Consider the following 115,343-nt stretch of genomic DNA (forward strand, 5'->3'; position numbering starts at 1 on the left):
CTTGCCTTGCGGGCCGTCGACGCGCACTGCGCGCACTCGCCAATGCGCTGGCAATTGCGCGTCTTTTTTCCGTGCTGGGAGCGACACCTTCATTTCGACAATGGCATCCTGCTCATTTCCTTCGACGATCGTCCAACGTGTGTTGCTCTTGGCCGGTACAAGGAAATGCCGTTCAGTTCCTGATCTGTTCAGCTTGCTGAGTATTTCTGCAGCGAGAAACGCTCGGTCGAATACGGTAAGGGAGTGATCCGGCACATCTTCGAGCAAGTCCAGAGCGTAGCCAATCTCGGCCTGGTGATAGGTGCCAAAGCGTGCGGCGAGCATGAGCTGGGTATCGAGTACGCACAGCGTCACCATGCGGGCATGCGGGTAGCTGGCCACGGCACCGGCGGCGAAACTGGGTGAACCAAAATGCTCTCGATTCTCGGTGCTGTGGGCCAACTTGAGCGTCGTTCCATCGACCGCCAACAGGCGTAGCCCGTTGAGCTGATGGCGATCCGCGTCTTGCTTTTGCCAATGCTTGGCGGACGTCGAGAACAGCCATTTCAATGGAGACTCGCCCAGTCGCTGACGGGCTTGGGTCGCTGCACTATCGGTAACGCAGGTGTCGTTCAGATCCGGCAGCGCCAGATCCAGTTCGGCCAGCACTTGCCGCACCGATCGGTGGCGGTACAGTGCCAACGCGATGACCAGCCAGACTACCTGCTGGGCTGGCAAGCGTCGGCGCCGAACGCTTGCCCTGCCGGTATAGCTGAGCGTCTCTTCAATCCACTCCGTTGGCAAATGCTCCCCCAAACGTTGCCAGTCAGGCGCTGGCAAGTCTGCGGTAGTCAGGGGAAGAGTGTCGGCAAGCATTGGCCGCAGGTTAACAGAGTCGCCATGCGTTTACAACAGCCTGGACGTCAGCGGCATCTTAACTTAACGGCATTAGGGTCAGAGTCGAATTATTGAGCTCGGTCTTCGGATCAATTGCCGAGTACTAATGTAAATAGCCTTGGCTCAGGTGACCGAAGGATCTTGGCAAATAATTCTACTCTGACCCTAATTACGGGCTTAGCGGCGGCCGAACATCATCAGGTCGGCGAGCAGGAGGCGGGCGGGTTGGATGGTGTCGAGGGCGGCGAGGGAGAGGCCGAGCAGGGGTTGCAGCGGGCCGGTGCCGGTGAAGGCGCGGGCCATGGTGTCGGTCAGGGCGATGGTCAGGCGGCGGTCCTGGTGGCGCTGGTCCATGAAGGCGGCGATGGCATCGGGACCAGGCGCGCGGGCGAGCTGGCGGGCCAGGACTGCGGCGTCGCGCAGGCCGAGGTTCAGGCCCTGGCCGGCGACCGGATGCAGGGTCTGGGCGGCGTTGCCGATGGCGACCGTGCGTGCGGTGGCGCGGGCTTCGGCGTTCAGGCCGAGGGGGAAGACGACGCGCGCAGAACTTGCGGTGAAGCGGCCGAGGCGGCCCCCGAAAGCCTCGCCGAGCTGGGCGAGGAAGCCTGCATCGTCGAGCAGCTGGATGTCCGTTGCGCGCTCGGGGCGCATGCACCACACCAGCGCGTAGCCGTGGCCGTCGCCGCCATCCTGCGGCAGCAGGGCCAGCGGGCCTTCGTCGGTGAAGCGCTCGAAGGCGCGGTGCGCGATCGGGTCGCTCACGCTGACGCGCGCGATCAGGGCAGTCTGTTGGTAGTCGCGCTGTTGCGCTCGGCCGTCCTGCTGGCCGAACACGCCGCCTTCGGCCTGCACCGCCACCTGGGCGGCCACCGAACGGCCATCGTCCAGGCGCAGCAGCACGCCGCCGGCTTCCTCAATGAGCGCTTCCACGCGCGCCGGGCGCAGCGTCATGACCCTGGCGCGCTCGCAGGCGCGCGCCAGCGCATCGACCACATCGCCGTAACGCGCCACATAGCCCAGCGCGGGCAGCTTGTGCTCCGCGCGGTCCATCAGGCTGCGGCCCAGCTGGCCGCGGCGCGAGACGTGGATCTCGTGGATCGGCGTGGCCGGCAGCGGCCAGGCGCGCACTTCGTCGAGCAGTTGCACGCTGCCCCAGGACAGCGCGATCGAACGCGGATCCGTGATTGCCTGGCCCAGCGACTTGCCGTCGATGAGGGCAATGCGTTCGCCCGCCACGCCGCGCTGCACCAGGAAGGCCGCCAGCGCCAGGCCCACCGGTCCGGCGCCGCAAATCGCTACGTCAAGCTCGATCCGTTCGTTCATCCGTGCTCCCGCATCAGCGCTTCAATGTCGGCCACCGTTTTCGGCGCCGCGCCGGACAGCACGCGGCAGCCACCATCGGTGACGACCACGTCGTCCTCGATCCGGATGCCGATGTTCCAGAACTGCTCCGGCACGCCCTCGGCCGGACGCACATAGATGCCCGGTTCCACCGTCAGCGCCATCCCTGCGAGCAGAGGGCGCGACGGCCGCGCCGCCAGGGTCAGGTCGCGGTAGGGGCCGACGTCGTGCACGTCCATTCCCAGCCAGTGGCCGGTGCCGTGCATGTAGAACTGTTGATAGGCCTTGTCGGCAATCGCATCGTCGGCCGAGCCGTATTTCGTCTTGTCGAGAAGGCCAAGATCAAGCATGCCGGTCGTGAGCACCCGCACCGCTGCCTCATGCACGTCGCTGTACGGCCGGCCAGGGATGACGGCGGCGAGCGCCGCTTCCTGCGCCTGCAACACCAGCTGATACAAGGCCTTCTGCGGCGCGGTGAATTTCCCGTCCACCGGCCAGGTGCGCGTGATGTCCGACGCATAGCCATCGAACTCGCAGCCGGCATCGACCAGCAGCAGCTCGCCCTCGCGGCACTGGCGATTGTTCTGGTTGTAGTGCAGGACGCAGGCATTCGCGCCCGAGGCGACGATCGGCGTATAGGCCGGGAACTGTGCTCCATGACGGCGGAATTCGTGCAGCAGCTCGGCCTCGATTTCGTATTCGAACCGTCCAGCGCGGGTAAAGCGCATCGCCCGCGCATGGGCGCCGCCGGCAATGCTTGCTGCGCGCGCCATCAGGGCAATTTCGCCTTCGTCTTTCAGCAGGCGCATCTCGTCGAGCATGCCGAGCAAATGATGGGTAGTGGCGGGCGCCGTGATGCCGGTGCGGCCTTGGGCACGCACGGCCTTGAGCCAGCTGCTCACCTGGGCGTCGAGCGCCGCGCTGTGGCCCAGCGCGTAATAGAGCGCCGGCGCATTGGCCAGCAGTTTGCCCATCTGCGCATCGAGTTCGTCGACCGGGTACGCCTCGTCGAAGCCGAATTCGGTACGCGCGGCCTCGGGACCATAACGGTGGCCGTCCCAGATCTCGCGTTCCACATTCTTTTCGCGGCAGAACAGCACCGAGCGCGCAGGCAGCTCGCCGCTGGCCGCAACCAGCACCAGCACGCTCTCGGGTTCCGTAAAACCGGTCAGGTAATAGAAATAGCTGTCGTGCCGGTAGGGATAGTCGCTGTCGCCGTTGCGCACGACTTCCGGCGCGGTGGCCAGCACGGCGACCGCGCCCGGCTGCATGCGCTCGAGCAGGCGGCTGCGCCGTTGCTGATAGCTGGCCGTCATGAACCGGTTTTCACCGACCCCAGCGGCGCATTGAGTTCTTCCAGCTGGCCGGCGGTGCCGACATTGACCCACAGTCCGTTGTACAGCTCACCGCCGACGCGGCCCTGGTCGATGAACTTGCGCATCAGGGGACCGAACTTGACGAAGTCGCCCGCGGTGATCCCCTCGAACATCTCGGGACGGTAGACGCCGATGCCGGCGAAATTCCACTTTTCCGGCCCGTCGTTACGCAGGGTGTACATGTCGAGCGCGAAGTCGCCCTCCGGGTTGTGCCACGGATTGGGCGTGAGCCACAGCCACGCGATGTCACGCTGATCGACCGGGATCGGCACGCCCACCATGTCCTTGTCCTTCAACACGTCGAGGACCTGCGAGAAGTCGAAATAGGGCGCGTAGATGTCGCCCGACACGGCCAGGAAAGGCTCGTCGCCCAGCAGGTGCAGGGCATTGGCGATGCCGCCCGCGGTTTCCAGCGGGGCCGGTTCGTGCGAATACTGGATGCGCGCGCCGTACTTGCTGCCGTCGCCCAGCTCTTCCTCGATCATGTGGCCGAGGTGGGAGTGGTTGATGACGATGTCGGTGATCCCGGCGCGCACCAGATTGAGCACGTGGTAGGTGATCATCGGGCGCCCGCGCACTTTCAGCAGGGGCTTGGGGCATGCGTCCGTCAGCGGACGCATGCGCTCGCCGCGGCCGGCGGCGAAAATCATGGCTTTCATGGGCGTTCCGTCAGAAGGTGTAGCCGACCGTCGGCGCCTTGTCCTCGAGCGCGTCGAGCAGGCGGACCAGCGGTTTGAGTTCGGTGTAGCGGTTGGCGGTCTTGCGCACGTAATCCATCACGGTCGGCAGGTCGCCCATGTAGATCGGCTTGCTGTCGCGGTAGTTCAGGCGGCAGAAGATGCCGAGGATTTTCAGATGGCGCTGCAGGGCCATGAACTCGAAGTCGCGGTAGAAGGCGTCGATGTCCGGATTGACCGGCAGGCCCGCCTGCTTGGCGCTCTGCCAATAGCGCACCACCCAGTCCAGCACCATGTCTTCGTCCCACTGAATGTAGGCGTCGCGCAGGAGCGAAGCCAGGTCGTAGGTGACCGGGCCATACACGGCGTCCTGGAAATCGAGCACGCCCGGGTTGCCCTGCTCGAGCCACATCAGGTTACGCGAATGGAAATCGCGGTGCATGTAGACCTGCTGCTGCGCCAGCACGTTGGCGGTGATCGCCTCGAAGACCTTGTCGAGCTGCGCCTGCTGCTTCTCGTCGAGCTTCACGTTCAGGTGCCGTTCGATGTACCACTCCGGGAACAGGTTCATCTCGCGCAGCACGAAGGCGCGGTCGAATTCGGGCAGCTTGCCCGGCTGGCTGGCCAGCTGGAACTTGAGCAGGGCGTCGACGGCGCTTGAGTACATGAACGGCGCGTTGTCCAGGTTCAGGCGCTGCAGGTAGGTGGTCACGCCGAGGTCGGACAGCAGCAGGTAGCCGCTCTCGACCTTCTGGGCGACGATGGCCGGCACCGTGACGCCGGCTTCCATCAAGAGGTTCTGCACGTGCAGGAAGGCCGGCACGTTCTCGCGCTCGGGCGGTGCATCCATGGCAACCAGGGTCGCGCCCAGCTTGTCCTGCATGCTAGGTGCGACGTCGTAGCGGAAGTAGCGGCGGAAGCTGGCATCCGAAGACGCCGGGCGGCCGGTTCCGACTTCCACCAGGCCGGTCGAGGCCAGCCATTCGGTCAGCCCTTGCAGGCGCGCGTCTTTGTCGGCGGAAGTGGAGGAATTTTGATACAAAGAAGACATGAAGCGGCCTGGTGAATCCGGTTGGTTGAGGTAATTCCCATATAATAAGGGATTCATCTCAAAAATACCGCCCTTTATGGCGCACCACGATCTTCCATGAGCTGGTTTACGGCCCACCCATTCCCCCCACGGCAGGTACTCGCGCTGTATGCACTGGCTGCCGCAGCATCGGCTGCCGCAGCATCCGCACCCGTGCACGCGCAGACTGTACCGCCCGCACCACAGCCCGCCCCGCCGGCGGCCGCCGCTTCGGCCGCCAACGAACAGGACCTGCCGATCACGATCAGCGCCGAGGAAATCAACGGGCGGCCCGACCGCCAGCTGAACCTCGAACGCAATGTCGAACTGACACGCGGCCAGACCCGCCTGACGGCCGACACCGCGTGCTACCTGCGGGTCGAAGACGAGGTGACGGCGGCCGGCAACGTCAGCATGTGGCGCTTCGGCGACCGCTACAAGGGGGACGAGCTGCAGCTCAACCTCGAAACGGGGAAGGGTTATGTGCTGCGTCCCGAATACCGTTTGCAGCTCAATAACGCCCAGGGCCATGCCTCGCGCATCGACTTCCTCGGCGAAGACGTGGCGCTGGTGCGCGACGGCACCTACAGCACCTGCGAAGGCCCGGATCCCGACTGGTATCTGAAGTCGAGCACCCTGCGCCTGGACAGCGGGCGCGACGTCGGCCTGGCCGGCAAGACCGTCATCTATTTCAAGGACGTGCCGATCATCGGCACCCCGGCCCTGTCGTTCTCGCTGTCGGGCGCGCGCCGCTCCGGCTGGCTGGCCCCCACGGTGGGCTTCGGCTCCAAGGGCAAGGCCGAGATCATGGTGCCGTATTACTTCAACATCGCACCGAACCGCGACCTCACGGTCTATCCGCGCATGATGTTCGACCGCGGCCTGCAACTGGGCGCGACCGGCCGCTATCTGGGTGTGACCGAGCGCGGCGCCTACCAGGGCGAGACCCATGTCGAGGGCTTGCGCCACGACCGCGAGACCGGCGAAGACCGCTGGCGCGTCGATTCGATCCATACCCAAAGCCTGGCGCCCGGCTGGTCCTATGGCTGGAACCTGCATGGCGCGTCCGACGACGAATACCCGAGCGACTTCTCGCGCACCGTGGCGGTCAGCGCCGAGCGCCAGCTGCTGCGCGAAGTGCGCACCGACTACAGCGGCAAGTACTGGAGCCTGACCGCGCGCGCCCAGAACTACCAGGTGCTGCAAGACCCGGCCGCGGCCAAGGATCCGAGCCTGGCGGTCCCGCGCCCCTACGACCGCCTGCCGCAAGTTAACTTCCACGCCGGCCGCTACGACGTGGCGGGCTTCGACTGGGCGGTGGATGCCGAGGCGGTGAGCTTCTGGCACCCGGATTTCGTGCGCGGCAACCGCGCCGTGGTGGTGGGCCAGGTCAGCTATCCGTGGGTGCGTCCCGGCTACTTCATCACGCCGAAATTCATCGCCCACGCCAGCAAGTACGACCTCGATAGCGCCAACTACACCGGCGAGCGCAAGCTCTCGCGCTACCTGAATACCTTCTCGCTCGACAGCGGCATGGTGTTCGAGCGCGATACCACGCTGTTCGGCCGCGCCATCACGCAAACGCTCGAGCCGCGCCTGTTCTACGTGCGCACGCCCTACAAGAACCAGGACGCCTTCCCGCTGTTCGACACCGGCCGCGCCGGCTTCAACTACGCGCAGCTGTTCAGCGAAAACCGCTTCGTCGGGCCCGACCGCGTGTCCGACGCCAACCAGCTGACCGCGGCCCTGGTGTCGCGCTACATCGAGTCGGACGGCGCCGAACGCCTGCGCATGGCCTTCGGCCAGCGCATCTATTTCGAGGAGCCGCGCGTGCGCCTGCCGGGCGAACCGCTGCACCAGAGCCGCTCCGACGTGCTGCTGGCAGCCTCCGGCCGCATCTCGCAGACCTGGAGCTTCGATAGCGGCGTACAATATGACGCGACCGGCAGCAGCTTGTACAGCTCGAACCTGAGCATGCAGTGGCAGCCGGCCCGGATGAAGGTCCTCAATGCCGAGTACCGTTATCAGCGTGACAGCTTCCGCAACGTCGATTTTTCGGCGCAGTGGCCGATCACTTCGCGCTGGTACGGCGTCGGGCGCGTGAGCTATGCGCTGCGCTCGTACGGCGTGGGAGGCGCGTCGCCGGTCGGGAAGGGCAAGCTGCTCGAGAGCCTCATCGGTCTTGAGTACAAGGCCGATTGCTGGGTGTTCCGCATGGGAGCCCAGCGTTTCGTGACCGCGGCCCGGACCACCTCGACGCCGATCTTCTTCCAGCTCGAGCTCAATGGCCTGTCGCGCCTTGGCCTGGGCAACCCGCTCGAAACGTTCAACAAGAGCGTGCCGGGCTATACGCAGCTGAACACCAATGTGGGCCGTCCTTAAGGACGTCTTAACCGGCAACCGCTACACTGCCTGCCGGATTACCTGAATAATTATTCACCTGAATGAGTGCTTTCCAGATGACGCGTTCCACCCGTTTGCACATTTCCAAGCTTGCACGCAAGCCTGCAGCGAACCTTGCAGCAGTGCTGCTGTGCGCACTGACCGCCGGCCAGGTCCTGGCCCAGGCCGCGGCCCCGGCTGCCGCCGCCAAGCCAGGCAGCGGCTTCCTGCCGCCGGCGTCAAGCAGCACCAAGGTGATCGATTCGATCCACGTCGTCGTCAACGACGAGGTGATCACCAAGAACGAGGTGCGCAACCGCGCCGTCCAGACCGCGCAGAACCTGAAGGCGCGTAACGTGCAGCTGCCGGACCAGGCCACCCTGGAGCGCCAGGTGGTCGAGGCGATGATCGTCGAGCGCGCGCAGATCCAGCTGGCCAAGGAAATGGGCGTGCGCGTCGACGACCGCACCCTCGACGCCACCATCGGCCGCATCGCCGAGAACCAGAAAATGACGGTGCAGGAGATGCGCAACCAGATGGAGAAAGAGGGGCTGACCTACTCGCAGTTCCGCGACGACATCCGCAACGAAATCCTGATGCAGCGCCTGCGCGAGCACGAGGTCGACGCCAAGATCCAGGTCTCCGAAGCCGAGATCGACACCTACCTGGCCGCCTCGAAAGCTGCAGCAAGCGAGAAGGTCGAGATGAACCTGTCGCAGATCCTGGTCGGCGTGCCCGAAAACGCCTCGCCCGAGCAGATCGCGGCGCGCCGCGCACGCGCCGAGGAAGTCGCGCGCCAGCTGCGCACCGGCGCCGATTTCTCCAAGATGGCCGCCACCTATTCCGAAGCCTCCGACGCCCTCAAGGGCGGCGAAATCGGCTGGCGCGACCCGGACCGCCTGCCGCCGGTCTTCGCCACCGAACTGCGCAAGCTGCAGCCGGGCCAGGTCACCCCGATCATCAAGACCAATGTCGGCTTCCACATCCTGCGGATGGCGGAAAAGCGCAGCGTAGCCGGCGCCGGCGAAAAAGAAGTGGTGCAGCAGACCCGCGCCAGCCACATCCTGATCAAGCCGACGCCGACCATGACGGCGGCCGAGGTCAAGCGCAAGATGGCAGAGCTGCGCGAAAAGATCGCCAACAAGTCCGCTACCTTCGAAGAGCTGGCGCGCCAGAACAGCCAGGACACGTCCACCGCGCCGAAGGGCGGCGACCTGGGCTGGCTGATGCCGGGCGACGCCGGTCCCGAATTCGACGCCGCCCTGAGCGGCCTGAAGCCGGGCGAGGTCTCGGACGTCATCGAGTCGCCGTTCGGCTTCCACCTGATCCGCGTGGCCGAGCGCAAGAGCGAAGACGTGAGCGCGCAGAAGGAACGTGGCCAGGCTCGCCAGGTCCTGCGCGAGCGCAAGGTACAGGAAGCGATGGAAGACTGGATGCGCCAGGTGCGCGATCGCGCCTACGTCGAGTTCCGCGAGGAGCAGTAATCCCATGGCCATGCCGGAGCTGAGCCGGCCGACGCATCGCCCCATCCTGGCGATCACGGTCGGCGAGCCCGCCGGCATCGGCCCGGAGATCTCGATCCGCGCGGCCTGGGCGCTGCGCGAATCCGCCAACTGCGTGCTGGTCGGCGACGCCGCCTTCCTGGCGCTCACCGCCAGCCTGATCGATCCAGGCATCCGCCTCGCGGCCCTGTCGATCCAGGCGCTGCGCAACGGCGGCCTGCCGCAGTTCGGCAAGGAGCGCCTGGCCGTGATCGACGTGCCGCTCGCCGCCTACGTGGTGCCGGGCACGCTCGACCCCGAAAACGGGCGCGCCGTGCTGGCCACCCTGGACCTGGCGATCGAGGGCGCCCGGTGCGGCTGGTTCGAAGGCATCGTCACCGCTCCGCTCCAGAAAAGCACGATCAACGATGCCGGCGTGGCTTTCTCGGGCCACACCGAATACCTGGCCGAGAAAACGGGCACGCCCAAGGTCGTGATGATGCTGGCCGGACAGCCTGGCGAAGGCCAGCCGTACTTGCGGGTGGCGCTGGCCACCACCCACCTGCCGCTGAAGGATGTTCCCGCCGCGCTGACGCGCGAGAACCTGGCGCAGGTCATCGACATCATCGACCGCGACCTGAAAGCAAACTTCGGCATTGCCGCCCCGCGCATCCTGGTCACCGGCCTGAACCCGCACGCGGGCGAAAACGGCTACCTGGGGCGGGAAGAAGTCGAGGTCATCACGCCGGTGCTGGAGGCCGCGCGTGCGCGCGGCATCGATGCGCGCGGCCCTTACCCGGCCGATACGCTGTTCCAGCCGAAATACCTGAAGGATGCCGACTGCGTGCTGGCGATGTACCACGACCAGGGCCTGCCCGTGCTCAAGCACGCCACCTTCGGGCGCGGCATCAACGTCACCCTCGGCCTGCCGATCGTGCGCACCTCGGTCGACCATGGCACCGCGCTCGACCTGGCCGCGCAGGGTCTTGGCCTTGCCGACTGCGGCAGCATGATCGAAGCGATCCGCGCCGCCATGGGCATGGCCGACGCGCGCCGCCAGTCCCACAATCAGTAAACAAGCAAGCAAGAAAGCACACATGAAACACGTAGCACGCAAGCGCTTCGGCCAGAACTTCCTGACCGACAAGATGGTCCTGAGCGACATCATCGACACCATTGCGCCGCAGCGCGGCGAGACCATGGTCGAGATCGGCCCGGGCCTGGCCGCCATGACGGCGCTGCTGCTCAAGCAGCTCGACCAGATGCACGTCGTCGAGCTCGACCGCGACCTGGTGGCGCGCCTGGAAAAGGCCTACCCGCGCGAAAAGCTCACCGTGCACTCGGGCGACGCCCTGAAATTCGATTTCGGCTCGATTCCGGTGCCGGAAGGGCAGCGCCTGCGCATCGTCGGCAACCTGCCGTACAACATCTCGAGCCCGCTGCTGTTTCACCTGGCCGAGTTCGCGCCGCTGGTCGAAGACCAGCACTTCATGCTGCAAAAGGAAGTGGTCGAGCGCATGGTGGCCGAGCCGGGCACCAAGGCCTATGGCCGCCTGTCGGTGATGCTGCAGTGGCGCTACGACATGAGCCTGATGTTCATCGTGCCGCCGACCGCTTTCGATCCGCCGCCGCGCGTGGATTCGGCCATCGTGCGCATGATCCCCAAGCGCGAGATGCTGGCATGCGACGGCGCCACGCTCGAGAAAGTGGTGGCCAAGGCCTTCTCGCAGCGCCGCAAGGTGATCCGCAACTGCGTGGCGGGCATGTTCACCGAGGCCCAGTTGGTCGAGGCCGGCATCGATCCGGGCGCCCGGCCGGAAGGCGTCGGGCTGGAGCAGTACGTGGCGCTGGCGAATTTGCTGTAAACGGTAGGGTGGTCGGCTTCGCCGACCGCGCGTTCAACGAACGTTAAAGAACCACGGTGCGTCTTCATAAGCATGATTTGAACGCGCGGGCGGGAAGACCCGCCCACCCTACCGCATCGCACAATCCCCGAACATCGCGCATTTTCGCCCTTCAAGCGCGCATTCCTGCAGTCCGTCGCACCCCGCTGGAGCCAAACTCCCCCATTGGCTAAAGTGCTTCCATCGACAGCCGGAAACGGCCCGCCACCCACCGAAGGAGCACGACAATGAACACCCTCAAGCACATGGAAGCCATCTTCCTCGCCACCCTGGTCCTGGCCGGCGTCAGCGGCTACGCTACGGCAGCTACCACCCGCGCGGCCGAGGCGTACAACGCCCAGGTGTCGGTCGGCGCCTCCCAGGTGGCGGTGGTGAAGGTCAGCGCCAAGCGCGCAAGCTAAGGGCGCCTTGCCCGGAAAATGGGCGAAAAAAAAGCCCGCTGTGAGGCGGGCTGAAATCCAATTCTTTTAAGGAGAGTTGGAGGAGACAGGAGCAAGTATGCTGCATTACAGCATATCAGTCCAATTCTCCTTTCGAATACGAGACATACGTTTCGTGAATAGCTCAGGTGCGTACGCAGTTGACGTCGATATTGGTCACTGCGGCATCGCCCATCGTACCGGTCGGGTTCGACACGGTGCAGAAAGCGCCGACCGGCTGGGTCACGATGGTGACGCCATAGGTCACGCCAAATGGCACCGCGAACGGCATCATGTATTCGAACGGCGCACCGGTGGCATCGGGCGTCGGCACGATCGAGCCGCCGCTGCTGCCGTTGGTAAGCTGCAGGCCGGTGTTGGCCGCGGTCAGGCCGATGACCTTGCCGCCGATGTTATAGGCATTGATCGAGCACGTGAAGCGCGCGTTAATCTGGGTCAGCTCGCCGCCCGTGCCATAGACGCTGCGCGGGAATTGCGTGTTGACGCCACAGGTCTGGTGCGCCGGTTGGGTCTTGATCGAGATGTTGAACTCATCGCCATAGCCGAGCCGGTTCGGGAAGGTGAATTCCACCGGGTCGAGCGCTTTTGCCGGCGGCGCCACGGCCAGGTCGTTGCCATTGGTGGTCAGCACCAGGCCAGGATAGGACAGGCCTTCGACAACGCCCTTGATGGAATAATTGTTGTCGTCGCCACCGCCGCCGCAGGAGGCGAGGCCAAGTGCCAGTACCAGTGCGCCGGCCGGACGGATCAGGGAAAACTTCATTGGGTAAGCTCCGGGAGAATTAAGGACGGTTGACGCAGGCGATGGCGACGTTGTTGACGTCGTTCGCGCCCATCACGCCGCTGCCGTTGGCAACCGTGCAAGTCTGGTTGTCGGGCTGGGTCAGGATGGCGACGCCATACGGCGCGTCTTCGTTCACCGGGGTCATGGCGAAGGTCGTGGCGCCCGCCGCAACCGGGATGCGGTCGGCGCCGTTGACCAGCACCAGGTTATTGCCCGTCAGGCCGGACACCGTACCGGTCAGCTTGTGCGTCTTGACGGTGCAGGCGATGACCACGGTGTTGATGGTGAAGGCGACCTTGCCGGTATTGCGGAAGGCCTCGCATTTCTCGGCATTGCTCGGGATGCTCTTGACCGTGACGTTATAGTCGGAATCGGTTTCCTGCAGCTGGCTGAAGAAGAAGGCTCCCGAACCGTTGGCCGTCGGGGCGATGGTCAGGTCGGATCCGCCATTGTTCTGCAGGACCAGGCCCGGTTTGGTTACGCCGGAAAACGAACCGCCCAGCCCCAGGTCGCCGTCGCTGCCGCCACAAGCGGACAGGGCCAGCGCGCACGCCAGCGCAGCACCGGCACGCAGGTAGGAACTCTTCATAATTTCTCCAAAAATCACAACTGGTGGAATGCACAACCGCGCACTGAAGGTGGCGGCGGATAGATAATCGCCCAACATTTTAGTCCATTTGGCAAGCTGCTGGACGGTTTGCCTTTGTATCGGGGTGTAACCGACGGGCCCGCATTGATTTCTAGTTCCGGGCTCGCTATGCTTGGCTGTACGTTTACGGAGCAGACCCCACCATGACACCCCAGCGCCGCCCCTGGCCCAAAGCCGTATTGTTCGACCTCGACGACACCCTGTGGCCGATCGCGCCGGTCATCATCGAGGCCGAGCAGGTGTTGTTTGCCTGGCTGCGCGAGCACGCGCCGCTGGTCGCGCAGCAGTTCACGATCGACACCCTGCGCCATGCGCGCCTTGAATTACTTGCACGCAAGCCCGAATTCCAGCTCGACCTGGGCGCCTTGCGCCGCGCCGGCCTCATTGCCGCCTTCGAGCAGGCCGGCGAAGATGCCGTCAAGGTCGAACTGGCCATGACCGAGTTCTTCGCCGCCCGCAACGCCGTGATTCCCTACGACGACGTGCTGCCCGGGCTGCTGCGCCTGAAGGGCAGGGTGCGCATCGCCTCGGTCACCAACGGCAATGCCGACCTGCAGACGATCGGCCTGGAGCGCCATTTCGAGGTCTCGGTCGCGGCCCCGAACTTCGGCGTGGCCAAGCCCGAACCGGCGATCTTCCTGGAAGCCTGCCGCCGGCTCGCCATTGCGCCGCAGGAGGCGGTGTACGTGGGCGACGACCTGCGCCTGGACGTGCAGGGCGCCCAGCGCGCCGGCCTGCGCGCCGTCTGGATGAACCGCATGGGCAAGGAAAACACCTTCGCCGGCGAGATCGAGCCGGACGCCGAGGTGCACAGCCTGGACGGCCTGGTCGACTGGCTCAAGCGCGCGCACGGATAACTGGCGCGGCCCGCGCCGGAGCGTGCATAATAGTAGCGGACCCTCCCGCCTTCCTGGAATATGCAACTCGAACCCCGCGCCCAGACCCTGCTCAAAGCCCTCGTCGAGCGTTACATCGCCGACGGCCAGCCGGTCGGATCGCGCGCGCTGTCGAAGATTTCCGGTCTCGACGTGTCGCCCGCCACGATCCGCAACATCATGGCCGACCTCGAAGAAATGGGCTATGTCTCCAGCCCGCACACCTCGGCCGGCCGCATCCCGACCCCGCGCGGCTACCGCCTGTTCGTCGATACTCTCCTCACGGTGCAGCATCTCGACGAGCACGCGATGGAATCGCACCAGATGCGCCTGCCCCTGCAGCATCCGCAAAAGCTCATCGCCAATGCTGCCCAGATGCTGTCCTCGCTGTCGCAGTTCGCCGGCGTGGTGCAAAGCCCGCGCCGCGAATCGGTGTTCCAGCAGATCGAATTCCTGCGCCTGTCCGAAAAGCGCATCCTGCTGGTCATCGTCGACCCGCGCGGCGACGTCCAGAACCGCCTGCTGCTGACCGACGTCGACTACACGCCGACGCAGCTGATCCAGTCGGCCAATTACCTGAACCAGAATTTCGCCGGCCTCACCTTCGACCAGGTGCGCCAGCGCCTCACCGGCGAACTGCGCGAGCTGCGCGACGACATGGGGCGCCTGATGGCGATGGCCGTGGAAACCGGCAGCGCGGCGATGGCCGAAGGCGACGACATGGTCATTTCCGGCGAGCGCAATCTGCTGTCGGTGTCCGACCTGTCCTCGAACATGAGCTCATTGCGCCAGATGTTCGACATGTTCGAGCAGAAGACGGGGCTGATGCAGCTGCTCGACGTGTCGAGCAAGGCAGGTGGCGTGCAGATCTTCATCGGCGGCGAATCGAAGCTGGTGCCGATGGATGAAATGAGCGTGGTGACCGCGCCCTACGAAGTCAACGGCCGCATCGTCGGCACCCTGGGCGTGATCGGCCCGACCCGCATGGCCTACGAGCGGGTGATTCCGATTGTGGATATTACGGCGAAGCTGCTGTCGAATGCGTTGAGCAATTCGTGAGGGGACCGCGGTGCGGAGTCCGTCGCGTACGGATCCGCATCCTTGCACCATCACCCCTTGCGTGGACACCCCACCTTGATACAGTTCCCGTAAATCGCCAGCGAATGCTCGGCGATCTTGTACCCGCGTTCGGCCGCAATCGCGTGCTGGCGCGACTCGATCTCTTCGTCGTAGAACTCTTCCACGTGACCGCAATCGAGGCACACCAGGTGGTCGTGGTGCGAGCCGGCGTTGAGCTCGTAGATGGCCTTGCCGGTTTCGAAGTGGTTACGGTTGAGCAGGCCGGCCTGCTCGAACTGGGTCAGCACGCGGTAGACGGTGGCCAGGCCCACGTCCATGTTCTCCGCTAGCAGGATCTTGTAGACATCTTCCGCCGTCAGGTGCCGAACGGAGCTGTTCTGGAAGATTTCCAGGATTTTCAGGCGCGGCAGGGTAGCCTTCAGGCCGCTGGCCTTCAGGTCGGTGGGATTGTTACTCATGTTTGTTGCTCGTATATTGGCGGAGTGCTTTATGATATAGCGTTTTGGAGCTCCCGCTCAAACGTTTTGAGGTTACCTATGCGCGTCAAACCAGCCGTTCTCCGTCGATTTTCAGCCCGGGCAGCCCTTGCGGCCGGCCTCGCGTGCACGCTGATGCTCTCTGGCTGCGCCGCCTGGCGCAACCAGACGCGCCCTGCGCCGCCGGTGAGCACGGACCCGGCCGCGGTTGCCGCCGACGCGCAGAAATCGGCGGCCGCCGCCAACGCCGGCGCCCAGACGGTCCAGGCCAGCAAGCTGCAGAAATTCATGTGGATCTTCTCGCCTTACCGCCCCGACATCCAGCAGGGTAACTTCGTCTCGCAAGAGATGCTGGCCCAGCTGAAAGAAGGCCAGACCAAGGAGCAGGTGCGCTTCATCCTCGGTTCGCCGCTGTTGACCGACATGTTCCACGCCGACCGCTGGGACTTCCCGTTCTACCTCGCGCGCGGCAACGGCGAGCTGACCACCAGCCGCGTCACCGTCTTCTTCAAGGACGACAAGGTCGCGCGCTTCGAAGGCGGCAACCTGCCGACCGAACGCGAATACATCGACCGCATCGCCGGTCCGGCCAAGGTCAGCACCAAGGCCAAGCAGGAAACCCGCCCGGTCGAACCGGTCAAGGTCGGCGGCGCCCCGGTCATCCAGTAACGAGGCCACAGCATGACGACGCAACTGAAGATCGCCGTTGCCGGCGCCAGCGGCCGCATGGGCCGCATGCTGGTCGAAGCCATCCAGGCCGCGCCGGACGCCATCCTGGCCGGCGCGCTCGACATCGCCGGCTCGCCCGCGATCGGCACGGACGCCGGCGCCTTTGCCGGCCAGCCGACCGGAGTGCTGATCCAGTCCGACCTGGCAGCCGCTCTGGCCAATGCCGACGTGCTGATCGACTTCACCCGTCCCGAAGGCACGCTGCGCCACCTCGAATACTGCGCCGCCAACAATGTGCAGATGGTGATCGGCACCACCGGCTTCGACGATGCCGGCAAGGCTGCGATCCGCGCGGCCGGCGAGAAGGTCGGCGTGGTGTTCGCCCCGAACATGAGCGTGGGCGTGAACGTCACCCTCAAGCTGCTCGAGATGGCGGCGAAGAGCTTCAATGAAGGCTATGACATCGAGATCGTCGAAGCGCACCACCGCCACAAGGTCGATGCGCCTTCCGGCACCGCGCTGAAGATGGGCGAAGTCATCGCCGATGCTTTGGGCCGCGACCTGAAGGATTGCGCCGTGTACGGGCGCGAAGGCGTGACCGGCGAGCGCGATCCATCGACCATCGGCTTTGCCACCGTGCGCGGCGGCGACGTGGTGGGCGACCATACCGTGATGTTTTTAGGGACGGGCGAGCGCATCGAGATCAGCCACAAGTCGAGCAGCCGCGTCACCTATGCCCACGGCGCCCTGCGCGCCGCGCGTTACCTGGCCGGCAAGCCGAAGGGCCTGTTCGGCATGGACGACGTGCTTGGGCTGAAAGCTTGATATGGCCACCGCTGAACTCAATGGCGCCGCCATCGTCGACGAAGCCTCCTTCCACCTCGAATCGCGCCGCGCCTTCGGCTTTCCCGACTCGTACGCGAACAGCATCGACGCCTGGGTCGACTGCCTGAGCTACCTGCGCGACGACGAAAACATGACCAAGTTCACCCTGAAAGCCAACGAGGTGCTGGAGATCGTGATCACGGATGCGGGCAAGATGAAGGCCACGGTGCCCGACCTGTTCGAGGAGATCGCCTTCTGCGTCGGCGGCATCAATGAGCGCTACGAGGATTATGGCGACGAGCCGGCGCTGGAGCTGGTGCTGCGCTAGATTCGCCTCGCCTGGCTGAACCGCCATCCCCGCTCGCGCGGCGGTGGCGGTTTTTCATTGGGGGCCGACCGCGCCCCAGGCCTGCAGCTTTCGCCGCAGTGCAAAATGAACCAGTATAATGTTCTGCTCCACTCCCTTTTTCCGTCCGCAGATCACCATGCAAGAAAAATATAGTCCAGCCGAAGTCGAACAGGCCGCCCAGGCCTACTGGAAGTCGATCGAGGCCTATAAAGCCGTCGAACACGACCCACGTTTCCCAAAAGGCAAGTATTACGCCTGCTCGATGCTGCCTTACCCATCGGGCAAGCTGCACATGGGCCACGTGCGCAACTATACGATCAATGACGTGATGTACCGCTACCTGCGGATGAACGGCTACAACGTGCTCATGCCGATGGGCTGGGACGCCTTCGGCATGCCGGCCGAAAATGCGGCGATGGCGAACAACGTGCCGCCGGCCGAGTGGACTTATTCGAACATCGCGCATATGCGCGGGCAGATGGAATCGATGGGCCTGGCCATCGACTGGTCGCGCGAGATGACCGCCTGCAAGCCGGAATACTACAAGTGGAACCAGTGGATGTTCCTCAAGATGCTCGAAAAGGGCATCATCTACCAGAAGACAGGTACCGTGAACTGGGACCCGGTCGACCAGACCGTGCTGGCCAACGAGCAGGTGGTGGACGGCCGCGGCTGGCGTTCGGGCGCGCCGATCGAAAAGCGCGAGATCCCGATGTACTACGTGCGCATCACCGACTACGCCGACGAGCTGCTCGATCACGTCGACAACAAGCTCCCCGGCTGGCCGGAGCGCGTGCGCACCATGCAGGCCAACTGGATCGGCAAGTCCACCGGCGTGCGCTTCGCCTTCCCGCACGAGGTCAAGGACGACAAGGGTGAGCTGATCAACGAGGGCAAGCTCTACGTCTTCACCACCCGCGCCGACACCATCATGGGCGTGACCTTCTGCGCCGTGGCGCCGGAACACGCGCTGGCCCAGCACGCGGCCCGCGACAACCCGGAGCTGCAGGCCTTCATCGCCGAGTGCAAGATGGGCTCCGTGATCGAAGCCGACATGGCGACGATGGAAAAGAAGGGCATGCCGACCGGCCTGTTCGTCACCCATCCGATCACCGGCGAACAGATCCCGGTCTGGATCGGCAACTACGTATTGATTACCTATGGCGACGGCGCCGTGATGGGCGTGCCGGGCCACGACGAGCGCGACTTCGGTTTCGCGCAAAAATACAGTCTGCCGATCAAGCAGGTCGTCGCCGTCGAAGGCCAGGAATTCTCGCTCGATGGCTGGCAGGAGTGGTACGGCGACAAGGAGCAGGGCCGTACCATCAATTCGGGCAAGTACGACGGCCTCGATTACACCTCGGCCGTCAATGCGGTGGCCGGCGACCTCGCCGGCCAGAACCTGGGCGACAAGAAGGTCACCTTCCGCCTGCGCGACTGGGGCATCTCGCGCCAGCGCTACTGGGGTACGCCGATCCCGATGATCCACTGCGGCGACTGCGGTTCGGTACCGGTTCCTGAAAAAGACCTGCCGGTCGTGCTGCCGGAACACCTGGTCCCGGACGGCACCGGCAACCCGCTCAACAAGGACGAAGCCTTCCTGAAGTGCGACTGCCCGAAATGCGGCAAGCCGGCGCGCCGCGAGACCGACACGATGGACACCTTCATCGATTCGTCCTGGTACTACATGCGCTATACCTCGCCGGGTTCGAACGAGGCCATGGTCGATGCGCGCAACGACTACTGGATGCCGATGGACCAGTACATCGGCGGCATCGAGCACGCCGTCATGCACCTGCTGTACGCGCGTTTCTGGACGAAAGTCATGCGCGATTTCGGTCTGGTGAAGTTCGACGAGCCGTTCGTGAACCTGCTCACCCAGGGCATGGTGCTGAACGAAACCTACTACCGCGAAGACCCGTCCGGCAAGAAGACCTGGTTCAACCCGGCCGACGTCGAGCTGACTTTCGACGACAAGGGCCGCCCGCAGAACGCGGTACTCGTCGCGGATGGCCAGCCGGTGAATATCGGCGGCACCGAGAAGATGTCGAAGTCGAAGAACAACGGCATCGACCCGCAGGCGCAAATCGAGCAGTATGGCGCCGACACCGCGCGCCTGTTCACGATGTTCGCTTCGCCCCCGGAACAGACCCTGGAATGGTCGAACAGCGGCGTCGAAGGCGCCAGCCGTTTCCTGCGCCGCGTCTGGGCCTTCGGTTACGCGCAGCGCGAGCGCATTGCCGCTGCCCTGGCCGGCCAGAAGCAGGGTTCGCTCGACGACGCGCAGAAAACCCTGCGCCGCGAAGTGCACAAGGTGCTGCAGCAGGCCGACTACGACCTGAAACGCATCCAGTACAACACGGTGGTCTCGGCCTGCATGAAGATGCTCAACACGCTGGAATCAAGCAAGCTGGCCGAGGGTGTCGCGTCGGACCGCACCGGCGGACCGGCCGTGATTGCCGAAGGTTTCTCGATCTTCCTGCGCCTGCTGAACCCGGTGGCACCGCACATCACGCACGCGCTGTGGCAGGAGCTGGGCTACGCCGCCGTGTATGGCGACATCCTCAACGTGCAGTGGCCGGAAGTCGACCCTGCCGCGCTGGAGCAGTCGGAAATCGAGATGATGATCCAGGTGAACGGCAAGCTGCGCGGCTCGGTCAAGGTGGCCAAGGATGCCGACAAGGCGACCATCGAAGCGGCTGCGCTGGCGGAAGAAGCGGTGCAGAAGTTCATCGAAGGCACGCCGAAGAAGGTCATCGTCGTGCCGGGCAAACTCGTCAACATCGTGGTGTAAGCGATGAAGACGATCGTGGTGCGGACTCTCCTGGCGCTGGTGGCAGCTGCAATCCTCGCGGGTTGCGGCTTCCAGCTGCGCGGCTCGAACGGCCAGTACAACATGCCCTTCCAGAGCATCTACCTGGCCTTTGCCGAAACCTCGCCGCTGGGCACGGAGCTCAAGCGCAACCTGCGCGCGGGCGACACCGTGCGCATCGAGAGCGACGCCTCGAAGGCCGAAGCGCTGTTCGACGTGCTGGGCGAATCGCGCGGCAAGGCCATCCTGTCGCTGAACAGCCTGGGCCGGGTGCGTGAATACTCGCTGAGCTATACGCTGGTGTTCCGCGTGCGCGACGCCAACAACAAGGTGCTGCTGGCCCCGACCGAGATCACCCTGCGCCGCAACATCGCCTTCGACGAATCGCAGGTGCTGGCCAAGGAATCGGAAGAAGCGCTGCTCTACCGCGACATGCAGGCCGACCTGGTGCAGCAGATCCTGCGCCGCCTGGCCGCGATCAAGCCGGTGTGAGGGTGACCCATGCAGCTGCGGCCTGAGGCCCTCGAGGGCCACCTGGCCAAGGGCCTGGCGCCCTTGTACGTGATCACCAGCGACGAACACCTGCTGGCGCTGGAAGCGGCCGACCGTATCCGCCGCACCGCGCGCACCCAGGGCTACACCGAGCGCGACGTGCTCACCGTGGAGCGCACCTTCAAATGGGGCGAGCTGCTGGCCGCGAACCAGGCGATGTCGCTGTTCGGCGACAAGAAGCTGATCGAGCTGCGCATCCCGACCGGCAAACCGGGCAAGGACGGCAGCGCGGCGCTGCAAAGCTATGCGAAAGACCTCAGTCCCGACAACCTGACCCTGATCACCCTGCCCAAGCTGGACTGGCAGACCGCCAAGGCGGCCTGGGTGACGGCGCTGCAGCAGGCCGCGGTGTATATCGAGATCCCGACCATCGAACGCGCCGCATTGCCCAACTGGATAGGCGTGCGCTTGAGTGCCCAGGGCCAGAGCGCCGACCGCCAGAGCCTGGACTTCATCGCCGACCGCGTCGAGGGCAACCTGCTGGCGGCGCACCAGGAAATCCAGAAACTCGGCCTGCTGCACGAGCCGGGCAAGCTCAGTTTCGAGCAGGTGCATGACGCGGTGCTGAACGTGGCGCGCTACGACGTGTTCAAGCTCTCGGAGGCGATGCTGCTGGGCGACCCGGCGCGCCTGGCGCGCATGCTCGACGGCCTGAAGGGCGAGGGAGAGGCGCTGCCGCTGGTGTTGTGGGCCGTCAGTGAAGAAATCCGCACGCTGCTAAAATTGAAATCCGGGATGCAGCAGGGACGCCCGCTGGGCGCGCTGCTCAAGGAACACCGCATCTGGGGCCCGCGCGAACGCATGATGGAGCCGGCCGTGCGCCGCGTGTCGATCGCCACGCTGGAAGCGGCCATGCAAGAGGCGGCGCAGGTTGACCGTATGGTCAAGGGCCTGCGCGCCAAGGCGTTTGCCGGGGATGCGTGGGATGCGATGCTGCAGTTGGCGCTGAGGGTGGCGCGCTAAACCGCATCGCGGCTGTTCCGACGCTGGTTGAACGCGCGGGCGGAAAATCCGCCCACCCTACGAAAACCGTACACGGGCTCAATGATGGACATCACCGAACACATGCACTCCATGGGCCGCAAGGCCCGCGCCGCATCGCGTGCCATGGCCAGGGCCGACGGCGCCACGCGCAACCGCGCACTGCTCCTGATCGCCGACGCCATCGAACGCGACGCCGACCTGCTGCGCGCCGCCAATCAACTGGACATGGAGGCGGCCCGCGCGGGCGGCCTGGAGCCGGCGCTGCTCGAACGCCTGGCATTGTCGGGCGCCGCGATCGAGACCATGGTCGCCGGCCTGCGCCAGATCGTGAGCCTGCCCGACCCGGTCGGCGAAATCACCAACATGAAGTCGCGCCCGAGCGGCATCCAGGTCGGCCAGATGCGCGTGCCGCTGGGCGTGATCGGCATCATTTATGAGGCGCGCCCGAACGTGACGGTCGACGCGGCGGGCCTGTGCATCAAGAGCGGCAATGCGGCCATCCTGCGCGGCGGCTCGGAAGCGATCAACTGCAACCGCGCGCTGGCCAGGCTGGTGAGCGAAGGACTGCAAGGCGCCGGCCTGCCGCTGGACGCCGTGCAGGTGGTGGATACCGTCGACCGCGCCGCCGTCGGCGCCCTGATCACGATGCCGCAGTACGTGGACGTGATCGTTCCGCGCGGCGGCAAGGGACTGATCGCGCGCCTGATCGACGAAGCGACGGTCCCGATGATCAAGCACCTCGACGGCATCTGCCACGTCTATATCGACGACAAGGCCGATATCGCCAAGGCGCTGCCGGTCGCCTTCAACGCCAAATGCCACCGCTACGGCACCTGCAACACGATGGAGACGCTCCTGGTGGCGCGCGCAATCGCGCCGAGCGTGCTGCCGCAACTGGCGGAGCTCTACAAGACGAAGGAAGTCGAGCTGCGCGCCGACGCGGAAGCCCATGCGATCCTGGCGGGCTACCCTTGGCTGGCGCATGCGACCGAGCAGGACTGGAGCACCGAATACCTGGCGCCGATCCTGGCCATCCGCATCGTGGAGGGGCTCGATGGCGCGATCGACCATATCAACACCTGGTCGTCGAAGCACACCGAGGCCATCATCACCGAAGACTACAGCGCCGCGCTGCGTTTCCTGCGCGAGGTCGATTCGGCCTCGGTGATGGTGAACGCCTCGACGCGCTTTGCCGACGGTTTCGAATACGGCCTGGGCGCCGAAATCGGCATCTCGAACGACAAGCTGCATGCGCGCGGCCCGGTCGGACTGGAAGGGCTGACCTCCCTCAAGTACGTCGTGTTCGGACACGGCGAAGTGCGCAGCTAAACAGGAACATGCATGCTCTGGATTAAGGCCTTCCACATCCTCTTCGTTGTTTCGTGGTTTTCGGGACTGTTCTACCTGCCGCGCATCTTCGTGAACCTGGCCCAGGAAACCGAGCCGGCAGCCACCGCGCGCCTGCTGGGCATGGCGCGGCGGCTGTACCGCTTCACCACCATGCTGGCGGTGCCGGCGGTGCTGCTGGGCCTCTGGCTGTGGCTGGGCTACGGTTTCAGCGGCGGCTGGCTGCACGCGAAACTGGCGCTGGTCCTGGTGACGATCGGCTACCATCATGCCTGCGGCTCGCTGCTGCGCAAGTTCGAAACAGGGCAGAACAAGCGCAGCCACAAGTGGTACAGGTATTTCAATGAAGCGCCGGTGCTGGTGTTGCTGGCGATTGTGATTCTGGTGGTGGTAAAACCATTTTGATTAGTACGGGTGTGATCAGCACCACTGCCCTCTGATCCGTCGTCCCGGCGAAGGCCGGGACCCAAGTTCGATGGTCCGCCACGAACGTCAAATTAGGTTCCGGCCTTCGCCGGAACGACGGTCTTAGGGTTCTCGGTGCAAGGATGCGCCGGACAACGGTCTTTCGCTTAGCGGTACTGATACCGCTAACGTATTTCAAGTTTTATTAACGGACAAAGGGTACCCCTCATGGCCTCATATTTTTGCCCATGCCCGCGCGGCATGGAAGCGGCGCTGGCCGAAGAACTGGGTGAAATCGCCCAGCAAAGCACCACCCTGAAGGTGCACAACCAGGTGCCGGGCGGCGTGCACTGCTCGGGCTCGATGCAGGACGCCTACCGCGTCAACCTGCACTCGCGCATTGCCTCGCGCGTCCTGATGCGCATGGGCCAGCGCAGCTACACCACCGAAAACGACATCTACGACCTGGTGCTCGAGCAGCCCTGGGAAGACTGGTTCGGCGTCGACCACACCATCCGGGTCGACGTCACCGCCGTCAAGTCGCCGCTGCGCAGCCTCGAGTTCACCACGCTGAAGATCAAGGACGCGATCTGCGACCGCTTCCGCGACCAGTTCAACAAGCGCCCGTCGGTCAACACCCGCGAGCCGGACATGCGCATCGTCGGCTTCCTGGATGCGCGCAACTTCATCATCTACCTCGACACCTCGGGCGAGGCGCTGTTCAAGCGCGGCTGGCGCGAAGAGACCGGTGACGCGCCGCTGCGCGAGAACCTCGCCGCCGGCATGCTGCGCGTGGCCGGCTGGAAGCCGGGCGTGCCGCTGTTCGACCCGATGTGCGGCTCCGGCACCATCCTGGTCGAAGCGGCCCAGATGGTGCAGGGCATCCCGCCCGGCGCGCGCCGGCGCTTCGCCTTCGAGCAGTTCGCCGATTTCGACCGCGAAGCCTGGGCCGCGATGAAGGCCGGGATCAAGCCGAACCCGCTGCCGAGCGAGCCGACCATTTTCGGTTCCGACATTTCGGGCGACATGGTCGAGATGGCGCGCCACAACCTGAAGATCGCCGGCATCATGTTCGATGTCCCGCTCAAGCAGATCGAGGCGCAGCACGTGTCGCCGCCGACCACGCAGCCAGGCATCCTCTTGACCAACCCGCCGTACGGCGAACGGATCGGCGTGCGCGGCGACGCCTCGATGGCGCCGGACGAAATGGCGGTGTCGTTCTACTCGGCCCTGGGCACGACGCTCAAGCAGCGCTTCGCCGGCTGGACCGTGTTCCTGTTCACCGCCGACCTGAGCCTGCCAAAGCTGCTGCGCCTCAAGGAAGCGCGCAAGACCCCGTTCTTCAATGGCGCGCTGGAATGCCGCCTGTTCCGCTTCGACATGGTGGCGGGCTTCAACCGCCGCGAAGAAGCCAAGCCGAAGCCGGAATAACGACCAGCCCATGCTGCCGCCGAACGAACCCGACGACTTGCCGAAGGATCCGGTCATCCCGGTTCCCTTGCCTCCGCCGCTCAAGGTTGCGATGCTGTCCGCCGGCGGCCTCGCTACCTTGCTGGCCGGCCTGTCGATGCTCGGGCCGTTCTCGATCGACGCCTATTTGCCGGCCTTCCCGCAGATCCGCGCCAACCTGGGCGCGTCCGCCATCGAGGTCCAGCAAACCCTGACCGCCTACATGCTGGCCTTCGCCGGCATGGTGCTCTGGCATGGGGCGCTGTCGGACGCCTTCGGGCGCCGCAACGTGATCCTGCTGGCGCTGGTCGTGTTCGCGATCGGCACCTTCGGCTGCGCCTCGGCGTCCTCGGTGCATTACCTGTGGGTGTTCCGCATCATGCAGGGCGTGTCGGCAGGGGCGGGCGTGGTGGTAGGCCGCGCCATCATCCGCGACTTGTATTCCGATGCCGCGGCGGCGCGCCTGCTGTCGATGGTCACGATGATCTTCTCGATCGCGCCGGCCATCGCGCCGGTGCTGGGCGGCTGGATCGTCACCTTCTTCGACTGGCGCGCGATCTTCCTGGCGCTGTGCGTGTACACGGTGATCCTGGGCTGGTTCAGCTGGCGCCACCTGCCCGAGACGGTGCCGCTCGAAAAGCGCCAGCCTTTCAATCCGCGCTTCCTGGCGCAAAGCTACGGCTCGATCTTCGGCTCCTTTTTGTTTCACATGAAGGCGGGCGTGGTGGCGATGAATTTCTCCGGCCTGTTCCTGTACATCGCGGCCGCGCCGGTGATGCTGCCCGAGCACCTGGGGCTGGGACCATCGCAGTTCGCCTGGCTGTTCGTGCCGACCGTGAGCGGTATCTTTCTGGGCGCGCTGGCGGCCAACCGCATGGCGGGCAAGCTCACCTTCGCGCGCCAGATCCGCGTCGGCTTCTTCTTCATGCTCGGCGCGATCGCCTTCAACGTGAGCTACCACGCCTTCCTGCCGCCGGCGCTGCCCTGGAGCGTGGTCCACATGTTCTTCTTCACCTTCGGCAGCTCGATCATCGCGCCCGGCGCCACGCTGCTGGCGCTCGACCTGTTCCCGCATATCCGCGGCACGGTGGCCTCCTGCCAGTCGTTCGTCACGACGCTGATGGGCGCCATCGTGGCAGGCCTGGTCGCGCCGGCCCTGTCGCATTCGGTGTTCGCGCTGGCCCTGGGCCAGGCCGGCTTCGCCCTGGTGGCGCTGGCCTTCTGGGTGACGGCGCGGCGCTACCGGCGCAACCTGGCACGCAACGGCCGCCAGCTTCCGTAATTCCGCACAAATTCGCATGAAAACAACCCCGCTTCCGGGAGGAGGCGGGGTTTTTTACGTGTATGAAATAAAATTTCATAAATACATGCATAAATGAAATACTATTTCACCTTTCGTGGCACACTCCATTGCTGACCTACTCGTGAAGCGGCGTCTCGGCAACACTTTTTACAGAAAGTATTGTTCCCGATCAGAAATGTCTATATGCTAAGACAAGTTTTTCGTGCCTGGAATAAACGACGAAACATTCGTCTGTTTGCTGGATGAAAAGCAAGACCATGTGGCTTCCCGTCCGGGACGCCCCGGACAACCCTCGACAAGCGGCCACGTTTGAGACCATGCAACAATCGGATCAGGATATCCGCAATCGCCTGTTGATTGCCCGTCTGCCGGCCATGCCGCAGATCCTCGTGCGTCTCATCGAACACCTGCAGGCCGACGATCTCGGCATGCCGGAACTGGCGGTCCTGATTTCGAAGGACGCCGGCATGACCGGCAAGCTGCTGGCCGTGGCCAACAGCTCGGCCTACCAGCGCCAGCAGCGTAACGTCAACCTCGAGCAGTCGCTGGTCGCCCTCGGCACCGACATGATCAAGACCCTGGTCATCAGCGATTCGGTGTTCCAGACCTTTAACAACTTCCCGCATTCCGGCAGCACCGACCTGCGCGCGTTCTGGAAGAATTCGCTCAGCGGCGCCGTGATCGCGCGCGACATCGCGCGCATCGTCGACTACCCGCACGCGGAAGAAGCCTACCTGGCCGGGCTGCTGCACAACGTCGGCCGCCTGGCCCTGCTGGCCACCGCGCCGAAAGAGTACGCGTACAACTTCAATGCGCGCGACGACGAAGACCTGTGCGCGGTCGAGCAGCGCACGCTCCAGATCACCCACGCCGAAGCCGGCGCCTGGCTGATCGAGCGCTGGCAGCTCGACTCCTTCCTGGCCGACGCGGTGCTCTACCACCACGAGCCAAGCGACCGCCTGGAGTCGGCCCACCCATTGATCCGCATCGTGCGCCTGGCGCACGTGCTGTCGAGCCATCCGGACGACGAAGCGGCGGTACGCGATGCCGCCGGCCTGTGCGGGGTCGACGCCCAGCAGGTCGCCCAACTGCTGGCCGGCGCCGCGCGCCAGATCGAAAAAGCCGCTGCCCACCTGGGCATCGACCTCACCGGCGCCGACGACATCCCGGCGCCGCCGGCCTATGCCGCGCCCGCGCTCGACCCGGTGCAGCAGCGCCTGTCCGAAGAAGTACGCAACCTGGTGCTGGTGTCGGAAGTCGGCCAGAGCTTCGCGCGCCAGCAAGGCGAAAGCGGGCTGCTGGAAGCGATGACGCGCTCGGCGCGCATCCTGTTCGACTTCGGCAATGCCGTGGTGCTGCTCGAGAACCCGACCGGCCACGCCCTGGTCGGCGCGCCGACCCAGGGCAGCCAGCGCATCGCCGAATTCGCCGTGCCGCTGGCAAGAGGCGGCGCGATCGCCAAGAGCGCGCTCGAGCGCCGCCCGGCCTTCGTGCAGCGCGAAGGCGAAGAACTCGGCCTGGCCGAAGAGCAGCTGCTGCGCATGCTCGGTACCGACAGCCTGGTCTGCGTGCCGCTGGTGGCCGGCGCGCGCTGCCTCGGCGTGCTGATCGGCGGCGTCTCCGCCTGGCAGCTGCCGCATTGCCAGCGCCGCGAGCGCTTCATGCAATCCTTCGGCGTCCAGGCCGCGACCGCGCTGGAAACCATGCTGTCCGAACGCGGCCACGCGCGCCGCCAGCTGGCCCACGTCGCCGACGAATACCGCGAAGCCTCGCGCCGTGTGGTGCACGAGGTGAACAACCCGCTGGCGATCATCAAGAATTACCTGAGTGTCCTGGACAGCAAGCTGGCGCGCCAGGAACCGGTAGGCGGCGAGATGTCGATCCTGAACGAGGAAATCGACCGCGTCGGCCAACTGGTCCAGAGCCTGGCCGACCTCAAGCCGGTCGACACCGGCCCGCGCCCGACCGACGTCGCCAAGGTGGTGGACGAAGTCCAGCGCCTGTTCCGCAGCACCGGTTTCGTCCCAAGCTCGGTCGAGATCGACGTCACCATGCACGACGACGCCACCCGCATCGAAGGCGACGCCGATGTGCTCAAGCAGATCCTGGTCAACCTGGTCAAGAACGCCATCGAGGCGCTCGGCAGCACCGGCGGCCGCGTCGAGATCCTCAACCGCGGCCATGTCAATCGCGAGCGCCAGCTCTACCTCGAGCTGGTCGTCAGCGACAATGGCCCCGGCCTGTCGCGCGACGTCCTGGCCCACCTGTTCTCGCCGGTGAAGAGCACCAAGGACGGCGCCCACCACGGCCTGGGCCTGTCGATCGTGCACAGCCTGGTGAAGAAGCTGGGCGGCCACATCGCCTGCCGCAGCGGCCGCACCGGCACCGCCTTTGAAATCCTCCTGCCGGCTTGGTCCGGCGCCGGCGCCGCCGTTGCGCTGCCGGCCCGCGCCCTCGGCTCCGCATAAGGTCATGATGAACGCGCACAACGCCATGTTCGCCGGCGAACCCGCTCCGTTTTCCGCTACCCTGGAGACCGACAGCCAGCCACGCCTTCTGCTGGTCGACGATGAGCCGCGGCTGCTCTCGTCGCTGTACGAGCTGCTCCAGGGCCGCGGCTTCCAGCTAACCACCGCGTCTTCCGGCAGCGAAGCCCTGGCCCATTTGTCGCGCCTGCGCTTCGACCTGGTCCTGCTCGATTTGCGCCTGCCGGACATCGGCGGCCACGAGATCATGGACTTCATCAACCAGAAGGGCATCGACGTCGACGTCATCGTGATGAGCGGCGAAGTCGGGATCGACGCGGCCATCGGCGCGCTCAAGCGCGGCGCCTACGACTACCTGCGCAAGCCCTATGCGCGCGAAGAACTGCTGGCCACCGTCGCCAATGCGCTCAAGGGCCGCCGCCTGGCGGTCGAGAACGAGCGCATGGCCAACCAGCTGGAAAACTCCGAGAAGATGTACCGCTACCTGGTAGACAGCTCCCCGGACATCATCTACACGCTGAACCACGAAGGGCGCTTCACCTTCGTGAACGACCGCGCCTACCAGCTGCTCGGCTATTCGCGCGACGAACTGCTCGGCAAGCATTATTCGACCCTGGTGCACGAGGAAGACCTGGAGCGCGCACGCTATGTGTTCAACGAGCGCCGCGTCGACGAACGGGCCTCGCGCAACGTCGAGCTGCGCCTGAAATGCCGCGGCGGCAACAGCAACGACCGCACCTTCAACACCACCCTGATGACGATTTCGCTCAACGCGATCGGCATGCACGTGCCCGACCAGGAAGTGAAGAAGCTCGAGTTCTTCGGCACCTATGGCGTGGCGCGCGACATCACCGACCGCAAGCGCGCCGAAGAAGTGATCTCGTACCAGGCCTACCACGACATCCTGACCGACCTGCCGAATCGCATCCTGTTCAAGGACCGCCTCGGGCTGGCCGTGATCCAGGCCAAGCGCAAGCAGACCGAACTCGCGGTGATGTTCATCGACCTGGACCGCTTCAAGCTGGTGAACGACACGCTCGGCCACGTCAAGGGCGACGAGCTGCTGCAGCAGGCCGCCACCCGCCTGAAGGATTGCCTGCGCAAGGGCGATACGCTGGCGCGCCAGGGTGGTGACGAATTCACCATCGTGCTGCCGGAACTGCGCGACCGCGACGACGCGCGCATGGTGGCCGACAAATTCCTGGAAGCGCTGCAGCAACCGTTCGACCTCGATGGCCACGAAGTGCACATCTCGGCCTCGATCGGCATCGCGATCTACCCGACCGACGGCGAATCGATCGACGAGCTGCTGCGCCACGCCGACATCGCCATGTACCAGGTCAAGGCCCTCGGCAAGAACGGCCACAGTTTTTACCATACGTCGATGCTGGACGTGTCGCACCAGAAGATCGCCCTCGAGCAGGCGCTGCGCCGCGCGCTCGAGCAGGACGAGCTGGAGATGTATTACCAGCCGCAGATCGACGCGCTCACGGGCCGCATCGTCGGCGCCGAAGCGCTGATGCGCTGGAACCACCCGACCCGCGGCGTGCTCTCGGCCGGCGAATTCCTGCCCTTCGCCGAAGAGAACGGCCTGATGCTGCCGATCTCGGACTGGATGATCGGTGCGCTGTGCCGCGATATGCTGCAGTGGAATTCGTCGGGCAACGATCACGTGCGCCTGTCGCTGAATCTGTCGCCGCAATACCTCGACCGCGGCGACTTTTTTGAAAAGATGCGCAACGCCCTGGTGCGCTACGCGATTGCGCCGTCCCAGATCGAAGTCGAGATCACCGAAAACATCTGCATCCGCAACCCGCAGTATGCGATCGAGCAGCTCCATAAACTGTGCCAGCTCGGCGTGTCGGTGGCGATCGACGATTTCGGCACCGGCTATTCGTCGCTGTCCTACCTGCACCGCTTCCCGATCCACACCGTCAAGATCGACCAGTCCTTCGTGAAAGAGATCCACGAAGAGGGCGGCCACTATCCGGTCATCCTGGCGATCATCTCGATCGCGCGCGGCCTGGGCCTGAACCTGATCGCGGAAGGCGTCGAAACGGAAGAGCAGGCGCGCTACCTGCGCGCCAACGGCTGCATGACGATGCAGGGCTACCTGTACTACCGCCCGATTCCGCTGGGCGAGTTCATGAAAGCGCTGCGCACCCAGCCGACGCTGTTCGGCCTGCGCGCAGTCCAGGCGTAAGCCGTCATGCTCGATATCCCGGCACAACCCAGCGAGCAGGAAGGCCGTCACACGGCAGAATTCCTGCGCGTCAAAGGGCTGGCCGAGCGAGGGCAGCCGACCGCCCAGCACAGCCTGGGCTTCATGTATGCCGGCGGCCAGGGTGTGCCGCAGAACTTCGAACTGGCCGTGGCCTGGTACCGCATGGCGGCCAGCGCCGGCCTGGAGCTGGCGCAGTACAACCTCGGCGTGATGTTCCAGAAAGGCCAGGGCGTGGCCCAGGATTACGGCCAGGCCGCCTACTGGTACCGCCGCGCCGCCGAGCAGGGCTATGCGCCGGCGCAGTACAACCTGGGCTGGCTGTATGCCAAGGGCCAGGGTGTGCCGAACGACGTGCAGCAAGCCTTGCAGTGGTTCAGCCAGGCCGCCGACCAGGGCGAACCCGGCGCCCAGCATAACCTCGGCATGATGTACGAGACCGGCAAGGGCGTGCCCCAGGACTTCGATTCCGCCGCCACGTGGTACCGCCGCGCGGCCGAGCAGGGTTATGCGCGTTCGCAGTTCAGCCTCGCGCTGCGCAGCAGCGGCGATGCCGCCGTCGAATGGTTCCGCAAGGCCGCCGAGCAGGGTTATGCGCCGGCCCAGTTCAACCTCGGCCTGCGCTACGACAAGGGCCAGGACGTCGACCAGGACAGCAGCCGCGCGGTGCTCTGGTACGGCCGCGCCGCCGAACAGGGGCATGCCAGCTCGCAGTTCAACCTGGCCCTGATCTACGACAGCGGCCACGGCGTCCCGCGCAACGAAGGCCTGGCACTGAGCTGGTACCGCCGCGCGGCCGAACAGGGGCATGCCGGCGCCCAGGACAACCTCGGCGTGCGCTACGAGCACGGGCAGGGCGTCGACTGCGATCCGGTGCAGGCCGCGCACTGGTACCGCCAGGCAGCCGAACAGGGCATGCCCTCGGCCCAGTACCACCTCGCCCAACTGTTCGATGCCGGCACGGGCGTGCCGAACGATCCCGAACAGGCCGTGTCCTGGTACCGCAAGGCCGCCGAGCAGGGCCACCTGCGCGCGCAGTTCGACCTCGGCTTGCGCTACGAAGGAGGGGTGGGTGTAGCGCGCGACGAGATGCAGGCGCTGGAATGGTATCGCCGCGCCGCACACCAGGATTACGCTCCGGCCCAGTACATGGTGGGGGCCTTGCTCGACCGTTCCGACCACGGCAACCCGGCGGAAGCCACCGACTGGTTCCACAAGGCCGCCGACCAGGGCCACGCGCTGGCCCAGTTCGAGCTGGGCCTGCGCCACGACTGCGGCAAGGGCATCGAGCGCGATTACGAAGCCGCCCACTTCTGGTACCTGTGCGCCGCGCGCCAGGGCCATGCGCGCGCCCAGTTCAACCTCGGCGTGATGTATTCGGCCGGGCAGGGCGTGCAGCGTGACCTGGTCGAAGCCTATGGCTGGCTGCAGCGTGCCGGTGGTGCTGGCGTGGGGGCGGCAGCGGGTTATTTGAAGAAGATCGCGGTGCGCATGGAGCCGCAGTTGTTGGCGCAGGCGCAGGGGTTCGTGTAAGACGAGCGGGCGGTTCAAAGGTGATTTGAACGCGCGGGCAGGAGACCTGCCCACCCTACTAGCGCGGCCAACGTGTTTCATGTAGGGTGGTCGGCTATGCCGACCGCGCGTTCAACCAGCGCGTGATCGGCCGGGACATACCTACAACAACCCGCTCCACGAGACGCCCATGAAAAAACTCGCCCTCCCGATGCTGCTCGGCCTCGCAGCCTTCGCCGCCCTGCCTACGCAAGCCGCCCCACAGACCGCCAAGCCAACGACCTTCGACCGCAAAGCCTACAGCATCGACCATAAAAAGTTCGTGCTGCCCAACGGCCTGACCCTGCTGGTGCATACCGATAAAAGCGTGCCGGTGGTCGGCGTGAACATGTGGTACCACGTCGGTTCGCGCAACGAGAAGCGGGGCAAGACCGGTTTCGCCCACCTGTTCGAGCACTTCTTCTTCAACGGTTCCGAGAACTACCCGCGAGGCTTTCGCGAAGCGATGGACGACCTGGGCGCGAACAACCGCAACGGCACCACCAACACCGACCGCACCAACTTCTTCGAGGACGTGCCGGTGTCGGCGCTGGAACGCACCCTGTTCCTCGAGTCGGACCGCATGGGCTTCCTCGGCAACTACATCTCGCAGGCGATGCTCGAGCGCGAGCGCGGCGTGGTGCAGAACGAGAAGCGCCAGGGCGAGAACCAGCCTTACGGGCGCGTGCGCCTCGAAGTCTCGGCCAAGATGTACCCGTATTCGCATCCATACTCGTGGTCGACCATCGGCAGCATGGAAGATCTGCAGGCCGCCTCGCTGGAGGACATCAAGGAGTGGTACCGCACCTATTACGGCCCGAATAACGCGGTGATCTCGCTGGCCGGCGACATCACGCCGGAGCGCGCCTATGAACTGGTGAACAAATACTTCGGTGCGATCCCGCCCGGTCCGCCGCTGCCGCGTACCGAAAAATGGATCCCGCAGCTGGACCGCCACATCCGCGACGAGATGGAAGACCACGTTCCGCAGGTGCGCATCTACCGCAGCTGGCACGTCTCGACCTGGCGCGACGCCGACACCCAGCGCCTGAACCTGCTGGCGGCCGTGCTGGCCGGCTCCAAGAGCGCACGCCTCGACAAGCGCCTGGTCTACGAAAAAGGCCTGGCCACCAATGTCTCGGCCTATGTGAACGACGCGGAGCTGGGCGGCACCTTCAACCTGGTCGCGACGGTCAAGCCGGGCGCCGACCCCTTGGAAGTGGAACGCGAGATGGACCGCGTGCTGGCCGAGCTGCTCGACAAGGGCCCGACCGCGGCGGAGCTCCAGCGCGTGAAGACGCGCGAGCTGGCCGATTTTTCGCGCAGCCTGGAGCGCGTGGGCGGCTTCGGCGGGCGTTCCGACGTGCTGGCCGAGAGCATGACTTACGGCGGCAAGCCGGACGCCTACCTCGACCGCCTCGAGATGTTCGCCACCAGCACCCCGCTTGACGTAAAAGCCGCCGGTAACCGCTGGCTGCGCGCCAACCACTACACGATGACGGTCAACCCCTCGCCGAAGCTGGCCGCCGCCAAGTCGACGCTGGACCGCAAGCAGCTGCCTGGGCTGGGCGAGGCGCCCGACGTGAGCTTCCCGACGCTGCAGCGCGCGCAACTGAAGAACGGCCTGAAGGTCGTGCTGCTCGAGCGCCATTCGGCGCCGATCGTCAACGTCGCGCTGGCGGTCGATGCCGGCGCCGCATCGGACACCACCGCCAAGGCCGGCGCCGCCTCGCTGGCGCTGGACCTGCTGGACAAGGGCAGCAAGACGCGTGACGCCTTTGCCTTGAACGACGCGCTGGAAAACCTCGGCGCGCGCCTGTCGACCGCCACCACGCAAGACCTGTCGCTGGTGCGCCTGCAGGGCACCTCCGCCAACCTGGCGCCTTCCCTGAGCCTGATGGCCGACGCCGCGCTGGCGCCATCCTTCCCGCAAGACCAGTTCACGCTCTCGAAGGGCCGCCGCCTGGCGAACATCGGCCAGGAAAAGGCGAACCCGAACAGCCTGGCCCTGCGCCTGGTGCCGGGCGTGCTGTACGGCCAGGAGCATGCCTACGGCAAGCCTGCCACCGGTTTCGAGGCCAGCGTGCAGGGCATCACGCGCGACGACCTCGCGGCATGGCATGCCGCCTGGTTCAAGCCGGGCAGCGCCACCATCGTCGTCGCCGGCGACACCACCATGGAGAAGCTGCTGCCGGCGCTGGAAGCGAGCTTCGGCCGCTGGCAGCAGGGCAGTGCACCCGCCAAGAAGATGGCCACCGTGCCGGCCACCGCGGGCAAACGCCTGATCCTGGTGGACAAGCCGGACGCGCCGCAATCGACCATCGTCGCCACCCACGTCTCCCTCGCCTACGGCCAGCCGGAAGACCTGGCGATGGAACCGGTGATGCAGAACTTCGGCGGCATCGCCACCTCGCGCCTGAACCGCAACCTGCGACTGGACAAGCACTGGAGCTACGGCACCAGCGCGCGCCTGCTTGACGTGCGCGGCCAGCGTCCCTTCATCGTGGTTGCACCGGTGCAGACCGACAAGACGATCGAGGCGATGAAGGAAGTGCAGAAGGAGCTGCGCGGCGTGGCGGGCGAGCGTCCGCTGGTCGGGACCGAGTACGAGTCCATCATGCGCAACATGACGGCGCGCCTGCCGGGGCGTTTTGCTACCCTGGATGCGCTGGAGTCGGCGGGGCTGTCGACCGTGAACCACGGGCTGGCCGACGATTACTGGAACCGCTACGCGCCGAACGTACGCGCGCTGACGGCGGCGCAACTGGGCGGGGCCTCTAGCAAGTTCATCAAGCCCGACGAGGTGGTGTGGATGGTGATCGGCGACCTGCGCAAGATCGAAGCGGGGGTGCGCTCGCTGGGGTGGGGCGAGGTGTCGGTGGTGGATGTGGACGGCAAACCGGTGCGCTGATTGTTCATGTGTTGTGAAAAAACCCGGTTCTTGAACCGGGTTTTTTATGCTCTGATGGCTGCGCTAAGGAATTGGCTCCCGGCGGAGGCCGGGACCCAAGTTCGGCGCGTACCAATCACGCATCCTTGCACCACTTTTGAACCGCCTCAAACGCGCAACCCATCCCGTGCTCAATCCAGCGATAGTATACTGTATGCCCATACAGTCCGATTGCTCACGATGGAACTCAACGACAAGCTGGAAATCCTTGCCGACGCCGCGAAATACGACGCGTCCTGCGCCAGCAGTGGCGCGCCGAAACGTGGTTCCGAGGGCATGGATGGCCTGGGCGCCACCACCGGCATGGGCATTTGCCACAGCTATACGCCGGATGGGCGCTGCGTCTCGCTGCTCAAGATCCTGCTCACCAATTTCTGCGTCTACGACTGCCAGTACTGCATCAACCGCCGCAGCTCGAACGTGCCGCGCGCCCGCTTCTCGGTCGACGAAGTGGTCAAGCTCACGCACGACTTCTACATTCGCAACTACATCGACGGCCTGTTCCTGAGCTCGGGCATCATCCAGTCGTCCGACTACACGATGGAGCAGCTGGTGGCGGTGGCGCGCCAGTTGCGCGAAGTGCACAACTTCCGCGGCTATATCCACCTGAAGACCATCCCCGATGCCGACCCGCTGCTCATCGCCGAGGCCGGACGCTGGGCCGACCGCCTGTCGGTCAACATCGAGCTGCCGACCCACGACAGCGTGAGCCGCCTGGCGCCGGAGAAAAACGTCCACACGATCAAGCTGGCGATGGGCTCGATCCGCCGCAAGCTCGACGAAAAGGCCGAGGAGCCGAAGGCGCCCGCTTTCGCGCCGGCCGGCCAGAGCACGCAGATGATCGTCGGCGCCGACGCGAGCGACGACCAGACCATCCTGAACACGGCCGAAACCCTCTATGGCAGCTACAAGCTCAAGCGCGTGTATTACTCGGCCTTCAGCCCGATCCCGCAAAGCCCGAAGAGCGTGCCGCTGGCGCCGCCGCCCTTGCTGCGCGAGCACCGCCTGTACCAGGCCGACTTTTTATTGCGCGGCTACGGCTTCACGGTGGGCGAACTCATGCCCGAAGCGGGCAACCTCGCGCTCGACGTCGACCCCAAGCTGGCCTGGGCGCTGACCAACCGCGAGCACTTCCCGATGGACCTGAACCGCGCCGACGAAACCATGATCGCGCGCGTGCCCGGCATCGGCCTGCGTAACGCCCGGCGCATCATCGACCTGCGCCGCATCCGCCGCGTGCGCTGGGAAGACCTGTCGCGCCTGCGCTGCAGCATGAAGAAGCTGGCGCCCTTCATCATCACGGCCGACTACAAGCCGGTGCAGGGCGCAGCCAGTTCGCACATCCTGCGCCGCCACCTGGCCGATGCGCCCGAGCAGATGAACCTGTGGCCGGAACTGCAGGCAGCATGAACGGGCCGGCCGCCATGGCCGCGCGCGGCCAGCCGCTGCAGGTGAACGGCTTCGGCGAGTGGCGCGCGCAAGCGCGCGAACTGCTCCGGGCAGGCGTGCCGCCCGAAGCGGTCACCTGGAATACGCCGGATGCCGCCGGCAGCGGCGACCTGTTCTCGGGTGCGCCGGCACCTGGCCTGCAATCGCAGAATGACGCCATCCCACCGCAACAGGCGCAGTCGCCGAAACAGGCCGCAACCGTCGTGCCGCGCGCCTTGCTCGAGATGCTGCAGAAAGCCGCCTGCTTCCGCGCCCCCGACCGCTGGGCCTTCCTCTACCGGGTGCTGTGGCGCTGGCAGCAGGGTGAGCACGACGTGCAGTCGCCGGCCGACCCGGACGGATCGCGCCTGCATGGCATGGTCAAGGCGGTGCGGCGCGAGGAGCACGACATGCATGCCTATATCCGGTTCCGCGAGCGTCCGATCGAGGCCGGCGCGCCGCGCTTCGTGGCCTGGTTCGAACCGGCCCACGACGTGCTGCCGCAGGTGGCCGGGCATTTCGTGGCGCGCATGGGCAAGACCAGCTGGATGATCGCCACGCCCGAGGCCAGCGTGCTCTGGGATGGCGCCACGCTGCACAATACCGGCCCCCTGATGTCGAGTGCGGCCGACCTTGACGATGCCGGCGAAGCCCTGTGGCTCACCTATTACCGCAGCATCTTCAACCCGGCGCGCGTCAATGCCCAGCTGATGCAAAGCCACATCCCCTCGCGCTTCTGGAAAAACCTGCCGGAGGGCGCGATCGTGCCCTCGATGGTGAGCCAGGCCGAACTCGGCGCGCGCAAGATCGGACAGGTAGAGACCCTTGGCCGCAAGAGCGGCGCCACCATTCCCATCTCCGCCGAACGGGCGCAGCCCGACCGCGAGCAGCCCTCCAAGCTCGACGAATGCCGGCGCTGCGAGCTGTGGCAGTACGCCACCCAGGCCGTCCCCGGCGAAGGGGCCGAGCGTGCGCCGATCATGATCGTGGGCGAGCAGCCGGGCGACCAGGAAGACCTGGCCGGCAAGCCTTTCGTGGGCCCGGCCGGCAAGCTGCTCGACCGCGTGTTCGCCCAGGCCGATGTCGACCGCAAGACGGTCTACCTCACCAACGCCGTGAAACACTTCAAGTGGGAGCCCAAGGGCAAGCGCCGCATCCACAAGACCCCCGCCCAGCGCGAGGTCGAGGCCTGTCATTACTGGCTCGAGAAAGAGCTGGCGGCGGTCAAGCCCAAGGTCATCGTCGCCATGGGCTCCACCGCGCTCAAGTCGGTGCTGGGCAAAGGCACGGTCACGCTCAAGGACACGCTCGACAAGCCAGTCTGGCACGAAGGGCGCTGGGTGGTGACCATTTACCATCCGTCGTATGTGCTGCGCGTGCCCGACGAAGCGGCCAGGCAGGAGGCGTTTTCAAGCATGGTGCGAGGATTGCAACTGGCGCACGACCTGCTGGTGCAGCCCGTTCAATAAAACATCGTTCCAGCGCTTGGAACAAGCTGTTGCGCCGACGACGCAATTTGTAAATTTCTTCTTGTCGAACTCGTCACATTTTCGTGAATTTCCACTTTTGTCCCGTAAAATTTCCGTACGGCACTAATTGCTGAGCCGTTGTATGGCGCTATTTCCGCCGCCAGCAACGCGCCCACCGGACCTTCACGAGATTCCCATGACACCTGTACTTTCCCGGCTGCTGCCGGTTTCCGTTCTATTGCTGGCCATGTCGGCCGCTCATGCCGACGAGGCCGCGCCCGTGGCCCCATCGGCGGCGCTTGCCGTCACTTCCACGGTGACCCTCACTTCGCAATACGTCTCGCGCGGCATGCGCCAGAGCTGGGGCCGTCCAGCGCTGCAGGCCGGCGTCGACGCGGTGCACGCGAGCGGCTGGTCGGCCGGCACCTGGGCCTCGACCGTGAGCGACCGTTTCATCGAAGGCGGCCACGTCGAATGGGATCTGTACGGCGGCTATACCGGCACGATCGGGCCGGTCGGCGTCAGCCTGATGGCCTTCCACTACCGCTATCCGGGCGCGAGCCTGGCCGGAATCAAATACGACTACACCGAACTGGTGCCGGGCGTGAGCTACGGCCCGTTCTACGCCAAGTATGCCCGCACCGTGTCGCGCGATTTCTTCGGCATCACGAACGCACGCGGCACCGGCTACCTGGACATCGGCGCCAACCAGGACCTGGGCGGCGGCTACACCCTCAACCTGCATCTTGGCGACGGCCGCGTGGCCGGCAGCGGGAACGACATCTGGAACTGGCGCGATGCCAAGGCCGGCGTCACGAAGTCGTTCGACGGCGGCTGGAGCGTCGCCGGCGCGTACACCCGCGCCTGGGGCGCCACCGATGCCTACGACCGCTACACCACCGGCGTGCCGCGCGCCGGCGGCGCCCTTGCCATCTCCAATCCCGCCAAGGGCACGCTCGCCGTGAGCCTGGCCCGTACTTTCTGATAAGAGACCACCATGCCTGACAAGACGCAGTCCCGCCGCTCGCGTGGCGTTTCCCTTTCGCTGACCGCCAAGATCTGCGCAACCGCCACCGCACTGGTGGTGCTCAGCCTCGGCGCCACCTCGGCCTTCATCGGTATCAAGAGCAGCCGCAGCGCGGAGGAGGCCGCGTTCGAGCAGGCCCGCACCTCGGCGCGCGAAGCCGCCGCGGCGCTGGAAGGCCGCATCGGCGCCAACCTGACCGTGGTGCGTTCCGTGTCGGTCGCGTTGGAAGCCACCCGCGCCTCGGCACTGCCGCTGCAGCGCGACCAGGTCAACGACATCGCCTGGAATACGCTGCGCGCCAATGCCGATTTCGTCGGCATGTCGATCACCTTCGAGCCGGATGCGCTCGACGGCAAGGACGCGGAGTTCGCCGGCAAGGCGCCCCACTACGACGCCTCCGGCCGCCACATGCCGTACTTCACCCGCGGCGCCGACGGCAGCCCGAAGATCGAGCCGATCGTGTTCCTGCCCACGGCGGGCGCCAACGACTGGTATGACATCCCGAAGGCCAGCGGCAAGCTGCATTTCACCGAGCCCTATCAATATCCGATGGACGGCAAGAACGTCCTGCTGGCATCGGTGGCGGCGCCGGTCAAGGTCGATGGCAAGGTCATCGGCGTGGCCGCGGCCGACTTCCAGCTGACCAGGCTGACGGCCATCCTGGCCGGCATGAAATTCATCGAAGGCGGTTCGCTGGCGCTGGTCTCGAACGGCGGGCTGTACGCCAGCCACCCGATCGCGGAGCGCAACGGCAAGAAGGCGGACGAGCTGCCGGCAGCCGCGCTCGACGCCGTCAAGAACGGCAAGGCCTACCAGTACATCGACACCAAGGGCATCGTCCACATTCTGCAGCCGGTGCGCCTGCACGCGGACATCGCGCCGTGGTCGATCTCGCTCGAATTCCCGGAAAGCGTGGCGACCGCGTCCTCGCGCAAACTGGCCGGCTATGCGGCGATCGTCTCCATCATCTGCGCCATCGCCGCCGCCTTCGTCATGGTAATGGTGCTGCGCCGCCTGACCCTGCCGCTGCGCAAGCTGAGCGCCACCATGACCGACCTCGCCAGCGGCAATGCCGACCTGAGCGCACGCCTCGACGCGCGCGGCAAGGATGAACTGGCGCAGATCGCGGCGGGCTTCAACGGCTTCGTCGCCAAGATCCAGGACGTGCTGGCGCGCGTCACCACCAGCTCGGGCGCAGTGGCCGTGGCATCGAGCGAAATCCGCCAGGGCAATGCCGACCTGTCGGTGCGCACCGAGCAGCAGGCCAGCGCGCTGGAAGAAACCGCGGCCTCGATGGAAGAACTCAACGGCACCGTCAAGCAGAACGCCGACAACGCGCGCCAGGCCAACCAGCTGGCCGAATCGGCCAGCGCGATCGCCGTGCGCGGCGGCGACGTGGTGGCCCAGGTGGTGACCACGATGGCCTCGATCAGCGACTCGTCCAGGAAAGTCGTGGACATCATCGGCGTCATCGACGGCATCGCTTTCCAGACCAATATCCTGGCGCTGAACGCCGCCGTCGAAGCGGCGCGCGCCGGCGAGCAGGGCCGCGGCTTCGCGGTCGTCGCCACCGAGGTGCGCAACCTGGCGCAGCGCAGCGCCGCCGCCGCCAAGGAGATCAAGACCCTGATCGGCGACTCGGTGCAAAAAGTCAGCGTCGGCACCGACCTGGTGGCCGAAGCCGGCAAGACCATGGGCGACGTGGTGGCCAGCGTGCGCCGCGTCAGCGACATCGTCGCCGAGATCAGCGCCGCGAGCGCGGAGCAGAGCACCGGCATCGGCCAGGTCAACCAGGCCATCGTGCAGATGGACGGCGTGACCCAGCAGAACGCGGCGCTGGTGGAAGAAGCGGCAGCGGCGGCGGAGAGCCTGCAGCAGCAGGCCGCCACCCTGGTCGCGCTGGTGGGCGAGTTCAAGCTCGAAAGCAGCACGCGTCCGCAGGCCGCCGCGCGTCCGGCACCTGCACGCCTGGGCATGCAGGCGGCATGAAATGAAGGCGCGCTGCCGGGTTTAAGGATCGGCTCATATTGCAGAGCTAAGCTTGACGGACAACCAACAACAAGGATGTCCTGATGCTGAAATTCGCACTCTTGCCGGCGCTGTGCCTGGCCTTCGTCGCAGCGCCGGCCCTGGCCCAGTCGGCCGATCCGGCAGCCGCGCCTGCAGTCACCGCGGAAGCCGCCGAGGCGCAAGCCGCGCCGGAGCAGATCCTGGTGGTCGGCCAGAAGCCCGGCCCCGGCATGTGGAAGGTGTCGAAGGACGACCACGTGCTGTGGATCTTCGGGACCTATTCGCCGCTGCCGGTCAAGATGAACTGGCGCTCGCACGAGGTCGAAGCCGTCATCGGGCGCTCGCAGGAATACCTGGCCCCGCCGCTGGGCAAGGTCGACATCGGCTATGTCCAGGGCCTGATGGCGCTGCCCCTGCTCATCGGCATCAACGACAATCCCGACGGCGCCACCCTGCGCGACGTGCTCCCGGCCGACATCTACGCGCGCTGGCTGCCGCTCAAGGAAAAATACCTGCCCAAGAACAAGGAGCGCGAGCGTCCGGTCTTCGTGGCAAATCAATTATTCAGCGCCGCCATGAAGCAGGCCGGCCTCACCACCAGCACCGATGTCCGCAAGCAGGTCGAGAAGATCGTCGACGCCAGGAAGCTCACCGTCACGAAAACCGTGCTCTCGCTGCCGATCGAGAACGCGCGCAGCGTCATCAAGGACTTCAAGAAGTCGCCGCTCGACGATGCGGCCTGCTTCGCCGCCACATTGAGCCGCCTGGAGACCGATATCGAGGGCATGCGCCTGCGCGCCAATGCCTGGGCCAAGGGCGACATCGACGTCATCCGCAAGCTCGATTTCGTCGACCAGCAGGAGAGCTGCACCAACGTCATCATGAACAGCGCCGCCGTGCGCGACAACCCGACCTTCCAGGGCGCGGAGCCGCGCCTGCGCGCCATGTGGGTGGCCAATGCCGAGGCGGCGCTGGCCAGGAATGCCTCGACCTTCGCCGTGCTGGCGATGAAGGACGTGCTCAATCCGAAGGGCATGCTGGCGATGCTGGCGGCGAAGGGGTACAAGGTCGAGCAGCCAGAATAAGTGAAATTTCCGTCGGGAATTTTTACAGTAGATTTGGCAATAAAGAGTGAAGAAATTATAACTGATTGATTTTATTGAATTTTTCAATGCAAACAATTTCTGGCGCGAAAATTGCTTATCCCTGGGGACACTTTTAATAACAGTTGTTTAACCTAGGGATCCCATGTTGACCGTATCACGCCTGCTTGCCGCACTTGTCCTGACCTCCGCCTCGTTTGCTGCCATCGCCGCGCCGGTCACCCCGACCTACACGACGTTCTCGAACCTTGCCGGCGCCACTTATGGCGGCAAAGGTATCCCGACCGACCCGTCGGCGATCACGACCTACGGTTCGCTGACCCTGGGCATGGCGGCAACCCAGCGCCTGATCGGCCCGAACCTGCGCCATGACGGCGCCGGCACCTATTTCGCCAACACCGGCAGCACCCCGGGCATGCCGCCGCGCGCGACCTGGAACTTCAATTACTACATCCACGACAGCGCGCAAAACCTGGCCAACAATGGCCTGACTTATGCCTTGCTGTACGACTTCGATGCCGGCATCGGCACCGATTCGTCGCGCATGGGCATGTGGAACCTGACCCCGTTCGTCGGCGGCACCACCCACGAGAACTCGCAGAACCTGGCGTTCAGCTTCCTGTCGGCGAACCTGCCAGGCATCATCACCCCACCGCCAGCCGGCGCGTTCGATCCGATGGCGGTCGGCCAGTACAGCTTCGCCCTGATCGCCCTGCGCGACGGCATCGAAGTGGCGCGCAGCGCCATCAACGTGCAAGTGCCCGAACCAGGCCCGCTGGCCCTGCTGGGCCTCGGCCTGGCCGGCCTGCTGGCGGCACGCCGCCGCAAGCTGTCGAAGTAATCTTCGCCGGTTCGAGGAAAACAAAACGCCCGGTGCGCTGCATCGGGCGTTTTGTTTTCAGTTGGTCACATTAGGAATTTGTCAAAGAAACCCAACAAGTGTAGGATGCGAGGGCACGCGGGTGTAGCTCAATGGTAGAGCAGAAGCTTCCCAAGCTTACGACGAGGGTTCGATTCCCTTCACCCGCTCCAGTGAAAAGTGTTCAAACTTCCGTTTTCCTCGCTCCACAAAATCTCAACCGCTCCACAAATTCGCGCTCAGTAGCCGGTGAGACGGCGCACCCGCCCATGCGTGTCGGCCTCATCCGCAGAGACTGAACCCATCGAGTGTAGAGCTGCAACGCTTACTTGCGTTTTTTCAACATTTTGTGTGAGAGCAAAAAAGACATGGCATAATGCGCTTGCTGTGACGTTTACAAATGGAAACATCGCTCAGCTCAAGCTCTGTTCAACAGGACCGACTTCTACGATGACTTCAACGACACACTTGACCCTACCGCACGCTGAACCTGCGCGGTTTGCTAAAAATTTCTTGCGCCAAGCTGTCTGCGAACTTCGCTTCCCGACGCTCTTCGAACTGGAAGGGATGCGTCCTCCGCCTTCGTTCGCGAAAGCGTTGAGGAAAGACTACCCTGTCTACCAAGCCAACGACGACCTTAGTGTTAGCGTCAACGGTGTGGACAAGGCGCACCTTCACGTATTCTCTTCACTCAAGCCGGGCTGGAGCGTGACGTTGCGTGCCGCGTCAATCACTCTTGAGACGACAAAGTACGACTCCTTCGAAAACTTCCAAAAGCGACTTGCGTTGGTGGTGAGAGCTGCGTCCGAAGTGATCGACAGCGAATATTTCACGCGCATCGGACTGCGTTACATCAACGTCATTCCGGTAGGTTCAGACAGAGTGAGCGAGTGGTTGAACCCTGAGTTAGTAGGGCTTCACTCAAGCGAAATATTTGGCGGTGCGGTAGAATTTTCAGGACGTATCGCTGGCCCAGCCGCGCTCGGCGGATATCTGCTCAATCATGGGCTGGCAGGCGATGCTTCAAGTAGGCGCAAAGAATACGTAATTGACATGGACTTCTCAGCGCAAGATGTCGAAGTCAGTGAGGCATCCTCGGTAATCGACACTCTTCACAAGCAAGAGTTTGAGCTGTTCAGTTGGACACTTGGCACCAAGGCTCGAGAGTACCTGGAAGCACCCCAAAATTCGAATAAGAGGTAGGCATGGACTTTCATCTTGATGTAACTCCGGTCACTGAGCCTACGTACTTTCAATCCTATTCAGACAAAGGGCGCCCTCCGGACGCGCACCGCAATCCTGGCATGGTGCCTTTGCCGGAGCGCCGTAGGCAAGCTTCAGTTAGCTCCACTGATACGGTCATTGTGAAGCCGCGCGAGATTGCTCGCCATGACATTTCGACGCAAACTGGCTCGAAAAAATCGGCAGTGGCCTCCGGGGTGAAGCTGCAGCCGACGGCTGGGGCGTCCCAACTCATCGCGGCGCGTGATACAAGATTGGCGTTGCTAGCCAAAAAATACGAGGGTGAACCTACGCGTGAAGACTCCGCCAGGCTGGCCCTGGTGACTGAACGGATTCGTCGTCTGCAGCCGCGTGTAACGAAGCGGGACGTTGATATACTGACGCAGGTAGTCGATCAGGTTGAGCAAGTTACGGATAGCCTCGCACAAATGAGGCAACGTCTTGGGATCGCATGAACCCGTTTTCGTATCCGAAGACAAAGTTAGCGCGATCGCAAGTACCACCAGCCTACGCAACTTACAAACGGTATAAACCGTTTCTACAAATCGAATTCGGCCGACAGTGTGTCTACTGCAGAATGCCGGATACGACTAGGGAAAGCTATTTTGGGGCTGATCACTACCGGCCAAAGTCTCTCTTCCCAACGCTGAGTGCCGAATACTCTAACCTCTACTATTGCTGTAATCAATGCAATGCTAGGAAGGGCGACTACTGGGAACCCGACAGTCGCTCTAATCGTTTCGTGCCAAACCCCTGCGACCATGTGATGTGGAGTCATCTCAGGTTCCGCGCTGGGACAGTGGAAGCTCGCACTGATACTGGTCGATTTGCATTGGAACTTCTTGACCTGAACGATCCAAAGGCAGTCGAACAGCGCGAGGGTACTATTCACATGATAGATATCTGCATGAACTCCATACGAGAAGCTGAGCGCGTGCTGGTCGAGATTGAGAAAATTTTTCAGCAGGGATTAATTTCGCAGGACCTTCGCGATACGGAAAGTGCGACTGCTAAGACGTTGATCTCGAAGACTCGGAGCGCGTTGAGCTTACTCACGCCTACCTGAAAGGCACCACCTTTATGTGCCAATCACTTGGTCGGCGTGACAATTTTCCCTCGACGCAGATAGTGACGCTGCGTCGTCTTAACGCTGTCGTGACCTAACAAGTCGCGTGCAGCTTCCTGCCCCCGTCCATCCGCAGTATCGTCAGCAGCCTTGGCGCGCAGGTCATAGAAGCGGAATTCCTTGATCGCGTTGGCCAGCGCTGGAGTCTTTGCTGCAGCGGTCGCTCGGGCCTTGTCGAACTGGGATCGCAGCGTCGGCGCCGTGAGGCGCTTCCCATGTTCGTTGACCAGAAGGGCTGCAGTCACAACCTTGTGGCCAGCCTTCCGCGTCTCAATGCGCTCGAGCAGCGTGGCCAGCTCGCCGACCAGCTTGATGCGCAGCGGCTGCTTGGTCTTCTCCTGGGTGACGATCAGGTGCCCGTCGACGATGTCGTGCACGGTCATCTTCAGCGCGTCCGCTGGCCGCTGGCCAGTTAGATATGCCAGGTCCATTGCGTCCTGCAGCGGCGCGCTTGCACTGGCCCATACGGCCTTGTAGACGACGTCACTGATGTACACGGTCCGCTTCTTCAGCGAGTAGCCCTGGATGCCCTCGCAGGGATTTGGCAGGTCGGTGTAGCCCCAGCCGCGGGCGTGGTTCCACATCGTCGAGAACACGCGCTTGCAGCGGTTCGCCGTTGTCGGCTTGTCCGCGTGGTCTTCTAGGAAGCTCTTGATGTGCATTGGCCTGATCTGGCTCAGTGGTGCTTCTGAAAACGACTCCAGCAAGTGCTTGATGTCGGACTTGTACATGCGCGCCGAGCTGGTGGCCAGCTTGGGAACGACGTCGACCAGGTAACGCTTCTCCAGATCCGCAAACGTCGCGCCGGCAGTGGGCGCCACGATCACGTTCAGCTCCGCATACTTCTTCAGGGCCAGGATGTAGTCGTCGCCGAGAGCGATCTCCTTCCGCTTTCCGTCCAGCCCCTTCTGGTACATGTAGTAATAGACCTTGCCGCTTCGCTGCACCCGTGGATGCATGTGTGGCGGCATGTTCAAATTACGCGTGTTTTTTCTTCCCATCATTCCGCCTTGGCATTACCCATGTCTTCTCTTGCGGCGCTTCCTTGGACCGTCCACAGCAGCAATCGCTATCACTGGCTCACCTCAAGGCCGAAGGGCGCGCTGATACTGGCAGCGCAATAGCACGGGTGCTAGCTCACCGACAAGCCATCCGGATATCGAGCGGATCGTTTCCGGACTTCCTCACCGAGAGCTTGCAGCTGGTGAACTTGCTGTCGAGCTGCTCCCACCACGAGATGTCGCCAGTCCCGTAAGTGCAGACCAGCCACTTCGGCTCGCCCGGCGAGAACCCGTGCTGCACATCGAATCCCCCCTTCACATCCTTGCGTTCGCCCTGCAGTTCTGTCCGGCCGTTGAATTCGCCGAGATAGGCCGACGCACCCCGCAGCCGCGCCTTTGCCACCACCCCTTTTCCCTGATGGCGGTAGGGCACCTCGGCAAGGATAGTGTCTTCCGACGGGTAAAACTTCGGGCACTCAATTGGTTGTCCGTGCGCGTGCGGCGCCATGGCCATCAAAAATAAAATCGGGAGCTTCATGCTTTCACCACGACGTAGAATTCGTTGGCGTTGTCGGCCGGTGCAATGCCGTACCGTTTTGCCTCATCGGCGCTGTAGGCACGCTTGTCGCGCCGCCGCACAGGCGCCCCGACCCACTGGTCCATTACCTCGATGCTCGTTACCTTGCCGGATACGGCTCGCCGGAACCCGATGAACAACGCCGCGTGGTAGCGATGCCTGTTGGGGAATCGGCCCCTGCCCTGACTGTCGATGACGAAGTTCGCGATGACGGCACCCGGGTTCAGGTAGTGAAGGTCGAGCACGCGCGGGCCGGCTCGCCAGAATCCCGTCCAGCCCTCCGACGTTGTCTCTTTGGGCAGCGCTACGCATTCGGCGTCACCGAAAGGTGCGTGCCCTTCCAGCTCTTCCACGTCCCCGCTATAGATAAAGTAGCCCATGGCCCTCCTCGATATGATGGGCCATTGTTGGGTCGTAGAATTTTGAGCAAGTTGGCCGCTGTCAACGGCGAGCGTCGAGCAGATCAAATCACCGCAAACGTCCCCGCACGACCCATACACGGCTACCGCGTCCTGGCGCCAAGCTGCTGTTCACGACCGCTATTGTTCCGTCCCGATGCAGGGCGAGCTTCTGCCCCAGCATGCCCTGCTGGCTGCCATTGCGGCCACCTCCGCCAGGTACGGTGTGCGGGATGAGCCCATACAGGCTGAAGCCAGAGCCCGCCGTCGCCGACTGCCACAAGCCCTTGCGCGACGTCGGCTCCCAAACAACCTGTGCGTGCCCATCCTGGCCGGCGGCGAGATGCACCGCCGTCGCTCCTTCATCATGTGACAGGGTAGCTGGCGTGCCGAGGCGCAGGCCAGCGAGGTCGGTGCGGACGTAGCGAACGCGGGCATGGCTGTTCCCAACCTGTTCCAGATACGCCAGGTGCAGGGCGCCCTTATGGTCCACTGCAAGGCGCGGCATGTCTGCGCGTGCCCGGTCCGCGCCGACCAGGAGCGGCATCGCGAAGGTGATGCCGCCGTCGCTCGAATGGCTCACGCGGATATCGGCGTCCGGGTCTTCGCCGACGGTCCAGGCGAGGTAGATCCGGGACGCAGCGCCGATGGCCAGCGAGGGACCGCGCGCCGGCAGTTTCGTGTCGCCTGCAATGTGCTGGGGCTTCGAAAAGCTGCGGCCGCCATCGCGCGAACGCGCCAGCCACAACATCCCGTCATACTCCGTCCACGCGGCATACACGCTGCCATCCGCGCCTGCCGCCAGATCCAGGCTGCCGTTCGACCAGGTATCGCGGTCCAGGCGCCCCTTGCCGTCGCCACCGCGTGAGGACGACAGGTTGCGCGGTTCCGAGAAGCTGCGGCCGCCATCGGTCGAATACGCAAACAGGATATCGCCGCCGTGGGGGCCACCCGAGAATATGATCTCCTGCCAGAGCACGTACAGCGTGTCCGGCCCCGCGCTGACGATGCGGGGCAGCCAGGAGAAAGTAGCCGGGTTGCGCGAGACGTTGACGGCAGCGCCGCGCGGGCGGCCATTAAGGCCGAGCACTTGTAGCAGCACGTCCTTGCGGCCTTGGTCCACCCAGGCCACCGCGATGGCGCCATCGGGAATGAAGGCCGCAGTGCCGTCATCGACATAGTCGTAGGCCGAGTCGTTCTGCCGCCATGGGCCTTTGGCGCCGCCACCGCTGGCGATCTCAATGCTTGGCAACCATTCCACGCGATCTGTGTCAGGCAGGAATGCTGCTGATAACGAGGGAACCAGAGCCAGCATGGCCGCGGTGATGCATGCGCGTTGCTTCATGTCGATACTCCCGGGAACCAGCACGAACAAGTCGCTATTCTTCAAGCGCAGACAGCGTCGTATACATGATTGTCGCCCGCGGGCGCCATCCTTGCAGCAGCTTTCAACCGGGTCTTGCGAAGACGGTTCGCCAGACTGTTGCTGTCGGTAAGCGGTGAAAGCCCTGAAGACAGAGACACGGACTTAGGATATATGCACCCTATCCTGTTGTAATAGTCGATAAGCATACATTCGTCATCGACGATTTGCGATAGAACTATCTTCTAATTGATCTCACGCAAAGAGCGGAGGTGATTAGTACTTAATATCGAGTGAACCGAGTATGGTATCAAGGGGGCTGCGATGAACCGTGAGACCTTTATCCGAGCTACACAGCCAAATGTGGAAATCGCAGACTCCCAAGAATCCGCAAGTGCCGATGCAAAAGTTTTCGAGTATCTGTTCTACGAACAGCATATACCGGATTTTGCTGCGGCGACACTGGAGCAGCTATACTCGAATATTTATTGCACATTGGAACGTACAGAGGCTTACGAATCCCTTGAAGGGATCAGCACCTATGTCAGGCGATGTGGGTCTTCAGTCGAAACATTGATTATGTTTCGAAAGAAAAACCATCTCATAAAAGTTGCAAACCAACAATCCACCTTCTCTGAGGAGCAGCTTTCTTCGTTTTGCAAGGCTATATTTTCTCATTATAAAACGGCGCGGGTAATTTGCTTTTATGCACTAAACATGCGCCTGGCAAGCTTTCCTTTTGCATTTCAGCAGGTTGCGGAAATTGAAGAAAACATCATTTCTCTGCCGAACGAGAAAAGTAAATATCTTGAAAAGATACGGCCGCAATTCAGGAAGCAACTGAAGAACGGAAATGAAAGTATCAAGGCGGCTCATCCGACTTATAGCATAGAGCTCGTTTCAAAAAATGACATCAAGGAGGGGGCCGTTGATGCAATCCTCATGCACGCAACGAAACGGATGCAGATGAAAGGGCAGTCTGACTATGCAGCGAAAGTAGAGAAAACGGTATTGCTCAAGATGCTAAAAAAATATGGACATATTGCGCTAGCAACTATAGACGACAAGGTCTGCGGGGGAGCAATGTGGATGACTGTCGGAAAGTGCCACTTCCATCAGATTGCGGCCCATGATCCAGCATATGATCAGTATATGCTGGGTAATCAAATTTGGATGGCGGCTATTTTGTATTGCATTGAGCTCGGCGGAGAGGAATGTTGGCTGATGGGAGGTGCCAGTGCACACAAAGCGAGGTTTCATGCTCAGAACCTAAGCTTCAACAGTATTACTGTGTATCGATCAAAATTAGATCAGTTTCTGAACTTGCAAATATCTGTTCCATGCTGGGCAACCCAACAGGCCGCCCGTTTCAAGGCCATTGCAATATCGCGCTCGACCCGCCAAGATCGTATTGGGCGAAATATCAGAAAAGCTATTGGTATTATAAAAAGTATTCGCGGACAAGCTTCTCCAAAAGGAAGCCGGTGAGCGGCCAGCATCGGGTTGTATCAAGATTCTTGACTGCTTGGCCAGGGATCATTGAGGATAAGTACTCGCCCTTAAATAAATGCGGTTTTGGCTGCCATAACCGGCGCGTTGCGGAGTTGGCTTCTGCTTGCAGTGCTCGTACTGCGGCGCACTCGCCGCCTTACACCGCGTCCGGTTCTGTTTGCCAAAATTTACATTTATTTCCGGTCGAGTACTGAGGGGTTTTCGGCGCTTAGACTACTCTTCCGCGGTCAATTCAAGGCGCACTTCGCCCACGTCGATCGTCTTGCCAACAGGGCTATTGTCACCGTCCACCCGTACAAACGAGATAGAAACTATGCCCACCTTCAGCGACGGCGTTGTTGGCAGCACGTCGCGCAAAGAGTAGCGTAGTTTGACCGGACCATGCCCGTGGTGTGCAGCGCCGCGAATCTGGAAGGCGCCGAGTGTCCCTAATAGTAGTGAAACCGGTTTATTTTCGCCTGGTTCACCGGAGGGTACATTCAGATAGATCTGGTAGAAGTAGCCACCGTTTTTTCCGTTTTCAGCAAGCTCGACCTGATCGAGTACGAGATGCGCACCCCGAAACTTTACGGTATTGCCGCGTAGTGATGCCGCATTACCCCTTGCAATTTCCTGCAAAGCAGACCAATGCTCTCCGTCGACCGGAAGTTGCGCGCTGATCGACCTCTTCTCCAAACCAACATTCATTGCTCCGCCGAGCGAGAAATTCTCGGGACCAATCGGCCGTGGGCCGCTGATCCTGAACGATCCGGTAGCAGGAATCGACCGCATCAGATTGCCGGGGGATGCCTGTACTTTGGCGAATCTCGCGCCACCAGCGGCTGCAATGGGCAGACTGTTAGGCATTACCTCATTTTGATAGGAATACTGCAGGGCAATTCGCGTCTCATAGGTTGACCTCCGTGGCAGGGTGAGCGTATTGGCATAGGTGTGGTTGCCAGACCAGTACCCGTTTGTCTGTGCAGGCATTCTTCTTTTACCACCTGCAGCTACCCAGGCAACCCATAGGCGGTCAATGTTTGCGTGGTGGAGCCAGAAGATAGGATCTACAGGAGAATTCATCGTAGACATAACATTCCCGATGATATCGTGCACCGGGTTATGGGGAGCATTTTCAAGGCTTGGCTCAAAGGCATTGCCAGTTCCACGTTGGAAATTTGTCACAGATGATGCAAATGGAGCGAGCGTCAGTGCCTGGCGCACGTTTGTGTTCAGGCGCTCAACGTACAAGGGATTCGTGCTGCTTGAGTTGGTGAACTCGGCAGGTATTGTAGCGCTCGAATAGTAATTCCAATAAGGAAGAACGAGACTGGGATTTTGGGACACAATCCGAAGCTGCCGTTCGAAATAGTACAGATATCCACGGTGCCAGGCGAGGAAATATGCTACCCCATGCGGACAGTACCTGATATGAACATTGGTCCAGTATGCCCAGCTGTTCGGGTCAGCAGCATTTGTGTTCGCTTTCATCAAGCGGATAGCGTTTAAGAGCGAATCATATTGGGATGTTGTCTTGAAATCCTGCCACTCCATACGTCTATAGAGAGCAGTTTGCGCAAGAAGGGACGTTGGAAACCCCGGAATCGTGAGTGCGAGTGCTGAATTCCGAAGGAAATATCTTCTGCCAATGTAATGTTGCAGCATGATGCTCTCCTGGCCGTTTGAAAACCTGAAAATTGCAAGCCGCAAGGTATTCCAGAAATCTGTAGAGCTTGCCATGGAAAACACAAGTCACTGACTTGATATTTGTCAAGAATAACCTTCCCTTGATAAACACCCTTGATAAAGATCATAGATGATGCGATTTCGGGACTGCTTCTGAATAGATCAGTTATCATCACTGATGCAGTGAGATATATCTCGTCTCGATTTTTTTCCAGACGTGACTGATATATTGGTGCCGGTATATTTCCCGACCGCCGGCTCCGGTAGAGCATCAATGTGCTGTTTGTCGAAGTGAGTGGACAATAGAAAATGCCTGTCTCCAAGCCCACACAGACATCTTTGCGGGCTCAGCTAACTTCACTTTGCGCTGGCGCAAACTAACATCGGCCGGACGGCCTTACTTTTCACATTCTGTTGTTGAGCGCCTGAGTCCATTGGCCTGTAACTGGCAAGCCCGCTTCTGGTTTTCGCGCAATAACTTGCTAATTTGATAGCAGGCTGCCCGAGCGGAAGGATTCTTCCCCCGCCACTTTACAGATGTGCATCCCCCGCAGCAGGTGGCGGTGGGCGGTGCTGGCGAACAGCAAGCCGGCATGGCTGCTCGACACCGTCGTCACCTTGCCGCTGACCGGGTTGACGACGTCGGCGATCGGCTCGCCCGCCTCGACCCGGTCGCCGAGCTTCTTGTGGAACACCAGCACGCCGGCATGCGGCGCGTGCAGCGGCTCGACCGCATCGAGCGGCGTGGGGCCGCACAGGGCGCCGGGCAGGGGGCGCAGGGGCATGTCGATCACGCCCTGTAGCGCCAGGTATTGCAGGATGGCGGCGGCATCCTGGCCGGCATACTCGTAGCTGACGTCGTTCTCGCCGCGCAGCTCGACCGTGACGGCCACGCAGGCAGGCGGGATGGCCGCCTCGGGGAAATGGTCGGCCAGGTCCCACCACAGGCGGCTGCAGGCTTCATCGAAGGCTTCGCCGCCCGAGGCCTTGGCCACCAGCAGCACGCGCGCTTCCATCAGCGCGGCCAGCGGCAGCACGGTGTCCACCAGCGGCGTGCCGGTGTACATGTGCAGCACCGCTTCGTTATCGCAGTGCAGGTCGAGCACGATGTCGGCGTCGATCGCCATCGACAGCAGGGTCTTCTTGAGCGTGCCGGCGTTGTCGGTCGGCTCCCAGGCGTCGACGCCGCGCCTGGCTTCCGCGCGGATCAGCGCCACGTTGGCGGCGGCGTCCTGCCCCAGCTTGCCCTCGAGCGCGGTCTTGAGCCCATCCGCGGCGTGGTGGTAGGCGCGATTGAAATTCAGGCCGGTCGAGAGGTCGTAGCGGCCGAACGGCGCACCGTGCAGCACCTGCGACAGCCCGAGCGGATTGGCCGCCGGGACCAGGATGACTTCGCCCTTGATGCGGCCTTCGGCATCGAGCCGCTCCAGGTGCTGGCGCAGCAAGTGCGCGACCAGCATGGCCGGCACCTCGTCGGCATGGATCGCGGCCTGGATGTACACCTTCTTGCCCGCGCCGGCCTTGCCGTAATGATGAGAAGTCAGGTGCAGGGTCGCGACATTGTCATCGAGGGCGATCGGGTGTTTCGTCGAATGCATGGCAGGGGCTCCGGCGGTGCGGCTAGGGATAAACCACGATTATGCAGGATAGCGCGCCGGAGCATCCGCACGCCGCGGGGCGCAGGCCTGGGCAGGCGCCTACGTTATAATGACAGCCGTTTTTCCCTCACATTGCTCCCCATGTCCTCTGATACGCCCACCAACGGCCCGGCGCGGCCCATGCTTTACGACCCGACCGAACACCGCATCCGCAGCTTCGTCACGCGCGCCGGACGACTGTCGACCGCGCAGGCGCGGGCGCTGGAAGAACTCGGCCCGAAATTCCTGATCGAGTACAGGAAGGAAGCGCTCGACATGGAAGCGGCCTTCGGACGCCGTGCGCCGGTGGTGCTGGAGATCGGCTTCGGCATGGGCGACACCACGGCCCACATCGCGCGCCTGATGCCGGAAAAGGATTTCATCGGCGTCGAGGTGCACACGCCCGGCGTGGGCAGCCTGCTCAAGCAGATCGGCGAGCAGGGCATCGAGAACCTGCGCCTGGTCCAGCACGACGTGGTCGAGGTGCTGGCCAACATGATCCCCGACGGCTCGCTGCACGGCGTGCACGTGTTCTTCCCGGACCCGTGGCACAAGGCGCGCCATAACAAACGCCGCCTGATCCAGCCGCCGTTCGTGAAGGTGTTATGCGACAAGCTGGCGCCGGGCGGCTACCTGCATTGCGCGACCGACTGGGAAGACTACGCGGTGCAGATGCTGGAAGTATTGAAAGCCGAGCCGGCGCTGCAGAATACGGCCGAAGGCTATGCGCCGCAGCCGGCCTACCGCCCGCTGACCAAGTTCGAGAACCGTGGGCTCAAGCTGGGGCACGGTGTGTGGGATCTGGTGTTTACGAAGAAGTAAGCGGAACCTGCGGGTGGCCGTTCGTAGGGTGGGCGGGTCTCCCGCCCGCGCGTTCAACAAGCAATAGAACAGCCGCGCCGTCAGCATCACCGTGATTTGAACGCGCGGGCGGCATTTGCGGCGCGGACGGCGCACCATATCGGGTGTAGCCGCCCACCCTACGGTCAGGCGATATGCGGCTTGCGCGCATACAGCCCGAAATACAAGATCACCGCGTAGCACAGCGCCGGCACCACCAGCGACATCTTCAGGCCCGCCGCATCGGCCGCGAAGCCCGTGATCAGCGGCACGATGGCGCCGCCGACGATCGCCACGCAGATCACGCCCGAACCTTCCGCCGCGCGCTTGCCCAGGCCTTCGCAGGCCAGCGAGAAGATGGTCGGGAACATGATCGAGTTGAACAGGCCGATGGCCAGCAGCGACCAGCCGGATAGCGCGCCGGTTGTATTCGCCGACACGATCAACAGCAGGATCGTCATGCCGGCCGCGCAGGCCAGCACTTTCCCCGGCGAGAACATGCGCAGCAGCGCGGCGCCGATGAAGCGGCCGACCATGGCGCCGCCCCAGTACAGTGGCACGTGCTTGCCGGCCGCCTCGGCGCCCAGGCCCAGCACGTCGGCTTCCATCAGGTAGTTGACGATGATCGAGCCGATCGCCACTTCCGCGCCCACGTAGAGAAAAATGCACAGCGCGCCGCGCGCGAAGCGCGGCTGCCTGAGCAGGCCGAAGGCACCCAGGATGTTTTCCGAGGGCGCCGGGGTTTCGGTCAGCTTGCCGCGGTTCAGCCAGACAGCGCCGGCCAGCACCGCCAGCGCGATCGCCAGGCCAATATAGGTGTGCACCACCACTCGGGTTTCTTCCTCGCGGAAGGCGTCGAGCGCGGCGCCGCTGAGCGTCGTGGGATCGACCGTCGCCAGGGAACCCAGGATCAGGATCGCGCCGACATACGGGAACACCGTGGTGCCCAGCGAATTGAAGGCCTGCGCAAAAGTGAGGCGGCTGTGGGCCGTTTGCGGTTTGCCCAGCATCGAGATCAGGGGATTGGCCACCACCTGCACGATGGTGATGCCGGCCGCCAGCACGAACAGCGCCAGCAGGAAGGTGGCGAACATGCCCGAGGACGACGCCGGGATGAACAGCAGGCAGCCGACCGCCATCGTGACCAGGCCGGTGACGGCGGTGCGCATGTAGCCGATACGCTGGACAATGGCCGCCGCCGGGATCGACACCACGAAATAGGCCGCGAAGAAGGCCGACTGCACCAGCATCGCCTGCGCATAGCTGAGGGTGAACAGGTCCTTCAGCTTCGGGATGATGACGTCGTTCAGGCTGGTGATGCCGCCGAAGACGAAGAACAGCGCGAAGACGAAGGTCTGCAGGCTGGCGGCGTTGTCCGGGATCTGTGCGTGAGCGCCGTCCTGGGCGGGTGAGGCGGTGGTGCTGGTGGGAGTCGGGATGGCCATGTGGGTGTCGGTAGGTTGAACGTTGGAGCGTCGCTCCCAACCTAGGACACTACATCATCTCATTGATAATGGCGACGATTTCATCGCCATACGACACCAGCTTCTTTTCCCCCACGCCCGAGACGCCGCGCAGCGCATCGAGCGAGGTCGGCTTGCCCTTGGCGATCTCGCGCAGGGTCGCATCCTGGAACACGACATAGGCCGGCACGCCATGCTCGCGCGCGGTGCCCATGCGCCAGGAACGCAGGCGCTCGAAGATGGCCTGCTCGGAGCGCGACAGTTCGATTTCGTCGTAGCTGCCGGCGGCGCGCGAGGACGGGCGCTTGGCCTTGACCGGTTTCTGGTACTGGCGCAGCTGCACCTTCTGCTCGCCCTTGAGCACGGGACGGGCGGCGTCGGTCAGCTTGAGCGAGCTGAAGGCGTCGTGGTCGACCGTGACGAAGCCCAGCGCGATGGCCTGGCGCGCGATGGCGCGCCACTCCTGTTCGGAGCGGTCGGCGCCGACGCCGAACACGGTGAGCTTGTCGTGGTGCCACTGGCTGATGCGTTCGGTCTGGGCGCCGCGCAGCACGTCGATCACGTGGCCGGCGGCGAAGCGCTGGTCGACCCGGTAGACGGTGGAGAGCAGCTTTTGCATCGGCACCGTGCCGTCGACCTGCACCGGCGGGATCAGGCAGGTGTCGCAATTGCCGCAGGGGCCGGAGCGCTCGCCGAAATAGTCGAGCAGGCGCATGCGCCGGCAACTGAGCGTTTCGCACAGGCCGAGCATGGCATCTAACTTCATCGACAGCACGCGCTTGAAGGTCTCGTCGGCGTCGGATTCGTCGATCATCCGGCGCTGCAGCACCACGTCCTGCAGGCCATAGGCCATCCAGGCGCTGGCGGGAGCGCCGTCGCGGCCGGCGCGGCCGGTCTCCTGGTAATAGCCTTCGAGGCTTTTCGGCAGGTCGAGGTGGCAGACGTAGCGCACGTCCGGCTTGTCGATGCCCATGCCGAAGGCGATGGTGGCCACCATCGTGATGTTGTCTTCACGGAGAAAACGCGACTGGTTCGCGGCGCGCACGCTGTATTCCATGCCGGCGTGGTAGGGCAGGGCGCGAATGCCGTTCTGGTTCAGGAACTCGGCGGTTTCCTCGACTTTTTTGCGCGACAGGCAGTAGACGATGCCGGAATCCTGCGGGTGCTCGCTGGTGATGAAGTCGAGCAGCTGCTTGCGGCCGGTGGTCTTCTCGACGATCGAATAGCGGATGTTCGGGCGATCAAAAGAAGAGACGAACTTGCGCGCATCAATCAGCTGCAGGCGGTGCGCAATCTCGTCGCGGGTCTGCTGGTCGGCCGTGGCCGTGAGGGCGATGCGCGGGATGTTCGGATAGCGCTCGTGCAGCACCGACAGGCGGATGTATTCCGGCCGGAAGTCGTGGCCCCATTGCGAGACGCAGTGCGCCTCGTCGATGGCGAACAGCGAGATGGTCGAGGCGTCGAACAGCTCGAGGCAGCGCTGGGTCAGCAGGCGCTCGGGCGCCACATAGACCAGGTCGATCTCGCCACTGCGCACCAGGCGTTCGATGCGCAGGGTTTCTTCGAAGGTTTGCGTCGAGTTCAAAAACGCGGCGCGCACGCCGACTTCTTCCAGCGCATCGACCTGGTCCTGCATCAGCGCGATCAGCGGCGAGACGACCACGCCCACCCCGTCGCGCAGCAGCGCCGGGATCTGGTAGCACAGCGACTTGCCGCCGCCGGTAGGCATCAGGACGAGGGCGTCGCCGCCATTGGCCACGTGCTCGACGATCTCTCCCTGCTGCCCGCGGAAGGCGGGATAGCCGAAGACCGTCTCGAGGACGTGCAGCGCGCGCGCTTGAAGCTCGGAAGTCATGCTTTAGTTCACTTGCCTGGTCTGTCCGCTCATTCGGCCCACTGGACGAGGTCGAAGTGCGCGGTCACGAGTACGAGAATACCGAATACGATACGGTACCAGGCGAAGATCGTGAAGTCGTGCGTGCTGATGTAGCGCAGGAGCCAGCGCACGCACAGGAAGGCCGAGACGAACGCGGCCAGGCCACCCAGGCCGAACATCGGCAGGTCGGCCATCGACAGCAGGTGGCGCTCTTTCACCACCGAATACACGGTGGCCGCCAGCAGGGTCGGGATCGCCAGGAAGAAGGAGAATTCGGTGGCCGCCTTGCGCGACAGGCCAAACAGCATGCCGCCGATAATGGTCGCGCCGGAACGGCTGGTGCCCGGGATCAGTGCGAAGGCCTGCGCCAGCCCGACTTTCAGCGCGTCGTCGAAGCCCATGTCGTCCACGCTTTCGACGCGTGCCGGGCGGTTGCTGGCGGCCTGGCGGCGTTCCACCCACAAGATGATCAGGCCGCCGACGATGAAGGCGGTCGCGACCGGCACCGGCGCGAACAGTTCCGCCTTGATCATCTTGTTGAACAGGAAGCCGAGCACGGCCGCCGGGATGAAGGCGATGATCAGGTTGGCCACGAATTTCTGCTGCTTCCGGTCCGAGCCGAGGCCGGACAGGACGGTGGCGATGCGCTGGCGGTACTCCCAGATCACGGCCAGCATGGCGCCGGCCTGGATCGCGATCTCGAAGACCTTGACCTTTTCGCCGGTGAAATTGAGCAGGCTGCCCGCCAGGATCAGGTGGCCGGTGGACGAGATCGGCAGGAACTCGGTAAAGCCCTCGACCAGGCCCATGATGATCGCCTTGATGGCGAGAAGAATATCCATGAATGCGTAACAGTCAGTGTGGGTGGATGCGGTGATATCGGAATGGACCGCTCTGCAGCTGTGTCCGGCGCAAGATTGTACCGCGCGCGCCTTGCCGCCGGGTTACAACAGGCGTCAGGGCAACGAAATTGTTTCGTGCGCCGCCGCGGAAAACGCGTGCTACACTCAAGCGCATGAGTATTTTTGTTGTCCTCATCCCTGCATGAGTCTTCTCGTTGTCCTGATCCTTGCTGCCCTTGCCTGGGCCGCATTCCACGGTTGGCACAAACCCAACCACTTGCGCTACCGCCCCTACCAGGGCCGGGCCTGGCGCAGCACATTCCCTGGCGCCTCGCGCAAGGACATCCGCGACTTCCTGTCCCTGTTCGTGTCCGCCTTTTCGTTCCGTGAAAGCGAGCAATCGCATTTCCGCCCGGATGACGAAGTGCTCGGCATCTACCGCGCGGTCAATCCGACCCGCTGGCTGCCCGACGCGGCCGAAATCGAGCTGCTCGCCAAGGCCCTGCGCGACAAATACGGCCTGATGCTCGACGATATCTGGCACGAAGGCCTGACCCTGGGCGGCTTGTTCCAGCGCGTGCAGCAGGCGAGCGGCAAGCCGGCAACGGCCTGAGCACACTCCGTTTGTCACGAAGGCGCAGTCGCCCGTTCCAGTTCGTCCAGCCACCGGATCGCCTGCTCGCGGCTGCTGCCACACATCTCCGCCGAAGGCTGCAAGCCGCCACAGAACGCCGGCCGCTCCGGCTTGCCGAAGATGCGGCAGCGGTTGTCATCAGCCAATTGAACGCAGCGAACGCCGGCCGGCTTCCCGTTGGGCATGCCGGGGATCGGGCTGGTGATCGAGGGCGCGGTGCAGCAGGCGCCGCAGTGGTCGCGGCATTGCATGGTAGCGGGGGAAAGTAGGGCGGTCATGGGAGGCAGGAGTATACCTGCCCGGACGCCCGATGCACGTAAATACCTGTTTATATTGACAGTTTCGATCTCGCAACGATTGCTTGACTGAGTGACAAGCCCCGTCTATATTCGATGGCTCTTCATTTGGTTTCTAGGCAGTAACATGGAATGCTCAATCGACAGCAAGCCGCGCTGGGAGCGCCGCAAGGATGCCCGTCCCCAGGAGCTCCTGGCTGCTGCCATCGATCTGTTCGTCGAGCGCGGTTTCGCCGCCACGCGGCTGGAAGACGTGGCCCGCCGGGCCGGGGTCTCCAAGGGCACGCTCTACCTGTACTACACCAACAAGGAAGAGCTCTTCAAGGCGGTCGTGCGCGAGAGCATCGTTCCCTTCCTGGGCGAGGCCGAGGTCTCGGTCGCCGAATTCGAAGGCCATAGCGCCGACCTGCTGCGTAACGTCATGCTGAGCTGGTGGGCCCGCATCGGCCAGAGCAAGGCGTCCGGCATCAGCAAGCTGATCCTGGCCGAGGCCGGTAATTTCCCCGAGCTGGCCAAGTTCTACCAGGAAGAAGTCACCCGGCGCGGCACCCGCATGATTTCGAGCATGCTCGAGCGTGGCGTCAGCCGCGGGGAGTTCCGCAACATCGATATCCCGCAGCTGACCCAGGTGCTGATTGCGCCGATGATGATGCTCAATACCTGGAAACATTCAGCAGTGGCGCCCTGCGACGCCCATGAGCTGCAGCCGCTGGCCTTCATCGACGCCTTCCTCGACATGGCCCTGCACGGCCTGCTTCCGCGCGCCAAATAAGTTGCCAGTTACGCCAATCGGTCGGTTTTTTGGCGTTCAACCCCTCTAAACTGCAGACTGTCGCAATTTCCCCTGTCTTGGGAAGCCCATCGCTAAGATGTGCGTCCTGAGGCCGTTCAACGATAAAATATCGGATTATTTATTTTTCCACCGAGAACTCAGATGAATATCGAACAAGCCCGCTTCAACATGATCGAACAGCAGATCCGCCCCTGGAACGTGCTTGACCAGGACGTGCTCGACCTGCTGCACGTCGTCAAGCGCGAAGGGTTCGTGCCGGCTGCGTACCAGAACCTGGCGTTTGCCGACGTCGAAATCCCGCTGCCGGGCGGCGAGGCGATGTTCAACCCGAAGGTCGAAGCGCGCATCGCGCAGGAGATCGCGGTCAAGAAGCACGAGAACGTGCTCGAGATCGGCGCCGGCTCGGGCTATATGGCGGCACTGCTGGCGCACAAGGCGCGCCACGTGACCACCGTCGAGATCCTGCCGGAAACCAAGGCGCTGGCCGAGCAGAACCTGGCCAGGGCCGGCGTCACCAACGTGACCGTCGAACTGGGCGATGGCGCGCAAGGCTGGGCCAAGGGCGCGCCCTACGACGTGATCGTGGTGTCGGGCGGGCTGCCGGTGCTGCCGGAAGCGCTGCTGCAGCAGGTAAAAGTGGGTGGCCGCCTGGCGGTGATCCTGGGCGACGCGCCGGCGATGAGCTTCAACATCATCACCCGCGTATCGGAAACGGCGTACGACACGGTCAAGCTGTTCGAGACCAATGTCAAGACGCTGACGGGCGCGCAGACGCCATCGCGCTTCCAGTTCTGAGGACGCGATGCAGCACCTGACCGCACCCGAGCTGGCCGCAAGGCTGGCCGACCAGGCAGCCGGGCAGCCGCTGTTGCTGGACGTGCGCGAGAACTGGGAGTTCGCCACCTGCCATATCGCAGGCTCGACCCAGATCCCGATGCACCTGGTTCCGATCCGGGTAGGCGAACTCGACGACGATCGCGAGATCGTCTGCATTTGCCACCATGGGGCGCGCAGCATGCAGGTGGCGGCCTTCCTGGAACGTAACGGATTTACGAACGTAACGAATTTGACGGGCGGAGTACACGCCTGGGCCGTACAGGTCGATCCTTCGATGCCGAAGTACTGACCTGCATCCTAACTTTTGATGACTCCTGTGGAGAATGCAATGCAGAAACCCCTTATCGCCGTGCTGGTTGCCAGCGCCTTTTTGTCGCTGAGTGCGAGCGCGGCCGACCTGGTCCAGGTGTACCAGCAGGCGCTGGCCAACGACGCCACGTTTGCCAGCGCACGCGCGTCGGCGGCTGCCGGGCGGGAACGGATCGCACAGGGGCGCGCAGGCCTGCTGCCGACGGTGGGCATCACCGGCAGCAGCATCAAGAACGACGCCGACAACACCCCATGGAACGTGGGGCAAACCGTCCCCAATCCGATCACGGGCGCGCCGACCATGGTAGTTTCCAGCGGCTCGAACGTGCGCACCACCGAATACACGCTGGCGCTGACCCAGCCGCTGTTCCGCTGGGCCGCATGGCAGACCTACCAGCAGAGCAAGCTGCAGCAGGCCGTGGCCGAGGCGCAATTTGCCCAGGCCCAGCAAGACCTGATCACCCGCGTGGCGCAGGCCTATTTCGACGTGCTGGCAGCCCAGGACAAGCTGGAATCGACCCGCGCCCAGAAGACCGCCGTGACCGAGCAGCTGGCATCGGCCAAGCGCAATTTCGAGGTCGGCACCCAGACCATCACCGACACCCACGAAGCGCAGGCGGCGTATGACCTCGTCATTGCCCAGGAATTCGCGGCAGTGAACGACCTGGACAACAAGAATAATGCCCTGCAGGCGATCATCGGCACCTCGCCGGGGACGCTGGCGCCGCTCAAGGCCGGCATCACCCTGGCCCCGCCATCGCCAGCCTCGCCTGACCCATGGGTCAGCTCGGCCGAGACCCAGAACTATGGCGTGACCGTGTCGCAGCTGCAGGTGGAACTGGCGCGCCGCGAAATCTCGCGCAACCGCGCCGGCCACTACCCGACCCTCGACCTGGTGGCGGCCTCGACCCGTCGCGACGTCGGCGGCCAGCTCAACAACTCGGGTGTCGCCAAGAACAACGGCATCGGCGTGCAGTTCGCCGTCCCGATTTTCAACGGCTTCGGCGTGACCAGCCGCGTGCGCGAATCGATCGCCCTGGAAGACAAGGCGCGCAACGACCTGGAGGCAACGCGCCGCCAGGCCGCCCTGCAGGCGCGCCAGGCCTATCTCGGCGTGAACAGCGGCATGGCGCAGGTCAGGGCCCTGGAAGCGGCGGAAGTGTCGAGCCAGTCGGCACTGGAATCGAACAAGCTCGGTTACCAGGTCGGCGTGCGCATCAATATCGACGTGCTCAACGCGCAGCGCCAGCTGTACTCGACCCGCACCGACCTGTCGCGTGCCCGCTACGACACCATCCTGAATGGCCTGCGCCTGAAGGCGGCTTCCGGCTCGCTGCGCGAAGCGGACCTGGCGGCGGTGAACAACCTGCTCGCCAACTAACACCTGCGCAGGCCCAGCCTGCGCCAGCAAACATGAAAAGCCCGGGTCAGAAATGGTTCGGGCTTTTGCTTTTGGGAATGATTTAAGTCCTTGATTTTACAGACAAATAGTTGGCGCACGACAAGTAACGCGAGCGTGGGTTTTTTCATAAAGCTGATAAACTGACAACGTTAAGCACTCCCCCTGTGACATGCCGCCCCAGCCCGCCTGTCACCCGTGCGCGGAGTCAAGAATCCACTTCCCTAAGGAAAAAACATGCAAAAGAATATCGCGATTGTCGGCGCCGGTTTTTCCGGGGCCGTCATTGCCCGCGAGCTGGCGCAGGCCGGCTACAAGGTCGAGATTTTCGAATCGCGTCCCCACATTGCCGGTAACTGCCACTCCGAACGCGACGCCGAGACCGGCGTCATGGTGCACATCTACGGTCCGCACATCTTCCATACCGATATCGAGCGTGTCTGGGAATACGTGAACCGCTACAGCCGCTTCATGCCCTATGTGAACCGGGTCAAGGCGATCACCAACAACAGCGTCTACACGCTGCCGATCAACCTGCTGACCATCAACCAGTTCTTCGGCAAGACCTTCCGCCCGGCCGAAGCCCAGGCATTCCTGGCCTCGCTCGGCGACAAGACGATCGAGAACCCGGTGACGTTTGAAGACCAGGCCCTGCGTTTCGTCGGCAAGGAGTTGTATGAAGCCTTCTTCAAGACCTATACCGTCAAGCAGTGGGGCATGCAGCCGACCGAACTGCCGGCCAGCATCCTCAAGCGCCTGCCGGTGCGCTTCAATTACGACGACAACTATTTCAACCACAAATACCAGGGCATGCCGGAAGACGGCTACACCTCGCTGGTCGAGAAGATCCTCGACGTGCCGGGCGTGACCGTGCACCTGAACACCCGCTTCGACCCGGCCCAGAAAGACGAGTACGCGCACGTGTTCTACAGCGGCCCGATCGACGCCTGGTTCAACCACGCCGAAGGCCGCCTGCCTTACCGCACGCTCGACTTCGAAGTCTTCCGCGATACCGGCGACTACCAGGGCAATGCGGTGATCAACTACTGCGACAATGCGCAGCCCTACACCCGCATCACCGAGCACAAGCACTTCTCGCCGTGGGAACAGCACGAGAAGACGCTGCTGTACAAGGAATACAGCCGCCAGTGCGAAGAGAAGGATATTCCGTACTACCCGATCCGCCAGGCGCGCGACAAGGAGCAGCTCGAGCGCTACGTGAAGGTGGCGAACGAGGAGCCGAACGTGACCTTTGTGGGGCGTCTCGGTACCTACCGTTACCTGGATATGGACGTGACCATCAACGAAGCGCTGGCCACCGCCGATAAATTCCTGGCGTGCGCCAAGGGGAATGAGAGGATGCCGGCGTTTGTGATCGATCCGCTGGCCTGATGTTCGTAGGGTGGGCGGGTTTTCCCGCCCGCGCGTTCAGACCGAATATGAACAAATGGAGCGGTGATTCATACGGTGGTTGAACGCGCGGACGGCGGAGCCGTCCACCCTACAATGAAACGGGCGCTGCCTTCTTAGCTGCTCAAGCCACTGCCCGCCGCATGGTCCTTGCGCTCGATGAGCTCGACCTTGTAACCATCCGGATCGGTGATGAAGGCGATCACGGTGGAACCGCCCTTGACCGGCCCCGGCTCGCGGGTGATGTTGCCGCCGTTCGCGCGTACCTGGTCGCAGGTGGCGTAGATGTCGTCGGCCGAGATGGCAATGTGGCCGTAGGCCGTGCCCATGTCATAGCTGTCGACGCCGTAGTTATAGGTCAGCTCGAGTTCGGCGTGATCGGGGTTGCTGCCGTAGCCGAGGAAGGCCAGGGTGTATTTGTACTCGGGATTGTCGCTGGTGCGCAGCAATTTCATGCCGAGTACCTTGGTGTAGAAGTCGATCGAACGCTGCAGGTTGCCGACGCGGAGCATGGTGTGCAGGATGCGCATGGGTGTCTTTCTGGGAATGCGGGAAAGCAGCCATTTTATGCGGTGCTGGCTGATCGTGCAGGGCTCCGGCCCACTGCGTGATTGCTCATCGGCCAGTTGAACGCGCGGGCGGGAGACCCGCCCGCCCTACGTCAGTTCAAGTGGATCGGCTTAGTTTTCCAGTTTCGAACTCAGCGTGATCTTCGCATTCAGCAGCTTCGACACCGGGCAGTTTTCCTTCGCGGTGGTGGCGGCCTTGTCGAAAGCTTCCTGGCTGGCGCCCGGGATTTTTGCCACCAGGTCGAGGTGCACGGCGGTGATCGAGAAGCCGCCTTCGACCTTTTCCATCGATACGGTGGCCGTGGTGCGCAGCTCGTCGGCGGTCAGGCCGGCCTGGCCCAGTTGGCCGGACAGCGCCATCGTGAAGCAGCCCGCGTGGGCGGCGCCGATCAGTTCTTCGGGATTGGTGCCGGGGCCGTCTTCGAAGCGGGTGTTGAAGCCGTATTGATTGTCCTTGAGTGCGCCGCTGCCGGTCGAGACCGCGCCCTTGCCGTCTTTCAGGCCGCCGCTCCAGACGGCGCTGCCCTTACGTTTGATGGTCATTGCATTTCCTTAGAGGTTGTTCTTGTCGGATTGATCGTTCGCCGTATCGTGCTTGCGCATCGATTCGTTGCGGTCGGGCAGGGGCTTGGCCTGGCCGGTGGCGCCTGCCTTGGGGTCGACGGCCTGGTCCAGGCCCTGGCCATTGGTGCCGTAGCAGTCGGTGTTCTGCAGGCCCTGGGCCAGGTCTTCGGCGGCCTGCTTCATGACGCCGCGCGGCGCCTGGTCTTGCGCGTCCGGGGTTTCGTCACGCTCGTGGGGCTGGCGTTTGACGCCATCGTTTTCGATCGGTGCTTTCGTGTTGACGAAGCGGTCTTTGGTTTCGGTGACCATGTGCATCTCCTTGCATAGCAGTTGACTGAATCCTAACCGTGCGCCGCCGATGGAGTCGCGCAATTGGAAGTGGCGTGGAAGGGCCCGTGTGTAAATGCGTGATGCTTTTTTGCAATTGTCCCGCTAACATGGCGTCTTCGACGACCTTTGCGGATTGGCACCTTGACGACCGAAGCCCTCGACTTCCAGCAGCACGCCGGCACTTGCAAGAACTGCGGCGCTTCTACCTGCGGCAACTTCTGCCAGGCCTGCGGCCAGGCGACCCACCTGCACGTGCCGAGCGCGCGCGAATTCCTGCATGAATTCCTCTCGCATTACGTGGCGCTGGAAGGCAAGCTGTGGCGCTCCTTGATGCTGCTGCTGTTCAAGCCGGGCTTCCTGACCCGCGAATACATCGAAGGCCGGCGCGTGCGCTATGTCGAGCCGCTGCGCCTGTACCTGAGCTTTTCCATCATCTTTTTCTTCCTGGTCAAGCTCAGTGGCGTGCAGATCATGGAGAACGAGACCGACGCGCCGGCCAATGCCCGGCCGGCGGCAAGCGCGCCAGCGCTTACCGCGCCGCGTACCGAATTCGAACGCGATGTCGTGCGCGAGCTCGGGGCAATCAGTCCGCGCCTGGGCAAGGGCGCCGAGAAATTCCTCGCGCTGCCCAGTGAGCAAAAGAGCGCGGCAGCAACAAGTGCCTTCTTCAGCTACGCCCCCTACGCGATCTTCCTCCTGATGCCGGTCTTCGCGCTCTACCTGAAGCTGCTCTATCTCGGATCGGGGCGGCGCTACGGCGAGCATTTCCTGTTCGCCCTGCACAGCAATGCTTTCGCCTTCTTCATGCTGAGCCTGTTCATCCTGGCGGACGGCTGGAATTTCGTGCGCTTCGTGCTGCTGGCCTGGCTGGTCCTCTACCTGCCCACGGCGATGCGGCGGGTATATGGCGGCGGGCGCGTCGTCACGGCGCTGCGCTGGGTCACACTGGTGGCCCTGCACCTGCTGAGCCTGGTGGCGGCCGTCGTGATGGCAGTCGGCCTGGTCCTGGTCAACTAAACCCGCTGTCCCGCAACTGCCGACTTGCCGGTTACGCGCCGTCCCCGCTATACTGTTTATTTGTACAGTCATTCCGGGCGCGCGTAGCCGAACCTTCTATCGCAGCCGCTAATCGGTTAATCTCACTAGTCCTGTCCCAACCGCCCGAGACCCATGCCCGTGACGTCCCAACCGCAACAAATCATCGCGCTCGTGGTGCGGCAAAACACCCCCGGCATCGAAGAGCCGGTGCGGCGCCTGACCGAATTCCTGGCCGCCTCCGGCTACCGGGTCGTGTATGAAACCGATACCGCGGCGCACCTGGGAACGGACGGCATCGAGGCCATGAGCGTCGCCGAGATCGGCGAGCAGGCCAGCTACGCGGTGGTGATGGGCGGCGACGGCACCATGCTCGGCATCGCGCGCCAGCTCGCCAAATACGACATTCCGCTCATCGGCATCAACTCCGGCCGCCTGGGCTTCATTACCGACATCCCGATCGACCGCATGGTCCCGGCCCTGGGCGAAATTTTGCAGGGCCAGGCCAGGGCCGAGGAGCGCACGCTGCTGGAAGCGCGCGTGGTGCGCGACGGCCAGCAGATCTTCTGCGCGGTCGCGTTCAACGACGTCGTGGTGGCGCGCGGCGCCGGCGCCGGCATGGTCGAGCTCAAGCTCACCGTGGACGGCGAATTCATGTACAACCAGCGCGCGGACGGCCTGATCGTCTCCACGCCCACCGGCTCGACCGCCTATGCGCTGTCGGCCGGCGGCCCGCTGCTGCATCCGCGCTTGCAGGGCATCGTGCTGGTGCCGATCGCGCCGCATGCGCTGTCGAACCGCCCCATCGTGGTGCCGGAATCGAGCGAGATCGTGGTCGAACTGGTGGCCGGGCGCGACATCAGCGTGAATTTCGACATGCAAACCTTCACCAGCGCGCAGCTGGGCGACCACATCGTCATTTCGCGTTCGCCGCACACGATCACCTTCCTGCACCCGCGCGACTGGAGCTATTACCATACGCTGCGCGAAAAGCTGCACTGGAACGAATACCCGACCAACGAAGGCAAGCTCACGTAAGAGCCACGACAGGAGACCCGATTTTTCATGCTGCGCACACTTACCATCCGTGACTTCGTCATTGTCGACGCCATCGAGCTCGAATTCGCGTACGGTTTTTCCGTGTTCACCGGCGAGACCGGCGCCGGCAAGTCGATCCTGATCGACGCGCTGCAACTGGCCCTGGGCGGGCGCGGCGACGCAAGCATGGTGCGCGAAGGCGCGGCCAAGGCGGACATCACGGCCGAATTCGCGCTCACGCTTGCCGCGACCGAATGGCTGGAGCAGCACGAATTCAGTATCGAAGAGGGCGGGGCGCTGCTGCGCCGGGTGATCGACAACGCCGGCCGCTCGAAGGCCTATATCAACGGCATCAGCGCCACCGCCGCGCAGCTGCGCGAGCTGGGCGACCTGCTGGTCGACATCCACGGCCAGCATGCCCACCAGTCACTGCTTAAATCCGACGCGCAGCGCGCCCTGCTCGACAACCAGATCGCGGTGCGCGATCCGTCCGCTGCTGCGGACATCGACGCCGTGGCCGCCAGCTACAAGACCTGGCGCGCCCTGGTGCGCCAGCGCGAGGAATTCGAGAACGACGCGCGCAACGTGCTGCTCGAGCGCGAGCGCCTGGAGTGGCAGGTGAGCGAGCTCGACAAGCTCGCCCCGAAGGCCGGCGAATGGACCGAGATCACCAACGAGCACAGCCGCCTGTCGCATGCCGCCAGCCTGCTCGAAGGCGCGCAGGAAGCGCTGCTGGCCATTTCCGAAGCCGACCAGCCGATCCTGTCGCAGCTGTCCTCGCTCAACGCCAAGCTGGGCAAGCTGGTCGATGTCGATACCGGCCTGCAGCCGGTGCTCGACTGCATGGAGCCGGCCCGCATCCAGCTGCAGGAGGCTGTCTACGCGCTGAACAACTACATCGACAAGGTCGAGCTCGACCCGGACCGCCTGCGCCAGGTCGACGCCCGCATGGAAGCCCTGCACGGCGCCGCGCGCCGCTACCACGTGACGCCCGAAGAGCTGCACGAAGAACATGCGACCCTCGCTGCCCGCCTGCGCCAGCTGGCCGACGCCAGCGACATGGACGGGCTGCGCAAGCAGGAAGAAAAATCCAGGGCGGCCTACATGACGGCGGCTGCGCGCCTGTCGAAGCGTCGTGCGCAGGCGGCCGTGGAGCTGGGCAAGGGCGTGACCAGCGCGATGCAGGAATTGAGCATGACCGGCGGCAGCTTCGCCGTGGCGCTCAACCCCGGCGAGCCGGGCCTGCATGGTGTCGAGCAGGTCGAATTCCTGGTGGCCGGCCATGCGGGCGTGGCGCCGCGGCCGCTGGCCAAGGTGGCCTCGGGCGGCGAACTGGCCCGCATTTCGCTGGCGATCGCCGTGATCACGGCGCACGCGACCACCACGCCGACCCTGATCTTCGATGAAGTCGACACCGGCATCGGCGGCGGCGTCGCCGAGGTGGTGGGACGGCTGTTGAAACGCCTGGGCCAGCAGCGCCAGGTGCTGTGCGTGACCCACCTGCCGCAGGTGGCCAGCCAGGCCAACCAGCACTTCCAGGTGGCCAAGGGCACGACCGGCGAGGGGCGCACCGTCTCGCGCATCGACGTGCTGGATAACCGCTCGCGCGTGGAAGAAGTGGCGCGCATGCTGGGCGGGATCGAGATTACGGAGACGACGCGCAAGCATGCAAGGGAGTTGCTGGCTTCGTAGGGTGGGCGGGTCCTCCCGCCCGCGCGTTCAAATCACGCTCGCAATGCGGCGGCACGATTGTTCACGCGCTGAATTGCCCACCCTACGGGCCAACTCGATTTCCCGTTCTGTGGCAAAGTCTTGGCTTGTCCACCACACCACGGAAGGGAGTTCGAATGAGCATCGATAAAGTGCTGTACCGCGCCCAGGCGACGTCGCAAGGCGGCCGCGAGGGGACCTCGAAAAGCGCCGACGGCGTGCTGGACCTGAAGCTGAGCACTCCGAAGGAACTCGGCGGCGGTGGCGGCCCGGGCACCAACCCCGAGCAGCTGTTTGCGTCCGGCTATTCGGCCTGCTTCCTCGGCGCGCTGAAATTCGTCGCCGGCCAGCAGAAGGTGACGCTGCCTCCAGACCTGACCGTCAAGGGCGACGTCGGCATCGGTCCGATCCCGACCGGTTTCGGCATCGAAGTCGACCTGACCATCCACGGCCCCGGCATGGACGCGGCCCAGCTCAAGGACCTGGTCGACAAGGCCCACATCGTCTGCCCGTATTCGAACGCCACGCGCAACAACATCGACGTGCGCCTGCACACCACGACCTGACCCGGTGTTGTCCGCCGTACACATATGCGGCGTGGGGACGCCACTTTATAATAGCGGCGTCCCCTGACCCTTCCCCGCTCATGCCATTCCGAAAAGAACCGCCTTTCACCCACGGCACCGTCGCTGCGAACGCCATCGTGCTGGTCAACCTCGGCACGCCCGACGAACCGACCCGCAAGGCCGTGCGCCGCTACCTGAAGGAATTCCTGTCCGACGGGCGCGTGGTGGAGATCCCGGCCAAGGTCTGGTGGTTCATCCTGCACCTGTTCATCCTGCCTTTCCGCTCGGGCAAGTCGGCGGCCAAATACCGCAGCATCTGGACCCGCGAGGGCTCGCCGCTGAAGGTGCATACCGCGAAGCAGGCAGTGCTGCTCGACAAGATGCTGCACGAGCGCGGCCACGAGGCCGTCAAGGTGGTGATGGCGATGCGCTACGGCTCGCCTTCGCTGCCCGAAGTGCTGGATCGCCTGAAGGCAGAGCATTGCGAGCGCATCGTGGTGCTGCCGGCCTATCCGCAATATTCCGGCACCACCACCGCCTCGGTCTGGGATGCCGTATACGCCTATTTCAGCAAGATCCGCAATATCCCCGAGCTGCGCCTGGTCCGGCACTACCATGACCACGAAGGCTATATCGAGGCGCTGCGCGCCAGCGTCGAAGCATATTGGGAGACCCATGGACGCGGCCAGAAGCTGGTGATGAGTTTCCACGGCATCCCCAAGCGCACGCTGCTGCAGGGCGACCCGTATTTCTGCGAATGCCAGAAGACCGCGCGCCTGCTGGCGGTGGCCCTGGGCATGGGCGCGGATGAATACATCGTCACCTTCCAGTCGCGCTTCGGCAAGGCCGAATGGCTCCAGCCCTACACGGCCCCGACCGTGCAACAGCTGGCGCGCGAAGGGCTGGAACGGATCGACGTGATCTGTCCGGGTTTTACCAGCGATTGCCTGGAAACCCTGGAAGAAATCAACATGGAAGTGCGGCACGATTTCGAAGCCGCCGGTGGCAAGGAATTCCATTACATTCCCTGCCTGAACGAATCGCCGGCCTGGATCACCGGGCTGGCCGAGATCGCCGAACAGCACCTGATCGGCTGGCCGACCATCCTCACCCCGGCCCAGCGCGCGGCCCAGCGGCGCGATGTCCAGGTGGGTGCACAGCATGCCGCGCATCTCGGCGCAGAAGTTGCATCCGAGTAACTACATTTTCCGGCGTCTTGCCAACCTGTTAAAATAAACGGTTGTCAGGGCGTCGCGCCGATTCCCACGTAGCACAGCCAGACCAGCACCGCGAGGGTGTACAGGATCACGGCGCCGCTGATCAGTTGTAATCTCATGAAGTCTGCTCCCAGGTGTCTGCGGCCCCCATGCCGTACCTTTGTTGGAAGAGTAAAACTTTTCAATGGGAAATGATTCAGGGAAACCGTAAATCTTGTAACAAATAATTTCCGAATTTTCATCATGGGATCTCTGCAATCCCTTGAAAATGGTGGAGATCACCCCATCTGCGGGCCTGTGTGTCAGGCAGGATACGTTACCAATTAAGCCAAGTCCTTGATTCTAGGAGTTTTTTCGATGCAAGACCAAGAAAACCAAGAGGTGTCCCAGCAATCGCCGGCGGATGCCGCCATTGCAGATGCAGCCGCCGAGGCCGCGCAGGCCGGCGCCGGGCAGGCAGGTGTGCCGCCGAGCGCAGAGTCCGACCTGGAAGCCCAGCTGAGCGCCACCGAGGCCAAGCTGGCCGAGATGCATGACGCCTTCATGCGCGCCAAGGCAGACGCGGAGAACATCCGCCGCCGCGCCCAGGAAGACGTCACCAAGGCCCATAAATTCGCCATCGAAAGCTTCGCCGAGGCCATGGTGCCGGTGCGCGACAGCCTGGAAATGGCGCTGAAGGTCGAGACGCAGACCGTCGAAGCCATCCGCGAGGGTGTGGAAATGACCCTGAAGCAGCTGAGCGCCGCCTTCGAAAAGAACCGCGTGCTCGAGGTCATGCCGGAAGCAGGCGAGAAGCTCGACCCGAACAAGCACCAGGCCGTGGCCGTGGTGCCGTCCGAGCAGGAGGCCAATACCGTGGTCACCGTGCTGCAAAAGGGATACATGATTGCCGACCGCCTGCTGCGTCCGGCGATCGTGACGGCCGCCGCGCCGAAGTAAGTGGAAGTTACGCTGCGGCGCGCTCGCCAGGGTTTCACTCAGTATCCCCTTGAAAGCACGCAGTTTTTCCCAATATTGAATCCATCCGAAACTAAGCGTTTTATATAAAAGGAACACATCATGGGCAGAATTATCGGTATTGACCTGGGAACCACCAATTCCTGCGTCGCGATCATGGAAAACGGCCAGCCAAAGGTCATCGAGAACGCCGAAGGCGCGCGTACCACCCCGTCGATCATCGCCTACCAGGAAGACGGCGAGATCCTCGTCGGTGCACCGGCGAAACGCCAGGCCGTGACCAATCCAAAAAATACCCTGTTCGCGGTGAAGCGCCTGATCGGCCGCAAGTACGACGAAAAAGAAGTCCAGAAGGACATCTCGCTGATGCCGTATGCGATCGTCAAGGCCGACAACGGCGACGCCTGGATCGGCGTGCGCGACAAGAAGCTGGCGCCACAGCAGGTGTCGGCCGAAACCCTGCGCAAGATGAAGAAGACCGCCGAAGACTACCTCGGCGAAGAAGTCACCGAAGCGGTCATCACCGTGCCGGCCTACTTCAACGACTCGCAGCGCCAGGCAACCAAGGATGCCGGCCGTATCGCGGGCCTGGACGTCAAGCGCATCATCAACGAGCCGACCGCGGCCGCGCTGGCTTTCGGCCTGGACAAGACCGACAAGGGCGACCGCAAGATCGCCGTGTATGACCTCGGCGGCGGCACCTTCGACGTCTCGATCATCGAGATCGCCGACGTCGACGGCGAGAAGCAGTTCGAAGTGCTGTCGACCAATGGCGACACCTTCCTGGGCGGCGAAGACTTCGACCAGCGCATCATCGACTACATCATCGACGAGTTCAAGAAGATCAACGGCCTGGACCTGTCGAAAGACGCGATCGCCCTGCAGCGCATCAAGGCTTCGGCCGAGCGCGCGAAGATCGAGCTGTCGTCGTCGCAGCAGACCGAAATCAACGAGCCGTACATCGCCATGGCGAACGGCGCGCCGGTCCACCTGAACCTGAAGATGACTCGCGCCAAGCTGGAATCGCTGGTCGAGGAACTGATCGCCAAGACGATCGAACCTTGCCGCATGGCGATCAAGGATGCGGGCGTCAAGGTCACCGACATCGACGACATCATCCTGGTCGGCGGCATGACCCGCATGCCGAAGGTGCAGGAGAAGGTGAAGGAATTCTTCGGCAAGGACGCACGCAAGGACGTGAATCCGGACGAAGCCGTCGCCGTCGGCGCCGCGATCCAGGGCTCGGTCCTGTCGGGCGAGCGCAAGGACTTGCTGCTGCTGGACGTCACCCCTCTGTCGCTGGGTATCGAAACCCTGGGCGGCGTGATGACCAAGATGATCCACAAGAACACCACGATCCCGACCAAGTTCTCGCAGGTGTTCTCGACCGCCGACGACAACCAGCCGGCCGTGACCATCAAGGTGTTCCAGGGCGAGCGTGAAATCGCAGCCGGCAACAAGGGCCTGGGCGAATTCAACTTAGAGGGCATCCCGCCGGCGCCACGCGGCACCCCGCAGGTCGAAGTGACCTTCGACATCGACGCCAACGGCATCCTGCACGTCGGCGCGAAGGACAAGGCCACCGGCAAGGAAAACAAGATCACCATCAAGGCGAACTCGGGCCTGACCGAAGACGAGATCCAGAAGATGGTGAAGGACGCCGAGCTGAACGCGGAAGAAGACAAGAAGGTCAAGGAACTGGCCGAGTCGCGCAACCAGGGCGACGCGCTGGTGCACTCGACCCGCAAGTCCCTCACCGAATACGGCGACAAGCTCGAAGCCGGCGAGAAGGAAGCGATCGAAGCAGCCATCACCGACCTGGAAGGCGCGATCAAGAGCGGCGATAAGTCGGACATCGATGCCAAGACCGCGGCGCTGTCGACCGCCTCGCAGAAGCTGGGCGAGAAAATGTATGCCGACATGCAGGCGCAGCAGGCAGGCGCGGCCGGTGGCCAGCCAGGCGGCGAGCAGCAGCCGCAGCAGGACGACGTGGTCGACGCCGACTTCAAGGAAGTGAAAGACGCGAAGTAATCCCGGCCGGGGCGAGTCGAGCGACTCGTCCCTTCCGTGGGAACCGCCGAGCCGCTGCGACCACATGGTTCCCCGGCTCGGTTTTTTTGCATATGCATCGTTTGACCAGTTTCACTACATGACAAAGCAAGGTGCCGCCTATGGCAAAGCGTGATTTTTACGAGATCCTCGGGGTCGCGAAGAATGCGTCGGAAGACGACATCAAGAAGTCGTATCGCAAGCTCGCGATGAAGTACCACCCCGACCGCAATCCCGACAACAAGGAAGCGGAAGAGAAGTTCAAGGAAGTCAAAGAAGCCTACGAGATGCTGACCAATCCGGAGAAGCGCGAAGCGTATGACCGCTATGGTCACGCCGGCGTGGACCCGAACATGGGCGGCGGCGGAGGCGGTGGCTTCGGGGCCGGCGGTTTCGGCGACCTGGGCGACATCTTCGGCGACATCTTCGGCGGCGGCCGTGGCCGCGGCGGCGGCGGCGGACCCCAGGTCTACCGCGGCGCCGACCTGCGCTACAACCTCGAGATCACGCTGGAGCAGGCAGCCCACGGCTACGAAACCACGATCCGCGTGCCGAGCTGGGACAAGTGCGACACCTGCCACGGCAGCGGCGCCAAGCCGGGCACCCAGCCGGTCACCTGCACCACCTGCGCCGGCCACGGCCAGGTGCGCATGCAGCAGGGCTTCTTCAGCATCCAGCAGACCTGCCCGAAATGCCACGGCAACGGCAAGATCATCCCGGATCCGTGCGCGGCCTGCGGCGGCGCCGGACGCATCAAGCGCAACAAGACGCTGGAAGTGAAGATCCCGGCCGGCATCGACAACGGCATGCGCATCCGCTCGACCGGCAACGGCGAGCCGGGCACGAATGGCGGACCGTCGGGCGACCTGTATGTGGAGATCCACATCAAGCCGCACGCGGTGTTCCAGCGTGAAGGCGACGACCTGCACTGCGAGATGCCGATCTCGTTCTCCAAGGCTGCCATCGGCGGCGAGATTGAGGTGCCTACGCTCACCGGCAAGGTGTCGTTCACGGTGCCCGAAGGCACCCAGACCGGCAAGACCTTCCGCCTGAAGGGCAAGGGCATCAAGGGCGTGCGTTCCGGCTACGTGGGCGATTTGTTCTGCCACGTCGTGGTCGAGACCCCGGTCAAGCTGACCGACAAGCAAAAAGACCTGCTGCGCGAGTTCGAACGCTCGACCAACGAGGGCGGCGCCAAGCACAGCCCGCAGAGCAAGGGCTGGATGGACAAGGTCAAGGACTTCTTCGAGTAAGTGATTCTTATGAAACCGTCGGCGGCGCGAGCCCCCGGCGGTTTTTTTGTAGGGTGGGCGGGTTTCCCGCCCGCGCGTTCAAACCCCGGTGATGCTGCCCGCGCGGCTGTTCATCTCCAAACTATCACCGCGCGGTCGGCGAAGCCGACCACCCTACGGTAAACTCTTGCGCATTCAAGACGCATCAAAACAGGGAGAAAAATTTGGAAAATAAAACAGGAGTGACTGCGGAAGACCTCTTCGCACGCAACCGCAAATGGGCCGCCTCGATGGTGGCCGAAGACCCGAACTTCTTCAAGGACCTGGCAGCGCAGCAGGCGCCGGAATACCTGTGGATCGGCTGCTCCGACAGCCGCGTGCCGGCCAACGAGCTGCTGGGCATGGCGCCGGGCGAACTGTTCGTGCACCGGAACATCGCCAACGTGGTCGTGCACTCCGACCTGAACTGCCTGTCCGTGCTGCAGTTCGCGATCGACGTGCTGAAGGTGAAGCACATCATCATCTGCGGCCACTACGGCTGCTCGGGCGTGCACGCGGCGCTGACCGGCCAGCGCGTCGGCCTGGCCGACAACTGGCTGGGCCATGTCCGCGACGTGCGCGAGAAGCACGGCAAATACCTTGGCAACGTGGTCGGCCGCGCCGCCACCAACCGCCTGGTGGAGCTGAACGTGGCCGAGCAGGTGATCAACGTGGCGCAAACCACGGTCGTGCGCGACGCCTGGGAACGCGGCCAGCCGCTGACCATCCACAGCTGGGTCTACGGCGTGCACGACGGCCTGCTGCGCGACCTCGGCATCACTGTCAAGAGCCAGGACGAGATCGCACCGAAGCTCGAGCGCGTGCTCAATGGTTACCTGGACGGGGGAAAAGTGCGTGACGAACGGCGCGGACAGTGACCTGACCCGGCTGCGCGGCATCGTCCGCGCATTCGTGGACGAACGCGACTGGGACCAGTTCCACACGCCGAAGAACCTGGCCTCGGCCTTGACGGTGGAGGCGGCCGAACTGCTGGAGCATTTCCAGTGGCTGCAGCATGGCCGCATCGACGAACTGGGCGAAGCCAGGCTGGCGGAAGTGCGGCACGAGATGGCCGACGTGCTGGTCTACCTGGTGCGCCTGGCCGACAAGCTCGACGTCGACCTGTTCGCCGCGGTGCAGGAGAAGATGGTGCTCAACCGGGAGAAGTATCCAGCCGAGCTGGTGCGCGGGGATGCGCGCAAGTACTACGAGTACAAGAAGTAAGGGGCCGCGGCGGGCGCGGCCCGCTCGTCCTCAAGCCAGCGCCATCCGCACCTGCGGCGCCGGCGCCGCTTGGCGCACCCGCGCCGCCGGCTGCACCTGGCGCACCTCTTCCAGTTCGAAGGTGCCGACCAGCTGCCCCAGGTGGGCCGCCTGGTCGCGCAGCGCTTCGCTCGCTGCAGCCGCTTCTTCCACCAGCGCCGCATTCTGCTGGGTCACCGCGTCCATCTGGGTGATCGCGCCGTTGATCTGGGCGATGCCGGCTTCCTGCTCGCCGTTGGCCAGGCTGGCCCAGCCCTACCAAGAAAAGCAATAAATGTTGTCGTGTGGAAATATCGCAACGGGCCGCGGCAGGGCGCGGCCCGCCAAGCTCAGACACCGCCGAGGCAGATGTATTTGATGACGAGGTAATCGTCCATGCCGTAGACCGAGCCTTCGCGTCCCAGGCCGGACTGCTTCACGCCGCCGAAGGGTGCGATCTCGTTCGAGATCAGGCCGGTGTTCACGCCGACCATGCCGGTCTCGATCTGCTCGGCCACCCGCCACACGCGGCCGACGTCGCGCGCATAGAAATACGAGGCCAGGCCGTATTCGGTGTCGTTGGCCAGGGCGATCACTTCTTCCTCGGTCTGGAAGCGGAACAGCGGCGCCACCGGGCCGAAGGTTTCTTCGCCCGAGATGCGCATCTGCGGCGTCACGTCGGCGAGGATGGTGGGCTGGAAGAAGCTGTGGCCGAGCGCGTGGCGCTGGCCGCCGGCCAGCAGGCGCGCGCCTTTCGACAGCGCGTCTTCGATATGCTGCTCGACCTTGAGCACCGCCTTCTCTTCGATCAGCGGGCCCTGGGTGACGCCCGGTTCGGTGCCGTTGCCGACCTTGAGCTTGCCCACCGCCGCGGCCAGCTTGTGCGCGAATTCCTCGTAGACCGCGTCCTGCACGTAGATGCGGTTGGCGCACACGCAGGTCTGGCCGGCATTGCGGTATTTCGAGGCGATCGCGCCTTCGACCGCGGCATCGATGTCGGCATCGTCGAACACGATGAAGGAGGCGTTGCCACCCAGTTCGAGCGACAGTTTCTTCAGCGTCGGCGCGCATTGCTCCATCAGGAGGCGCCCGACCGGCGTCGAGCCGGTGAAGCTCAGCTTGCGCACGACCGGATTGGCGCACAGTTCGCCGCCGATGGCCTTGGCGTCGCCGGTCACCACCGAGAACACGCCAGGCGGCACGCCGGCGCGCTCGCCCAGCACCGCCAGCGCGAGCGCCGAGAACGGCGTCAGTTCGGCCGGCTTGAGGACGATCGGGCAGCCCGCCGCCAGCGCCGGGGCGACCTTGCGGGTGATCATCGCGGCCGGGAAGTTCCAGGGCGTGATGGCGGCGCACACGCCGATCGGTTCCTTGGTGACGAACAGGCGGCGGTCGCGCGACGGCGACTCCAGCGTGTCGCCCGCGATGCGCTTGGCTTCCTCGCCGAACCACTCGAAGAACGATGCCGCATACGCGACTTCGCCTTTCGATTCGGCCAGCGGCTTGCCCTGTTCGAGCGTCATCAGGAGCGCCAGGTCGTCGGCGTTTTCCAGCATCAGGTCATTCCACCGGCGCAGGATCGCGGCGCGTTCTTTCGCGGTTTTCTTGCGCCACGCGGGCCAGGCGGCGTTGGCGGCCTCGATCGCGCGGCGGGTCTCGACCGCGCCCATGTGCGGCACCGCGCCCAGGGTCTCGCCGGTGGCGGGGTTGGTCACGGCGATGGTCGAGCCGTCGTCGGCTGCGCACCATTCGCCGCCGATGTAGGCGTGCTGGCGCAGCAGGGAAGGGTCTTTGAGGTTCGGCATGGTGGTCCTTTGCATGGGCTGCGATTTGCGATGCGACATAGTAGACCTTTTTGCCACGGTTTGCCGGGTGCCGCTTTGCAGCCTGCCCCGCATTTCCTGCCGTTTGTCGCAGCCCGCTTCAGCAGGCAGGCCCTGGCTTTATACAATCGCGTCATTCGTTCAACAGGAGGTCCCATGGTTCGTCGCATCATCGCGGCCGCGGCAATTGCGGCTGTATCGGGGGCGTGTCTCGCCCAGTCGCCCACTACCACGCTTGACCGGCAGGCCTTCGAGGCGCGCCTGTTCGATTCGCCGGCGCTCGCTTCGCCTTACCGCGAGAACCTGAGTGAAGACGAGAAGGTCGCCGGCCTGTCGAAGTTCTGGTCCGAGGTGAAGTACAACTTCGTCTACGTCGACAAGCTCAGGGAGATCGACTGGGACCGGCTGTATCTGGAGACCATCCCGAAGGTGCGCGCCACCACTTCCACTGCCGAGTATTACCGCGTGCTGATGGAACTGTGCGCGAAGCTGCAGGATGGCCATACCAACGTGTATCCAGGACCCGAGCTGCGCAACACGGCGCTGGCGCCCGCGCTCCTGATGACGCACCTGGTCGAGGGCAGGGTGCTGGTGCGCGAAGTGCACGACCCGGCGCTCGCCGCGCAAGGCGTCGTTGCCGGTCTTGAGGTCGTCACGGTGGACGGCGAGCCGGTCGCCGCCTACGTGGCACGCCAGGTGGCGCCCTACGTGAGCGCATCGACGCCGCAGGACCTGGAGCGGCGTGCCTACGGCTTCCAGTTCCTGATGGGGCCACGCGACAAGACGCCGCGCCTGGGTTTGCGCACCGCGTCCGGCAAGGTCTTCGAGGCGGCGGCGCGGCGCGTCGACTGGGAAGCCTACGGCAAGATCGCGTGGAACAAGACCCCGTTCGAGCTGCGCAAGCTGCCGGGGAACGTCGCCTACGTGGCGCTGAACAGCTTCGGCGACAGCAAGGCGGCCGACGACTTCCTGGCCGCCTTCGACCAGATCGCGGCCAGTTCCGCGCTCATCATCGACCTGCGCAACAACGGCGGCGGCAATTCGACCGAGGGCTGGCGCGTGCTGGCCACGCTCACCGACAAACCCTTCGCCACCGGCAAATGGGCGACCCGCCAGTACCTGCCGGCCTTCCGTGCCTGGAAGCGCACGATGCCCGACTTCGAGGGCGAGCAGAAGTCCAGGCAGCCCGACGGCCAGCGCCATTTCGCCAGGCCGGTCGCGGTGCTGATTTCAGGCGCCACCTATTCGGCGGCGGAAGACTTCATGGTGGCCTTCGAGTCGATGGGGCGCGGCGCCATCGTCGGCGAAGCCACCGGCGGCAGCACCGGCCAGCCGCTGATGGTGCAGCTACCGGGCGGCGGTTCGGCGCGCATCTGCACCAAGGCCGACACTTATCCCGACGGCCGCGCCTGGGTCGGGCACGGCATCCAGCCAACCCTGAAGGTCGCGCCGACCGTGGCCGACCTGCGCCGCGGCCGCGACACGGTGCTGGAGGCGGCATTGGTGCAGCTGCGCATGAAATAAAATTTCTCTACAGGCTATTTTCTGAAAGGAAATTTCATCGGCTGTAGGCTTACCGTGTTGGCATGCTTCCCGGGAAACCGTTAAGATTTTGTTACGGAACTCTTGTTCCGAGGCAGATCAGCAGGAAGCCGGTGCAGCCTTTCGCTACTCGGCTTGATCTGGATTAATGGCCCACTCGCGCCCGGACCGGAATGCTCGTATCATGGTTTCGTGCGCTTCACACAAGGTAGAGACCATGCGCCCCATCGTCATCGTCCCCGCATGCACGCGCGATTTCGGCGAACATCCGTATCACGCCGCCCAGTACAAGTATGTCGACGCGGTCGTCCTCGGCGCCGACTGCGCGCCCATGATCCTGCCTTCGCTCGGCGAATCGCTTGACCTGGAAACGGTGCTCGACCTGTGCGACGGCATCATGCTCACCGGCTCGGCCTCGAACGTCCACCCCAGCTACTATTCCGAAGAAGTGCTCGACCCCTCGCTGCCGCAGGATCCGGCGCGCGACCAGACCACGCTCCCGCTCATCCGCGAGGCAGTGCGGCGCGGCATCCCGATCATCGCGATCTGCCGCGGCTTCCAGGAAATGAACGTGGCCCTGGGCGGCAGCCTGCACCAGGCGGTACAAAGCGTCAGCGGCAAGTTCGACCACCGCGAAAATCCCGAACTCGGCATGGACGAGCAGTACGGCGACGCCCACAACGTCACCATCATCCCCGGCGGCTGCCTCGAGCGCATGCTGGGCGTGCCCGAGATCCCGGTCAATTCGCTGCATGGCCAGGGCGTCAACGAACTCGGACCGGGCCTGCGCATCGAAGCCGTGGCCGAAGACGGCCTGGTCGAGGCCTTCTCGGTCGAGACCGCGCATGGCTTCACGCTGGCGCTGCAGTGGCATCCCGAATGGCGCATCCAGCACAACCCGTATTCGATGAAGATGTTCGGCGCCTTCGGGCAGGCCTGCCGCGACTACCATGCCCAGCGCATGGCGCGCACCCTGGCCCAGCGCCAGGCGCAGGAGTGGAACCAGTCATGAACCCCAGCATCCCGGCCGCGGCCCGCCTATGGGCAAGCAGCGCCGTCCCCTAGCTTCCCTGCCTGAAGCATCCAGCGCGCCCGGCAGCGGCGCCTTCGCGCGCACTGACGCGCGACCCCCCACCACAGACAGAGAGGCAATCATGGCAATCCGCGACAAGTTTTCTTACACCGACATGGAGGAGTGGCTCAACGCCAAGCGTGTCACCGAAATCGAATGCCTGGTGCCCGACCTGACCGGTGTCGCCCGTGGAAAGATCCTCCCACGGGTGAAATTCACCGAAGACCGCGGCATGCGCATCCCCGAAGTGGTGCTGGGCATGACCGTCACCGGCAACACGCCCGAGCGCGACGACTCCTACAACAGCGCCATCGCCGTCACCGACCGCGACATGATTTTAAAGGCCGACCCTACCACCATCACCATGGTGCCCTGGGCCGTCGACCCGACCGCGCAGGTGATCCACGACTGCTATTTCGCCGACGGCAGCCTGGTCGATTTCGCGCCGCGCAGCGTGTTGCGCCGCGTGCTCAAGCTGTACGCCGACCGCGGCTGGAAGCCGGTGGTGGCGCCCGAGCTGGAGTTCTACCTCACCGCCAAGAACATCGATCCCAATTTGCCGCTGGCCCCGCCGGTCGGCCGCAGCGGCCGCGCCGAGACCAGCCGCCAGGTCTACAGCATCGATGCGGTCAACGAATTCGATCCGCTGTTCGAAGACATCTACGATTACTGCGAGCTGATGAACCTCGACGTCGACACCCTGATCCACGAGATCGGCGCCGGCCAGATGGAAATCAACTTCCTGCACGGCGACCCGCTCGGCCTGGCCGACAAGGTCTTCTACTTCAAGCGCACCCTGCGCGAGGCCGCACTCAAGCACGAGATGTACGCCACCTTCATGGCCAAGCCGATGGCCGACGAGCCGGGATCGGCCATGCACGTGCACCAGAGCGTGGTCGATCTTGAATCCGGCCAGAACATCTTCAGCAACGCGGACGGCAGCGCGTCGGCCGCCTTCAATCACTACATCGGCGGCCTGCAGCGCTACATGCCGTCGGCGATGGCGATCGTCGCGCCCTACGTGAACTCCTATCGCCGCATCGTGCGCCACACGGCCGCGCCGATCAACCTGCAGTGGGGCATGGACAACCGCACCGTGGGCTTCCGCGTGCCGGTGTCGGGCGCGCAAGATCGGCGCGTGGAGAACCGCGTGATCGGCGCCGACGCCAATCCCTACCTGGCCCTGGCGGTCACGCTGGCCTGCGGCTACCTCGGCATGACCGAGGCGCTCGACCCGAGCCCGATGGTCGAGGGCAGCGCCTACGATATGCCGGTCGAGCTGCCGGGCGGCCTGTCCGAGGCGATTACGCAACTACGGCGCGAAGACCGCCTGCGCGATGTGCTTGGCGAGCGCTTCATCGACGTGTACTCTGCAGTAAAGGATCTCGAGCACCAGGAATTCATGCGCGTCATCAGTCCCTGGGAACGCGAACACCTCCTGCTGCACGTCTGATCCAGGCGAGTCCACACGATGGGAGGCGATCATGACAACCAATCCACCGCAGGCCTGCGTGCCTGCCGCAGCAGGGGAAGGCATCGAGCAGCAGGGGCTTGATACCAAGACCCTGCAGCAGCTCGACAGCGCGCACTACCTGCACCCCTTCACCGACCACGCCGCGCTGCGCGAACGCGGCGCCCGCGTGATCGTGCGCGGCGACGGCGTCTACCTGTGGGATTCCGACGGCAACAAGATCATCGACGGCATGGCCGGCCTGTGGTGCGTGAACGCCGGCTATGGCCGCAGCAGCATCGCCGACGCGGTGCACGCGCAGATGCTGCAGCTGCCCTTCTATAACAGCTTCTTCAACACCACCAACGTCCCCGCCGTGAAACTGGCGGCGCTGCTGGCCGAGCTGGCGCCGCCGCAGTTCCAGCACGTCTTCTACACCGGCAGCGGCTCCGAGGCGAACGACACCATCGTGCGCATGGTGCGGCGCTACTGGCAGCTGGCCGGGCAGCCCGATCGCCAGGTCATCATCAGCCGTCGCAACGCCTACCACGGCAGTACCATGGCAGGAGCCTCGCTGGGCGGCATGGCCGGCATGCATGCCCAGGGCGGGCTGCCGATTCCCGGCATCGAGCACATCGGCCAGCCGAGCTACGCGGAAGGCGGCCGTGGCATGAGCGAGGCCGAATTCGGCCTGCTTGCCGCCGGCTGGCTCGAAGCGAAGATCCTCGAGGTGGGCCCCGAAAACGTGGCCGCCTTCATCGGCGAGCCGGTGCAGGGTGCTGGCGGCGTCATCATCCCGCCCGCCACCTACTGGCCCGAGATCCAGCGCATCTGCAGCAAGTACGACATCCTGCTCATCTCCGACGAAGTAATCTGCGGCTTCGGGCGCCTGGGCACCTGGTTCGGCTGCGAATTGATGGGCTTCCAGCCCGACCTGATCGCCTTCGCCAAGGGCGTGACGTCCGGCTACGTGCCGCTGGGCGGGGTGCTGGTGGGCGGGCGCGTGGCGCACATGCTGATCGAAAAGGGCGGGGACTTCAACCACGGTTTTACTTACTCCGGCCACCCGGTGGCCTGCGCGGCGGCGCTGGAGAACATCCGCATCCTGGAAACCGAACGCCTCGTCGAGCGCGTGGCCCTGCAAACCGGGCCGCACCTGAAGGCCTGCTTCGCTTCGCTGGTGTCGCATCCGCTGGTGGGGCATGCCGAAACCTGTGGCCTCACGGCTGGGCTGAACCTGGTGCGGCGCAAGGGCGCCACGGTGCACGATTGCGTACCGTTCGCGTCGGCCCATGCGGTCGGGATGCTGTGCCGGAAGCACATGTTCGACAACGGCGTGATCATGCGCGCGGTCGGCGACCGGATGATCGTGGCGCCGCCGCTGTCGATCACGGTGGCGGAGATCGACGAGATGGTGGAGCGGATTCGGGGGTGCCTGGATTTGACGCTGGAGGAGGTGATGGCGCGGGGGTGGATGGATTAGTCGGTGGTACGCTTGCGAAATTAGGTACCGGCGAAGGCCGGTACCTAATTTAAGTAGCGCAGTACCAGCTCAAGCATTCACCGCAATATGCTTCGTCGGCTCCCCACCATTTTTAACCACCTGCGGCGCCAGCGAGCCCACGAACATCCCGGCAAATGCCGCCACCAGCCCCGCCAGCTGCCCCGGGAAATGCTCGCCCCAGCCCGTGAGCTGCGGGAAGAACAGCAGCCACACGATGATGCCCGCGCCGATCGACACGATCGCCCCCTGCGTGGTCGCGCGCTTCCAGTACAGCCCCATCACCAGCGGCACGAAGGCGCCCACGAGCGTGACCTGGTAGGCGCTCGACACCAGCTCGTAGATCGAGGTGCCTTCCATCGCGATCGCATACAGCAGCACCGTCGCTGCGAAGATCACGATCGTCACGCGCATGGCCAGCAGCTTGCTCTTGTCGTTCATGCCGGGGCGCAGGTTCAGCAGGATGTTCTCCACAAAACTGGTCGACGGCGCCAGCAGGGTGGCCGACGAGGTGCTCTTGATGGCCGAGAGCAGGGCGCCGAAGAACAGGATCTGCATCACCAGCGGCATCCTGGTCATGATGAAGGTCGGCAGCAGGCGCTGATAGTCGTTCTTGGCGATGTCCATGGCCTGGCCGCCCATCACCACCACGGCCGCGGCCACGATGAACATCGGCACGAAGGCGAACAGGATGTAGCTGGCGCCGCCGATCACGGCGCCGGTGCGCGCGGTCGGGGCGTCCTTGGCCGACATCACGCGCTGGAACACGTCCTGCTGCGGAATCGAGCCGAACATCATGGTGACGGCCGCGCCAATGAAGAACATGATGTCGGTGAAGCCCGGCTCAGGCAGCAGGCGCCACAAATCGGCCTGCTGGGCCATCGCCAGCACCTTGTCGGCGCCGCCGGCGAGATCCGCCGCGAAGATGGCGATGATGCTCATGCCCACCACAAGCACGATCATCTGGATGAAGTCGGTGATCGCCACCGCCAGGAAGCCGCCCACCACCACGTAGATCAGCACCGCCATCGTTCCGACGAACATGCCCACCGAATGCGACATCGCGCCATTGGTCAATACCGTGAACACCAGGCCCAGCGCGGTGATCTGCGCCGCCACCCAGCCCAGGTAGCTCAGGATGATCGCCACCGAGCAGAAAATCTCGATGCCCTTGCCATAGCGCTGGCGGTAATAGTCGCCGATGGTCAGCAGGTTGAGCTTGTACAGCCTGGTCGCAAAGAACAGGCCGACCAGGACCAGGCACATGCCGGCCCCAAACGGGTCTTCGATCACGGCATTCAGGCCGCCCTGCACGAACTTGGCCGGGATGCCCATGACGGTCTCGGCGCCGAACCAGGTGGCGAAGGTGGTCGTGATCACCATGATCAGCGGCAGGCTGCGGCCGGCCACGGCGAAGTCGCTGGTATTCTTGATCCGCGTGCCCGCCCACACACCGATTCCCAGCGTGCCGATCAGGTAGAGGGCGACGAAAACGATCAAGGTAGTGTTCATGCGGTCGGTGCTCCGAAGAGAAAGATGTGCGCGCGGAAAATCCGCGATTATAAAGGCAGAATCCGGCCGTGGATCCAAGTTTGCTAGTATTTGGCATCGAATGTTGTTCAACAGGGAAGGAAACGGACATGTCGGATCGCAGCACCTCCACCACCTCCTGGCACGACCGTGCCGCCAGCCTGGCCATCGACGGCCGCGCCTTCATCGACGGCTTTCGCGTCGAGGCGCGCTCGGGCGCCCGCTTCGACTGCCTCTCGCCGGTCGACGGCCGCAAGCTGGCCGAGGTCGCACGCTGCGACGAAGCAGATGCCGATGCGGCCGTGCTAAGTGCCCGCGCCGCCTTCGACGACCGCCGCTGGGCCGGCATGGCCCCCGCCAGGCGCAAGCGCATCCTGATCCGCTTCGCCGACCTGATGCTCGCCAACCGCGACGAGCTGGCGCTGCTGGAAACCCTCGACATGGGCAAACCGATTCGCTACAGCCTGGCCGTGGACGTGCAGCAGGCGCAGAACTGCATCCGCTGGTACGGCGAGGCCATCGACAAGATCTACGACCAGGTCGCCCCCACGGCAGAAGACAGCCTGGCCCTGATCCAGCGCGAACCGGTCGGAGTGGTGGCCGCCGTCATCCCCTGGAACTACCCGATGCTGATGGCGTCCTGGAAGATCGCCCCGGCGCTCGCCGCCGGCAACAGCGTCATCCTCAAGCCGTCCGAAAAGGCGCCGCTCACCTCCCTGCGCCTGGCCGAGCTGGCGCTGGAGGCGGGCGTGCCGCCCGGCGTGTTCAACGTGCTGCCGGGTTACGGCAATGAGGTCGGCAGCGCGCTGGCGCTGCACATGGACGTCGACTGCATCGGCTTCACCGGCTCCACGCGCGTAGGCAAGCAGATCCTGCAGATGGCCGGCCAGTCGAATCTGAAACGCGCCTGGACCGAATTGGGCGGCAAGTCCGCCAACATCGTCTGCGCCGACTGCCCGGACCTGGACGCCGCCGTGGAAAGCGCGATCGGCTCGATCTATTTCAACCAGGGCGAGAGCTGCAACGCGCCTTCGCGCCTGTTCGTGGAAGCCTCGATCAAGGATGCCTTTTTAGAGAAAGCGCTGGCGCTGATGCCGCGTTTTGCGCCGGGCGACCCGCTCGATGCAGCGACCGTCATGGGCGCGATCGTCGACCCGATCCAGATGAAGACGGTGCTGGGCTATATCGAAGAGGGCAAGAATGGCGGTGCGCGCCTGCTCGCGGGCGGACGCGCAGTACGGCAGGACAGCGGCGGCCTGTTCATCGAGCCGACCCTGTTCGACGGCGTCGAGGCCGACATGCGCATTGCGCGCGAAGAGATCTTCGGACCGGTGCTGTCGGTGCTGTCGTTCACTGATCTGGACGAGGCGGTGCGGCAGGCCAATGCCACGCCCTACGGTCTGGCGGCGGGCGTGTGGACGGCCGACATGAGCCGTGCAATCCGCGCCTCGCGCGCCCTGCGTGCCGGCACAGTGCACGTGAACCAGTACGACAGCGACGACATCACCGTGCCTTTCGGCGGCTATAAACAGTCGGGCAATGGGCGCGACAAGTCGCTGCATGCCTTCGACAAGTATACGGAGCTGAAGACGACCTGGATCCGGATCGGCTGAGGGCGTTTGCGGCGCCGCCTCAGTTTTGCGCGGCGCTTTCGAGCGCGTTGACGTCGCCGCCGCGTATCAGGTCGAGGTGTTGCGTGATCCACTCCAGCGGGCGGTCCCACCAGGCCAGCGCAAGCAGCCGCTTGGCGTGGTCGGCGTCGAAACGCGGGCGTACGACTTTGGCCGGGTTCCCACCCACGATCGCATAGGCCGGCACGTCGTTTGTCACGACCGAGCGCGCCGCGATGATGGCGCCGTCGCCGATCCGCACGCCGGGCATGATCAAGGCGTCGAAGCCGATCCAGACGTCGTTGCCGATGACGGTATCGCCCTTGTACGGCAGCTCGCCTTCGCTTGGGCGCGCGCCTTCCCAGCCATTGCCGAAGATGAAGAACGGGTAGGTCGAGATCCCGTCCATCTGGTGGTTGGCGCCATTCATGATGAACTTCACGCCGCGCGCGATCGCACAGAATTTGCCGATGCGCAGATGGTCGCCAATGAAGGGAAAATGGTAGAGGACGTTGTTCTCGAAGTTCTGGGCGCCGTCCGGATCGTCGTAATACGTAAAATCGCCGACCTCGATGTTCGGACGCGTGATCAGGTTCTTCAGGAAGCAGACTTGCGGGAAGCCTGGCAGGGGATAGGGGTTGTTCGGATCGGGATGGGGCATGGGATCGATACGATGTGCAGCGCGGTTTCGTGGGAAATTTCCGTGAAAAAATAATAATAAACTGCTGAGTCTGTTTTCGTTCACATAAATGATGACTTCTTTGCTCGCGTTGACGCTTTCGAAATACACTGCCTGATCACATGTGCATACATGTGCCCGGAATTAACACCGGCGCGGCCGCAAGCCTCGGCGTCATCATCAGTATCCAACGGAGAAGACACATGATCAGCAAAGAAACGCGCGCATCGAAGCCCCTCGCCACTTGCCTGGCCGCCCTGATCGCCGCCGGCGCATTCGGTAGCGCGCAGGCAGCCCCACCCGCAACGACGCGCGTGATCGTCGCGTTCAAGCCTGGCGCAGCCGCCAACGTCAAATCCGCGGTCAGCGCCGCCAAGGGCGCCGTCAAGCACGAGATCTTCGGCATGAACGCCATGGCGATCGAAGTCCCCGCCGTTGCCCTGAAAGGCCTGGAGAACAACCCGAACGTGCAGTACATCGAAGAGGACGTGCTGCGCCGTCCATTCGCGCTGACCAGTGCCTCGACAGGCACGCCCTATGCCGTGGGCCAGTTGGTCCCCTACGGCATCAAGCTGGTCCAGGCCGACCAGCTGCCGGACTCGATTGCTGCCAACCGCAAGGTCTGCATCATCGACTCCGGCTACGACCGCGCCCACGAAGACCTGTCGGGCAACAACGTGACCGGCGAATACGATGCAGGCACCGGCTGGTGGTACACCGACGAAAACCACCACGGCACCCACGTGGCCGGCACCATCGCCGCGATCAACAACACCGGCACGGGCGTGGTCGGCGTCAACGCCAACAAACAGCTCAAGCTGCACATCGTGAAGGTGTTCGGCAAGGACGGCTGGGCCTATTCCTCGACCCTGGCCTCGGCCGCCAACAAGTGCGGGGCGGCAGGCGCGAACGTGATCAGCATGTCGCTCGGCGGAGATCGCAGGAGCCAGACCGAGCAGGTCGCCTTCGACAACCTGTATGCCAAGGGCGTGTTGAGCGTCGCGGCAGCCGGCAACGACGGCAACCGTGCCGTGTCCTATCCGGCCAATTATCACAGCGTGATGTCGATCGGCGCCCTGGACGAGAACAAGCAGTGGGCCAGCTTCTCGCAGTACAACAACAAGGTCGAGCTGTCGGCGCCAGGCGTGAGCGTCCTGTCCACGGTGCCGATGGGTGCCGGGATCGACGCTGCGCTGAGCGTGGGCGGTGTGCCCTTTGCCGCCGCGACGATGGAAGGCTCGCCGGTCAAGACGGCTACCGCGCCGCTGGCCGATTTCGGGCTCGGCGACAAGGCGGATCCCCTGGTCATGGGCAAGGTCTGCCTGATCCAGCGCGGCAGCATCGACTTCGCGACCAAGGTGTCGAACTGCCAGGCCAGCGGTGGCGTCGGGGCGGTGGTGTACAACAACGTGGCAGGCGCTTTCGGCGGCACGCTGGGCACCACGGTGACCAGCATCCCGTCGGTGACGGCATCGGACACCGACGGCCTGGCCATGAAGGCGCGGCTCGGCCAGAGCGCGACGGTGAGCGTCAAGGCAAGCAACTACGCCTACTATGACGGCACGTCGATGGCGACCCCTCACGTCTCTGCCGTTGCCGCCCTGGTGTGGAGCTACTTCCCGGATTGCACCGCCGCCCAGCTGCGTGCGTCGCTGAACAACAGCGCACTGGACCTCGGCCCGGCCGGACGCGATACCCAGTACGGCTATGGCCTGGTGCAGGCGAAGGCCGCTTACGAGCGCATCAAGTCCAGGGGCTGCGGTAACTGATTTCCGCTGCCGGTGAAAAGGCCGCTGCGGCGTCTAATGCCGTTCAGTTAAGCGTAGGGTGGCCGGGTTTCCCGGCCGCGCGTCCAACTCCAATGTGATCTGCCACAGCGCATCGGTGATTTGAACGCGCGGCCGGCGAAGCCGGCCACCCTACATTTTCATGCTAACTGAACAGCATTACGCTGCGGCGTCCTTTTTTTTGTGTTGTCGCGCGGCGCTCGGGGCATTCGGGGCAGGGGCCTCAGACCGCCATATCCCGCAAGGTGCGCGACGCATCCCGGTTCGCCCCCAGCACCGTGCCGTCGCGCATGTGGATCTGCAACTGCGACTGGTCGTCCGCCCGCATCGACTCGACGAAATCGAGATTCACCAGCGCCGAGCGGTGGATGCGCACGAAGCGCGCGGGGTCGAGCTGGGCTTCGAGTTCCGAGATGCCGATGCGGACCAGGAAGTGCTGGCCGCGCGCCGCGATCACGGTGTATTTCGAATCGGCTTTCATGTATTCGATGTCGCCGGCGGCCAACGGGAAGATGCGGCCGCGGTCGCGCACGAGGATGCGTTCCAGCCGAGCCGGGGCGGCTGCCGGCCCGCGTGCCTGCGCCAGCGCGCCTTCGAGCGATGCGCGCTCGTGGCCGGGTCCTTCCAGCAGCCGCGTCACGGCGGCGGCAAAGCGCGCCTGCGTAAACGGCTTGAGTAAATAATCGACCGCATTGAGCTCGAAAGCGGTCACCGCATACTGGTCGTAGGCGGTCGTGAACACGATCTGCGGCAGGTAGTCGAGCCGGCGCAGCACGTCCAACCCGGTCATTTCGGGCATCTGGATATCCATGAACACCACGTCCGGGCGCAGGCGCTCGATTCTCTCCAAGGCACTGGCGCCGTCGGATGCTTCGCCGACCAGGCGTAGCGACTGGTGGGCATAGATGGCGTCGCGCAGTACGTCGCGCGCCAGCGGTTCGTCCTCGGCAAAGAAGGCGGTTTTGGTCGTCATGCGTAGCTCTCCTGGCGCACGGCGGGAATGGTGACGGCAACGCTGAAGCCCGCGCCCGGGGCGCACTGTACGCGCAGCGCGGCGCGGCTGCCGTAGTCGAGCTGCAGGCGCCGCTCGACGGTGCGCAGGCCCAGGCCGTTCGAGGCTGCGACCTCTCGCGGATCGGCGCCGGGGCCGGTGTCGCGCACCGTCATGGTCAGTGCGCCGCTGGCAGCATCGCGGCGGGTGCGGATTTGCAGGATGCCGGGCCGGCTGTGCGGGTTGAAGGCATGCTTGATGCTGTTCTCCACCAGCGGCTGTAGCGACAGCGCGGGCAGCGGATGGTCGCCGGCGTCGTCATCGAGGTCCCACTCGACGTGCAGGCGCTCGCCCAGGCGCAGCTGCTCCAGCTCGAGGTAGTCGCGCACGAAACCGATTTCCGCGTCGAGCGTGACGCGGTCGCTGCCGCTGCGCTCCGTGTCGAGCACATAGCGCAGCATGTCCGAAAACTGGAACAGCGCCGTCTCGGCGGCGGCCGGGTTGCGCTGGGTGAGCGCGATGATCGAGTGCAGGGTGTTGAACAGGAAGTGCGGATTGAGCTTGTTGCGCAGCGCGCTCAGCTCCGATGCGACGAGCAGGGTGCGCGCCTGCTGTGCGGCCAGTGCCTGCTGCTGCGCAGCCATGCCGGCGCGCACCGTGTGGAAGATCCCGGCCACCAGCGCATAGCTCATCAGGCTGTACATGAAAGGCCAGGCATGCCACTGGATCGAGCGTGTAACGGCGCCCAGCATCGCCAGCGTCAGCAGGTGCGAGCCGACGGCAAAACACAACGCCACGCAGGCGTGGATGGCGACCAGGGCGAATCCGCGCACTGCGCGTGCTTCGAGCCGGCCGGTGAGCGGCCACACCAGCGCCAGCAGGGCGGCGGCGGGGATGGTGCTGTAGGCGCCCTGCAGCAGATCCATCCAGCGCACGCCCTGGTCGAGGGTGTCGGCCTGCAGCACGAAGCCGACGATGACGCCATACAGGCTCCAGCCGGCGATGTAGGCGCGCCACATGGGCGGAACGCGTGCGAAGAAGGTGGTCGGTTTCATGGAACTAGTATGGCGCGGCAGCCTGCCCCTGTGCGGTGCGGTGCGACGGATTGCAGGAACACGACGCGGATTGCGCATGCCGGGGAATCAAGTGCAGCCGAGTGTAGCAATTCCGGGGTGTACCGCCTATCCCTACCTGTCCTGCATGACAGTGTCTTCTCCGGGCTTGGCATGGATTGCAAGTTGGCGCCCGTTGCGTAAAGTCGTGCAGACTCGACAGCACAACAGTTCGGCTGCGGCAGTCGCCGCCACCAACACCCGTCATGACCCAGATTCCCCCCCTCCCTCTCGCCCGCACGCTGGGCCATCTCCACCGTCTTCCTCGTTAACGGCGCCGGCATCGGCCTGTGGGCCGCCCACGTGCCGGTCGTCCAGGCGCGCGCCGGCATCGACACTGCCACTTTAAGCATGGTCCTGCTCACCATCGCCGCCGGCGCCTTGCTGGCGATGCCGCTGATGGGCGGCTTCACCGCGCGTTGGGGAACGCGTCGCATGACGCTGCTGGCCGGCTTCGCGTTTGCGGCGACGCTCGCCGTGGTCATGGGCGTGACCGACCTGCGCCTGCTGTTCTTGACCGCGTTCGCCTTCGGCGTCAGCAACGGCGCCCTGGACGTGGCCATGAACGCCAATGCCAGCGAAGTCGAGACGGCGCGCGGCGTGCCGACCATGTCGTCCTTCCACGGTTTCTTCAGCCTCGGCGGCCTGCTGGGCGCGGCGCTGGGCGGAGTGATGATCAGCCAGGGCTGGGGCGACGGGCAGGGCGCGCTCGCCATGGCGATCGTCACGGCGCTTGCGCTGGCGCTAGCCGCCCCGCGCGTGATGGCCTTCGCACCGAGCATTGACGCCGGCAGCCATTTCCAGCTGCCGCTCGGCGCCGCGCTGAGCCTCGGCCTGCTGGCGCTGCTGTGCTTCGCGGTGGAAGGCGCGCTGGTCGACTGGAGCGCGCTGCTGATGCAGGAGCGCACCGCGGCCGCACCAGCGACGACGGCGCTGGCCTATTCGGCCTTCTCGATCGCGATGGCAGCCTGCCGCTTCGCGGGCGACCGCCTGATCCTGCGCTTCGGCGCCATGCGCGTGATGGTGTTGGGCGGGCTGGCGATGTTCGCGGGCCTGGCCACCGCTGTATTGAGCACCCACTTCCTGCTGTCGGCGGCGGGCTTTGCGCTGATCGGGATTGGCGCGGCCAACGTGGTGCCGCTGCTGTTCGGCGCGGCCTCGCGCATTCCAGGCATGAGCGCGGGAACGGGCGTGGCGGCGGTGGCGACGCTCGGGTAGGGCGGCTGCTGCTGGCGCCGCCGGTGCTGGGTTATATCGCGGCGCAGGCGAGCATCATGGTGGCGTTAGGGGCCTTGTCGCTGTCGGGATTGGTCATTGCGTTGAGTGCGGGGATCATCACGCGCCAGGCCTGACCCTTCCCCAATCTTGTACCTGAGGCTTACGGATCGACTGCACCCTTGATCAGGCGGTTTGTTTCGGCACGGTCGCGAGCAGGCGCAGCAGCGCCGTGGCATCCACTGGTTTGGTCAGGTGGTGGTTGAAGCCTGCGGCGACCGAGCGTTCGCGGTCTGCGGGCTGGCCGTAGCCAGTCAGCGCGATCAGCGTCGCATGCGCAGTCTGCGGCAGCGCGCGTACCCGGCGGGCCAGTTCGTAGCCGTCTATGTCGGGTAAGCCAATATCAAGCAGCAGAATATCCGGCGGCGCCTGCGCCGCCAGCTCCAGCGCACTGTTTCCTTCGTAGGCGACACGCAGCTGGTGTCCAACTGTGCTGAGGAACAGCGACAGCGTGTCGGCGGCATCGGCATTGTCATCGACGATGAGGATGTCCATTCCGCTTTCGCTGGACGTGCCGTCCGGCTCGCACGGTGCCGGCACTGAGATGACGCCTTGCGCCCGCGGCAGCCGGATGGTGAACTCGCTGCCCGCACCAGGCCCGGCGCTGGCTGCGCTGACGCTGCCGTGGTGCCGCTCGACCAGGGCCCTGACAAGGGCCAGCCCGAGTCCGAGGCCACCCTGGGCCCGGTCCGGCGAGCGCTCGCCCTGAACGAACAAATCGAAGACATAGGGCAGCAGCGCGGCGTCGATGCCGATCCCGTTGTCGCGCACGACAATTTGCACCATTGTCGTGTCTTGTGTCAGTTCGAGCTCGATGAGACCGCCCTGCGGGGTGTACTTGCTCGCGTTATTGAGCAGGTTGGTGAGGATCTGGACAAGCCGGGTGCCGTCACCGAACACCTGCGCAGCTTGCGCGGACAGCGTGAGCGACAGACGCTGGCAGCGCATGTCAACCAGTGGTCGCGCCTGTTCGACCGCATCGCGCACGATCGCTCCCACGTCATGCAATTCCTTGGCCAGTGCCACCACGCCGCCGGTGACGCGTGAGACGTCAAGCAGGTCGTCGAGCAGGCTGGTCATGTGGCCGATCTGGCGGTCGATAATCTCGCAGGTCTGCTTCAGGCGGGCGGGAGTTACGTGACCCACCCTCAGGATCTGGGCCGCCATGCCGATCGGCGCCAAGGGATTGCGTAGCTCATGCGCCAGCATCGCCAGGAATTCGTCCTTGCGGCGGTCGGCGTCGCGCAGCTTGGCCTCGGCCTCGCGCCGCGACACCAGCTCGCTTTCGGCGCGGTGATAGGCCGCCTGTAGCTCGCGACGACTGGCGTCGAGGGCGTTATTGAGCTGGCTGGCACGCCGGTTGCTGTCGCGCGCGGCTGCGGCAAGGCCGGCGGCTGCCAGTTCGGACCGTTCGCCGGCCAGCTTGGCGCCCAGAAGGGGCAGCAGGGAGGTGATGGCAGCGAGCACCGGCGCTGCCGGTTGCGCCCCAACGAACACCACGATCGCACTGCCTGCGCAATCACAATGGCCCCAGACAGGCGAGTCCGGCCCGTTCTCACCCGAAGGCAGGGACGACTGGGCCTTACCCGCGTCCGCACACTGACGCAGGAAATCTTGCCAGCGCCGGCCACAGCGTAGTGTCTGAGTCAGCCCAGGAGCGGGCAAGAATATTCCGACCTCGACGTCCTTGCTGAACAGCAGGACCTGCGCGACGCCGGCGTAACGCGCAAGCGTGTCCGTCGCGGCGAGTCTTCCGTCCGGCCTCTGTAGATCAATGAAGATGGACACCAGCTCAAACGGAATCATCGTGCACTCAAAGCGGGATTGCGCACACGACGGCAGTGCAGTTGTGGAACCCGCTAAATTGCCCAGTGCTCCGCGCAATCTGGCCGTACGTATTGCAACCCGCGAAATTTTCCGAACCGAGCGTCGTCGCAACTGCTTCCAGTTCGTCTCCGAACTTACGCCCCAGGCGAAGCCTCGTGGCGGCGCAGTCAAACAGCAGCGAGCCGGCGTGTTGGCCACCCTCCAGGCCGTCGAGTGCCGCCTGCGATGCCTGGCGCGCCGCATCGCAAGCGGACGCCTCATTGGTTACCATGAGATGGACCGTGGCCCCGACTGGTACCTCGGCGGCACATGAGATCGAGCCGTCCTCGTTGAGGGAAAGGGGTACACGAAGCTTGTAGCCATCGCCGGTTTCGATGCCGATCACGTTGTGAAGGAAAAACGGGAGCGGGTCGGCGCGGCTGAAGGTCTGGCCGGTTGCTTGCGCATGCTCTTCAAAAATTTCCACCGCAGGTGCAGCGTTCAGGCTGACCAGGCGGTTCCCATGGGCTTCGGTGACGCGCAGCGCGGGCCCGCTTGGGTGCCAGCCATGGCGTACGCCAAGGCCAATGGGCTTTTTCGACAGCATTTCCAGCACGACGATCGCATCCGTATGCGCTTCGGTGCCGATGAATACATGCGTTTTATGAAACTTGGCGTCGTCTGCGGCCCCACCGCCGAACAACTGGTAGGTGCCGCCAGTCAGGACCATCATTTGATGGATGATCTCGTCCACATAGCCAGCGAGCGCATCGGTCAACACCAGCGCGTTACGGTAGGGGAAGTCCGGATGCTCACTACCGGTAAAAACGGACATTACCTGATCGATAGCGCCGCGGGAATTGCTGCGCAGGCCAGTGCCCAGCTTCGCCCCGAACAGAATATCGTCCGAGCGGATTGCCATTGCAGACACCGAAGCGTTCTCGGTGGCGCAGCCCGAGAATTCCCCCGCTGACGAGCAGCCAACCAGCAAGCGCGGTTGGCATGCGGTGTCGAGCGCGGCCAACAGTGGCTGGAAATCGAATTCGGGCGAGGCGAACACGATCAGCACATCGGGACGGCCCCCATCTAATTTGTGAAGTATTGAGTCGGCAAGTGCCTGCCCTGCGGCGGCAGCCACGTACAGGGACGTATGACTGACTGCCACTATCGTATTGGCCATTTATAACCTATGAAGAGATGAACGCTGGATAACGTCCTGCAGAAAGTGAGAAAACAGTATGCTAATCTAATTTGTCTTTCAAAATACTGCACTTTAGAAATTTTGGCAAATATGTGTCATGCGGCATTAAAATTGTTAATGAGTGCAAGCTGTCACCGCAAGGCCAGCAACGCCTGATTGGTCGCACTTCATGGCCGTTACCGGCTGAACGAGAGGCCGGGGTCAGGTCTGACATCCGGACACGCCCTCTGCCTTACTTGCTCAATAAGGTCAGGGACAGGTCTGTTGCCTGAACCATGGCGGCAGGTGGAATGGAGATAAATGAATGCGCGAAGGAGCATCAAAGTGAATCGAATCCGTTCCCTTCCCCTCACGCGCGCCAGTGCAGTACACAACATGCGCGCCCGGCTGCTGCGCGACAGCTTCCCGCGCATCCAGATGTTCATCCTGGTGTCCCTCACCGGCCTGGCCGGCTTCAGTGCGTCGGTGGGCATGCTCGCCGCCGGGGTCGATACGATGGCGCTGCGCTACACGCTGGCGATGGGCGTCGCCTACATCGTGTTCTTGTTGCTGCTCTGGCTGTGGCTGCGCACGAGTGCGGACGATTACGTCGACCTCGTGCCGATCGACTCCGGCGGAGGACAAGGAGCGGATGCAGCAGCCGCTGATTTCACTGGTGGTGGCGGAACTTTCGACGGAGGCGGCGCCAGCGCCAACTTCGATGCCGGCCCGGGCGACAGCGGCATCGGCGCCGTCGTGGAAAAGCCGCTCGAGGTCATCGGGCACGCGGAAGAGGCCGCGATCCCGCTGGCCGTGGTCCTGCTTGCCCTGGGCATCGCGTTTTCATCCCTGTTCGTGATCTGGTCGGCGCCGATCCTCTTTGCCGAGATCCTGGTGGACGGATTGCTGGCGGCGGGCCTGTACCGGCGGCTGCGGGTGCTCGATCCCCAGCACTGGATGGTTGCGGCGCTCAAACGCACGATGATTCCGTTCCTCCTGACCACGCTGCTGGTAGCCGGGGCTGGCTGGGGAATGCAGGCCTATGCGCCCGAGGCCCGGTCGCTGGGTGGCGTCCTGCTGCATCAATCGGTTCAGGAGTAATCGCGCAGGACGGTGTACACGCCGTTCTTCGATTCGACGAGCGCATACCCGCGCACGTCCCAGGACACTGGCGGGAACCCGGCAGGGATGACAGCCCCGGCGGCGCGGCGCGCCATGGTCACGTGCGGTTTATAAGAGCGGGATTCCGGGTGCAGGCCAAGCGCCACCAGGGCGTCGGACAGGCGCGCATGCAGCGCCAACAGCTCGGGCGGCGCCTGCTCCGGCTCCAGCACCGCGATCCCGTTATGCCACACGGCGGCAGTAGCCAGGTCGAGCCGGAAGGGTTCGAACGGCACCCTGAACCCGTCGAGGAATTCGGGCAACCGCTCGCCGGGCAAGCCACCCAAGAAATGCAGGGTCACGTGCAGCTTGTCGGCAGGGACGGGCGCGGCGCCCTTCGGCCATTCCCAGGCGTCGCGCCACGCTGTCAGGAGGTGGCGCGTGGCGGGATCGGGCCACAGGGCCAGGAACAGGCGATTAAGGGGCTGCCTGTCCATGGCCGCTACCTCAGAAGCAGTGTTCCGGGCCTGGGAAGCTGCCGTCCTTCACCGCCGTCACATAGGCCGTGACGGCCGCGTCGATGCTGGCCTGGCCTTCCATGAAGTTCTTCACGAAGCGTGCCTTGTGGCCGGGGAAGACGCCCAGCAGGTCGTGCATCACCAGCACCTGGCCGGAGCAATCCGGGCCGGCGCCGATGCCGATGGTCGGGATGGCCAGCAGTTCGGTGACATCCTTGCCCAGCGCCGCCGGAATCGCTTCCAGCACCACCATCGAGGCGCCCGCCGCCTGCAGCGCCAGGCCGTCGGCCTTGAGCTGCTCGGCCGCGGCGTCGGTCTTGCCCTGCACCTTGAAGCCGCCGAAGGTGTGCACGAATTGCGGGGTCAGGCCGATGTGGGCGCACACCGGGATGCCGCGCTCGACCAGGAAGCGCACGGTCTCGGCCAGCCAGGCGCCGCCTTCGATCTTGACCATCTGGGCGCCGGCGCGCATCAGCGTCACGGCGTTGTTATACGCTTCCACCGGCGTCGTGTAGCTGCCGAAGGGCATATCGGCCAGCACCAGGGCCAGCTTGTTGCCGCGTGCGACCGAGGCCGTGTGATAGGCGACGTCCGCCACTGTCACCGGCAAGGTCGAATCGTAGCCGGCGCAGACCATGCCGAGCGAATCGCCGATCAGGAGCACGTCGACCGCGCAACGGTCCATCAGCGAAGCGAAGCTGGCGTCGTAGGCGGTCAGCATCGCGATCTTGTCGCCGGCGGCGCGCATGGCCAGCAGCGACGGCGCCGTGACGGATTTGCGCGCGCGTTTCGGTGCGTCGTTGGCGGCTGGGTCCTGGCCCTGCAGGTAAGCGCTCATGGGGTTCCTTTTAAAACGATCGTTCGACAATTGCGTAGTGTAATGCGCCTGCCGCAAATCTGCAGCCACTGCCTGTCACGCGATCCTGGCGATGGCCTGGTTTGATACCTGCGGCAGGTAATCGCGTGCCGGGCCGCGGCCGGGAATCTCGAGCCCGGGTGCGATCTCGGTCAGCGGCGCCAGCACGAAGGCGCGCTCGTGCATGCGCGGGTGCGGCACGGTCAAGGTAGCGGTGGCGATGCGCTCGTCGCCGTACAGCAGCAGGTCGAGATCGAGTGTGCGCGGCGCGTTGCGGTAGGGCCGCTCGCGGCCGTGCGCCAGTTCGATGGCCTGCAGCGCCGCCAGCAGTTCGTGTGGGGCCAGCGCTGTATCGATGCAGGCCACCGCGTTGATGTAGTCGTCGCCGCCGGAATCGATCGGCGCCGTGCGGTACATGCCGGAGGCACGCAGCACGCTCGTGCCGGGCAGCAGGGCCAGCCGGGCCAGCGCATCGAGCACATTGGCCTGCGCGTCGCCCAGGTTCGCGCCGATGCCGACCCAGGCGATCATTCCTCGCCGCCGCCCTGTGCCGCTGGTGCGGCGCCTTCGCCGCCGCCACTGTTCTTGCGTGGACCGCGGCGCGGTGCGCGCTTGCGCTTCGCGGCCGGTGGATTCTCGCCGCCCTGGTCGTCGCCCGCCGCCGTTGCGCCGGGGGCCGGGCGGTGCCCGCCCGAGCGGCCGCCGCGCGAATTGGCCGATGCCAGCAGTTGCTCGCGCTCGCCGCCTTCGGCCGCATAGAACGCGGTCCACCATTCGCCCACTTCGCCCGGCAGCTCGCCCGATTCGCAGCGCAGCAGCAGGAAGTCGTAGCCGGCGCGGAAGCGCGGGTGTTCCAGCAATTTGAACGGCGCCTTGCCGGTGCGGCGCTCGAAGCGTGGCTGCATGGCCCAGATGTCGCGCATGTCGGTGGCGATGCGGCGCTGCAGGGCCAGGTTCTCGGTTTGCGTGTCGAGCACATCATCGGCCGCCAGGTGCAGGGCCGGAATCGGCGCTTCGCCGGCGGCGCGGTAGGCGTTCCACTTTTCCAGCACCTGGTGCCACAGCAGCGACGCAAACAGGAAGCCCGGCGAGACGCCCTTGCCGGCCTTGACGCGGCCGTCGGTCGATTCCAGCGCGAGGGTGACGAACTTCATGCCGATCGGCTGCTCCAGCACGACGTCGAGCAGCGGCAGCAGGCCGTGGTGCAGGCCGGCCGAGCGCAGCTCGCGCAGGCAGGCCAGCGCATGGCCCGACAGCAGAAGCTTGAGCATTTCGTCGAACACGCGCGCGGCCGGCACGTTGTCGATCAGGGGGGCCATGACCGGAATCGGCGCGCGCGTGGTCGGTTCGATGGTGAAGCCCAGCTTGGCCGCGAAGCGCACCACGCGCAGCATGCGCACCGGGTCTTCGCGGTAGCGCGCTTCGGGCACGCCGATGATGCGCAGCAGCTTGGCGCGGATGTCTTCGATGCCGCCGTGGTAGTCGAGCACCGTTTCGGTGGCCGGGTCGTAATACATGGCGTTGATGGTGAAGTCGCGCCGCGCCGCGTCTTCGTGCTGCGGACCGAAATTATTGTCGCGCAGGACGCGGCCATGCTCGTCCTTCGGGGCGTTGTCGCTGCCGTTGCCGCGGAAGGTGGTCACTTCCAGCAGGTCCTGGCCGAACATCACGTGCACGATCTGGAAACGGCGGCCGATGATGAAGGCGCGGCGGAACAGGCGCTTGACCTGCTCGGGCGTGGCGTTGGTGGCGATGTCGAAGTCTTTCGGCTTCACGCCCAGCAGCAGGTCGCGCACGGCGCCGCCGACCACGAAGGCCTGGAAGCCGGCGTCCTGCAGGGTTTGCGTGACCTTGATCGCATTGCTCGAGACCAGGCGCGGGTCGATGCCGTGCTCCTCTAGGCCGAGGATGCGGGGTTCGGTCGGGTCGCGGCCGTCTTCCTTGACGCCCAGGATTTTGCGGATGAATTTCTTAATCATTGAATAGATGGAGTGTTGGCCAACCCTGCTCGCGCGCATGGGTGGCGAGCTTGGTGCTCGGGTTGGTGGCGACCGGATGGCTGACGATCGACAGCAGCGGGATGTCGTTATGCGAATCGCTGTAGAAGTGGCTGCGCTCGAAGTCCTCGAAGCGGTAGCCGAGGCGCTCGAGCCACGCGTGCATGTGCGTGATCTTGCCCGCGCCGGAAGTGGGCGTGCCGGCCAGTTTGCCGGTCAGTTGGCCCTGGACGTCGAATTCCGGCATGGCGCCGATGTGGTGCTCGACGCCAAAGCTTGCCGCGATCGGCGCCGTGATGAAATGGTTGGTGGCGGTGATGATGGCCACCAGGTCGCCGGCCTCCTGGTGCTCGCGCACCAGCGCCAGTGCGCTTGGTTTGATCGCAGGCTGGATCACTTCCGCCATGTAGCGTGCGTGCAGGGCGTCGAGTTCCGTGCGCGGGAAGCGCGCCAGGGTGCCGAGGGCGAACTCGAGGTATTCGACCGGATCGAGCGTGCCGGCCTGGTACTGGGCGAAGAAATCGTCGTTGCGGCGGCGGAAGGCGGTTTCGTCGACTGCGCCGACGCGGACCAGGAATTCGCCCCATTCGTAGTCCGAATCGATCGGCAACAGGGTGTGGTCGAGGTCGAACAGCGCAAGGTGTTTCATTCTTTGGGTTCCGACTGCTGGTTTTCTTGAAGCAACAAATCACGCAGCAGGGGCACGGTGACGGGACGCTGGGTCTCGAGCGAATACTGGTCGAGGGCGTCCAGCATCGTCGCCAGCGACCGCATGTCGCGCTTGAAGTGAGACAACAAATAGGGTAACACGCTGGCCGACAGCGTCAATCCGCGCGCCTCGGCGGCCTGGGTGAGGGCGGCGATCTTCTCGTCGTCGGACAGGCCCTTGATCTCGTAGACCAGGCCCCAGCCCATGCGCGTGCGCAGGTCTTCGCGCACCTGCAGCACGGCCGGCGGCACCGGGCCGGTGCTGACCATGTAGGTGCCGTGCTCGCGGATCTGGTTGAACAGGGCAAAGGCGTCGATCTGGCGCTGCGGCGACAGGCAATGGCAGTCGTCCAGCAGGTACAGCGTGACGTCGGGCGAGTGGACGAACTGGTCTTCCGGAGCATCGAAGGGGATGTAGCGCGAGGCCGGGCTGGCCGCCAGCGCCTGCAGCAGGTGGGTCTTGCCGGCGCCGGTGTCGCCCCACAGGTAGGCGAAATGCTCGCGCGATGCACGCTGCGCGAACTGGTGCATCAGGTGCGCCAGTTCGGCATTCTCGCCCACCTGGAAGGTGTCGAGGCTGTGCGCCGGTTCGGCGCCTAAATCGAGCACCAGCTGTTTCATGGTGTCGCTTTCACGCGGGAGGCATCGGTTTCGGTATCGGGAGTGTAGACAAGGCTCTGTTCCATGCTACCGGCATTATAAAAGCTGCTGCGCAGGTAGTGGCGCCGCACGTGGCGGAAACCGACCATCAGCACCGCCGATGCCGGCAGCGCCAGCAGCACGCCGGCAAAGCCGAACAGTTCTCCGAACGCCATCAGGGAGAAGATCACCGCCAGCGGGTGCAGGCCGATGCGCTCGCCGACCAGGCGCGGAGTCAGGATGAAGCTCTCGATCAGCTGCCCTAGCGTGTAGATGCCCACCACCCAGGCCAGGCCCACCCAGCTGGAAAACTGCAGCAGCGCGGCGACCAGCGCCAGCAGCATGCCCAGCCCGAAACCGAGATAGGGCACGAAGCCCAGCAGGCCGGTCAGCACGCCCACCGGCAGCGCCACATCCAGCCCGATGAAGTAGAGCGCCGCCGAGTAGTACACGGCCAGCACGATCATCACCAGCAGCTGGCCGCGCAGGTACTGGGCCAGCAGGACATCGGATTCGCGCGCCATGCCGACCGTCTGCGGGGCCCAGCGGCGGGGGATGGCGCCTTCGATGCGGGCGAGGAGCGAGTGCCAGTCGAGCAGCAGGTAGAACAGCACCACCGGCACCAGGGTGAGCGTGGCGATCCAGCCCAGCAGGGCGCTGCCGCCGACCTTCACCTTGGCCAGCACCGAGGTCCACATGTCGTCTCCGCCGGCCGCCACCTGCTGCTCGAGCAGGGCGCGCAGGCCCGCGCTGTCGAGCTTCACATGGATGCCGTACTTGCCCAGCCACGGCGCCAGGTAGGTGTCGAGCCAGCTGAAGAAGGCGGGAATCTTGGCCTGCAACAGGGGGATCTCGGCGCGCAGCACCGGCACCACGATCAGGAACAGCGCCACCACCGCCGCGCAGAAGGCGGTGAGCACCAGCGAGACGGCCAGCACGCGCGGCATGCGGCGGCGCCCGATGCGCGCCCGCGCCAGCCGGTCGACCGCGCCGCCCAGCATATAGGCGAGGATGGCGGCCGCGATGAAGGGCGAGAGGATCGGTCCGAGGGTGTACAACAACAGCGCCACCGCGAGCCAGAGCGCCAACCAGAATGTGGATTGTTTTTGCTCCAGGGAGAGGAAAAATGGCATGTAGTTATTGTTATGGTCGCGAATTGGGGTGAAATCGGCTTGGGCGGGGGCCGTTTTGCTAATGCTAAAATGATGGATTGACCTGGTTTGGGTCTGCCGCCTTCTATTTTACCGCCTCCGCTGCCAAATACCATGAGCCAACCATCTAATGTTTCCCTCTCCTACCGCGACGCGGGTGTCGACATCGACGCCGGCGACGCCCTGGTCGAAGCGATCAAGCCGCTCGCCAAGCGCACCATGCGCGAAGGCGTCCTCGGCGGCATCGGCGGTTTCGGCGGCCTGTTCGAGATCAGCAAGAAGTTCAAGGAACCGGTGCTGGTGTCGGGCACCGACGGTGTCGGCACCAAGCTCAAGCTGGCTTTCGAGCTGAACCGCCATGACACGGTCGGCATCGACCTGGTCGCCATGAGCGTCAACGACATCCTGGTGCAGGGCGCCGAGCCGCTGTTCTTCCTCGACTACTTCGCCTGCGGCAAGCTCGATGTGGCCACCGCCACCGCCGTGGTCAGCGGCATCGCCAAGGGCTGCGAGCAGTCCGGCTGCGCGCTGCTGGGCGGCGAGACCGCCGAGATGCCGGGCATGTACCCGGACGGCGAATACGACCTGGCCGGCTTCGCCGTCGGCGCGGTCGAAAAATCGCAGCTCATCGACGGCAGCAAGATCGTGCCGGGCGACGTGGTGCTGGGCCTGGCCTCGTCGGGCATCCACTCCAACGGCTATTCGCTGGTGCGCAAGATCATCGACGTCGCCAAGCCAGACCTGGAAGGCGACTTCCACGGCCGCAAGCTGTCGGACGTGCTGATGGCGCCGACCCGCATCTACGTCAAGCCGCTGCTCGCGCTGATGGCGTCGATGGAAGTGAAAGGCATGGTCCACATCACCGGCGGTGGGCTGGTCGAAAACATCCCGCGCGTGCTGCAGGATCACGTCACCGCAGTGCTGGACGCCTCGTCGTGGACCATGCCGCCGCTGTTCCAGTGGCTGCAGCAGCATGGCGGCGTGGCGGATGCCGAGATGCACCGCGTGTTCAACTGCGGCATCGGCATGACCGTCATCGTGGCAAAGGAAAACGCGGACGCCGCGATGGCCCAGTTGCAGGCGGCCGGCGAGACCGTGTACCGTATCGGCGAGATCCGTGCGCGCGAAGAGGGACAGGCGCAGACGATCGTGCAGTAAGGTTTTTTGACGGTTGTACAAAAAACGGGCGCTTGGCGCCCGTTTTACTTGCCCACGCGCTTATTGCCGCGACGGGAAAATCCCCTGCACGCAGATGATGTAGTTCATGCCCAGCGAAGGCTGCATCACGCTCGCATTGGCGCTGGTGGTCACCGGCACCGCAAACGCCGCACCGCTGCCGGTGTTCTCGCCGGTGCTGGTCTCGACCTGGCCGGACAGCTTGGTGGTGACGCTGCCGGCATTGAGCGCCACGCCGGTGGTCGCGCCGTTGCCCACATAGATCGCCGCCGAACCCGGGCCGCCGCCGGTGGTGCCGAGCGCCGCGCCTTCGGTTGGCGGGGCCGCGCCCGGGCCGGCCGAGGTGGCGTGCAGGGTCGAGGTGGCGGTGAAGGTTTCGCCGCTGATGCTCACCGGGTGGTTGTGCTTGGGCAGGTGGGCGGCGTCGATGGCCACCATCGCGTTGCCGCTGGCGGTGACGATCGTGCTGTTCGCGCCCATCATGTCGCCCTGGTTCACCGGGCTCAGTCCCGCGCCCTGGCCCATGCCCACCAGGGTGCGTCCGCGCAGGTCGGGCAGCGCAAACGTGGTCTGGCCGTTGCCGCCGTAGGTGGTGCCGAGAATCGCGAACAGCGCGTTGTTCTGTGCGATCGACAGCAACTGTCCCTGGCACAGCATCCAGCCTGGCGGGGCGAAGTTGAAGGCGACGGGCATGATCATTCCGAGGTAAGCGTCCATGTGAAATCCCCTTTGTTGGTGGTGTCGTGATGCGACGAAACCGGCGCTGAAGCGGTGCCGGAGCGCCGTGAGGCTCGCATGGTTCGGGCACGGCGCATGTCGCGCGGCAGGTACAAAGAAGCGGATTTTTGCGCGCGCTTGATTTCGGTCAAGCAATAGCGCAACAGCAATTGCCCGGCCCTGAGGAATGCTGAATGATTCCTTGCTTGCAATGCGTGCATGCCCGTGCGCGCGGCATCCTTTGCACAACCAAGGAAGACAGGTATGGCGTCCATTCCCCTCATGACTGAATCCATCGCGTCCGTCACGATCGGCTTCGAGAATTTCGGCGATTTCGTCAACGACGGCGACGAGAACGACACCGTGCAGAATGCGGTGTATCGCGTCAATGGCGATTCCTCCTACCAGCTGGTCATCGACGGTGCGACCACAGGCACGGTGGCCTACGATGGTTACGGTGCCGTCTTTGCCGCCTCGTATGCGCTGGAAGACGCCATCACCCTGTCGTTCGCGACCGGGCAGGTATTCACGCCGGGCGCCATCGAGCTGTCGAACTACGCGACCAGCCTGGAAAACCAGACCGTCGTCATCAAGGGCTACAACGCGGCCAGCCAGCAGGTGGGCGCGACTGTCACCCATACGCTGGCGAACAACTACAACGGCGCCTTGCCATCGGACTCGATTGCGCTTCCCGGCATGACCGCCATCACCCGGCTGGTGATCACCGCCACCACGCTGGGCGGCAAGATCGAATACCTCATGATCGACGGTATCTCGATGACCAACATCCAACCGCCGGCGCCGGCCGTCGCCTCGGTGTCGTCGAGCACGGCCAACGGCAGCTACAACGCCGGCGACGTGATCCTGCTGACGGTGAACTTCGACCGGGCGGTGGATGTCGATACCACGGGCGGACTGCCCACGCTGCAACTGGAAACGGGCAGCACCGACCACCTGGCCAGCTATGCGGGCGGCAGCGGTACCACGACCCTGAGCTTCAGCTATACGGTGCAGGCGGGCGACACCAGCGCCGACCTGAATTACGTCGGCACCGGCGCGCTGGCGCTCAACGGCGCCACGATCAGGGCGGGGGACAGCGGCGCCGGCGCCGACCTGACCCTGCCCACGCCAGGTGCGGCCGGCTCGCTCGGCGCCAACAAGGCGATCGTGCTCGACACCGCTGCGCCCCTGCTCGCCATCACCAGCGACGAGGCGGCCCTGAAGGTGGGCGAAACCGCGACGATTACCTTCACCTTCAGCGAAAACCCCGGCGTGAGCTTCAATGCCGCCGACCTGGTCGTCACCGGCGGCACGCTGGGCGCCCTCAGCGGCGGGGGAGTGGTTCGCACCACCACCTTCACCCCTACGGCCAACACCAACGGCGGCAGCGCCCGCATCACCGTGGCGGCAGGCAGCTACAGCGACGCGGCGGGCAACCCCGGCGAAGCCGGCGCCAGCCCGGCGCTGAGCTTCGATACTTTGGCGCCGCTGCTTTCCATCAGCAGCGACCTGCCCGCGCTCAAGGCAGGGCAGACCGCCACCATCACCTTCAGCTTCAGCGAAGACCCGGGCGCGAGCTTCACCCTGGGCGACGTCACGGTCAGCGGCGGCAGCCTCGGGCCCTTGAGCGGCAGCGGGACCACGCGCACCGCCACCTTCACCCCGGCCGCCGCCACCAACAACGGCGCGGCCAGCATCAGCGTTGCCGCCGGCGCCTATATCGACGCGGGCGGCAACGCCGGTGGGGCCGGCGCACCGCCCGCGCTGAGCTTCGACACCCTGGCCCCCGGGGCGCCCGCGATTCCCGACCTGGCTGCCGCCAACGACACCGGCAGCTCGGCGACCGACAACCTCACCAAAGACACGGGCCTGACCATCCGCGGCGCGGCCGGCAGCGCCGAAGCGGGCGCCACCATCCGGCTGTATCACGGCGCCTCCCTGATCGCGACCACTTCTGCCGCCGGCGACGGCCGCTGGGCCGCCGACAGCATCTTCCTGGCCGAGGGCGCGCATACCATCACCGCGACGGCGACCGATGCCGCCGGCAATACGGGCGCGGTCTCCGGCAGCTTGATTGTCACCATCGACCGCACGGCGCCGGCAGCACCCGGCACGCTCGACCTGGCCCCCGGCAGCGACAGCGGCAGCTCGAGCAGCGACGGCCTGACCAGCGTGAACACGCCAAGCTTCACCGGGGCCGCGGGCAGTACGGAAGCCGGCGCCACCGTCACGCTGTACGACAGCGACGCCAGCACCGTGATCGGGACGGCCACTGCGGGCGGCGACGGCAGCTGGTCGGTGGTCAGCAGCGCGCTCTCCGAAGGCGCGCACACGATTACCGCGAAGGCGCTCGACGCGGCCGGCAACCTGGGCGCCGCATCCGCCGGCCTGGTGCTGACGATCGACCGCACCGCTCCGGCCACGCTTGTTACCGGCGCCGCGTTTTCAAACGACACCGGCGCCTCATCAAACGACTTGGTCACCGCCATCGCGGCGCAAACCATTTCTGGCAGCTTGAGCGCCAGCCTGGGCGCGGGCGAGCGGGTCGAGGTGTCGACGAATAACGGCGCGAGCTGGCAGTTCGCCACGGCGGCCGAAGGCGACACCGCCTGGTCGCTGGCCACCACCCTGCTCACCAGCGGCACGCTGCAGGTGCGGGTGGTTGACGCCGCCGGCAATGCGGGCGCGGCGATCTCGCGCGCCTACGTGTTCGATACGGCAGCACCGGCCGCGCCTTCCAGCCCGGACCTGGCCGGGGCCTCGGATACCGGCGTCTCCGCCGGCGACGATATCACCGGCGACACCACGCCCACCTTCACGGGCAGCGCCGAAAGCGGCGCCCTGGTCACCCTGTACGACGGCGCCACCGCCATCGGCTCGGCGCTGGTCACGGGCGGCGCCTGGAGCATCACCAGCAGCGCACTGGCCCAGGGCAACCACAGCATCACCGCGAGGGCAGTGGATGCCGCCGGCAACGAAGGTGCGGCGTCCAGCGCGCTGGACCTGTTCGTCGAAACGGGTTCGCCCACGACGGCCGCCGCCAGCGTCTCCCTGTCGAGCGATACGGGGATCTCCGGCACCGACTTCGTCACCAGCACCGCCGCCCAGACCATTTCCGGCACCCTGGACGCCAACCTGGCGGTGGGCGAGCGGGTCGAGGTCTCGCTCGACGGCGGCGCGAACTGGCTGAATGCGGGCGCCGCCGTCGGCGCCAACACCTGGTCGCTGCCGGCCACGCTGGCTCCTGGTGCGCACACCCTGCAGGTGAGGGTGGCGAACGCCGTCGACAATGCCGGCCCGCTGCTGCAGCGCGCCGTCACCCTCGACACCACCGCGCCCGCCGTGACGGTCACCAGCGACCTTGCCCAGCTCAAGGCCGGCGAGAGCGCCACCATCACCTTTACCTTCAGCGAAGACCCGGGCAGCAGTTTCAGCTGGGACGGCAGCGCCGGCGACCTGCTGGTTAGCGGCGGCACGCTGGGCGCGATCTCGGGCGCCGGGCTGACCCGCACGGCGCTGTTCACGCCCAGCGCCGCGACCAACGGCGGCAGCGCGGCCGTCACGGTCGGCGCCGGCTACACCGATCTGGCCGGCAACCTCGGGACGGGGGGCAGCCTGCCTGCGCTGCCGTTCGATACGCTGGCGCCGACAGCGCCTTCCGCGCCAGGCTTGGTGTCCGCCAGCGACAGCGGCGCCTCGAACACCGACGGCGTGACGAATGACGCTACCCCCACTTTCACGGGCACCGCCGAACAGGGCGCCACCGTCACCCTCTACGACAGCGACGGCACGGCCATCGGCACCGGCCTGGCCGGCATGCTCGATGGCGCCTGGTCGATCACGGCCGCGGCGCTGGCGCCGGGCGCGCACACGATTACCGCACGCGCGGTCGACGCCGCCGGCAACGCGGGCGCGGCCGGCCCCGGCCTGGCCGTCACCATCGACACCGCGGCGCCGACCTTGGCAATCACCAGCAGCACGCCGGCACTGCGCATCGGCCAGAGCGCCATCATCACCTTTACTTTCAGCGAAGACCCCGGCGCCGGCTTCGATGCAGCCGATATCGCCATCAGCGGCGGCACGCTCGGTGCGCTGACCGGCACGGGGTTGACTCGCAGCGCCGTGTTCACGCCGAACGCCGGCATCGACGGCGGCTCGGCCTCCATCAGTGTCGTTGCCGGCGCCTATGCCGACCTGGCCGGCAACGATGGCGGCGCCGGCCTGCTGGCGGCGCTCGCCTTCGACACGCTGGCCCCATCCGCGCCAAGCACGCCGGCCCTGGCCGCGCTGAGTGACACCGGCGCCGCGGGCGACGGCATCACCGGCACCACCAGTCCGCTGATCGAAGGCACGGCCGCCGCCCATGCCCAGGTGACCCTGTACGCGGGCGCCACCGTGGCCGGCAGCGCCACGGCCGACGCATCTGGCAACTGGCGCATCGCCACCGTATTGGGTGACGGCAGCCATACTCTCACGGCTACCCAGCGGGACGCAGCGGGCAACGTGTCGGCCGCGAGCAGCGCCTTCAGCTTGCGAATCGACGCGCCGCCACCCGCGCCGGCCCCGCTGGTCGACGGCGTGCAGGTGTACCAGCAGCCGGTGCTGCTGCCCGGCGGGATGCTCGGCACGTCGGTGCAGGTGCCGGTCATCACCGGCAGCCGGATGGAATCGAGTGGCCGCGCGGACGTGGCGGACATTCCGCTGGCAAGCGATGGCGGCGCCACGACGCTGCTGGCGCAGCTCGCGCCCGGCTTCGGCTTGAGCACCAGCGGCGCCAGCGTGACCGGCAAGGCGCTGGAATTGCTCGTCAGCGCGATCAGGGCGGCAACCCCGGCCCATGCGCCGCTGGAGCAGGGCCACCTGACCGGCAATGGCCAGTCCTTCCTGGCCGGCTTGCCTTCGGCCGAATCGCTGCTGGTGCAGACGGTGGCGCCGGTCAGCACCGCGGCGCCGGCCGGGGTGTTGACGCTCAGCGGCGCGCCGGAGGCGCCGGGACGCAGCGTCGCCCTGGTGATCGACTCCAGGGACCTTGCCGGCGGCGGCACGATCGAACTGCGCGACGTCGACTTCGCCGCCGTGGTCGGCACTGCCGACATCCTGGCGCGCGGCAATCCCCTGCTCGTGGGCGACGGCGCCAGCCAGCGCTTCACGGTGGAGGCGGGCAGCAGCGCCACCGTGTTCGCGGGCGGCGGCGCCGACACCCTGCGGCTCGGCATACCGGAACTTGCGGCGGCCAGCGCTACCTTGCACGGCGGCCAGGGCCTCGATGCCGCCAGCTTCCTCGGGGCGCGCGGCGATTACGACATCGCCTGGCATCACGGGCACGTGGTGGTGGCAAGCAAGGCCCACCCGGCGGCGAGCGCCGTGCTGGTCAATGTCGAGATGCTGCGCTTCGCCGACGGCAGCGCCGCCGTGGGAAATGTCGAGCGTCTCCCCGGACTGGAAACCCTGGCCGGCATGTACCAGTCGGTGCTCGGGCGTCAGGCCGACCTGGGCGGATTCGAATACTGGGCCGATGCGATCGATGGCGGCGCCAGCTGGGGTACGGTGGCGCTGCGCATGATCGACTCGAGCGAGCACAGTGCCGCAGCCGGTGGCTTCAATGGCCAGGCCGCGCACGATATCGCCCTGCTGTATGCGGCGCTGTTCAATCGCACGGTCGATGCCGGCGGGCTGGCCTACTGGCAGGAGGCGATGCAGCATGGCGTCACGCTCGAGCAGGTCGTGCTCAACCTGCTCGAGTCGGTCGAGATGGTGGGACACCGGCGCGCAGTGCTCGACTGGGATTTCAGCCTGTAGCTGCGGGCTTCCACGAAAAACGGGCGCCGCGACGTAACGCGCTTAGTCAGCATGAAAATGTAGGGTGGCCGGCTCCGCCGGCCGCGCGTTCAAATCACCGATGCGTAGTAGCAGATCACACCGGAGTTGGACGCGCGGCCGTTCGTCGTTCACGCCACTGGCCTGAACGACCCCGGCCACCCTACGCTTATCCGACCAGCATCAGGCGCCGCGGCGCCCGTTTTTCGTTACAGTGAGCCCGCCGCCCCGGCGCCGATGTTCTTGTCCAGGAAGCGCTCGACCCGCTTCCAGAAATCGAAGCGGGTTTCCGGCTGCGACCAGCCATGGCCTTCGTCCGGATACACCACATACTCGACCTGTTTGTTGTGGCTCTTCACGGCATCGCGGAACAGCTCGCCATGGAACAGCGGCACCCGGCGGTCCGCGCCGCCATAGGCCAGCAGCAACGGCCTGCCGATCTTCGCGGCCTGCGTGATCGGCGAGGTGGCCTTGAGCTGATCGGCATCCTTCACCTGGTCGCCGATCAGCACCGGCATTCCGTAGGCCTTGAAATCGTCGCCCAGATCCGACGCGAAATTCCAGCGTCCGTTGTAGAGCAGGTTGATGTCGGTGACCCCGACCCAGCTCACCGCGCATTGGTATAGCCCCTTGTCCCTGGCCAGCCCCATCAGCGCGGCGTAACCGCCGTAGCTGGCGCCGGCGATGCAGATGCGGCCGGGGTTGGCGATGCCCTCGGCGATGGCCCAGCGCGCGCCGTCGGCGATATCGTCCTGCATGGCCAGGCCCCACTGCTTCCAGCCGGCCTCGAAGTGCGCGGACCCATAGCCGCGGGTTCCGCGGTATTCGGGCTCGAGCACCGCATACCCGCGCGAGGCCAGGAATTGCGCGTCCTGGTTCCACCCCCAGCTGCTGCCGCGCACATACGGGCCGCCGTGGACCAGCACCACCAATGGCAGGTTCCTGGCGGCGCCGCCCGCGGGCATGGTCAGCAGGCCGGGGATCTCGCGTCCGTCGCGCGCCTTGTAGCGTACCGGGCGCTGGTGCCCCATGCGGCTGGCGTCGATGGCGGGGTGGGTGCCGCCGACGCGGTTGAGGGCGCCGCTGCGCGTGTTGTAGAGCACGAAGGTCGCGGGGGAGGTGTCCGAGAACGACTCGATCAGCACCCAGGCAGACTCGCCCTGCGACGGCACCGACAGCATGTTGATCTTGCCGGGTAAAAGCTTGTCGATCTTTTGCTGGAGTGATTGCATGGCCGGATCGAGCCAGACGTTGCCGTTGGCGTCCGTGCGCAGGGTCGCGCCGAGCAGCTTGCCGCGGCGGCTGACGAGTCCACCGTCGAAATCGTAGCCGCGCGCCTCGATCACGGCCTGCTTGCCCGGCTTGCCGCTGGCGATGTCGAACGGGTACAGGGCCGAGGTATCCTTGCCGCCGTTGGCTTCGACATAGAGCGTGCCGTCGGCGCCGAAGCCGACCGGCCAGATGGCGTCGGGGGCGGCCGTGTAGCGTGGAAGACTGGCGATCTTGCGCCATTCGCCGCTGGCCGGGTCGCGGTAGTGGATGGTACTGAGATCGCCGTCGGCGGCCACCGCCAGGCGCGGCTCGCCCGCGTTATCGAGCAGCCAGTGCTTGACCAGCGCCGGACGCGGCACCGTCTTGAACTGTCCGGTGACGGTGTTCAGGCGCAGCAAATCGACGGACTGCACCTCGCCGCGCACGAATTCGACACGCGCCACATAAGCGTGGTCCGAATCCTGGGGGCCGCGCTGGCCCAGCATATAGGTATGCCAGGGCAGCAGCTTCGTTTCGAGGCGGCTGCCGGTGGTGGCGACGATGCCCTCCTCGGCATGGCGCGAGGCCAGCTGGCGCGGCCTGGAACCGTCGCGGTCGACGGCGAACAGGCCGTCCGCCTGGTACCGGGCGCCCGGTCCGGCGCGGTTGTCGCCGACGCTGTACATCAGGCGTTCGTCGTTCACCCATTCGAACTGCAGGACGTCGAAGCCGGCATAGCCTGCGACGATCTTGATCGTGTCGGTTTCCAGGTCGACCACGGCGAGCACGTCGCGTCGTCCCGGTGCGCCGGAGATCGCCGCCAGGTAGCGGCCCTTGGGCGACAGGCGTACCTGGTCGAGCACGGGATTGGCAAAGAAGGCTTCGACCGGAGGCGGTGCGGCCGCGGACTGGGCGCAGGCCGGCGACAGCGGCAGCAGCGCCAAGAGGATCACACACAGCGCACGCAGCAGTGATTGCGGCAGAAGGGGAAAGGCAGGCATCGGGGCTCCCGGTGAACGGTCGGTAAAGACCGCCAAGCGTAGCAGTATTGACGCGCAATTTGCTGATCAATACTGCCCCGGGGCGCACTTCATGCCCGCTGCATGCAGCTTATTTTTTCGCTGCGCCCGGGCCGATATTCCGGTCCAGGAACTGCTCGACGCGCTTCCAGAAATCGTAGCGGTTTTCCGGCTGGGTCCAGCCGTGGCCCTCGTCCTGGTACACCACCCACTCGACCTGCTTGTTGTGGTTCTTGACCGCATCGCGGAACTTGTTGCCGTGGTAGAGCGGCACACGCTGGTCCACCGCGCCGTAGGCCATCAGGAGCGGCTGGGTGATGCGCGCCGCCTGTTCGACCGGCGAGGTGGCCTTGAACTGGGCCGCGTCCTTGACCTGGTCGCCGATCAGCACCGGCATGCCATGCTTCTTCCAGTCTTCGCCCAGGTCGGATTCGAAGCTCCAGTGCCCGTTGTACAGCAGGTTGATGTCGGTGACCCCGACCCAGTTGATGCCGCACTTGTAGAGGTTCGGATCGTTCACGAGGCCCATCAAGGTCGCGTAGCCGCCATAGCTGGCGCCCGCGATGCAGATGCGCTTCGGATCGGCGATGCCCTGCGCGATGGCCCAGCGCGTGGCGTCGGCGATATCGTCCTGCATCGCCAGGCCCCACTGCTTCCAGCCGGCGCGGTAGTGGGCCTCGCCATAGCCGGTGCTGCCGCGGAAGTCCGGCTCCAGCACCGCATAGCCGCGCGAGGCCAGGAACTGGGTTTCCGGATTCCAGCCCCAGTGGTTGCCACGCACATAAGGCCCGCCGTGTACCAGCACCACCAGCGGCAGGTTCTTGCCCGCCTTGGCCGGCACCGTCAGCAGGGCGGGAATCTCGCGGCCGTCGCGCGCCTTGTAGCGCACCGGGTCCTGGCGGCCCATCTGGCGCGGGTCGATCCCTTCGCGGCTCTTGCCGACCGCATTGAGTGCGCCGGTCTTCGGGTTGTACAGGTTGTAGAAGATCGGCTTCACGTCCGAGTACGAGGCGACCAGCATCCACGGAGCATCGGGCTGCGCGGCGGGCGAAACCAGGTTGACGGTCCCCGGCAGCAGTTTGTCCACGGCCTCCTGCACCGCCTGCATGTCCTTGTCGAACCAGATGTGGGCAGCGGCGTCGGTTTCGACCGCTACGCCGAGCAGCTTGCCGCGCTGGCTGATCAGGCCTCCGCTGAAGTCGTAGCCGGGCGTGACGACCACCGGTTCGGGCCGGACCTTGCCGGTGGCCAGGTCGAGCGTGTGCAGCGAGTCGGTGTCGGCGCCGTTACCGGTGCTGACGTACAGCGTGCCGTCGCTGCCAAAGCCCACCGGCGAGAACGCGCCCGGGCTGCCGGTGTAGGTGGCGAACTGCGCGAGCGTGCGCCATTTGCCGCTTTCCGGTTCACGCAAATACATGATGGTGGTGCCGCCCTCCGAATTGGCGGCCAGGCGCGGCTCGCCCTTGTTGTCGAGCATCCAGGTGTCGATCGGCCCGGGGCGCTGCACGGTCACGAAGCGGCCGGTCAGGGTGTCGAGGTGCAGCAGATTGGAGGTGCGCACATCGCCATTGCGGTCGAATTCCACGCTGCTCACGTACACCTTGTCGGAATCCTGGGCGCCGCGCTGGCCGAGCATGAAGGTATGCCAGGGCAGGATGCGGCGGTCGATGTTGGAGCCGCCTTCGACCACGAACTCGTTGCCGCGCCGGTTGGCCAGCTGGCGCAGGCCCTCGCCGTCGCGGTTCACCGCATACAGACCGCTGGCCAGGTAGCGCCCGCCGGGACCGATCTTCTTGTCGGTGACGTTGAAAAGCAGGCGCTGGTCGTTCACCCACTGGAACTCGAGGATGTCGACGTCCTTGTAGCCGGCGACCAGCTTGCCCTTGTTTTCCACCAGGTCGATCACCACCAGCATGTCGCGCCGGCCGGGCGCGCCCGACAGGGCCGCCAGATAGCGGCCGCCCGGCGAGAGCAGGGCGCGCTCGAGCAGGGGATTGGAGAAGAAAGCTTCGACCGGCGGCGGCGCCGTCTGGGCGTGGGAAGGGGCCGCGAAGGCGG

At 64.6% G+C, this 115,343-nt stretch carries 98 protein-coding genes and 1 tRNA gene (1 of these 99 running past the window's edge); 59 read left to right on the forward strand and 40 right to left on the reverse strand.

What is annotated here, in order from left to right; translation table 11 throughout:
• The 5 genes from AC56LR_RS13575 to AC56LR_RS13595 form a co-directional block, all read right to left on the reverse strand.
• Positions 1-855, reverse strand: an 855-nt coding sequence (locus tag AC56LR_RS13575; RefSeq protein ID WP_497131092.1) for an IS4 family transposase, incomplete at its 3' end; no start/stop codon positions are given.
• Positions 856-1,053: 198 nt separating this feature from the next.
• Entirely contained in the window at positions 1,054-2,199 is a 1,146-nt protein-coding gene (locus AC56LR_RS13580; protein ID WP_497131094.1) for an FAD-dependent monooxygenase, read from the reverse strand.
• Positions 2,196-3,533: a Xaa-Pro aminopeptidase gene (pepP, locus tag AC56LR_RS13585; RefSeq protein WP_497131096.1), complete on the reverse strand. Its 1,338-nt coding sequence runs from the start codon at positions 3,531-3,533 to the stop codon at positions 2,196-2,198. The genes AC56LR_RS13580 and pepP overlap by 4 nt, the downstream gene beginning before the upstream one ends.
• Positions 3,530-4,252, reverse strand: coding sequence for an N-acetylmuramate alpha-1-phosphate uridylyltransferase MurU (gene murU / locus AC56LR_RS13590; RefSeq protein ID WP_497131098.1), 723 nt, complete (start codon positions 4,250-4,252; stop codon positions 3,530-3,532). The genes pepP and murU overlap by 4 nt, the downstream gene beginning before the upstream one ends.
• A gap of 10 nt (positions 4,253-4,262) precedes the next feature.
• Positions 4,263-5,321 carry an aminoglycoside phosphotransferase family protein gene (locus AC56LR_RS13595; RefSeq protein ID WP_497131100.1) on the reverse strand — a complete coding sequence of 353 codons (1,059 nt, stop codon included), beginning with the start codon at positions 5,319-5,321 and terminating at the stop codon, positions 4,263-4,265.
• 96 nt (positions 5,322-5,417) lie between these two features.
• Between AC56LR_RS13595 and AC56LR_RS13600 the strand changes: the two genes are divergently transcribed.
• From AC56LR_RS13600 to AC56LR_RS13620, 5 genes are all read left to right on the forward strand, one after another.
• Entirely contained in the window at positions 5,418-7,721 is a 2,304-nt protein-coding gene (locus tag AC56LR_RS13600; protein WP_497131101.1) for an LPS-assembly protein LptD, read from the forward strand.
• A gap of 77 nt (positions 7,722-7,798) precedes the next feature.
• A complete protein-coding gene (locus AC56LR_RS13605; protein ID WP_497131102.1) occupies positions 7,799-9,205 on the forward strand; it encodes a peptidylprolyl isomerase in 1,407 nt (468 codons plus the stop codon).
• Positions 9,206-9,209: 4 nt separating this feature from the next.
• Positions 9,210-10,277 (forward strand): 4-hydroxythreonine-4-phosphate dehydrogenase PdxA, encoded by a 1,068-nt coding sequence (gene pdxA, locus AC56LR_RS13610; RefSeq protein WP_497131103.1) that lies wholly within the window; start codon positions 9,210-9,212, stop codon positions 10,275-10,277.
• Between the two features lie 22 nt (positions 10,278-10,299).
• Complete coding sequence (gene rsmA, locus AC56LR_RS13615) at positions 10,300-11,067, forward strand: 16S rRNA (adenine(1518)-N(6)/adenine(1519)-N(6))-dimethyltransferase RsmA (RefSeq protein WP_497131105.1); 768 nt, start codon at positions 10,300-10,302, stop codon at positions 11,065-11,067.
• A gap of 266 nt (positions 11,068-11,333) precedes the next feature.
• Positions 11,334-11,507 carry a hypothetical protein gene (locus AC56LR_RS13620; RefSeq protein ID WP_497131106.1) on the forward strand — a complete coding sequence of 58 codons (174 nt, stop codon included), beginning with the start codon at positions 11,334-11,336 and terminating at the stop codon, positions 11,505-11,507.
• Positions 11,508-11,670: 163 nt separating this feature from the next.
• Here AC56LR_RS13620 and AC56LR_RS13625 read toward each other — a convergent pair whose 3' ends face one another.
• Together AC56LR_RS13625 and AC56LR_RS13630 are read right to left on the reverse strand one after the other, a co-directional pair.
• A complete protein-coding gene (locus tag AC56LR_RS13625; protein WP_497131108.1) occupies positions 11,671-12,309 on the reverse strand; it encodes a hypothetical protein in 639 nt (212 codons plus the stop codon).
• Between the two features lie 19 nt (positions 12,310-12,328).
• Positions 12,329-12,919 (reverse strand): hypothetical protein, encoded by a 591-nt coding sequence (locus tag AC56LR_RS13630; protein WP_497131110.1) that lies wholly within the window; start codon positions 12,917-12,919, stop codon positions 12,329-12,331.
• 203 nt (positions 12,920-13,122) lie between these two features.
• On the opposite strand from AC56LR_RS13630, the gene AC56LR_RS13635 reads away from it, so the two are divergent.
• Positions 13,123-13,836, forward strand: a complete 714-nt coding sequence (locus AC56LR_RS13635) for an HAD family hydrolase (RefSeq protein ID WP_497131112.1) — start codon at positions 13,123-13,125, stop codon at positions 13,834-13,836.
• A gap of 60 nt (positions 13,837-13,896) precedes the next feature.
• On the forward strand, positions 13,897-14,913 hold the full coding sequence (gene hrcA / locus AC56LR_RS13640; RefSeq protein ID WP_497131114.1) for a heat-inducible transcriptional repressor HrcA: 1,017 nt from the start codon (positions 13,897-13,899) through the stop codon (positions 14,911-14,913).
• Between the two features lie 50 nt (positions 14,914-14,963).
• On the opposite strand, the gene fur is transcribed toward hrcA, so the two are convergent.
• Complete coding sequence (gene fur / locus AC56LR_RS13645) at positions 14,964-15,392, reverse strand: ferric iron uptake transcriptional regulator (RefSeq protein ID WP_497131116.1); 429 nt, start codon at positions 15,390-15,392, stop codon at positions 14,964-14,966.
• Positions 15,393-15,545: 153 nt separating this feature from the next.
• On the opposite strand from fur, the gene AC56LR_RS13650 reads away from it, so the two are divergent.
• The 24 genes from AC56LR_RS13650 to AC56LR_RS13765 all read left to right on the forward strand — a co-directional run bounded on the left by AC56LR_RS13650 (position 15,546) and on the right by AC56LR_RS13765 (position 45,517).
• Positions 15,546-16,079 (forward strand): outer membrane protein assembly factor BamE, encoded by a 534-nt coding sequence (locus AC56LR_RS13650; RefSeq protein WP_497131117.1) that lies wholly within the window; start codon positions 15,546-15,548, stop codon positions 16,077-16,079.
• A gap of 12 nt (positions 16,080-16,091) precedes the next feature.
• Positions 16,092-16,904 carry a 4-hydroxy-tetrahydrodipicolinate reductase gene (dapB, locus tag AC56LR_RS13655; protein ID WP_497131118.1) on the forward strand — a complete coding sequence of 271 codons (813 nt, stop codon included), beginning with the start codon at positions 16,092-16,094 and terminating at the stop codon, positions 16,902-16,904.
• 1 nt (position 16,905) lies between these two features.
• The gene (locus AC56LR_RS13660; protein ID WP_497131119.1) at positions 16,906-17,232 is read left to right on the forward strand and encodes a barstar family protein; all 327 of its coding nucleotides are present in this window, start codon (positions 16,906-16,908) and stop codon (positions 17,230-17,232) included.
• A 157-nt stretch (positions 17,233-17,389) separates the two neighbouring features.
• The gene (gene leuS, locus AC56LR_RS13665) at positions 17,390-20,047 is read left to right on the forward strand and encodes a leucine--tRNA ligase (protein ID WP_497131120.1); all 2,658 of its coding nucleotides are present in this window, start codon (positions 17,390-17,392) and stop codon (positions 20,045-20,047) included.
• Positions 20,048-20,050: 3 nt separating this feature from the next.
• Complete coding sequence (locus AC56LR_RS13670; RefSeq protein WP_497131122.1) at positions 20,051-20,557, forward strand: LPS-assembly lipoprotein LptE; 507 nt, start codon at positions 20,051-20,053, stop codon at positions 20,555-20,557.
• 9 nt (positions 20,558-20,566) lie between these two features.
• Positions 20,567-21,580, forward strand: a complete 1,014-nt coding sequence (gene holA, locus AC56LR_RS13675; protein ID WP_497131124.1) for a DNA polymerase III subunit delta — start codon at positions 20,567-20,569, stop codon at positions 21,578-21,580.
• An 84-nt stretch (positions 21,581-21,664) separates the two neighbouring features.
• Positions 21,665-22,930, forward strand: a complete 1,266-nt coding sequence (locus tag AC56LR_RS13680) for a glutamate-5-semialdehyde dehydrogenase (RefSeq protein ID WP_497131267.1) — start codon at positions 21,665-21,667, stop codon at positions 22,928-22,930.
• Positions 22,931-22,942: 12 nt separating this feature from the next.
• A complete protein-coding gene (locus AC56LR_RS13685; protein WP_497131126.1) occupies positions 22,943-23,353 on the forward strand; it encodes a CopD family protein in 411 nt (136 codons plus the stop codon).
• A gap of 228 nt (positions 23,354-23,581) precedes the next feature.
• Entirely contained in the window at positions 23,582-24,784 is a 1,203-nt protein-coding gene (locus AC56LR_RS13690) for a THUMP domain-containing class I SAM-dependent RNA methyltransferase (protein WP_497131128.1), read from the forward strand.
• Between the two features lie 10 nt (positions 24,785-24,794).
• Complete coding sequence (locus AC56LR_RS13695) at positions 24,795-26,084, forward strand: multidrug effflux MFS transporter (RefSeq protein WP_497131129.1); 1,290 nt, start codon at positions 24,795-24,797, stop codon at positions 26,082-26,084.
• Between the two features lie 338 nt (positions 26,085-26,422).
• On the forward strand, positions 26,423-28,573 hold the full coding sequence (locus AC56LR_RS13700; RefSeq protein ID WP_497131130.1) for an HDOD domain-containing protein: 2,151 nt from the start codon (positions 26,423-26,425) through the stop codon (positions 28,571-28,573).
• A gap of 7 nt (positions 28,574-28,580) precedes the next feature.
• Positions 28,581-30,794, forward strand: coding sequence for a putative bifunctional diguanylate cyclase/phosphodiesterase (locus tag AC56LR_RS13705; RefSeq protein WP_497131268.1), 2,214 nt, complete (start codon positions 28,581-28,583; stop codon positions 30,792-30,794).
• Between the two features lie 6 nt (positions 30,795-30,800).
• Complete coding sequence (locus AC56LR_RS13710; protein ID WP_497131131.1) at positions 30,801-32,345, forward strand: tetratricopeptide repeat protein; 1,545 nt, start codon at positions 30,801-30,803, stop codon at positions 32,343-32,345.
• A 169-nt stretch (positions 32,346-32,514) separates the two neighbouring features.
• Positions 32,515-35,274 carry a M16 family metallopeptidase gene (locus tag AC56LR_RS13715; protein ID WP_497131133.1) on the forward strand — a complete coding sequence of 920 codons (2,760 nt, stop codon included), beginning with the start codon at positions 32,515-32,517 and terminating at the stop codon, positions 35,272-35,274.
• 219 nt (positions 35,275-35,493) lie between these two features.
• Entirely contained in the window at positions 35,494-36,723 is a 1,230-nt protein-coding gene (locus tag AC56LR_RS13720; protein WP_497131135.1) for a putative DNA modification/repair radical SAM protein, read from the forward strand.
• Positions 36,720-38,210, forward strand: a complete 1,491-nt coding sequence (locus AC56LR_RS13725) for a UdgX family uracil-DNA binding protein (RefSeq protein ID WP_497131137.1) — start codon at positions 36,720-36,722, stop codon at positions 38,208-38,210. Before AC56LR_RS13720 ends, AC56LR_RS13725 begins: the two co-directional genes overlap by 4 nt.
• A 196-nt stretch (positions 38,211-38,406) precedes the next feature.
• A complete protein-coding gene (locus tag AC56LR_RS13730; RefSeq protein ID WP_497131139.1) occupies positions 38,407-39,195 on the forward strand; it encodes a TorF family putative porin in 789 nt (262 codons plus the stop codon).
• Between the two features lie 12 nt (positions 39,196-39,207).
• Positions 39,208-41,226 (forward strand): methyl-accepting chemotaxis protein, encoded by a 2,019-nt coding sequence (locus AC56LR_RS13735; protein ID WP_497131140.1) that lies wholly within the window; start codon positions 39,208-39,210, stop codon positions 41,224-41,226.
• A gap of 83 nt (positions 41,227-41,309) precedes the next feature.
• Positions 41,310-42,332, forward strand: a complete 1,023-nt coding sequence (locus AC56LR_RS13740) for a TraB/GumN family protein (protein ID WP_497131142.1) — start codon at positions 41,310-41,312, stop codon at positions 42,330-42,332.
• A gap of 163 nt (positions 42,333-42,495) precedes the next feature.
• Positions 42,496-43,191: a PEP-CTERM sorting domain-containing protein gene (locus tag AC56LR_RS13745; RefSeq protein WP_497131144.1), complete on the forward strand. Its 696-nt coding sequence runs from the start codon at positions 42,496-42,498 to the stop codon at positions 43,189-43,191.
• Positions 43,192-43,308: 117 nt separating this feature from the next.
• A tRNA-Gly gene (locus AC56LR_RS13750) sits at positions 43,309-43,382 on the forward strand.
• 295 nt (positions 43,383-43,677) lie between these two features.
• Positions 43,678-44,412 carry a TIGR04255 family protein gene (locus AC56LR_RS13755; protein WP_497131145.1) on the forward strand — a complete coding sequence of 245 codons (735 nt, stop codon included), beginning with the start codon at positions 43,678-43,680 and terminating at the stop codon, positions 44,410-44,412.
• A gap of 2 nt (positions 44,413-44,414) precedes the next feature.
• Positions 44,415-44,906, forward strand: coding sequence for a hypothetical protein (locus AC56LR_RS13760; RefSeq protein ID WP_497131146.1), 492 nt, complete (start codon positions 44,415-44,417; stop codon positions 44,904-44,906).
• Entirely contained in the window at positions 44,903-45,517 is a 615-nt protein-coding gene (locus AC56LR_RS13765; protein ID WP_497131148.1) for an HNH endonuclease, read from the forward strand. The genes AC56LR_RS13760 and AC56LR_RS13765 overlap by 4 nt, the downstream gene beginning before the upstream one ends.
• 23 nt (positions 45,518-45,540) lie before the next feature.
• Here AC56LR_RS13765 and AC56LR_RS13770 read toward each other — a convergent pair whose 3' ends face one another.
• From AC56LR_RS13770 to AC56LR_RS13785, 4 genes are all read right to left on the reverse strand, one after another.
• Entirely contained in the window at positions 45,541-46,548 is a 1,008-nt protein-coding gene (locus AC56LR_RS13770) for a tyrosine-type recombinase/integrase (RefSeq protein ID WP_497131150.1), read from the reverse strand.
• Positions 46,549-46,714: 166 nt separating this feature from the next.
• Positions 46,715-47,116 carry an STY0301 family protein gene (locus AC56LR_RS13775; RefSeq protein WP_497131152.1) on the reverse strand — a complete coding sequence of 134 codons (402 nt, stop codon included), beginning with the start codon at positions 47,114-47,116 and terminating at the stop codon, positions 46,715-46,717.
• The gene (locus AC56LR_RS13780; protein ID WP_497131153.1) at positions 47,113-47,535 is read right to left on the reverse strand and encodes a BPSL0067 family protein; all 423 of its coding nucleotides are present in this window, start codon (positions 47,533-47,535) and stop codon (positions 47,113-47,115) included. Before AC56LR_RS13780 ends, AC56LR_RS13775 begins: the two co-directional genes overlap by 4 nt.
• An 88-nt stretch (positions 47,536-47,623) precedes the next feature.
• The gene (locus AC56LR_RS13785; RefSeq protein WP_497131154.1) at positions 47,624-48,943 is read right to left on the reverse strand and encodes a sialidase family protein; all 1,320 of its coding nucleotides are present in this window, start codon (positions 48,941-48,943) and stop codon (positions 47,624-47,626) included.
• Positions 48,944-49,240: 297 nt separating this feature from the next.
• Between AC56LR_RS13785 and AC56LR_RS13790 the strand changes: the two genes are divergently transcribed.
• Entirely contained in the window at positions 49,241-50,404 is a 1,164-nt protein-coding gene (locus tag AC56LR_RS13790) for a GNAT family N-acetyltransferase (RefSeq protein ID WP_497131156.1), read from the forward strand.
• A gap of 237 nt (positions 50,405-50,641) precedes the next feature.
• Here AC56LR_RS13790 and AC56LR_RS13795 read toward each other — a convergent pair whose 3' ends face one another.
• A complete protein-coding gene (locus AC56LR_RS13795; protein WP_497131158.1) occupies positions 50,642-52,072 on the reverse strand; it encodes a tyrosinase family protein in 1,431 nt (476 codons plus the stop codon).
• 503 nt (positions 52,073-52,575) lie between these two features.
• Positions 52,576-53,691 (reverse strand): succinylglutamate desuccinylase/aspartoacylase family protein, encoded by a 1,116-nt coding sequence (locus AC56LR_RS13800; RefSeq protein ID WP_497131160.1) that lies wholly within the window; start codon positions 53,689-53,691, stop codon positions 52,576-52,578.
• Positions 53,692-53,871: 180 nt separating this feature from the next.
• Between AC56LR_RS13800 and trmB the strand changes: the two genes are divergently transcribed.
• The gene (gene trmB / locus AC56LR_RS13805) at positions 53,872-54,552 is read left to right on the forward strand and encodes a tRNA (guanosine(46)-N7)-methyltransferase TrmB (RefSeq protein ID WP_497131161.1); all 681 of its coding nucleotides are present in this window, start codon (positions 53,872-53,874) and stop codon (positions 54,550-54,552) included.
• A gap of 164 nt (positions 54,553-54,716) precedes the next feature.
• On the opposite strand, the gene AC56LR_RS13810 is transcribed toward trmB, so the two are convergent.
• From AC56LR_RS13810 to AC56LR_RS13820, 3 genes are read right to left on the reverse strand one after another with little or no spacing between them, the layout of a single operon-like run.
• Positions 54,717-56,015 (reverse strand): sugar MFS transporter, encoded by a 1,299-nt coding sequence (locus tag AC56LR_RS13810; RefSeq protein ID WP_497131163.1) that lies wholly within the window; start codon positions 56,013-56,015, stop codon positions 54,717-54,719.
• A gap of 49 nt (positions 56,016-56,064) precedes the next feature.
• Complete coding sequence (gene recQ, locus AC56LR_RS13815) at positions 56,065-57,888, reverse strand: DNA helicase RecQ (protein ID WP_497131164.1); 1,824 nt, start codon at positions 57,886-57,888, stop codon at positions 56,065-56,067.
• Between the two features lie 29 nt (positions 57,889-57,917).
• Positions 57,918-58,751, reverse strand: coding sequence for an undecaprenyl-diphosphate phosphatase (locus AC56LR_RS13820; RefSeq protein ID WP_497131166.1), 834 nt, complete (start codon positions 58,749-58,751; stop codon positions 57,918-57,920).
• A gap of 202 nt (positions 58,752-58,953) precedes the next feature.
• Here AC56LR_RS13820 and AC56LR_RS13825 point away from each other — a divergent pair, with 202 nt between their 5' ends.
• Positions 58,954-59,364, forward strand: a complete 411-nt coding sequence (locus AC56LR_RS13825) for a hypothetical protein (RefSeq protein ID WP_497131168.1) — start codon at positions 58,954-58,956, stop codon at positions 59,362-59,364.
• A 14-nt stretch (positions 59,365-59,378) separates the two neighbouring features.
• Here AC56LR_RS13825 and AC56LR_RS13830 read toward each other — a convergent pair whose 3' ends face one another.
• Positions 59,379-59,663: a YkgJ family cysteine cluster protein gene (locus AC56LR_RS13830; protein ID WP_497131169.1), complete on the reverse strand. Its 285-nt coding sequence runs from the start codon at positions 59,661-59,663 to the stop codon at positions 59,379-59,381.
• 145 nt (positions 59,664-59,808) lie between these two features.
• On the opposite strand from AC56LR_RS13830, the gene AC56LR_RS13835 reads away from it, so the two are divergent.
• From AC56LR_RS13835 to glf, 5 genes are all read left to right on the forward strand, one after another.
• A complete protein-coding gene (locus AC56LR_RS13835; RefSeq protein WP_497131170.1) occupies positions 59,809-60,453 on the forward strand; it encodes a TetR/AcrR family transcriptional regulator in 645 nt (214 codons plus the stop codon).
• Positions 60,454-60,615: 162 nt separating this feature from the next.
• Entirely contained in the window at positions 60,616-61,269 is a 654-nt protein-coding gene (locus AC56LR_RS13840; protein WP_497131171.1) for a protein-L-isoaspartate O-methyltransferase family protein, read from the forward strand.
• A gap of 7 nt (positions 61,270-61,276) precedes the next feature.
• Positions 61,277-61,600 (forward strand): rhodanese-like domain-containing protein, encoded by a 324-nt coding sequence (locus AC56LR_RS13845; RefSeq protein ID WP_497131173.1) that lies wholly within the window; start codon positions 61,277-61,279, stop codon positions 61,598-61,600.
• 39 nt (positions 61,601-61,639) lie between these two features.
• The gene (locus AC56LR_RS13850; protein WP_497131175.1) at positions 61,640-63,001 is read left to right on the forward strand and encodes a TolC family outer membrane protein; all 1,362 of its coding nucleotides are present in this window, start codon (positions 61,640-61,642) and stop codon (positions 62,999-63,001) included.
• A 255-nt stretch (positions 63,002-63,256) separates the two neighbouring features.
• The gene (gene glf, locus AC56LR_RS13855; protein ID WP_497131177.1) at positions 63,257-64,411 is read left to right on the forward strand and encodes a UDP-galactopyranose mutase; all 1,155 of its coding nucleotides are present in this window, start codon (positions 63,257-63,259) and stop codon (positions 64,409-64,411) included.
• A gap of 134 nt (positions 64,412-64,545) precedes the next feature.
• Here the strand turns inward: glf and gloA are convergent, their stop codons facing one another.
• The 3 genes from gloA to AC56LR_RS13870 all read right to left on the reverse strand — a co-directional run bounded on the left by gloA (position 64,546) and on the right by AC56LR_RS13870 (position 65,871).
• Positions 64,546-64,959 (reverse strand): lactoylglutathione lyase, encoded by a 414-nt coding sequence (gene gloA, locus AC56LR_RS13860; protein WP_497131179.1) that lies wholly within the window; start codon positions 64,957-64,959, stop codon positions 64,546-64,548.
• A gap of 150 nt (positions 64,960-65,109) precedes the next feature.
• On the reverse strand, positions 65,110-65,541 hold the full coding sequence (locus AC56LR_RS13865) for an OsmC family protein (protein WP_497131181.1): 432 nt from the start codon (positions 65,539-65,541) through the stop codon (positions 65,110-65,112).
• Between the two features lie 9 nt (positions 65,542-65,550).
• Positions 65,551-65,871 carry a hypothetical protein gene (locus AC56LR_RS13870; RefSeq protein ID WP_497131183.1) on the reverse strand — a complete coding sequence of 107 codons (321 nt, stop codon included), beginning with the start codon at positions 65,869-65,871 and terminating at the stop codon, positions 65,551-65,553.
• Positions 65,872-66,033: 162 nt separating this feature from the next.
• On the opposite strand from AC56LR_RS13870, the gene AC56LR_RS13875 reads away from it, so the two are divergent.
• The 10 genes from AC56LR_RS13875 to AC56LR_RS13920 all read left to right on the forward strand — a co-directional run bounded on the left by AC56LR_RS13875 (position 66,034) and on the right by AC56LR_RS13920 (position 76,959).
• Positions 66,034-66,909: a DUF3667 domain-containing protein gene (locus AC56LR_RS13875; RefSeq protein ID WP_497131185.1), complete on the forward strand. Its 876-nt coding sequence runs from the start codon at positions 66,034-66,036 to the stop codon at positions 66,907-66,909.
• A 153-nt stretch (positions 66,910-67,062) separates the two neighbouring features.
• Positions 67,063-67,965 (forward strand): NAD kinase, encoded by a 903-nt coding sequence (locus AC56LR_RS13880; RefSeq protein ID WP_497131187.1) that lies wholly within the window; start codon positions 67,063-67,065, stop codon positions 67,963-67,965.
• A gap of 27 nt (positions 67,966-67,992) precedes the next feature.
• Positions 67,993-69,657, forward strand: a complete 1,665-nt coding sequence (recN, locus tag AC56LR_RS13885) for a DNA repair protein RecN (protein WP_497131189.1) — start codon at positions 67,993-67,995, stop codon at positions 69,655-69,657.
• A 155-nt stretch (positions 69,658-69,812) separates the two neighbouring features.
• Positions 69,813-70,241, forward strand: coding sequence for an organic hydroperoxide resistance protein (locus AC56LR_RS13890; RefSeq protein ID WP_497131190.1), 429 nt, complete (start codon positions 69,813-69,815; stop codon positions 70,239-70,241).
• Positions 70,242-70,321: 80 nt separating this feature from the next.
• Complete coding sequence (gene hemH / locus AC56LR_RS13895; RefSeq protein ID WP_497131192.1) at positions 70,322-71,440, forward strand: ferrochelatase; 1,119 nt, start codon at positions 70,322-70,324, stop codon at positions 71,438-71,440.
• Positions 71,441-71,815: 375 nt separating this feature from the next.
• Complete coding sequence (gene grpE / locus AC56LR_RS13900) at positions 71,816-72,397, forward strand: nucleotide exchange factor GrpE (protein WP_497131194.1); 582 nt, start codon at positions 71,816-71,818, stop codon at positions 72,395-72,397.
• 120 nt (positions 72,398-72,517) lie between these two features.
• The gene (gene dnaK, locus AC56LR_RS13905; protein ID WP_497131196.1) at positions 72,518-74,446 is read left to right on the forward strand and encodes a molecular chaperone DnaK; all 1,929 of its coding nucleotides are present in this window, start codon (positions 72,518-72,520) and stop codon (positions 74,444-74,446) included.
• Positions 74,447-74,586: 140 nt separating this feature from the next.
• Positions 74,587-75,717 (forward strand): molecular chaperone DnaJ, encoded by a 1,131-nt coding sequence (gene dnaJ, locus AC56LR_RS13910; RefSeq protein ID WP_497131198.1) that lies wholly within the window; start codon positions 74,587-74,589, stop codon positions 75,715-75,717.
• 203 nt (positions 75,718-75,920) lie between these two features.
• Complete coding sequence (can, locus tag AC56LR_RS13915) at positions 75,921-76,613, forward strand: carbonate dehydratase (protein WP_497131200.1); 693 nt, start codon at positions 75,921-75,923, stop codon at positions 76,611-76,613.
• On the forward strand, positions 76,591-76,959 hold the full coding sequence (locus AC56LR_RS13920) for a nucleotide pyrophosphohydrolase (RefSeq protein ID WP_497131202.1): 369 nt from the start codon (positions 76,591-76,593) through the stop codon (positions 76,957-76,959). The genes can and AC56LR_RS13920 overlap by 23 nt, the downstream gene beginning before the upstream one ends.
• Positions 76,960-76,989: 30 nt before the next feature.
• Here the strand turns inward: AC56LR_RS13920 and AC56LR_RS13925 are convergent, their stop codons facing one another.
• Both AC56LR_RS13925 and AC56LR_RS13930 read right to left on the reverse strand, forming a co-directional pair.
• Positions 76,990-77,184 (reverse strand): hypothetical protein, encoded by a 195-nt coding sequence (locus AC56LR_RS13925; protein WP_497131204.1) that lies wholly within the window; start codon positions 77,182-77,184, stop codon positions 76,990-76,992.
• Positions 77,185-77,327: 143 nt separating this feature from the next.
• On the reverse strand, positions 77,328-78,782 hold the full coding sequence (locus tag AC56LR_RS13930) for an NAD-dependent succinate-semialdehyde dehydrogenase (RefSeq protein WP_497131206.1): 1,455 nt from the start codon (positions 78,780-78,782) through the stop codon (positions 77,328-77,330).
• A 174-nt stretch (positions 78,783-78,956) separates the two neighbouring features.
• On the opposite strand from AC56LR_RS13930, the gene AC56LR_RS13935 reads away from it, so the two are divergent.
• From AC56LR_RS13935 to AC56LR_RS13950, 4 genes are all read left to right on the forward strand, one after another.
• Positions 78,957-80,324, forward strand: coding sequence for a S41 family peptidase (locus AC56LR_RS13935; RefSeq protein WP_497131208.1), 1,368 nt, complete (start codon positions 78,957-78,959; stop codon positions 80,322-80,324).
• A gap of 235 nt (positions 80,325-80,559) precedes the next feature.
• Entirely contained in the window at positions 80,560-81,354 is a 795-nt protein-coding gene (locus AC56LR_RS13940) for a gamma-glutamyl-gamma-aminobutyrate hydrolase family protein (protein ID WP_497131210.1), read from the forward strand.
• A 142-nt stretch (positions 81,355-81,496) separates the two neighbouring features.
• Positions 81,497-82,867: a glutamine synthetase family protein gene (locus tag AC56LR_RS13945; RefSeq protein ID WP_497131212.1), complete on the forward strand. Its 1,371-nt coding sequence runs from the start codon at positions 81,497-81,499 to the stop codon at positions 82,865-82,867.
• A 31-nt stretch (positions 82,868-82,898) separates the two neighbouring features.
• The gene (locus AC56LR_RS13950) at positions 82,899-84,347 is read left to right on the forward strand and encodes an aspartate aminotransferase family protein (protein WP_497131214.1); all 1,449 of its coding nucleotides are present in this window, start codon (positions 82,899-82,901) and stop codon (positions 84,345-84,347) included.
• 69 nt (positions 84,348-84,416) lie between these two features.
• Here the strand turns inward: AC56LR_RS13950 and AC56LR_RS13955 are convergent, their stop codons facing one another.
• Positions 84,417-85,877, reverse strand: coding sequence for a high affinity choline transporter 1 (locus tag AC56LR_RS13955; RefSeq protein ID WP_497131216.1), 1,461 nt, complete (start codon positions 85,875-85,877; stop codon positions 84,417-84,419).
• A gap of 128 nt (positions 85,878-86,005) precedes the next feature.
• Here AC56LR_RS13955 and AC56LR_RS13960 point away from each other — a divergent pair, with 128 nt between their 5' ends.
• Positions 86,006-87,508 (forward strand): aldehyde dehydrogenase, encoded by a 1,503-nt coding sequence (locus tag AC56LR_RS13960; RefSeq protein WP_497131218.1) that lies wholly within the window; start codon positions 86,006-86,008, stop codon positions 87,506-87,508.
• 19 nt (positions 87,509-87,527) lie between these two features.
• On the opposite strand, the gene AC56LR_RS13965 is transcribed toward AC56LR_RS13960, so the two are convergent.
• Positions 87,528-88,166: a Vat family streptogramin A O-acetyltransferase gene (locus AC56LR_RS13965; RefSeq protein ID WP_497131219.1), complete on the reverse strand. Its 639-nt coding sequence runs from the start codon at positions 88,164-88,166 to the stop codon at positions 87,528-87,530.
• Between the two features lie 221 nt (positions 88,167-88,387).
• Here AC56LR_RS13965 and AC56LR_RS13970 point away from each other — a divergent pair, with 221 nt between their 5' ends.
• Positions 88,388-89,953 (forward strand): S8 family serine peptidase, encoded by a 1,566-nt coding sequence (locus tag AC56LR_RS13970; RefSeq protein WP_497131221.1) that lies wholly within the window; start codon positions 88,388-88,390, stop codon positions 89,951-89,953.
• Between the two features lie 241 nt (positions 89,954-90,194).
• Here AC56LR_RS13970 and AC56LR_RS13975 read toward each other — a convergent pair whose 3' ends face one another.
• Both AC56LR_RS13975 and AC56LR_RS13980 read right to left on the reverse strand, forming a co-directional pair.
• Positions 90,195-90,944: a LytR/AlgR family response regulator transcription factor gene (locus AC56LR_RS13975; protein WP_497131223.1), complete on the reverse strand. Its 750-nt coding sequence runs from the start codon at positions 90,942-90,944 to the stop codon at positions 90,195-90,197.
• Entirely contained in the window at positions 90,941-92,017 is a 1,077-nt protein-coding gene (locus tag AC56LR_RS13980) for a sensor histidine kinase (RefSeq protein WP_497131225.1), read from the reverse strand. The genes AC56LR_RS13975 and AC56LR_RS13980 overlap by 4 nt, the downstream gene beginning before the upstream one ends.
• A gap of 360 nt (positions 92,018-92,377) precedes the next feature.
• Here AC56LR_RS13980 and AC56LR_RS13985 point away from each other — a divergent pair, with 360 nt between their 5' ends.
• Positions 92,378-93,292, forward strand: a complete 915-nt coding sequence (locus AC56LR_RS13985) for an MFS transporter (protein WP_497131226.1) — start codon at positions 92,378-92,380, stop codon at positions 93,290-93,292.
• A 183-nt stretch (positions 93,293-93,475) separates the two neighbouring features.
• Here AC56LR_RS13985 and AC56LR_RS13990 read toward each other — a convergent pair whose 3' ends face one another.
• Complete coding sequence (locus AC56LR_RS13990; RefSeq protein WP_497131228.1) at positions 93,476-95,155, reverse strand: hybrid sensor histidine kinase/response regulator; 1,680 nt, start codon at positions 95,153-95,155, stop codon at positions 93,476-93,478.
• A gap of 7 nt (positions 95,156-95,162) precedes the next feature.
• On the reverse strand, positions 95,163-96,335 hold the full coding sequence (locus AC56LR_RS13995; protein WP_497131230.1) for an FIST signal transduction protein: 1,173 nt from the start codon (positions 96,333-96,335) through the stop codon (positions 95,163-95,165).
• A 345-nt stretch (positions 96,336-96,680) separates the two neighbouring features.
• Between AC56LR_RS13995 and AC56LR_RS14000 the strand changes: the two genes are divergently transcribed.
• Positions 96,681-97,436 (forward strand): hypothetical protein, encoded by a 756-nt coding sequence (locus AC56LR_RS14000; protein ID WP_497131231.1) that lies wholly within the window; start codon positions 96,681-96,683, stop codon positions 97,434-97,436.
• Here the strand turns inward: AC56LR_RS14000 and thpR are convergent.
• The 7 genes from thpR to AC56LR_RS14035 all read right to left on the reverse strand — a co-directional run bounded on the left by thpR (position 97,427) and on the right by AC56LR_RS14035 (position 103,287).
• Complete coding sequence (gene thpR / locus AC56LR_RS14005) at positions 97,427-97,933, reverse strand: RNA 2',3'-cyclic phosphodiesterase (protein WP_497131233.1); 507 nt, start codon at positions 97,931-97,933, stop codon at positions 97,427-97,429. The two genes, AC56LR_RS14000 and thpR, sit on opposite strands and share 10 nt — an antisense overlap.
• Before the next feature lie 10 nt (positions 97,934-97,943).
• Positions 97,944-98,792 (reverse strand): 3-methyl-2-oxobutanoate hydroxymethyltransferase, encoded by an 849-nt coding sequence (panB, locus tag AC56LR_RS14010; RefSeq protein ID WP_497131235.1) that lies wholly within the window; start codon positions 98,790-98,792, stop codon positions 97,944-97,946.
• Positions 98,793-98,867: 75 nt separating this feature from the next.
• The gene (gene folK / locus AC56LR_RS14015) at positions 98,868-99,341 is read right to left on the reverse strand and encodes a 2-amino-4-hydroxy-6-hydroxymethyldihydropteridine diphosphokinase (protein WP_497131236.1); all 474 of its coding nucleotides are present in this window, start codon (positions 99,339-99,341) and stop codon (positions 98,868-98,870) included.
• Positions 99,338-100,789, reverse strand: coding sequence for a polynucleotide adenylyltransferase PcnB (pcnB, locus tag AC56LR_RS14020; RefSeq protein ID WP_497131238.1), 1,452 nt, complete (start codon positions 100,787-100,789; stop codon positions 99,338-99,340). The genes folK and pcnB overlap by 4 nt, the downstream gene beginning before the upstream one ends.
• Positions 100,782-101,456: a histidinol-phosphatase gene (locus tag AC56LR_RS14025; protein WP_497131240.1), complete on the reverse strand. Its 675-nt coding sequence runs from the start codon at positions 101,454-101,456 to the stop codon at positions 100,782-100,784. Before AC56LR_RS14025 ends, pcnB begins: the two co-directional genes overlap by 8 nt.
• On the reverse strand, positions 101,453-102,136 hold the full coding sequence (hda, locus tag AC56LR_RS14030) for a DnaA regulatory inactivator Hda (protein ID WP_497131242.1): 684 nt from the start codon (positions 102,134-102,136) through the stop codon (positions 101,453-101,455). Before hda ends, AC56LR_RS14025 begins: the two co-directional genes overlap by 4 nt.
• Positions 102,133-103,287 carry an AI-2E family transporter gene (locus AC56LR_RS14035; RefSeq protein WP_497131244.1) on the reverse strand — a complete coding sequence of 385 codons (1,155 nt, stop codon included), beginning with the start codon at positions 103,285-103,287 and terminating at the stop codon, positions 102,133-102,135. Before AC56LR_RS14035 ends, hda begins: the two co-directional genes overlap by 4 nt.
• A gap of 132 nt (positions 103,288-103,419) precedes the next feature.
• Here AC56LR_RS14035 and purM point away from each other — a divergent pair, with 132 nt between their 5' ends.
• Complete coding sequence (gene purM / locus AC56LR_RS14040; RefSeq protein ID WP_497131246.1) at positions 103,420-104,463, forward strand: phosphoribosylformylglycinamidine cyclo-ligase; 1,044 nt, start codon at positions 103,420-103,422, stop codon at positions 104,461-104,463.
• Between the two features lie 60 nt (positions 104,464-104,523).
• Here the strand turns inward: purM and AC56LR_RS14045 are convergent, their stop codons facing one another.
• Both AC56LR_RS14045 and AC56LR_RS14050 read right to left on the reverse strand, forming a co-directional pair.
• The gene (locus AC56LR_RS14045; RefSeq protein ID WP_497131247.1) at positions 104,524-105,198 is read right to left on the reverse strand and encodes a phage tail protein; all 675 of its coding nucleotides are present in this window, start codon (positions 105,196-105,198) and stop codon (positions 104,524-104,526) included.
• A complete protein-coding gene (locus AC56LR_RS14050) occupies positions 105,177-105,473 on the reverse strand; it encodes a hypothetical protein (RefSeq protein ID WP_497131248.1) in 297 nt (98 codons plus the stop codon). Before AC56LR_RS14050 ends, AC56LR_RS14045 begins: the two co-directional genes overlap by 22 nt.
• A 7-nt stretch (positions 105,474-105,480) precedes the next feature.
• Between AC56LR_RS14050 and AC56LR_RS14055 the strand changes: the two genes are divergently transcribed.
• Positions 105,481-110,997, forward strand: coding sequence for an Ig-like domain-containing protein (locus tag AC56LR_RS14055; RefSeq protein WP_497131250.1), 5,517 nt, complete (start codon positions 105,481-105,483; stop codon positions 110,995-110,997).
• A 227-nt stretch (positions 110,998-111,224) separates the two neighbouring features.
• On the opposite strand, the gene AC56LR_RS14060 is transcribed toward AC56LR_RS14055, so the two are convergent.
• Both AC56LR_RS14060 and AC56LR_RS14065 read right to left on the reverse strand, forming a co-directional pair.
• Positions 111,225-113,267, reverse strand: coding sequence for a S9 family peptidase (locus AC56LR_RS14060; RefSeq protein WP_497131252.1), 2,043 nt, complete (start codon positions 113,265-113,267; stop codon positions 111,225-111,227).
• 109 nt (positions 113,268-113,376) lie between these two features.
• On the reverse strand, positions 113,377-115,343 hold the 3' portion of the coding sequence (locus AC56LR_RS14065) for an alpha/beta hydrolase family protein (RefSeq protein ID WP_497131253.1). 55 nt of this gene lie beyond the right edge of the window; the window shows 1,967 of its 2,022 coding nt (coding positions 56-2,022); the start codon falls outside the window, past its right edge; its stop codon occupies positions 113,377-113,379.

It is taken from the genome of Telluria sp. ZT3P39 (genome assembly GCF_059685935.1).

Excerpts from the sequence above, each read along its gene's own strand:
- AC56LR_RS13580 (WP_497131094.1), bottom strand. The coding sequence starts at position 2,199 with ATGAACGAACGGATCGAGCTTGACGTAGCGATTTGCGGCGCCGGACCG.
- pepP (WP_497131096.1), bottom strand. The coding sequence starts at position 3,533 with ATGACGGCCAGCTATCAGCAACGGCGCAGCCGCCTGCTCGAGCGCATG.
- murU (WP_497131098.1), bottom strand. The coding sequence starts at position 4,252 with ATGAAAGCCATGATTTTCGCCGCCGGCCGCGGCGAGCGCATGCGTCCG.
- AC56LR_RS13595 (WP_497131100.1), bottom strand. The coding sequence starts at position 5,321 with ATGTCTTCTTTGTATCAAAATTCCTCCACTTCCGCCGACAAAGACGCG.
- AC56LR_RS13600 (WP_497131101.1), top strand. The coding sequence starts at position 5,418 with ATGAGCTGGTTTACGGCCCACCCATTCCCCCCACGGCAGGTACTCGCG.
- AC56LR_RS13605 (WP_497131102.1), top strand. The coding sequence starts at position 7,799 with ATGACGCGTTCCACCCGTTTGCACATTTCCAAGCTTGCACGCAAGCCT.
- pdxA (WP_497131103.1), top strand. The coding sequence starts at position 9,210 with ATGGCCATGCCGGAGCTGAGCCGGCCGACGCATCGCCCCATCCTGGCG.
- rsmA (WP_497131105.1), top strand. The coding sequence starts at position 10,300 with ATGAAACACGTAGCACGCAAGCGCTTCGGCCAGAACTTCCTGACCGAC.
- AC56LR_RS13620 (WP_497131106.1), top strand. The coding sequence starts at position 11,334 with ATGAACACCCTCAAGCACATGGAAGCCATCTTCCTCGCCACCCTGGTC.
- AC56LR_RS13625 (WP_497131108.1), bottom strand. The coding sequence starts at position 12,309 with ATGAAGTTTTCCCTGATCCGTCCGGCCGGCGCACTGGTACTGGCACTT.
- AC56LR_RS13630 (WP_497131110.1), bottom strand. The coding sequence starts at position 12,919 with ATGAAGAGTTCCTACCTGCGTGCCGGTGCTGCGCTGGCGTGCGCGCTG.
- AC56LR_RS13635 (WP_497131112.1), top strand. The coding sequence starts at position 13,123 with ATGACACCCCAGCGCCGCCCCTGGCCCAAAGCCGTATTGTTCGACCTC.
- hrcA (WP_497131114.1), top strand. The coding sequence starts at position 13,897 with ATGCAACTCGAACCCCGCGCCCAGACCCTGCTCAAAGCCCTCGTCGAG.
- fur (WP_497131116.1), bottom strand. The coding sequence starts at position 15,392 with ATGAGTAACAATCCCACCGACCTGAAGGCCAGCGGCCTGAAGGCTACC.
- AC56LR_RS13650 (WP_497131117.1), top strand. The coding sequence starts at position 15,546 with ATGCTCTCTGGCTGCGCCGCCTGGCGCAACCAGACGCGCCCTGCGCCG.
- dapB (WP_497131118.1), top strand. The coding sequence starts at position 16,092 with ATGACGACGCAACTGAAGATCGCCGTTGCCGGCGCCAGCGGCCGCATG.
- AC56LR_RS13660 (WP_497131119.1), top strand. The coding sequence starts at position 16,906 with ATGGCCACCGCTGAACTCAATGGCGCCGCCATCGTCGACGAAGCCTCC.
- leuS (WP_497131120.1), top strand. The coding sequence starts at position 17,390 with ATGCAAGAAAAATATAGTCCAGCCGAAGTCGAACAGGCCGCCCAGGCC.
- AC56LR_RS13670 (WP_497131122.1), top strand. The coding sequence starts at position 20,051 with ATGAAGACGATCGTGGTGCGGACTCTCCTGGCGCTGGTGGCAGCTGCA.
- holA (WP_497131124.1), top strand. The coding sequence starts at position 20,567 with ATGCAGCTGCGGCCTGAGGCCCTCGAGGGCCACCTGGCCAAGGGCCTG.
- AC56LR_RS13680 (WP_497131267.1), top strand. The coding sequence starts at position 21,665 with ATGGACATCACCGAACACATGCACTCCATGGGCCGCAAGGCCCGCGCC.
- AC56LR_RS13685 (WP_497131126.1), top strand. The coding sequence starts at position 22,943 with ATGCTCTGGATTAAGGCCTTCCACATCCTCTTCGTTGTTTCGTGGTTT.
- AC56LR_RS13690 (WP_497131128.1), top strand. The coding sequence starts at position 23,582 with ATGGCCTCATATTTTTGCCCATGCCCGCGCGGCATGGAAGCGGCGCTG.
- AC56LR_RS13695 (WP_497131129.1), top strand. The coding sequence starts at position 24,795 with ATGCTGCCGCCGAACGAACCCGACGACTTGCCGAAGGATCCGGTCATC.
- AC56LR_RS13700 (WP_497131130.1), top strand. The coding sequence starts at position 26,423 with ATGCAACAATCGGATCAGGATATCCGCAATCGCCTGTTGATTGCCCGT.
- AC56LR_RS13705 (WP_497131268.1), top strand. The coding sequence starts at position 28,581 with ATGAACGCGCACAACGCCATGTTCGCCGGCGAACCCGCTCCGTTTTCC.
- AC56LR_RS13710 (WP_497131131.1), top strand. The coding sequence starts at position 30,801 with ATGCTCGATATCCCGGCACAACCCAGCGAGCAGGAAGGCCGTCACACG.
- AC56LR_RS13715 (WP_497131133.1), top strand. The coding sequence starts at position 32,515 with ATGAAAAAACTCGCCCTCCCGATGCTGCTCGGCCTCGCAGCCTTCGCC.
- AC56LR_RS13720 (WP_497131135.1), top strand. The coding sequence starts at position 35,494 with ATGGAACTCAACGACAAGCTGGAAATCCTTGCCGACGCCGCGAAATAC.
- AC56LR_RS13725 (WP_497131137.1), top strand. The coding sequence starts at position 36,720 with ATGAACGGGCCGGCCGCCATGGCCGCGCGCGGCCAGCCGCTGCAGGTG.
- AC56LR_RS13730 (WP_497131139.1), top strand. The coding sequence starts at position 38,407 with ATGACACCTGTACTTTCCCGGCTGCTGCCGGTTTCCGTTCTATTGCTG.
- AC56LR_RS13735 (WP_497131140.1), top strand. The coding sequence starts at position 39,208 with ATGCCTGACAAGACGCAGTCCCGCCGCTCGCGTGGCGTTTCCCTTTCG.
- AC56LR_RS13740 (WP_497131142.1), top strand. The coding sequence starts at position 41,310 with ATGCTGAAATTCGCACTCTTGCCGGCGCTGTGCCTGGCCTTCGTCGCA.
- AC56LR_RS13745 (WP_497131144.1), top strand. The coding sequence starts at position 42,496 with ATGTTGACCGTATCACGCCTGCTTGCCGCACTTGTCCTGACCTCCGCC.
- AC56LR_RS13760 (WP_497131146.1), top strand. The coding sequence starts at position 44,415 with ATGGACTTTCATCTTGATGTAACTCCGGTCACTGAGCCTACGTACTTT.
- AC56LR_RS13765 (WP_497131148.1), top strand. The coding sequence starts at position 44,903 with ATGAACCCGTTTTCGTATCCGAAGACAAAGTTAGCGCGATCGCAAGTA.
- AC56LR_RS13770 (WP_497131150.1), bottom strand. The coding sequence starts at position 46,548 with ATGCCGCCACACATGCATCCACGGGTGCAGCGAAGCGGCAAGGTCTAT.
- AC56LR_RS13775 (WP_497131152.1), bottom strand. The coding sequence starts at position 47,116 with ATGAAGCTCCCGATTTTATTTTTGATGGCCATGGCGCCGCACGCGCAC.
- AC56LR_RS13780 (WP_497131153.1), bottom strand. The coding sequence starts at position 47,535 with ATGGGCTACTTTATCTATAGCGGGGACGTGGAAGAGCTGGAAGGGCAC.
- AC56LR_RS13790 (WP_497131156.1), top strand. The coding sequence starts at position 49,241 with ATGAACCGTGAGACCTTTATCCGAGCTACACAGCCAAATGTGGAAATC.
- AC56LR_RS13795 (WP_497131158.1), bottom strand. The coding sequence starts at position 52,072 with ATGCTGCAACATTACATTGGCAGAAGATATTTCCTTCGGAATTCAGCA.
- AC56LR_RS13800 (WP_497131160.1), bottom strand. The coding sequence starts at position 53,691 with ATGCATTCGACGAAACACCCGATCGCCCTCGATGACAATGTCGCGACC.
- trmB (WP_497131161.1), top strand. The coding sequence starts at position 53,872 with ATGCTTTACGACCCGACCGAACACCGCATCCGCAGCTTCGTCACGCGC.
- AC56LR_RS13810 (WP_497131163.1), bottom strand. The coding sequence starts at position 56,015 with ATGGCCATCCCGACTCCCACCAGCACCACCGCCTCACCCGCCCAGGAC.
- recQ (WP_497131164.1), bottom strand. The coding sequence starts at position 57,888 with ATGACTTCCGAGCTTCAAGCGCGCGCGCTGCACGTCCTCGAGACGGTC.
- AC56LR_RS13820 (WP_497131166.1), bottom strand. The coding sequence starts at position 58,751 with ATGGATATTCTTCTCGCCATCAAGGCGATCATCATGGGCCTGGTCGAG.
- AC56LR_RS13825 (WP_497131168.1), top strand. The coding sequence starts at position 58,954 with ATGAGTCTTCTCGTTGTCCTGATCCTTGCTGCCCTTGCCTGGGCCGCA.
- AC56LR_RS13830 (WP_497131169.1), bottom strand. The coding sequence starts at position 59,663 with ATGACCGCCCTACTTTCCCCCGCTACCATGCAATGCCGCGACCACTGC.
- AC56LR_RS13835 (WP_497131170.1), top strand. The coding sequence starts at position 59,809 with ATGGAATGCTCAATCGACAGCAAGCCGCGCTGGGAGCGCCGCAAGGAT.
- AC56LR_RS13840 (WP_497131171.1), top strand. The coding sequence starts at position 60,616 with ATGAATATCGAACAAGCCCGCTTCAACATGATCGAACAGCAGATCCGC.
- AC56LR_RS13845 (WP_497131173.1), top strand. The coding sequence starts at position 61,277 with ATGCAGCACCTGACCGCACCCGAGCTGGCCGCAAGGCTGGCCGACCAG.
- AC56LR_RS13850 (WP_497131175.1), top strand. The coding sequence starts at position 61,640 with ATGCAGAAACCCCTTATCGCCGTGCTGGTTGCCAGCGCCTTTTTGTCG.
- glf (WP_497131177.1), top strand. The coding sequence starts at position 63,257 with ATGCAAAAGAATATCGCGATTGTCGGCGCCGGTTTTTCCGGGGCCGTC.
- gloA (WP_497131179.1), bottom strand. The coding sequence starts at position 64,959 with ATGCGCATCCTGCACACCATGCTCCGCGTCGGCAACCTGCAGCGTTCG.
- AC56LR_RS13865 (WP_497131181.1), bottom strand. The coding sequence starts at position 65,541 with ATGACCATCAAACGTAAGGGCAGCGCCGTCTGGAGCGGCGGCCTGAAA.
- AC56LR_RS13870 (WP_497131183.1), bottom strand. The coding sequence starts at position 65,871 with ATGGTCACCGAAACCAAAGACCGCTTCGTCAACACGAAAGCACCGATC.
- AC56LR_RS13880 (WP_497131187.1), top strand. The coding sequence starts at position 67,063 with ATGCCCGTGACGTCCCAACCGCAACAAATCATCGCGCTCGTGGTGCGG.
- recN (WP_497131189.1), top strand. The coding sequence starts at position 67,993 with ATGCTGCGCACACTTACCATCCGTGACTTCGTCATTGTCGACGCCATC.
- AC56LR_RS13890 (WP_497131190.1), top strand. The coding sequence starts at position 69,813 with ATGAGCATCGATAAAGTGCTGTACCGCGCCCAGGCGACGTCGCAAGGC.
- hemH (WP_497131192.1), top strand. The coding sequence starts at position 70,322 with ATGCCATTCCGAAAAGAACCGCCTTTCACCCACGGCACCGTCGCTGCG.
- grpE (WP_497131194.1), top strand. The coding sequence starts at position 71,816 with ATGCAAGACCAAGAAAACCAAGAGGTGTCCCAGCAATCGCCGGCGGAT.
- dnaK (WP_497131196.1), top strand. The coding sequence starts at position 72,518 with ATGGGCAGAATTATCGGTATTGACCTGGGAACCACCAATTCCTGCGTC.
- dnaJ (WP_497131198.1), top strand. The coding sequence starts at position 74,587 with ATGGCAAAGCGTGATTTTTACGAGATCCTCGGGGTCGCGAAGAATGCG.
- AC56LR_RS13925 (WP_497131204.1), bottom strand. The coding sequence starts at position 77,184 with ATGGACGCGGTGACCCAGCAGAATGCGGCGCTGGTGGAAGAAGCGGCT.
- AC56LR_RS13930 (WP_497131206.1), bottom strand. The coding sequence starts at position 78,782 with ATGCCGAACCTCAAAGACCCTTCCCTGCTGCGCCAGCACGCCTACATC.
- AC56LR_RS13935 (WP_497131208.1), top strand. The coding sequence starts at position 78,957 with ATGGTTCGTCGCATCATCGCGGCCGCGGCAATTGCGGCTGTATCGGGG.
- AC56LR_RS13940 (WP_497131210.1), top strand. The coding sequence starts at position 80,560 with ATGCGCCCCATCGTCATCGTCCCCGCATGCACGCGCGATTTCGGCGAA.
- AC56LR_RS13945 (WP_497131212.1), top strand. The coding sequence starts at position 81,497 with ATGGCAATCCGCGACAAGTTTTCTTACACCGACATGGAGGAGTGGCTC.
- AC56LR_RS13950 (WP_497131214.1), top strand. The coding sequence starts at position 82,899 with ATGACAACCAATCCACCGCAGGCCTGCGTGCCTGCCGCAGCAGGGGAA.
- AC56LR_RS13955 (WP_497131216.1), bottom strand. The coding sequence starts at position 85,877 with ATGAACACTACCTTGATCGTTTTCGTCGCCCTCTACCTGATCGGCACG.
- AC56LR_RS13960 (WP_497131218.1), top strand. The coding sequence starts at position 86,006 with ATGTCGGATCGCAGCACCTCCACCACCTCCTGGCACGACCGTGCCGCC.
- AC56LR_RS13965 (WP_497131219.1), bottom strand. The coding sequence starts at position 88,166 with ATGCCCCATCCCGATCCGAACAACCCCTATCCCCTGCCAGGCTTCCCG.
- AC56LR_RS13970 (WP_497131221.1), top strand. The coding sequence starts at position 88,388 with ATGATCAGCAAAGAAACGCGCGCATCGAAGCCCCTCGCCACTTGCCTG.
- AC56LR_RS13975 (WP_497131223.1), bottom strand. The coding sequence starts at position 90,944 with ATGACGACCAAAACCGCCTTCTTTGCCGAGGACGAACCGCTGGCGCGC.
- AC56LR_RS13980 (WP_497131225.1), bottom strand. The coding sequence starts at position 92,017 with ATGAAACCGACCACCTTCTTCGCACGCGTTCCGCCCATGTGGCGCGCC.
- AC56LR_RS13990 (WP_497131228.1), bottom strand. The coding sequence starts at position 95,155 with ATGATTCCGTTTGAGCTGGTGTCCATCTTCATTGATCTACAGAGGCCG.
- AC56LR_RS13995 (WP_497131230.1), bottom strand. The coding sequence starts at position 96,335 with ATGGCCAATACGATAGTGGCAGTCAGTCATACGTCCCTGTACGTGGCT.
- thpR (WP_497131233.1), bottom strand. The coding sequence starts at position 97,933 with ATGGACAGGCAGCCCCTTAATCGCCTGTTCCTGGCCCTGTGGCCCGAT.
- panB (WP_497131235.1), bottom strand. The coding sequence starts at position 98,792 with ATGAGCGCTTACCTGCAGGGCCAGGACCCAGCCGCCAACGACGCACCG.
- folK (WP_497131236.1), bottom strand. The coding sequence starts at position 99,341 with ATGATCGCCTGGGTCGGCATCGGCGCGAACCTGGGCGACGCGCAGGCC.
- pcnB (WP_497131238.1), bottom strand. The coding sequence starts at position 100,789 with ATGATTAAGAAATTCATCCGCAAAATCCTGGGCGTCAAGGAAGACGGC.
- AC56LR_RS14025 (WP_497131240.1), bottom strand. The coding sequence starts at position 101,456 with ATGAAACACCTTGCGCTGTTCGACCTCGACCACACCCTGTTGCCGATC.
- hda (WP_497131242.1), bottom strand. The coding sequence starts at position 102,136 with ATGAAACAGCTGGTGCTCGATTTAGGCGCCGAACCGGCGCACAGCCTC.
- AC56LR_RS14035 (WP_497131244.1), bottom strand. The coding sequence starts at position 103,287 with ATGCCATTTTTCCTCTCCCTGGAGCAAAAACAATCCACATTCTGGTTG.
- purM (WP_497131246.1), top strand. The coding sequence starts at position 103,420 with ATGAGCCAACCATCTAATGTTTCCCTCTCCTACCGCGACGCGGGTGTC.
- AC56LR_RS14045 (WP_497131247.1), bottom strand. The coding sequence starts at position 105,198 with ATGGACGCTTACCTCGGAATGATCATGCCCGTCGCCTTCAACTTCGCC.
- AC56LR_RS14050 (WP_497131248.1), bottom strand. The coding sequence starts at position 105,473 with ATGGACGCCATACCTGTCTTCCTTGGTTGTGCAAAGGATGCCGCGCGC.
- AC56LR_RS14055 (WP_497131250.1), top strand. The coding sequence starts at position 105,481 with ATGACTGAATCCATCGCGTCCGTCACGATCGGCTTCGAGAATTTCGGC.
- AC56LR_RS14060 (WP_497131252.1), bottom strand. The coding sequence starts at position 113,267 with ATGCCTGCCTTTCCCCTTCTGCCGCAATCACTGCTGCGTGCGCTGTGT.